Origin of the sequence: Ursidibacter maritimus (genome assembly GCF_009761395.1) — a bacterium.
In the GTDB taxonomy this organism is placed as follows: Bacteria; Pseudomonadota; Gammaproteobacteria; order Enterobacterales; family Pasteurellaceae; genus Ursidibacter; species Ursidibacter maritimus.
The window spans coordinates 1-111278 of sequence record NZ_LEKN01000023.1; the positions used below are offsets into that span (position 1 = coordinate 1).

Annotated in this window: 104 protein-coding genes, 3 tRNA genes, 1 other RNA gene and 6 pseudogenes; 56 read left to right on the top strand and 58 right to left on the bottom strand. The window is 38.2% G+C overall.

Annotation, left to right across the window (positions count from 1 at the left end):
• Positions 1-169: 169 nt before the first annotated feature.
• Positions 170-295, bottom strand: a pseudogene (locus tag A1D26_RS09760) (SEL1-like repeat protein); the annotation flags it as partial.
• 804 nt (positions 296-1099) lie between these two features.
• On the opposite strand from A1D26_RS09760, the gene mnmG reads away from it, so the two are divergent.
• Genes mnmG through A1D26_RS05355 form a run of 3 tightly spaced genes read left to right on the top strand, consistent with a single transcriptional unit; the run spans position 1100 to position 4448 of the window.
• Positions 1100-2989: a tRNA uridine-5-carboxymethylaminomethyl(34) synthesis enzyme MnmG gene (gene mnmG / locus A1D26_RS05345; RefSeq protein WP_157403047.1), complete on the top strand. Its 1890-nt coding sequence runs from the start codon at positions 1100-1102 to the stop codon at positions 2987-2989.
• 12 nt (positions 2990-3001) lie between these two features.
• On the top strand, positions 3002-3613 hold the full coding sequence (gene rsmG, locus A1D26_RS05350) for a 16S rRNA (guanine(527)-N(7))-methyltransferase RsmG (protein ID WP_157403048.1): 612 nt from the start codon (positions 3002-3004) through the stop codon (positions 3611-3613).
• Between the two features lie 22 nt (positions 3614-3635).
• Entirely contained in the window at positions 3636-4448 is an 813-nt protein-coding gene (locus A1D26_RS05355; RefSeq protein ID WP_157403049.1) for an alpha/beta hydrolase, read from the top strand.
• Between the two features lie 84 nt (positions 4449-4532).
• On the opposite strand, the gene A1D26_RS05360 is transcribed toward A1D26_RS05355, so the two are convergent.
• From A1D26_RS05360 to argS, 3 genes are all read right to left on the bottom strand, one after another.
• Entirely contained in the window at positions 4533-5120 is a 588-nt protein-coding gene (locus A1D26_RS05360) for an FMN-dependent NADH-azoreductase (RefSeq protein WP_157403050.1), read from the bottom strand.
• A 114-nt stretch (positions 5121-5234) separates the two neighbouring features.
• Complete coding sequence (selB, locus tag A1D26_RS05365; RefSeq protein ID WP_157403051.1) at positions 5235-7070, bottom strand: selenocysteine-specific translation elongation factor; 1836 nt, start codon at positions 7068-7070, stop codon at positions 5235-5237.
• Positions 7071-7155: 85 nt separating this feature from the next.
• Positions 7156-8883, bottom strand: coding sequence for an arginine--tRNA ligase (argS, locus tag A1D26_RS05370; protein WP_157403052.1), 1728 nt, complete (start codon positions 8881-8883; stop codon positions 7156-7158).
• Positions 8884-8922: 39 nt separating this feature from the next.
• Here argS and A1D26_RS05375 point away from each other — a divergent pair, with 39 nt between their 5' ends.
• Genes A1D26_RS05375 through A1D26_RS05385 form a run of 3 tightly spaced genes read left to right on the top strand, consistent with a single transcriptional unit; the run spans position 8923 to position 10332 of the window.
• On the top strand, positions 8923-9540 hold the full coding sequence (locus A1D26_RS05375; RefSeq protein WP_157403053.1) for a VOC family protein: 618 nt from the start codon (positions 8923-8925) through the stop codon (positions 9538-9540).
• A 17-nt stretch (positions 9541-9557) separates the two neighbouring features.
• Positions 9558-10022, top strand: a complete 465-nt coding sequence (locus tag A1D26_RS05380; RefSeq protein WP_157403054.1) for an outer membrane lipoprotein — start codon at positions 9558-9560, stop codon at positions 10020-10022.
• 34 nt (positions 10023-10056) lie between these two features.
• Positions 10057-10332, top strand: a complete 276-nt coding sequence (locus tag A1D26_RS05385; protein ID WP_157403055.1) for a deoxyribose-phosphate aldolase — start codon at positions 10057-10059, stop codon at positions 10330-10332.
• A 54-nt stretch (positions 10333-10386) separates the two neighbouring features.
• Here the strand turns inward: A1D26_RS05385 and selA are convergent, their stop codons facing one another.
• Positions 10387-11772: an L-seryl-tRNA(Sec) selenium transferase gene (selA, locus tag A1D26_RS05390; protein WP_157403056.1), complete on the bottom strand. Its 1386-nt coding sequence runs from the start codon at positions 11770-11772 to the stop codon at positions 10387-10389.
• Between the two features lie 65 nt (positions 11773-11837).
• Here selA and A1D26_RS05395 point away from each other — a divergent pair.
• A tRNA-Sec gene (locus tag A1D26_RS05395) sits at positions 11838-11932 on the top strand.
• Positions 11933-12246: 314 nt separating this feature from the next.
• Here the strand turns inward: A1D26_RS05395 and dapF are convergent.
• Positions 12247-13071, bottom strand: a complete 825-nt coding sequence (gene dapF, locus A1D26_RS05400; RefSeq protein WP_157403057.1) for a diaminopimelate epimerase — start codon at positions 13069-13071, stop codon at positions 12247-12249.
• A 163-nt stretch (positions 13072-13234) separates the two neighbouring features.
• On the opposite strand from dapF, the gene A1D26_RS05405 reads away from it, so the two are divergent.
• Positions 13235-14557 carry an anaerobic C4-dicarboxylate transporter gene (locus A1D26_RS05405; protein WP_157403058.1) on the top strand — a complete coding sequence of 441 codons (1323 nt, stop codon included), beginning with the start codon at positions 13235-13237 and terminating at the stop codon, positions 14555-14557.
• A gap of 185 nt (positions 14558-14742) precedes the next feature.
• A complete protein-coding gene (gene rpoH, locus A1D26_RS05410; RefSeq protein ID WP_157403059.1) occupies positions 14743-15687 on the top strand; it encodes an RNA polymerase sigma factor RpoH in 945 nt (314 codons plus the stop codon).
• Between the two features lie 132 nt (positions 15688-15819).
• Here rpoH and A1D26_RS05415 read toward each other — a convergent pair.
• The 7 genes and pseudogenes from A1D26_RS05415 to gloA2 form a co-directional block, all read right to left on the bottom strand.
• Positions 15820-16021, bottom strand: a pseudogene (locus A1D26_RS05415) (IS481 family transposase); the annotation flags it as partial.
• 248 nt (positions 16022-16269) lie between these two features.
• Positions 16270-16636: a transfer-messenger RNA gene (ssrA, locus tag A1D26_RS05420) on the bottom strand.
• Between the two features lie 82 nt (positions 16637-16718).
• On the bottom strand, positions 16719-18044 hold the full coding sequence (gene hslU, locus A1D26_RS05425) for an HslU--HslV peptidase ATPase subunit (RefSeq protein ID WP_198303098.1): 1326 nt from the start codon (positions 18042-18044) through the stop codon (positions 16719-16721).
• A gap of 39 nt (positions 18045-18083) precedes the next feature.
• Positions 18084-18605, bottom strand: a complete 522-nt coding sequence (hslV, locus tag A1D26_RS05430) for an ATP-dependent protease subunit HslV (RefSeq protein WP_157403061.1) — start codon at positions 18603-18605, stop codon at positions 18084-18086.
• Positions 18606-18765: 160 nt separating this feature from the next.
• The gene (locus A1D26_RS05435) at positions 18766-18954 is read right to left on the bottom strand and encodes a YqaE/Pmp3 family membrane protein (protein ID WP_157403062.1); all 189 of its coding nucleotides are present in this window, start codon (positions 18952-18954) and stop codon (positions 18766-18768) included.
• A 68-nt stretch (positions 18955-19022) separates the two neighbouring features.
• Positions 19023-19736 (bottom strand): DNA/RNA nuclease SfsA, encoded by a 714-nt coding sequence (sfsA, locus tag A1D26_RS05440; RefSeq protein ID WP_157403063.1) that lies wholly within the window; start codon positions 19734-19736, stop codon positions 19023-19025.
• A gap of 3 nt (positions 19737-19739) precedes the next feature.
• Positions 19740-20129 carry an SMU1112c/YaeR family gloxylase I-like metalloprotein gene (gene gloA2, locus A1D26_RS05445; protein WP_157403064.1) on the bottom strand — a complete coding sequence of 130 codons (390 nt, stop codon included), beginning with the start codon at positions 20127-20129 and terminating at the stop codon, positions 19740-19742.
• A gap of 121 nt (positions 20130-20250) precedes the next feature.
• Here gloA2 and mutY point away from each other — a divergent pair, with 121 nt between their 5' ends.
• From mutY to A1D26_RS05470, 5 genes are all read left to right on the top strand, one after another.
• Entirely contained in the window at positions 20251-21387 is a 1137-nt protein-coding gene (mutY, locus tag A1D26_RS05450) for an A/G-specific adenine glycosylase (protein ID WP_157403065.1), read from the top strand.
• Positions 21365-21637 (top strand): oxidative damage protection protein, encoded by a 273-nt coding sequence (locus A1D26_RS05455; protein WP_157403066.1) that lies wholly within the window; start codon positions 21365-21367, stop codon positions 21635-21637. Before mutY ends, A1D26_RS05455 begins: the two co-directional genes overlap by 23 nt.
• Before the next feature lie 13 nt (positions 21638-21650).
• The gene (gene mltC / locus A1D26_RS05460) at positions 21651-22745 is read left to right on the top strand and encodes a membrane-bound lytic murein transglycosylase MltC (protein ID WP_157403067.1); all 1095 of its coding nucleotides are present in this window, start codon (positions 21651-21653) and stop codon (positions 22743-22745) included.
• A 124-nt stretch (positions 22746-22869) separates the two neighbouring features.
• A tRNA-Phe gene (locus A1D26_RS05465) sits at positions 22870-22945 on the top strand.
• 19 nt (positions 22946-22964) lie between these two features.
• Positions 22965-23040, top strand: a tRNA-Asn gene (locus tag A1D26_RS05470).
• Positions 23041-24407: 1367 nt separating this feature from the next.
• Here the strand turns inward: A1D26_RS05470 and A1D26_RS05475 are convergent.
• From A1D26_RS05475 to A1D26_RS05485, 3 genes are read right to left on the bottom strand one after another with little or no spacing between them, the layout of a single operon-like run.
• The gene (locus A1D26_RS05475) at positions 24408-25394 is read right to left on the bottom strand and encodes an ArsA family ATPase (RefSeq protein ID WP_157403068.1); all 987 of its coding nucleotides are present in this window, start codon (positions 25392-25394) and stop codon (positions 24408-24410) included.
• A gap of 9 nt (positions 25395-25403) precedes the next feature.
• Complete coding sequence (locus tag A1D26_RS05480) at positions 25404-25670, bottom strand: cory-CC-star protein (RefSeq protein ID WP_157403069.1); 267 nt, start codon at positions 25668-25670, stop codon at positions 25404-25406.
• 59 nt (positions 25671-25729) lie between these two features.
• Positions 25730-27415, bottom strand: a complete 1686-nt coding sequence (locus tag A1D26_RS05485) for a carbon starvation CstA family protein (RefSeq protein ID WP_157403070.1) — start codon at positions 27413-27415, stop codon at positions 25730-25732.
• A gap of 189 nt (positions 27416-27604) precedes the next feature.
• On the opposite strand from A1D26_RS05485, the pseudogene A1D26_RS09640 reads away from it, so the two are divergent.
• Positions 27605-27850 (top strand): annotated as a pseudogene (locus A1D26_RS09640) (IS1595 family transposase); the annotation flags it as partial.
• A gap of 1217 nt (positions 27851-29067) precedes the next feature.
• On the opposite strand, the gene nusG reads toward A1D26_RS09640, so the two are convergent.
• Together nusG and secE are read right to left on the bottom strand one after the other, a co-directional pair.
• Entirely contained in the window at positions 29068-29640 is a 573-nt protein-coding gene (gene nusG / locus A1D26_RS05490; RefSeq protein WP_157403071.1) for a transcription termination/antitermination protein NusG, read from the bottom strand.
• Between the two features lies 1 nt (position 29641).
• On the bottom strand, positions 29642-30055 hold the full coding sequence (gene secE, locus A1D26_RS05495; protein WP_157403072.1) for a preprotein translocase subunit SecE: 414 nt from the start codon (positions 30053-30055) through the stop codon (positions 29642-29644).
• A gap of 239 nt (positions 30056-30294) precedes the next feature.
• Between secE and mutS the strand changes: the two genes are divergently transcribed.
• Complete coding sequence (mutS, locus tag A1D26_RS05500; RefSeq protein WP_157403073.1) at positions 30295-32880, top strand: DNA mismatch repair protein MutS; 2586 nt, start codon at positions 30295-30297, stop codon at positions 32878-32880.
• 357 nt (positions 32881-33237) lie between these two features.
• Here mutS and nagA read toward each other — a convergent pair whose 3' ends face one another.
• The 3 genes from nagA to rsmD all read right to left on the bottom strand — a co-directional run bounded on the left by nagA (position 33238) and on the right by rsmD (position 35949).
• Positions 33238-34380 (bottom strand): N-acetylglucosamine-6-phosphate deacetylase, encoded by a 1143-nt coding sequence (nagA, locus tag A1D26_RS05505; protein ID WP_157403074.1) that lies wholly within the window; start codon positions 34378-34380, stop codon positions 33238-33240.
• A gap of 8 nt (positions 34381-34388) precedes the next feature.
• Positions 34389-35183 (bottom strand): glucosamine-6-phosphate deaminase, encoded by a 795-nt coding sequence (nagB, locus tag A1D26_RS05510; protein WP_157403075.1) that lies wholly within the window; start codon positions 35181-35183, stop codon positions 34389-34391.
• A 175-nt stretch (positions 35184-35358) separates the two neighbouring features.
• A complete protein-coding gene (gene rsmD, locus A1D26_RS05515) occupies positions 35359-35949 on the bottom strand; it encodes a 16S rRNA (guanine(966)-N(2))-methyltransferase RsmD (protein ID WP_157403076.1) in 591 nt (196 codons plus the stop codon).
• Between the two features lie 98 nt (positions 35950-36047).
• Here rsmD and ftsY point away from each other — a divergent pair, with 98 nt between their 5' ends.
• From ftsY to A1D26_RS09785, 11 genes and pseudogenes are all read left to right on the top strand, one after another.
• Positions 36048-37634 carry a signal recognition particle-docking protein FtsY gene (gene ftsY, locus A1D26_RS05520; protein WP_157403077.1) on the top strand — a complete coding sequence of 529 codons (1587 nt, stop codon included), beginning with the start codon at positions 36048-36050 and terminating at the stop codon, positions 37632-37634.
• The gene (gene ftsE, locus A1D26_RS05525; protein WP_157403078.1) at positions 37634-38290 is read left to right on the top strand and encodes a cell division ATP-binding protein FtsE; all 657 of its coding nucleotides are present in this window, start codon (positions 37634-37636) and stop codon (positions 38288-38290) included. Before ftsY ends, ftsE begins: the two co-directional genes overlap by 1 nt.
• A gap of 26 nt (positions 38291-38316) precedes the next feature.
• Positions 38317-39246 (top strand): permease-like cell division protein FtsX, encoded by a 930-nt coding sequence (ftsX, locus tag A1D26_RS05530; protein WP_157403079.1) that lies wholly within the window; start codon positions 38317-38319, stop codon positions 39244-39246.
• Between the two features lie 258 nt (positions 39247-39504).
• Positions 39505-39924, top strand: a complete 420-nt coding sequence (gene rbsD / locus A1D26_RS05535; RefSeq protein WP_157403080.1) for a D-ribose pyranase — start codon at positions 39505-39507, stop codon at positions 39922-39924.
• Between the two features lie 8 nt (positions 39925-39932).
• Positions 39933-41420, top strand: a complete 1488-nt coding sequence (gene rbsA / locus A1D26_RS05540; protein WP_157403081.1) for a ribose ABC transporter ATP-binding protein RbsA — start codon at positions 39933-39935, stop codon at positions 41418-41420.
• Positions 41421-41450: 30 nt separating this feature from the next.
• Positions 41451-42410: a ribose ABC transporter permease gene (gene rbsC / locus A1D26_RS05545; protein ID WP_157403082.1), complete on the top strand. Its 960-nt coding sequence runs from the start codon at positions 41451-41453 to the stop codon at positions 42408-42410.
• Between the two features lie 163 nt (positions 42411-42573).
• A complete protein-coding gene (gene rbsB / locus A1D26_RS05550; RefSeq protein ID WP_157395680.1) occupies positions 42574-43446 on the top strand; it encodes a ribose ABC transporter substrate-binding protein RbsB in 873 nt (290 codons plus the stop codon).
• Between the two features lie 72 nt (positions 43447-43518).
• Positions 43519-44436, top strand: a complete 918-nt coding sequence (rbsK, locus tag A1D26_RS05555; protein ID WP_157403083.1) for a ribokinase — start codon at positions 43519-43521, stop codon at positions 44434-44436.
• Positions 44437-44516: 80 nt separating this feature from the next.
• Complete coding sequence (locus A1D26_RS05560) at positions 44517-46010, top strand: PTS transporter subunit EIIC (RefSeq protein WP_157403084.1); 1494 nt, start codon at positions 44517-44519, stop codon at positions 46008-46010.
• A 269-nt stretch (positions 46011-46279) separates the two neighbouring features.
• Positions 46280-46381 (top strand): annotated as a pseudogene (locus A1D26_RS09780) (MutS-related protein); the annotation flags it as partial.
• A gap of 18 nt (positions 46382-46399) precedes the next feature.
• Positions 46400-46687 (top strand): hypothetical protein, encoded by a 288-nt coding sequence (locus tag A1D26_RS09785; RefSeq protein WP_438873982.1) that lies wholly within the window; start codon positions 46400-46402, stop codon positions 46685-46687.
• Here A1D26_RS09785 and prmA read toward each other — a convergent pair.
• The 4 genes from prmA to mpl form a co-directional block, all read right to left on the bottom strand.
• Positions 46684-47565, bottom strand: a complete 882-nt coding sequence (gene prmA / locus A1D26_RS05570; protein ID WP_157403085.1) for a 50S ribosomal protein L11 methyltransferase — start codon at positions 47563-47565, stop codon at positions 46684-46686. The two genes, A1D26_RS09785 and prmA, sit on opposite strands and share 4 nt — an antisense overlap.
• 56 nt (positions 47566-47621) lie before the next feature.
• Positions 47622-49067, bottom strand: a complete 1446-nt coding sequence (gene tldD, locus A1D26_RS05575; protein ID WP_157403086.1) for a metalloprotease TldD — start codon at positions 49065-49067, stop codon at positions 47622-47624.
• Between the two features lie 111 nt (positions 49068-49178).
• Positions 49179-49757, bottom strand: coding sequence for an NADPH-dependent FMN reductase (locus A1D26_RS05580; RefSeq protein ID WP_157403087.1), 579 nt, complete (start codon positions 49755-49757; stop codon positions 49179-49181).
• 164 nt (positions 49758-49921) lie between these two features.
• A complete protein-coding gene (gene mpl, locus A1D26_RS05585) occupies positions 49922-51283 on the bottom strand; it encodes a UDP-N-acetylmuramate:L-alanyl-gamma-D-glutamyl-meso-diaminopimelate ligase (RefSeq protein WP_157403088.1) in 1362 nt (453 codons plus the stop codon).
• Positions 51284-51403: 120 nt separating this feature from the next.
• On the opposite strand from mpl, the gene fbp reads away from it, so the two are divergent.
• The gene (gene fbp / locus A1D26_RS05590; RefSeq protein WP_157403089.1) at positions 51404-52408 is read left to right on the top strand and encodes a class 1 fructose-bisphosphatase; all 1005 of its coding nucleotides are present in this window, start codon (positions 51404-51406) and stop codon (positions 52406-52408) included.
• Positions 52409-52500: 92 nt separating this feature from the next.
• Here the strand turns inward: fbp and A1D26_RS05595 are convergent, their stop codons facing one another.
• From A1D26_RS05595 to oxyR, 3 genes are read right to left on the bottom strand one after another with little or no spacing between them, the layout of a single operon-like run.
• Positions 52501-53019: a protein disulfide oxidoreductase gene (locus A1D26_RS05595; RefSeq protein ID WP_157403090.1), complete on the bottom strand. Its 519-nt coding sequence runs from the start codon at positions 53017-53019 to the stop codon at positions 52501-52503.
• Between the two features lie 11 nt (positions 53020-53030).
• Entirely contained in the window at positions 53031-53657 is a 627-nt protein-coding gene (gene fabR / locus A1D26_RS05600) for an HTH-type transcriptional repressor FabR (protein WP_157403091.1), read from the bottom strand.
• The gene (gene oxyR, locus A1D26_RS05605; protein WP_157403092.1) at positions 53654-54544 is read right to left on the bottom strand and encodes a DNA-binding transcriptional regulator OxyR; all 891 of its coding nucleotides are present in this window, start codon (positions 54542-54544) and stop codon (positions 53654-53656) included. The genes fabR and oxyR overlap by 4 nt, the downstream gene beginning before the upstream one ends.
• A gap of 146 nt (positions 54545-54690) precedes the next feature.
• Between oxyR and murB the strand changes: the two genes are divergently transcribed.
• Positions 54691-55719 carry a UDP-N-acetylmuramate dehydrogenase gene (gene murB / locus A1D26_RS05610; RefSeq protein ID WP_157403093.1) on the top strand — a complete coding sequence of 343 codons (1029 nt, stop codon included), beginning with the start codon at positions 54691-54693 and terminating at the stop codon, positions 55717-55719.
• Positions 55716-56477, top strand: a complete 762-nt coding sequence (locus A1D26_RS05615; RefSeq protein WP_157403094.1) for a biotin--[acetyl-CoA-carboxylase] ligase — start codon at positions 55716-55718, stop codon at positions 56475-56477. The genes murB and A1D26_RS05615 overlap by 4 nt, the downstream gene beginning before the upstream one ends.
• A gap of 133 nt (positions 56478-56610) precedes the next feature.
• On the opposite strand, the pseudogene A1D26_RS05620 reads toward A1D26_RS05615, so the two are convergent.
• Positions 56611-56912 (bottom strand): annotated as a pseudogene (locus A1D26_RS05620) (IS5/IS1182 family transposase); the annotation flags it as partial.
• Between the two features lie 110 nt (positions 56913-57022).
• Here A1D26_RS05620 and A1D26_RS05625 point away from each other — a divergent pair.
• Complete coding sequence (locus tag A1D26_RS05625; protein WP_157403095.1) at positions 57023-61696, top strand: Ig-like domain-containing protein; 4674 nt, start codon at positions 57023-57025, stop codon at positions 61694-61696.
• Between the two features lie 164 nt (positions 61697-61860).
• Here the strand turns inward: A1D26_RS05625 and A1D26_RS05630 are convergent, their stop codons facing one another.
• Complete coding sequence (locus A1D26_RS05630; RefSeq protein WP_157403096.1) at positions 61861-62490, bottom strand: FKBP-type peptidyl-prolyl cis-trans isomerase; 630 nt, start codon at positions 62488-62490, stop codon at positions 61861-61863.
• 108 nt (positions 62491-62598) lie between these two features.
• Positions 62599-63252 carry a tetratricopeptide repeat protein gene (locus A1D26_RS05635; RefSeq protein WP_157403097.1) on the bottom strand — a complete coding sequence of 218 codons (654 nt, stop codon included), beginning with the start codon at positions 63250-63252 and terminating at the stop codon, positions 62599-62601.
• 154 nt (positions 63253-63406) lie between these two features.
• On the opposite strand from A1D26_RS05635, the gene menB reads away from it, so the two are divergent.
• The 3 genes from menB to A1D26_RS05650 all read left to right on the top strand — a co-directional run bounded on the left by menB (position 63407) and on the right by A1D26_RS05650 (position 65582).
• On the top strand, positions 63407-64264 hold the full coding sequence (menB, locus tag A1D26_RS05640; RefSeq protein ID WP_157403098.1) for a 1,4-dihydroxy-2-naphthoyl-CoA synthase: 858 nt from the start codon (positions 63407-63409) through the stop codon (positions 64262-64264).
• Positions 64265-64393: 129 nt separating this feature from the next.
• Entirely contained in the window at positions 64394-65287 is an 894-nt protein-coding gene (gene xerD, locus A1D26_RS05645; RefSeq protein ID WP_157403099.1) for a site-specific tyrosine recombinase XerD, read from the top strand.
• A gap of 1 nt (position 65288) precedes the next feature.
• Positions 65289-65582: a DUF5389 family protein gene (locus A1D26_RS05650; RefSeq protein ID WP_157403100.1), complete on the top strand. Its 294-nt coding sequence runs from the start codon at positions 65289-65291 to the stop codon at positions 65580-65582.
• Here the strand turns inward: A1D26_RS05650 and tilS are convergent.
• The 6 genes from tilS to A1D26_RS05680 all read right to left on the bottom strand — a co-directional run bounded on the left by tilS (position 65579) and on the right by A1D26_RS05680 (position 71285).
• Positions 65579-66907, bottom strand: a complete 1329-nt coding sequence (gene tilS, locus A1D26_RS05655) for a tRNA lysidine(34) synthetase TilS (RefSeq protein ID WP_157403141.1) — start codon at positions 66905-66907, stop codon at positions 65579-65581. The genes A1D26_RS05650 and tilS overlap by 4 nt on opposite strands.
• A gap of 45 nt (positions 66908-66952) precedes the next feature.
• Positions 66953-67387, bottom strand: coding sequence for a D-aminoacyl-tRNA deacylase (gene dtd / locus A1D26_RS05660; protein WP_157403101.1), 435 nt, complete (start codon positions 67385-67387; stop codon positions 66953-66955).
• Positions 67384-68235, bottom strand: a complete 852-nt coding sequence (locus tag A1D26_RS05665; RefSeq protein WP_157403102.1) for a virulence factor BrkB family protein — start codon at positions 68233-68235, stop codon at positions 67384-67386. The genes dtd and A1D26_RS05665 overlap by 4 nt, the downstream gene beginning before the upstream one ends.
• 1 nt (position 68236) lies before the next feature.
• Positions 68237-69487, bottom strand: a complete 1251-nt coding sequence (proA, locus tag A1D26_RS05670) for a glutamate-5-semialdehyde dehydrogenase (protein WP_157403103.1) — start codon at positions 69485-69487, stop codon at positions 68237-68239.
• 167 nt (positions 69488-69654) lie between these two features.
• On the bottom strand, positions 69655-70224 hold the full coding sequence (locus tag A1D26_RS05675; protein WP_157403104.1) for an acetate uptake transporter: 570 nt from the start codon (positions 70222-70224) through the stop codon (positions 69655-69657).
• An 8-nt stretch (positions 70225-70232) separates the two neighbouring features.
• Positions 70233-71285, bottom strand: coding sequence for an extracellular solute-binding protein (locus A1D26_RS05680; protein WP_157403105.1), 1053 nt, complete (start codon positions 71283-71285; stop codon positions 70233-70235).
• Positions 71286-71563: 278 nt separating this feature from the next.
• Here A1D26_RS05680 and A1D26_RS05685 point away from each other — a divergent pair, with 278 nt between their 5' ends.
• On the top strand, positions 71564-72055 hold the full coding sequence (locus A1D26_RS05685; RefSeq protein WP_157403106.1) for a GNAT family N-acetyltransferase: 492 nt from the start codon (positions 71564-71566) through the stop codon (positions 72053-72055).
• A gap of 47 nt (positions 72056-72102) precedes the next feature.
• On the opposite strand, the gene phoR is transcribed toward A1D26_RS05685, so the two are convergent.
• From phoR to glpA, 9 genes are all read right to left on the bottom strand, one after another.
• A complete protein-coding gene (gene phoR, locus A1D26_RS05690) occupies positions 72103-73395 on the bottom strand; it encodes a phosphate regulon sensor histidine kinase PhoR (RefSeq protein WP_157403107.1) in 1293 nt (430 codons plus the stop codon).
• Entirely contained in the window at positions 73395-74087 is a 693-nt protein-coding gene (phoB, locus tag A1D26_RS05695; RefSeq protein ID WP_157403108.1) for a phosphate regulon transcriptional regulator PhoB, read from the bottom strand. Before phoB ends, phoR begins: the two co-directional genes overlap by 1 nt.
• A gap of 117 nt (positions 74088-74204) precedes the next feature.
• Positions 74205-74981, bottom strand: coding sequence for a phosphate ABC transporter ATP-binding protein PstB (gene pstB / locus A1D26_RS05700; RefSeq protein WP_157403109.1), 777 nt, complete (start codon positions 74979-74981; stop codon positions 74205-74207).
• 12 nt (positions 74982-74993) lie between these two features.
• Positions 74994-75842 carry a phosphate ABC transporter permease PstA gene (gene pstA / locus A1D26_RS05705; RefSeq protein WP_157403110.1) on the bottom strand — a complete coding sequence of 283 codons (849 nt, stop codon included), beginning with the start codon at positions 75840-75842 and terminating at the stop codon, positions 74994-74996.
• A complete protein-coding gene (gene pstC, locus A1D26_RS05710; RefSeq protein ID WP_157403111.1) occupies positions 75842-76792 on the bottom strand; it encodes a phosphate ABC transporter permease subunit PstC in 951 nt (316 codons plus the stop codon). Before pstC ends, pstA begins: the two co-directional genes overlap by 1 nt.
• Positions 76793-76877: 85 nt before the next feature.
• A complete protein-coding gene (gene pstS / locus A1D26_RS05715; RefSeq protein WP_157403112.1) occupies positions 76878-77918 on the bottom strand; it encodes a phosphate ABC transporter substrate-binding protein PstS in 1041 nt (346 codons plus the stop codon).
• Positions 77919-78131: 213 nt separating this feature from the next.
• A complete protein-coding gene (gene glpC, locus A1D26_RS05720; protein ID WP_157403113.1) occupies positions 78132-79409 on the bottom strand; it encodes an anaerobic glycerol-3-phosphate dehydrogenase subunit GlpC in 1278 nt (425 codons plus the stop codon).
• A gap of 67 nt (positions 79410-79476) precedes the next feature.
• Positions 79477-80760 (bottom strand): glycerol-3-phosphate dehydrogenase subunit GlpB, encoded by a 1284-nt coding sequence (gene glpB, locus A1D26_RS05725; protein WP_157403114.1) that lies wholly within the window; start codon positions 80758-80760, stop codon positions 79477-79479.
• Positions 80750-82441: an anaerobic glycerol-3-phosphate dehydrogenase subunit A gene (gene glpA, locus A1D26_RS05730; protein WP_157403115.1), complete on the bottom strand. Its 1692-nt coding sequence runs from the start codon at positions 82439-82441 to the stop codon at positions 80750-80752. The genes glpB and glpA overlap by 11 nt, the downstream gene beginning before the upstream one ends.
• Before the next feature lie 299 nt (positions 82442-82740).
• On the opposite strand from glpA, the gene glpT reads away from it, so the two are divergent.
• From glpT to plsX, 12 genes and pseudogenes are all read left to right on the top strand, one after another.
• Entirely contained in the window at positions 82741-84186 is a 1446-nt protein-coding gene (glpT, locus tag A1D26_RS05735) for a glycerol-3-phosphate transporter (RefSeq protein WP_157403116.1), read from the top strand.
• Positions 84187-84439: 253 nt separating this feature from the next.
• On the top strand, positions 84440-85219 hold the full coding sequence (locus A1D26_RS05740; protein ID WP_157403117.1) for an MIP/aquaporin family protein: 780 nt from the start codon (positions 84440-84442) through the stop codon (positions 85217-85219).
• Between the two features lie 33 nt (positions 85220-85252).
• On the top strand, positions 85253-86767 hold the full coding sequence (glpK, locus tag A1D26_RS05745) for a glycerol kinase GlpK (RefSeq protein ID WP_157403118.1): 1515 nt from the start codon (positions 85253-85255) through the stop codon (positions 86765-86767).
• Between the two features lie 619 nt (positions 86768-87386).
• Positions 87387-88724: an anaerobic C4-dicarboxylate transporter gene (locus tag A1D26_RS05750; RefSeq protein ID WP_157403119.1), complete on the top strand. Its 1338-nt coding sequence runs from the start codon at positions 87387-87389 to the stop codon at positions 88722-88724.
• Between the two features lie 364 nt (positions 88725-89088).
• Positions 89089-89517 carry a 50S ribosomal protein L11 gene (rplK, locus tag A1D26_RS05755; RefSeq protein WP_123957011.1) on the top strand — a complete coding sequence of 143 codons (429 nt, stop codon included), beginning with the start codon at positions 89089-89091 and terminating at the stop codon, positions 89515-89517.
• Positions 89518-89521: 4 nt separating this feature from the next.
• Complete coding sequence (rplA, locus tag A1D26_RS05760) at positions 89522-90211, top strand: 50S ribosomal protein L1 (protein ID WP_157395672.1); 690 nt, start codon at positions 89522-89524, stop codon at positions 90209-90211.
• Between the two features lie 302 nt (positions 90212-90513).
• Positions 90514-91005: a 50S ribosomal protein L10 gene (gene rplJ / locus A1D26_RS05765; protein WP_157403120.1), complete on the top strand. Its 492-nt coding sequence runs from the start codon at positions 90514-90516 to the stop codon at positions 91003-91005.
• A 57-nt stretch (positions 91006-91062) separates the two neighbouring features.
• Positions 91063-91431 carry a 50S ribosomal protein L7/L12 gene (rplL, locus tag A1D26_RS05770; protein ID WP_157395670.1) on the top strand — a complete coding sequence of 123 codons (369 nt, stop codon included), beginning with the start codon at positions 91063-91065 and terminating at the stop codon, positions 91429-91431.
• A gap of 86 nt (positions 91432-91517) precedes the next feature.
• Positions 91518-92565, top strand: a pseudogene (gene aldA / locus A1D26_RS05775) (aldehyde dehydrogenase); the annotation flags it as partial.
• A 301-nt stretch (positions 92566-92866) separates the two neighbouring features.
• Entirely contained in the window at positions 92867-93391 is a 525-nt protein-coding gene (gene yceD, locus A1D26_RS05780; RefSeq protein WP_157403121.1) for a 23S rRNA accumulation protein YceD, read from the top strand.
• Positions 93392-93407: 16 nt separating this feature from the next.
• Positions 93408-93578, top strand: a complete 171-nt coding sequence (gene rpmF, locus A1D26_RS05785; protein ID WP_005598552.1) for a 50S ribosomal protein L32 — start codon at positions 93408-93410, stop codon at positions 93576-93578.
• A 25-nt stretch (positions 93579-93603) separates the two neighbouring features.
• Entirely contained in the window at positions 93604-94629 is a 1026-nt protein-coding gene (gene plsX / locus A1D26_RS05790; RefSeq protein ID WP_157403122.1) for a phosphate acyltransferase PlsX, read from the top strand.
• Positions 94630-94679: 50 nt separating this feature from the next.
• Here the strand turns inward: plsX and asnA are convergent, their stop codons facing one another.
• Entirely contained in the window at positions 94680-95672 is a 993-nt protein-coding gene (gene asnA, locus A1D26_RS05795) for an aspartate--ammonia ligase (RefSeq protein ID WP_157403123.1), read from the bottom strand.
• Positions 95673-95839: 167 nt separating this feature from the next.
• On the opposite strand from asnA, the gene asnC reads away from it, so the two are divergent.
• The 3 genes from asnC (at position 95840) to A1D26_RS05810 (ending at position 97968) form a co-directional block, all read left to right on the top strand.
• The gene (gene asnC, locus A1D26_RS05800; protein ID WP_157403124.1) at positions 95840-96313 is read left to right on the top strand and encodes a transcriptional regulator AsnC; all 474 of its coding nucleotides are present in this window, start codon (positions 95840-95842) and stop codon (positions 96311-96313) included.
• Positions 96314-96439: 126 nt separating this feature from the next.
• Complete coding sequence (gene udp / locus A1D26_RS05805) at positions 96440-97204, top strand: uridine phosphorylase (protein WP_157403125.1); 765 nt, start codon at positions 96440-96442, stop codon at positions 97202-97204.
• 65 nt (positions 97205-97269) lie between these two features.
• Positions 97270-97968 carry an NYN domain-containing protein gene (locus A1D26_RS05810; RefSeq protein ID WP_157403126.1) on the top strand — a complete coding sequence of 233 codons (699 nt, stop codon included), beginning with the start codon at positions 97270-97272 and terminating at the stop codon, positions 97966-97968.
• 5 nt (positions 97969-97973) lie between these two features.
• Here the strand turns inward: A1D26_RS05810 and A1D26_RS05815 are convergent, their stop codons facing one another.
• The 9 genes from A1D26_RS05815 to thiP all read right to left on the bottom strand — a co-directional run bounded on the left by A1D26_RS05815 (position 97974) and on the right by thiP (position 105494).
• Positions 97974-98264 carry a DUF5377 family protein gene (locus A1D26_RS05815; protein WP_157403127.1) on the bottom strand — a complete coding sequence of 97 codons (291 nt, stop codon included), beginning with the start codon at positions 98262-98264 and terminating at the stop codon, positions 97974-97976.
• An 84-nt stretch (positions 98265-98348) separates the two neighbouring features.
• On the bottom strand, positions 98349-100415 hold the full coding sequence (gene glyS / locus A1D26_RS05820; protein ID WP_157403128.1) for a glycine--tRNA ligase subunit beta: 2067 nt from the start codon (positions 100413-100415) through the stop codon (positions 98349-98351).
• Positions 100416-100425: 10 nt separating this feature from the next.
• Complete coding sequence (locus tag A1D26_RS05825) at positions 100426-100818, bottom strand: hypothetical protein (protein ID WP_198303096.1); 393 nt, start codon at positions 100816-100818, stop codon at positions 100426-100428.
• Positions 100819-101313: 495 nt separating this feature from the next.
• Complete coding sequence (locus A1D26_RS05830) at positions 101314-101685, bottom strand: endonuclease domain-containing protein (RefSeq protein ID WP_157403129.1); 372 nt, start codon at positions 101683-101685, stop codon at positions 101314-101316.
• A gap of 50 nt (positions 101686-101735) precedes the next feature.
• Positions 101736-101999, bottom strand: a complete 264-nt coding sequence (locus A1D26_RS05835) for a hypothetical protein (RefSeq protein WP_157403130.1) — start codon at positions 101997-101999, stop codon at positions 101736-101738.
• 27 nt (positions 102000-102026) lie between these two features.
• The gene (locus A1D26_RS05840; RefSeq protein WP_157403131.1) at positions 102027-102347 is read right to left on the bottom strand and encodes a DUF2322 family protein; all 321 of its coding nucleotides are present in this window, start codon (positions 102345-102347) and stop codon (positions 102027-102029) included.
• 15 nt (positions 102348-102362) lie between these two features.
• Positions 102363-103199: a cell division protein FtsN gene (gene ftsN, locus A1D26_RS05845; protein WP_157403132.1), complete on the bottom strand. Its 837-nt coding sequence runs from the start codon at positions 103197-103199 to the stop codon at positions 102363-102365.
• Between the two features lie 85 nt (positions 103200-103284).
• Entirely contained in the window at positions 103285-103911 is a 627-nt protein-coding gene (thiQ, locus tag A1D26_RS05850; RefSeq protein WP_157403133.1) for a thiamine ABC transporter ATP-binding protein, read from the bottom strand.
• Positions 103908-105494 (bottom strand): thiamine/thiamine pyrophosphate ABC transporter permease ThiP, encoded by a 1587-nt coding sequence (gene thiP, locus A1D26_RS05855; RefSeq protein ID WP_157403134.1) that lies wholly within the window; start codon positions 105492-105494, stop codon positions 103908-103910. Before thiP ends, thiQ begins: the two co-directional genes overlap by 4 nt.
• Before the next feature lie 162 nt (positions 105495-105656).
• On the opposite strand from thiP, the gene A1D26_RS05860 reads away from it, so the two are divergent.
• Positions 105657-105950: a YfcZ/YiiS family protein gene (locus A1D26_RS05860; protein WP_157403135.1), complete on the top strand. Its 294-nt coding sequence runs from the start codon at positions 105657-105659 to the stop codon at positions 105948-105950.
• A gap of 87 nt (positions 105951-106037) precedes the next feature.
• Positions 106038-106325, top strand: a complete 288-nt coding sequence (locus A1D26_RS05865) for an Imm53 family immunity protein (RefSeq protein ID WP_157403136.1) — start codon at positions 106038-106040, stop codon at positions 106323-106325.
• A gap of 151 nt (positions 106326-106476) precedes the next feature.
• Here the strand turns inward: A1D26_RS05865 and A1D26_RS05870 are convergent, their stop codons facing one another.
• Positions 106477-107334: an AraC family transcriptional regulator gene (locus A1D26_RS05870; RefSeq protein WP_157403137.1), complete on the bottom strand. Its 858-nt coding sequence runs from the start codon at positions 107332-107334 to the stop codon at positions 106477-106479.
• 113 nt (positions 107335-107447) lie between these two features.
• Between A1D26_RS05870 and A1D26_RS05875 the strand changes: the two genes are divergently transcribed.
• From A1D26_RS05875 to A1D26_RS09795, 4 genes are all read left to right on the top strand, one after another.
• Positions 107448-108575, top strand: coding sequence for an NADH-dependent flavin oxidoreductase (locus tag A1D26_RS05875; protein ID WP_157403138.1), 1128 nt, complete (start codon positions 107448-107450; stop codon positions 108573-108575).
• Between the two features lie 25 nt (positions 108576-108600).
• Positions 108601-109032 (top strand): organic hydroperoxide resistance protein, encoded by a 432-nt coding sequence (locus A1D26_RS05880; RefSeq protein ID WP_157403139.1) that lies wholly within the window; start codon positions 108601-108603, stop codon positions 109030-109032.
• Positions 109033-109193: 161 nt separating this feature from the next.
• The gene (locus A1D26_RS09790) at positions 109194-109373 is read left to right on the top strand and encodes a hypothetical protein (RefSeq protein ID WP_438696204.1); all 180 of its coding nucleotides are present in this window, start codon (positions 109194-109196) and stop codon (positions 109371-109373) included.
• A 306-nt stretch (positions 109374-109679) separates the two neighbouring features.
• Positions 109680-109973 (top strand): hypothetical protein, encoded by a 294-nt coding sequence (locus A1D26_RS09795; RefSeq protein WP_262508789.1) that lies wholly within the window; start codon positions 109680-109682, stop codon positions 109971-109973.
• A gap of 217 nt (positions 109974-110190) precedes the next feature.
• On the opposite strand, the gene tal is transcribed toward A1D26_RS09795, so the two are convergent.
• The gene (tal, locus tag A1D26_RS05890; protein ID WP_157403140.1) at positions 110191-111141 is read right to left on the bottom strand and encodes a transaldolase; all 951 of its coding nucleotides are present in this window, start codon (positions 111139-111141) and stop codon (positions 110191-110193) included.
• Positions 111142-111278 lie beyond the last annotated feature (137 nt).

Genomic DNA, 111278 nt, shown 5'->3' on the forward strand with positions numbered 1-111278 from the left:
CAGTGCGTCGTTGTGTGGTGTGCATTATAGAGAAATCTGAACACAACGCAAGGACTTTTTTCAGAAAAATGGCAAAAAATAGGAAAAAAATGACCACTTGATGAAAAACAAAACAAAACCAAGAAAAAACATTCAAATAGTGGTTAATTCTTAGTAAAAATTTACCAATTTATTTTCCAATAGTCTCACACTCCTTCTTTTCACCGTTTTTACAAGCTAATTGGTAATAGGCTAATCCCATTTCTTTATTTGGACTTACCACTTTACCCACCTCATAAAAATAAGCGAGGCGATATTGCGAATACGCTTTGCCTTGTTCTGCTGCTTAGCGATAAAAATCAAATGCTCGATGAACATCTTCGTTTTGTGCTTAAGCCAAATTCATGTATCATGCATAATTGCTCTTGGATACTCGCATCTTTGGGTTGCTGTTGATTGGTTTTAATGAAATTTTCAAAGGATTTTTCGTTATTTTGTTCTATTCCAATCCCACGAAAATAAAGCATATCCAATAATATCGTAATACATTAACTTTCTTAAACCAATAGAATGCTTGTTTATAATATTTAGCCATAAACTCCCTTTTTTGTAAGCAAATACTAATCTAGTTTTCACATATAACTCACCTAGTTCTGTACTTTTTAAATAACGTCTAAAGTCTTCTTTTCAATCTTTTTCAACACCACATCCAAGCGGTAAGATTACTCTTAGCTTTTGCAACTTTTCGCTGATATACCCCACAATTCACCTGTGGATAACTTATAATAAAACTGTCATTAAGTTGAGATCTATCCAAGGATAAGTGATCGTAAAAAATGATCTGTGGATAAGTAATGATCTTATTCACAATAAAGATCCTCGTTTTTTGATCGTTTTATACAGTTTTAGATCTATTTTAACTTATTGTTTTTACTCTTTATTTTAGATTTATCCTAAAAATTGAGGTTCTCTAATAAAAAAAATAATAAAGATATCTATATAAAGATCTTATTTATATAGATCGCATCTATCCTGAATGATCTTCAAAATAGCTTTTCTAGGATCTTCTTTTTTCAGGTACAATAGATCGTTTTGATTTTTGAATGTATTAAAGGTTTATATGATTTATCGTGAAATATATGATGTGATTGTGGTTGGTGGTGGGCACGCTGGTACGGAAGCGGCACTTGCTCCTGCTCGAATGGGGCTAAAAACATTATTATTAACCCATAATGTCGATACGCTAGGGCAAATGTCTTGTAATCCTGCTATTGGAGGAATTGGTAAAGGGCATTTAGTCAAAGAGATTGATGCAATGGGTGGTTTAATGGCAACAGCAACGGATCACGCAGGTATTCAATTTAGAACGTTAAATAGTAGTAAAGGCCCTGCAGTTCGTGCAACGCGTGCTCAAGCAGACCGTGTGCTATATCGTCAAGCGGTACGCACTGCATTAGAAAACCAAGCTAATTTAGATATTTTCCAACAGGAAGTCGTGGATATTTTAGTGGAAAGTAATCGAGCTGTTGGTGCTGTGACTAAAATGGGTTTAACCTTTAAAGCGAAAGCCGTTATTTTAACAGCAGGTACTTTCTTAGCCGGTAAGATCCATATTGGTTTAGATAACTATGCAGGCGGTCGAGCAGGCGATCCTGCAGCGACTATGTTAGCCGATCGTTTGCGTGATCTGAATTTGCGTGTGGATCGCTTAAAAACAGGGACACCGCCACGTTTAGATGCCAGAACTATTGATTTTTCAGTGTTAGCACAACAACACGGTGATGATGTATTACCTGTATTTTCTTTTATGGGATCGGTTGAACAACACCCACGCCAAATACCTTGTTATATCACTCACACAAACGAGCAAACTCACGATTTGATCCGCAATAGTTTAGATCGTAGTCCGATGTACACTGGGATTATTGAGGGAATTGGCCCACGTTATTGCCCTTCTATTGAAGATAAAGTGATGCGTTTTAGTGATCGTAATAGCCACCAGATTTATTTAGAACCTGAAGGCTTAACCACCATTGAAGTTTATCCTAATGGTATTTCAACAAGTTTGCCTTTTGATGTGCAAATGGGCATTGTTAATTCGATGAAAGGCTTAGAAAAAACGCGTATTTTAAAACCGGGCTATGCAATTGAGTATGATTACTTTGACCCGAGAGATTTAAAACCAACCTTAGAAACCAAAGCCATTGATGGTTTATTTTTTGCAGGACAAATAAACGGCACAACAGGTTATGAAGAAGCAGGGGCTCAAGGCATATTAGCAGGGATTAACGCAGGATTACAAGTGCAAGGAAAAGAGCCTTGGTTCCCTACTCGTGATCAAGCTTATACAGGCGTTTTAGTTGATGATCTCTGTACTTTAGGGACAAAAGAGCCTTATCGAGTATTTACTTCTCGTGCGGAATACCGCTTATTATTGCGTGAAGATAATGCAGATATTCGTCTAACGCCGATTGCTTACCAAATGGGGCTAATTGATGAAGCTCGTTGGGTTCGTTTTAATCAGAAAATGGATAATATTGAGAAAGAGCGTGAGCGTTTAAAACAAATTTGGGTGCATTTACAGAGTGTGAACCTTGATGAAGTTAATCGTTTACTCAGTAGTCCATTAGCACGAGAAGCCAGTGGTGAAGATCTATTACGCCGTCCAGAAGTAACCTATGAAAAATTAACGCAAATTGAGCCTTTTGCTCCAGCTATTGAAGATAAACAAGCCGCAGAGCAAGTGGAAATTGCAATTAAATATCAAGGTTATATTGAGCATCAATATCAGGAAATTGAACGTCATAAACGTCACGAAAATACGCTTATTCCTGCGGAATTTGATTATGATAAAGTGGAAAGTTTATCAAATGAAGTGCGTGCAAAATTAACTCAACATCGCCCAGTTTCAATCGGACAAGCTAGCCGTATTTCAGGTATTACTCCTGCCGCTATTTCAATTTTATTAGTCGCCTTAAAAAAACAAGGTATGCTGAAACGTGGTGAGTAAGGAATTTGTAAAATGTTAGCAAAATTAGACCGCTTGTTAGCTCAAGCGGATATTAAACTAAGCCTTGAACAAAAACAGCAACTTATTGATTTTGTTAAATTATTAGATAAATGGAATAAAGCCTATAATTTAACATCGGTGCGTGATCCGAACGAAATGTTGATTAAACATATTTTGGATAGTCTTGTGGTAAGTAAGCATCTACAAGGATCGCATTTTATTGATGTTGGAACAGGGCCGGGGTTGCCGGGTATTCCCCTTGCGATAGCCAATCCAGATAAACAATTTGTGCTGTTAGATAGTTTAGGAAAACGTATTACTTTTATTAAAAATGCCATTCGAGAGTTGAAATTAACCAATGTTGAGCCTGTGCTTAGTCGTGCTGAAGAGTTTCAAGAAACGCAATTTGATGGCGTGCTGAGTCGAGCTTTTGCTTCATTAAATGATATGGTTGACTGGTGTTATCACCTACCTAATCAAAATGGGCGTTTTTATGCGTTAAAAGGGATTTATCAAAGCGAAGAAATTGAGCAAATTACATGCCCGATTGAATTGTTAGAGGTTATTCCATTACAAGTGCCAGATCTTGTTGGAGAACGCCATTTAATTGTGTTAAAGAAATAAATTACAACGGTTAAGTAGTTTTATGCAACATCATTATCTTGAAATGCAAGAGCATTTTCTTTATGTGCCTTATTATCAGCATAATAGACGTATTCGAGTGCTGTTACCTAAAGATTATCATCATGAACAGTCGCAATACTATCCAGTGTTATATATGCACGATGGGCAAAATGTGTTTTATAGCAAAGAGTCTTATTCGGGGCATTCTTGGAAAATTATTCCAACAATTAAAAATACGCATGAATTACCGAAGTTAATTATTGTTGGTATTGACAATGCAGGCGTTGATCGTCTTGATGAATATGGGCCTTGGAAAACGAATGTAGGAAAAGGTTCTGTGGCTAATGCTGGTGGAAAAGGAATGAATTATGCTAAATGGGTTGTCGAAACGGTAAAGCCATTTATTGATCATCACTACCGAACCAAGCCTGAACGTGAACAAACCTTACTTGCGGGTAGCTCAATGGGTGGTATTATTACCGCTTATATGGGAGCAGCATATCCACATATTTTCGGACATCTTGGGGTATTTTCTTTAGCTTCGTGGTTTAGTGAAGCTGCTTTTCTGCAATTTATTCATCATCATTCCCTAGCTAAAGAGAGTAAAGTTTTTATTCAAGTTGGGACGAATGAAGGCGATGAAGTGGATTCGCATTTTATTTCGAATATGAATCAAGCTTACATTGATTGTACTTTGCACTATTATCAAGCACTATTGCGTACAGGACATCCACTTGATCATATTCGCTTACGCATAATGGCAAATGAAATCCACCACGAAATGCACTGGGCAGATCATTTTGTGGATTTTCTGCGGTTTTCATTGGTGGAATAGTGGTTTAGTTGATATAAGTAAGAAAAAAGGACGTAGATCAAAGTGATACGTCCTTTTTTATAGGGATTAAAAACTAGGTAAAATCTATAATTCTTTTGCCAAGCGATCTAATTCCGCTTTGGCAGATTGTTGTGCTTTTTCAACCGCTTCTGGACCAAAACCAAGAGCTTCAGCATAAACAAATTCAACATCAGTAATGCCGATAAAACCTAGGAAGGTTTGAACATAGACTTTAACTAAGTCAGTTGATTTGTCTTTATGTAAACCACCTGTGGTTAAAATCACAATGGCTTTTTTACCTTTTACTAAACCTTCAGGGCCTTCAGCAGTATATTGGAAAGTAACACCTGAACGAGCGATGTAATCAAAGTAGCTTTTTAATTGTGCGGGTACGCTGAAGTTATACATTGGGGCATTGATCACAATAACATCGCTATTTTTAATTTCAGCGACTAACTCATTCGATAGTGCTAGTAATTTTTTCTGTTCTTCGGTTGCAGGTTCACCACGAGTTGCCGCTGCAGCATCGCTTGTAAAATAAGGTAATGGTTGCTTAACTAAATCACGAGTAGTAATTTCTGCGTTTAATTGTTGAATGAAGTAATCACTTAATAAATTTGATTGCGAATGTTCTGCAAGAATGCTTGATTTTAAAACTAATACTTTTTTCATATAAACCTTTTCAAATAGCGAACCGTAAAATAGAAAGATAGTTTATTATGTATTTTTTATTCAATAAATAGGGTAAATGTGAAAAGAGTATTTACCCTAGATAAATAATAAGACTTAATAAGTTTCTCTATCTCGAAGTAAATGGACGTTTCCTTTGCGTCTTAAAAAGCCTGAACGGTCAAAGTATTCAATCAGTTGAACTGTTAATTTGCGTCCATATTGAATTTCATCTCGGAGCTGATTAACGGAAATCTCGCCATTTTGTTGAATAAACTGCTTGATAAGCTGAGCAAATTGGCTAATTTGTTCGTGCAGTAAAAAGCGATCTTTGACTATTGGAACTAAATAACCTAATTTTCCCGCTTTGTAGAGCAAGTTACGCATTTCATTTTCATCTATTGAAAGCTCATTTGCGATATTTCGTACCCATAATGCTTGATTAGTTCGTTCAAAAAGCGGTCTGATTTCTGCCCAAATTTGCAATTCGGTATGATTAAATTCAATACGATGATCTGGTGTGTGGATCCAACCGCGTGTTTGCGATAATTTTTGTTCTGCAAGTAATTCATCAATAAAATGATAAATAAGATCTTCAGGTTGATCTAAAGCAGCGATACGATGTAAACGTGCTTTTGTTACCCCCAGTTGATCATTATGTTGTTGATGGTATTCACTTAATTTATCAATAATGTTTTGTTGAACCTGTTGTTTAAATGCGTTATTAAATAACCATTTGCTATGTTGTTGGTAGCTTAATATGGCGATATCTTCAAGGAAAATTTGTTCTTGCCAGAGTAACTGCGATAAATTAACGGTTTGATGTTGTGTATAAAGAGCAAGGCGTGTATCTAATTGATCTGCTTGTGATAATAGCTTTAAATAAGCCAAACGAGCATCGCTACGTTTATGACGTTTAGGCGAATGAATTTCGAGTACCACACCGCCAGCAATTGTTTGGCTATCATCGCCATTTCGGATAATCAATTTATCTCCAATAGCAAAATGCAGTGCATCATCACAGATAATTTCTGCAAAATAATTACCGTTTCTCACCGCTTGTGTGGCATTGAGTAGATTAAGTTTGGCTGTAATATGGCTGGCGTAGTGGTAGAGATGGATAATACTGTTTTCTTTAATGCTTTGAGCGGCTGTTAATTGAATGGTAATACGCTCACTAGCTTGCGTTGGGGCTAATTGTGTTAGCCAGTCACCACGTTGAATTTGTTCTTTTTCCACATTGGCTATATTGAGTGCCAAACGTTGTCCTGCAATCCCTTCAGATGACTCATTGTTTTGGGCGTGAATTTTTCTTACTCTAACTTTTAGCTCATTTGAGAGATAGATTTCATCACCTATTTTGACTTTACCTGCAATGGCGGTACCTGTTACCACAAGCCCTGTTCCTTTAACGTGAAAAACACGATCGATAGCATAGCGGAAAGGCTGATTTACCTTAGAATGAGTATGGTTAAGGCTTATTAAATATGTTTTCAGTTCGGCGATACCCTGCCCTGTTTGAGCAGAAGTGACAAAGAATTTTGAAGATGATAAATCAAATTGTTGTTTTAACTGGGTTATTAAGGATTGAATTTGCTCATCATTACTGCGGTCAGCTTTAGTAATCACGACCATAATATGAGAAAAATTAAGTAATTTTAAAATGCCTAGATGTTCAATTGTTTGTGGTTTTATCCCCTCTTCTACCGATACGACTAATAATGCGTGTTGAATACCGCCAAGCCCCGCCAACATATTTGAGAGAAATTTTTGATGCCCAGGTACATCAATAAAACCCAAAATATCATTTTCAATCGCTAGATAAGCATAACCTAAATCAATGGTTAGTCCCCGTTTTTTCTCTTCAGGCAAGTGAGAGGTATGTGTGCCTGTCAGTGCGTGTAATAATGATGTTTTACCATGATCAACGTGGCCTGCGGTAACAATGATCATTCTTTTTCTCCTATAACTTGGGCGGATAATTCCGCCCAAAGATAAATCATTTAATTATATTGATGAGGTAATCAAACAAGCCTAATTACATTTTTTCAACGGTTTTGATCCCCAATAAATCTAAACCTTGTTTTAGAGTATCAGCCGTTAGACTAGCTAATTTTAAACGACTTTGCTTAATACTTTCTTCTGCATTAAGAATAGGGCAAGCTTCGTAGAAACTTGAGAAAATACCTGCTAATTCATAAAGATATTGACAAAGAACGTGCGGGGTACCTTCTTTTGCAACAGTAGTTACCGATTCTTCAAATTGTAATAATTTGAGTGCTAATGTTCGTTCTTTCTCTTCATTTAAGAGAATGTTGCCCGATAATTGGGTTGGATTTATCCCAGCTTTGCTGAAAATAGAACGGATACGGGTGTAGGCATATTGCATATAAGGTGCGGTATTACCCTCAAAGCTCAACATATTATCCCAATCAAACACATAATCGGTGGTACGGTTTTTAGATAAATCAGAGTATTTTACTGCTCCAATTGCGACTGCTTCTACCACAGCTTGCTTTTCACAAGCGGTAAGATTTGGATTTTTTTCTGCAATTAGTTTTTCTGCACGCTCTACGGCTTCATCAAGTAAATCGGCTAATTTTACCGTTCCGCCTGTACGGGTTTTGAATGGCTTTCCATCTTTGCCTAGCATCATTCCAAAATTGTGATGTTCAAGACTAAAGCTATCAGGCACATAACCTGCTTTACGAGTAATTAACCACGCTTGTTGCATATGTTGGCTTTGACGAGTATCGGAGAAAACCAATGCTCTGTCTGCTTTTAAGGTTTCATAACGATATTTGGCAGCTGCAATATCCGTTGTGGTATATAAAAATCCACCATCTTTTTTCTGTACGATAACACCCATTGGATCGCCATCTTTATTTTTAAATTCATCAAGATAAACCACTAATGCACCTTCGTCTTCTACCGCTAAGCCTTGTGCTTGTAAATCAGCGACAATGGCTGGCAGCATTGGGTTATAAAGGCTCTCTCCCATTACATCATTTTCGGTAAGTGTCACATTTAAACGTTGATAATTGTGCTGATTTTGTACCATTGTAATTTTGACTAGTTTTTGCCACATTGTATGGCAGTACTCATCACCACTTTGTAGTTTTACAACATAGTTACGGGCTTTCTCCGCAAATTCGGCATCACTATCATAATGTTCTTTTGCTGCGCGATAAAATGCTTCTAGATCGCTTAATTCCATCTCGCTTGCGTGCTCGTTTTCCATTTTTTCAAGGTAGGCAATTAGCATTCCGAACTGTGTACCCCAATCGCCAACGTGGTTTGCTCGGATAACATTATTCCCTAAAAATTCTAATGCTCGCACTACACCATCACCAATGATTGTTGAACGCAAATGTCCAACGTGCATCTCTTTAGCGACATTTGGCGAAGAGTAATCGACCACAACAGTCTGGGTTTGTGATAGCTGAATACCTAATTTCTCACTATTTAAAGCTTGCTCTGCGTTATTTGCTAACCATTCGCCACTTAAGAAAATATTGATAAAACCCGGTCCTGCTATTTCCAATTTTTCGACAATACCTTCTAGGTTGAGATTATCTAGCACTTTTTGAGCAAACTCTCTTGGGTTACAACCCAATTTTTTTGCAGCACCCATAATGCCGTTTGCTTGATAATCTCCAAATTGTGGTTTGCCTGATTGTCGGACTAACGCTTCTACATTTTGCTCTGCTCCAGCCGCAATCATTGCTTGCTTAATTTTTTCCGATAGAATGTGTTGAATATTCACGATAATTCCTATTGATGAGATACTGTAAAAATGTGTGCAATGATACTAAAAAACCCTGTTAAAAACTTTGATTTTGCAAATTTTTTATCAAAAATGACCGCTTATTTCGGTGATATAGGTCAATTTGAGCAAAAAATTCAACAACTTGCTCAAGTTATCGGGTTGGATTTAAGTAAATACCCTATCGATCATCTTGCAGTAAGAATGAATAATGTAGAAACAGCACAACAGTGGCGAGATTTTCTATTGGTGGATAATTCGTTATTAAAAGAGAGTGAAGTAAATGGTCGCCCTATTAGCTTAATTAAATTAGTTGAGCCACTTATTTTTTGTGGGCAGAAGGTTTCAATTATTGAATTACCGTTTCCTAAAGATAAGGTTTATCTAGAAGAAGGTTGGGAGCATATAGAAATTGTTATTCCTTTTATGGAAAATGAATCTGTTGAGCAGTGGGGGAAGCGTATAGAATTGCAATTTGGATTACCACAAAATACTCAAATTTGTTATAAAATTAGCCAACCTAAAGTTTTAGGGGAAAGATTACCTAATCCGAGTATTGCGATCACATTGAAAGACGCAACTAATCGTAATAATTGTTGTCTTAAAGTTCATCCTTATGATATAACTACAATAGTCTGTTCAGAAAATAATTTCTGACCTTTTTCGGAGTTTATATGAAAAAATCTAAATTTGTTTTGGCACTATTTGCTTCAGTTTCTCTAGTTGGTTGTGCTAATACGGATATTTATAGTGGCGATGTTTATCGTGGCGATCAAGCGAAAGAAGCTCGTTCTATTAGTTATGGTACGATTGTTTCCGTTCGAGATGTAAAAATTCAAGCTGACAACCAAGGTGTTTTAGGTTCTGTTGGTGGTGGTGTTATCGGTAGTATAGCTGGGTCAACCATCGGTGGCGGCACAGGACAAGCAATTGCCACTGCAATTGGTGCTATTGCAGGTGCAGCTCTTGGTAGTAAAGTTGAAGAAAAAGCGAGTCAAGTTTCTTCATTAGAGATGGTTATTCGTAAAGATGATGGTAAAGAAATCGTTGTTGTTCAGAAAAAAGAAAATGGTTTCAATCCAGGTAAACGTGTAAGAATCGTGGGTTCTAACTCAGATCTAAACGTTTCTCTACTTTAATAAAAATAAATTTGTTTATATCTAAGGAAAAACAATGAAAAAATTCTCTCTTATTATGTTAATGAGTGTGGTGTTAGCGGCTTGTACAGCTGATGTTTATTCAGACAAAGGTAATGCAACTGTTCTTAGTAGCAAAGATTTAGATGCAAATACAGTAGAACTTACTGTTGCTAAAGATGATGGCGAAGTTGTGAAAATGGTTCGTAAATACGACTCTCATGCAACAGTAGGTGCTCGTATTGTTGTTGGTGATGCGCAAGCAAATCAAGATGAAGATTTAAAAACAATTCGTCGTTACGAATTCAAATAATCTAATTGAATTAGCGAATTATCTTAAAGGTAATTCGCTAATTATTTCTATTCATTAATTCTCATTTAACATTTCTAATAATTCATCGAACTGCCCTACTGATCGTAAATCTAACCACATTTTTTGCTGTGATATACGAGTGATCATTGGATTTGGATAATTTTTAAATTGTTGTTCTAATTCTAATAAATCACGCTGATTTGCACTTGAAATGGTTACTGCAATAGATGGGATTTGTTCCGTTGGTAAAGCTCCACTGCCTATTTGAGCGAGAGAAGGCTCAATTTGCAAAATATAACGAGAATCTAACTGCTTATATAAACTGGCTTTTAATTGCTCAGCCTTTTGGTTAAGCTCATCTAATTTTTGTGTAAGTAACTGCAAAGTGGGCAATGAATGAGTGAGCTGCTCGGGGAATAGATATTGGCGTAAAGTTGCTTCTAACCCAGATAAAATAACTTTATCACAGCGTAAAACTCGTTTTAATGGGTGTTGTTGCAGTTGAGAAATGAGAGATTTTTTTCCAACGATAATGCCAGCTTGTGGCCCACCAAGTAGTTTATCTCCTGAGAAAGAGATAAGATCGACACCAGACAACACCTTATCTTGCACCATTGGTTCTGCTGGTAAATTTAGTGCTTGCATATTAACAAGAGATCCACTACCTAAATCACTCATAACAGGTAAATTAAACTCTTTTCCTAATGCTACTAACTCTTCTTCGCTGACATTTGCCGTAAACCCTTGAATTTGATAATTGCTAGTATGCACTTTCATTAGAAAAGCTGTATTCTCAGTAATAGCATTACGATAATCTTTTAGATGCGTTCTATTAGTTGTGCCAACTTCGACTAATTTACAACCTGCTTGCTGCATAATATCTGGAATACGAAATGAACCTCCAATTTCAATCAATTCACCGCGAGAGATAATCACCTCTTTACCTTGGGCAAAAGTAGCTAATATCAGTAATACGGCTGCCGCATTATTATTAACAATGCAAGCGGCTTCTGCACCTGTAATTTCGGAAAGTAATTGAGAAATATAATGATCTCTGTGACTTCTTTTTCCAGCTTCAATATCAAATTCTAACGCAACATTATGTTTCATCGCTTGAGTGGCTGCTTGTATTGCATTTTCAGACCACAACCCACGCCCTAAATTGGTATGTAAAACAGTTCCTGTTAAATTAAAAACTTGTTTTATAGCAACATTTTTTTTCTTAGATAACAGTTCTTCCACTCGGTTTAATAAAAATTCATTAGATTGGCAAATATCAGGTAAGGCGTGAGTTTGATGAATTTCTTGACGAATTTGAGCAAGCAAACTACGAATCTGTTCAACTACTGCTTGATGCCCAAATTGTAAAATAAGCTGTTGACCTTGAACTGTTTTTAATAATTTATCTAGTGCAGGAATAGAGCGGAATAAATGTTGCATAAAGAAAACCTATTGAGATATTTTGCACAATTTTAATAAATTCAGTAAAATGGCGCTACTTTTTCGGAAGTGAGTCGTCTCCGGTGAGGCGGTAGGACTTCAAATCCTATTGAGGATGCCAGCGTTCTCGGGTGGGTTCAACTCCCATTCACTTCCGCCAATCCATATAATCCGCCATAATTTAACGTAAATCAACCCATAAAAATCCCTTATAAATCAAGCCTTTCATTCTGTTTATTGTATTCTAAAGTAAGCCGTTGTAAACTCACATCAACTATAAAATAGTAACAAAAATAGTAACAAACTTATCCTTTGTTACTATTTTTTATAAGCCTTATATAGCAATGTTTAAAGGCTTATATGCTTTTTCAAAATCTTGTTACTTTTTGCCTTTTTCTTTGTTACTAATTGCTATGAGTAAGTTAAAAGATATTCAAATCAGCCACTAATTATTCATTCCTTTCTAGATTATTTCTACAGCTTTATAAATCCATCATAGATGTGCACTGCATCGCCAGTCATATAAAGCGGTGTACCTTCACCATTCCATTCAATATTAAGTGAACCACCTGGTAAATCGACTTGTACTTGATTATCTAATAATCCTTGCATAATACCAACAGCAACAGCCCCACAAGCACCGCTACCACAAGCTTGAGTTTCACCTGCTCCACGTTCAAAAACACGCAGTTTAATGTGATTGCGGTTAATGACTTGCATAAAACCAATGTTGGCACGTTCTGGAAAACGTTCGTGACTTTCAAGTAGCGGACCTAATTCATTTACGTTAGCCTTTTCAATATTTTCAACTTGTAGTACGCAGTGTGGATTACCCATTGAAACCACACCACACAATACCGTTTGAATAGCGGTTCGAAGAATGTAATTTTTTTCAAATTTGTTGGCTGTAAACGGAATTTGAGCAGGCTCCCAGATTGGTTCACCCATATTGACTGTAATTTTTCCATCTTCTTTTAAGCTTAATACCATTTTTCCTTTGGCGGTACTTACGCCAATATCGGATTTATTAGTTAGCCCTTTTAATGTAACAAAACGAGCAAAACATCTCGCACCATTACCACATTGAGAGACTTCACTTCCATCAGCATTGAAAATACGATAGTGAAAATCCAAATCAGGATCATAAGGTGGTTCAACCAGTAAGAGTTGATCAAAGCCCACACCACGATGGCGATCAGCTAATTTACGGATAATTTCTTCCGTTAAATAAACGTTCTGAGTAACACCATCAATAACCATAAAGTCATTACCTAAACCGTGCATTTTAGAAAATTGCATACATTTTCCTATGATTAGAAATTTTTATTGATCTTAGTTATAGCGATTATATTTATTTATTGATATATTGCTCGCCTTTCTGTTTAGGTTAGGAAAGGACGAATTATCGCTAGCATTTTTCGTCAGTATGAAGTTTTTTTTTGAAAATTACAATGGAGCAATTATGTCCGCAATGTTTCTTCTTCAATTTGCCGTTGTATTACTTTGTATTTTGATTGGTGCACGAATCGGCGGCATCGGTCTAGGAGTAATGGGCGGTGTTGGCTTAGCTATTTTATCTTTCGGATTTGGGTTAAAACCAGCAGGTTTACCTATTGATGTGATGTTGATGATTATGGCGGTAGTTTCTGCTGCAGCTGCAATGCAAGCAGCTGGTGGTTTAGATTATATGATCAAAATCGCAACCAATATTTTACGTCGTAATCCTAAATATATTACATTTATCGCCCCAGCAGTAACTTGGACATTTACGGTTCTTGCTGGCACAGGGCATGTTGCTTATTCTGTATTACCTGTTATTGCAGAAGTAAGCCGCCATAATGGTATTCGCCCAGAACGTCCGCTTTCAATGGCGGTAATCGCTTCTCAATTTGCAATTGTGGCAAGTCCGATTGCTGCAGCTGTCGTTGCTGTGGTTGCATATTTGGAGCCACAAGGCATTACATTAGGTAGCGTATTAGGAGTAACAATTCCTGCTACTATTTTAGGTTTATTCTGTGCTTGTTTAATCGTTAATAAATTGGGTAAAGAGTTAAAAGATGATCCACATTATCAACGTTTATTACAAGATCCTGAGTATGTAAAATTAAACCATGCAGTTACTAACCCAGAAACTATCGAGATCAAATCAACAGCAAAAACATCAGTAGGTTTATTCTTATTCGGTGCATTACTTGTTGTTGTAATGGGTGCTATGCCATCACTTCGTCCAGTATTTGATGGTAAACCGATGGGAATGGCACATACGATTGAAATCGTCATGTTATCAGTTTCAGCATTAATTATTTTAACTTGCAAACCAAACGGAAATGAAATTACTCAAGGTTCTGTATTTCACGCAGGTATGCGTGCTGTGATTGCCATCTTTGGTATTGCTTGGTTAGGTGATACTTTAATGCAAGGTCATATGACAGAAGTGAAAGGAATGGTTCAAGGTTTAGTTGAAGCTGCTCCTTGGGCGTTTGCCTTTGCACTCTTTGTTCTTTCTGTATTGGTAAATAGCCAGGGTGCAACAGTGGCGACATTATTCCCAATCGCTGTGGCATTAGGTATTCCAGCTCCTATTTTAATTGGGGTATTTGTTGCCGTAAATGGTTACTTCTTTATTCCAAACTATGGACCAATCATCGCATCTATTGACTTTGATAGCACAGGTACAACGAAAATTGGGAAATATATTTTCAACCACAGCTTTATGCTACCAGGCTTATTAAGTATGGTATTCTGCTTAGGTTTCGGTTTATTATTCTCAAGTATCTTACTGTAACGAAAACATAGTTATATTAGCTAAATAAATCTAAGCGGTTAGATTATTGCAAATTTTTGCAAAGATCTAACCGCTTGCTTATTTATGCCAAGTTCTCATTTGGCAATTATCTGATAAAAAGGTAATATCTATAAACTTTTTAGCAGTTTGATAATCAAACTGTTTTTTAATAGATTGAGAAAGTAATGAACCAACAACCAGATCAAGAACTACCCGATGACGATATTGAAGTGATTGAGCCAGAAGAAGTGGAATTGATTGATGACGGTGATGAAACAGATCACAAAGCTCTATCAAATACAATGCTTGTTCCACAAGGGAATTTAGATAGCTATATTCGTATGGCAAATCAATATCCGATGCTTACAGCCGATCAAGAAAAAGAGCTCGCAGAACGTTTCTACTATGATGAAGATTTAGAAGCGGCAAAACAGTTAATCCTTTCTCATTTAAGGTTTGTTGTACATATTGCTCGTGGCTATATGGGATATGGTTTGCCTTTAGCCGATTTAATTCAAGAAGGGAATATCGGTTTAATGAAAGCAGTAAAACGTTTTAATCCTGAAGTTGGGGTACGTTTAGTTTCCTTTGCGGTGCATTGGGTAAAAGCCGAAATTCACGAATATGTGCTACGTAATTGGCGTATTGTAAAAGTCGCAACGACCAAAGCTCAGCGTAAGTTATTTTTTAATTTGCGAAAAAATAAGCAACGTTTAGCATGGTTTAATGAAGAAGAAATTCAAAAAGTAGCGGAAGAACTCGGCGTATCTCCTGATGATGTTAAAGAAATGGAGTCACGAATGACAGGGCAAGATATGGCATTTGATTTGCCTGTTGGTGAAGATAGTGATGAAGCCTATGTTCCGTCAATGTATATCGAAGATGATAATTCTAATTTTGCAGATGACTTGGAAGATGAGCAACACAATGGGCAAGCAACAGCTCAATTAGCTTATGCTCTCGCACAATTAGATGAACGTAGCCAAGACATTATTAAAACTCGCTGGCTGGATGAAGAAAAAGCAACATTACACGAACTTGCTGCAAAATATAATATTTCCGCAGAACGAGTTCGCCAGCTTGAGAACCAAGCATTGAAGAAGATTAAAGATTCGATTACGTTGGAATAGATACTAATATGAAAGCGGTTCTATTACTTGCAAAATGGTGTGATTGCTAAATAATTGCTAAAAAGTGCGTTAAAGTGTAGAACATCAAACCTAATCTGACAGTCCCCGTTTAAAATTATAGTGTCTGTCAGATTAATTTGAGCTTAAATTCTTTTCTGCCCAAATCCCTTTTCCATCAAGTAATGTTGCCATCGGTGTTCTGCCACAGCACATTTTTCCTTGATGTGTTCGATGGTGATTATAATACATTAACCACTCATCTAAATCAGCTTGTAATGTTTGCTAAATCTGTATATATTTTCTTCCCAAATCTTGCCGTTTGATAGCGTGTATTCCCTTTCTTTTGGCTTGGCTTTCTCAATTTGAGTGTTATTAAGTGCCGTTGTTCCCCTTGCCATAAGGCTTTACCCTCGTTTTAGTTATACGACTTTTAGTTATATGGTAAGCAGTATAACTAAACGTATAACTAAAATCATCAGTTTGTTTCGGTCTATTTCAGTTAAAATTAGGCAATAAAAAAGCCTTGAAGTGTTGATTTTCAAGGCTTTATCGGTCTGTTTTAGTCAGTATTGTTTATCAATTTGGTGGAGCTGGGGGGATTTGAACCCCCGTCCGAAATTACTCTACCTTCAGTACTACACGTTTAGTCTAGTCTTTAATTTCATTTATTCTCTGCGGACAGACACGCTAAGAATAAACTAGCTTGATTCAATTTAGTGTTTCGATCTCCAAGCCGAAGCGTCCACACGGTCTCGTTTGGGTTTGACTCCGCTTTATCCCCGTCTTACGAGCGAAAGCTAGGGAGCGAAGGCTAAATGCAGGTTATTAAGCTGCTAAAGCGTATTGTTCGTCGTTTGCGACTATTATTTTGCGGTTTGTTTACGAGGCCTACCGCACCTCGACGTGCACCTTGGGCTTCGCTAATCCCGTCGAATCCAGAATCAGCCCCAAAAAGTCGTCAAATTCTAAAGGAAAGCGGGTTGATTTGCAAAGTTTTTTGCATAACCAACCGCTTTCTCTAGAAAGATGGATTAAAGAATAAAGCGACTTAAATCTTCGTTTTCTACAACATCATTTAAGGCATTTTTCACATAACTTTCGTCAATAGTGATTTTCTCACCTGAGCGATCGCTTGCGTTAAATGAAATATCGTCCATTAAACGTTCTAATACAGTATGTAAGCGTCTTGCACCAATGTTTTCAGTCTTTTCATTTACTCTAAATGCCGATTCAGCAATACAGCTAATGCCATCTTGGGTAAACTCAATATCCACACCCTCCGTTTTCATTAACTCACGATACTGTAAAGTTAATGACGCATTTGGCTCAGTAAGAATACGCTCAAAATCTGCTTTATTAAGTGATTTGAGTTCAACACGAATAGGTAAACGACCTTGTAATTCAGGTAATAAATCTGATGGACGTGCCACTTGGAATGCACCAGAACAGATGAAAAGAATATGGTCAGTTTTTACCATTCCGTGTTTAGTATTGACAGTCGAGCCTTCAATAATTGGCAGTAAATCACGTTGAACACCTTCACGTGAAACGTCACCGCCACTATGTTCACTCTTTTTACAAATTTTGTCGATTTCATCAATAAAGACAATACCGTGCTGTTCAACCGCTTCAATCGCTTGCTGTTTTAGTTCATCTTGATTGACTAATTTTGCAGCTTCTTCATCAATTAAAATTTTAAACGCATCTTTAATTTTCATTTTGCGTTTTTTGGTTTTACTTGGCGACATTCCTTCAAATAGAGATTGCAGTTGTGAAGTCATTTCTTCCATTCCTGGTGGTGTCATAATTTCAACACTAACAGGAGAAGAAATGTCAATTTCAATCTCTTTATCGTCAAGTTGTCCTTCACGCAATTTTTTGCGGAAAATTTGGCGTGTAGAGCTGTTATCCGCTTCTTGAACATTGCCCCATTGATCTTTCGCTGGAGGTAATAAAATATCTAAAACTCTATCTTCCGCAGCTTCTTCTGCACGAAAGCGGTTCTTTTCTACCGCTTGCTGACGAACCAATTTCACCGCAACATCGGTGAGATCGCGAATAATGGAATCGACTTCCTTACCAACATAACCCACTTCAGTAAATTTGGTTGCTTCAACTTTGATAAATGGCGCATTCGCTAATTTAGCTAAACGGCGTGCAATTTCAGTTTTACCGACACCTGTTGGTCCAATCATCAAAATATTTTTAGGTGTCACTTCTTGGCGAAGATCTTCTGGTAATTGCATTCTTCTCCAGCGATTACGTAATGCAATGGCAACGGCACGCTTTGCTTCGTGTTGCCCGATAATATGTGCATCGAGTTCAGATACGATTTCACGAGGGGTCATTGACATAATTATGTATTCCTTTTTCTCTTGATTCAAAGAGCACTTATTTTAAACTTCTTCGATAATGTGATTATGATTGCTGTAAATATCAATATCGCCAGCCACTTTTAGAGCTTCAGCTACAATTTCTTTGGCTGAAAGAGTATTTTCTGTGCGTAGTAAGGCTAATGCGGCAGATTTTGCATAATTGCCGCCAGAGCCGATAGCTAGAACATCATATTCTGGCTCAATCACATCACCACTACCCGAAACAAGCAAAAACTCACTCTCATTTGCGACAATCATCATCGCTTCTAAACGGCGTAAAGCTCGGTCAGAACGCCACTCTTTTGCTAATTCCACTGCAGATTTCACTAAATGACCTTGGTGTAATTCAAGTTTTTTCTCAAATAAATCACGCAAAATAAAAGCATCAGCTGTTGAACCTGCAAAGCCTGTTACGACTTTATCTTTATACATTCGGCGCACTTTTCGCACTGTACCTTTTTCAATGCAATTACCTAATGTAGCTTGTCCGTCACCGCCAATAGCCACTTTACCATTACGGCGAACGCATACGATTGTTGTCATTTGAATTCCTTGATTTTATGAAAAACTGGGGTTGTATTTGAGGGTAAAAAGTGAAAATTCAAGGGAAGAAGGATATTTTCTAATAGATGCTTTCAGTAAGCGGTGAGATTTTCGCTATTTTTTGCAAATGACTGCCATAAACTCACCGCTTAATAAGGGATTATTTACCTAATTTTTCATTGATTTGTTTAGCGGTATTATATTGAGAAAGTGCGTAAACAGCCCAAATAGTCGCAGGTAACCAACCAATCAGTGTAATTTGTAGAATTAAGCATAAGATCCCAGAAAATGGGCGACCAATAGTGAAAAAAGTCAACCAAGGTAGTAAAAATGCAATCAATAAACGCATAATATATCCTCCTAAAAAGTAAGCGTGCAGTGATTATACAGCTTGTTTTCTGTGTAATAAATAACCTTTTATGATAACAAAGCTTTTCTCAGCTCCAATGCAATGGGTCTTTGCTGCTCAATAATAATTTGAGCTTTATAACACAGCATTTTTACATTGTTATCTCCCGCTTGTTCAAATAATTGAGCATATTTAGGGTCGATTTGTCGTGCAACTTCAAAGGTATTTATGCCTGTATGCAAAATAGCGAAGAAAATCACCGCTTGTTGCCCTTGTTGAGCTATTTGAGTTAGCTCACGCAGATGTTTTTGTCCACGTTCAGTTTTCGCATCGGGGAACATACCGATTCCATTATCAGTTAATAGCGTGGTTGATTTTACCTCGATATAACAATCAGGCATTCCGTCTTTTTTAAGTAAAAAATCAATTCGACTATTTTCTTCGCCATATTTTTGCTCAGGGAAAATGTGTTGGTAATTAGCCAACTCATTTATCCACTTATTCTCAAGTGCTTCTGCAACAAGTTGATTGGCTCGTTGAGTATTCACACAGATAAAATCACCTGTATGAGTTTCCGTTAGCTCCCAAGTATGCGCATATTTCCGTTTTGGATTATCCGATGTCGAAAACCATACTCGATCCCCTGGATTCGCACAGCCCGTCATTGCACCGGTATTCGGACAATGTAAGGTAATTTGCTCACCATTTGGGAGTTGTACATCAGCTAAAAATCGTTTGTAACGTCGGAGTAAAATACCACAAGAAAGTGGGGGAAATTTCATTGGTTAAATCTCGTAAAATTCTAAAGGTAAGTCATCAGGATCTCGGAAAAAAGTAAAACGCTTACCCGTTACTTCATCTATTCTTATTCCTTCGTGAATAATTGCATTTTTTTCTAAAAATCTAATCGCTTGCTCTAAATTTTCTACTTGGAAAGCAAGATGGCGTAATCCGCAATTTTCTGGTTGAGTGGCTCGTGGTGGGGCACTTGGAAAACTAAATAACTCAATTTGAGAACCATCGCAAAATGCGATATCCAATTTGTAGCTATCACGTTCTGCTCGGTGTGTTTCATTGATAATAGTTGCCCCTAAAATTTCGGTATAAAAGCGTTTAGAGCGTGTGTAATCGGAGGTAATAATAGCAATATGATGAAAACCAATAATCGGGGACATTTTTTATCCTTATCTTTCGCAAAGTTTTGCAAAATATCTGTTAAATCTGACCGCTTGCGGTAGTATGTAGAACCAATATCTAATCTAATAATACGATCAAATGGATTGTAAAGAGAATTTAGTGAAAAGCAAATCGCAATTTCCGTTAGCTCAAGCAAGTACAAATGATGAGTTTGCTCAAGCCGTTTTAACTTGGTTTGAGCAATATGGTCGTAAACATTTGCCTTGGCAACAGCAGAAAACGTTATATGGCGTTTGGTTATCTGAAGTGATGTTGCAACAAACTCAAGTTGCGACTGTTATCCCTTACTTTGAACGATTTATTCAACGATTTCCAACGGTACAAGCTCTCGCCGATGCATCCATTGATGAAGTGCTTCATTTATGGACGGGGCTTGGTTATTACGCACGAGCCAGAAACCTGCACAAAGCGGCACAAACTATTCGCGATCAATATCAAGGGGAATTTCCAACAGACTTTGAGAATGTTTTTGCCCTTTCTGGCGTTGGGCGAAGTACTGCTGGGGCAATTTTATCTTCGGTACTTGATTCTCCCTATCCTATTTTAGATGGCAATGTGAAAAGGGTTCTTTCTCGCTATTTTGCGGTAGAAGGCTGGGCAGGCGAAAAAGCCGTAGAAAATCAGCTATGGCAACTCAGTGCATCAGTAACACCAAACAAGCGAGTTGCGGATTTTAATCAAGCAATGATGGATTTAGGTGCGATGATTTGTGTCCGTTCCAAACCGAAATGTACACTTTGCCCATTGCAAAAAAACTGCGAAACTGACCGCTTGCAAGCGTGGGCGAATTTTCCCGCAAAAAAACAGAAAAAAACATTACCTGAACGAACAAGCTATTTTTTAGTCTTAAAAAAAGGGTCAAAAGTATTATTAGAAAAACGTGAATCAAAAGGGATTTGGGGCGGATTATTCGCATTTCCACAATTTGATTCTTTAGATGAATTAAAGCGGTCAGTTTCTGCTAAAAATTTGCAAATTTCACAACATTTAATTGCTTTTCGCCACACATTCAGTCATTTTCACTTAGATATTTATCCTATTTTAGTGGATATAGAACAAAGCATTTTGCAAGAAGATCAAGGAAACTATTATCTGTCAGTATCTTCAAATGAAGAATGTTGGTATGATTTACACCAACCTAGTGAAATAGGCTTAGCAACACCTGTTAAGCGTATTTTAGATGAATTAAGTATAACGAATAAAGGAAATAATAATGGCTCGTACAGTCTTTTGTGAATATTTGAAACAAGATGCCGAAGGGTTAGATTTTCAGCTTTACCCTGGTGACGTGGGAAAGCGTATTTTTGATTCTATTAGTAAACAAGCTTGGGCTGAGTGGATCAAAAAGCAGACAATGTTAGTTAATGAAAGAAAACTCAATATGATGAATCCTGAACATCGTAAACAGTTAGAAAGTGAAATGATCAGCTTTTTATTTGAAGGAAAAGAAGTTCATATCGAAGGTTATGTAGCTGTCGAGAAATAATACGAGTTTGATTATGAAAAAATTAAAAAAATATTTGCCTTTGCTTGCAATCATTCCTTTTCTTGCATCTTGCGGCAGTAGCCCAAAGAAATCGAAGAAAGGAAGTAAATCTAGACCAGACTACACCAAAGATACAAATGGATTGGATATCCTTGCAGGACAATTTTCACGTAATATCGACCATATTTGGGGGGTAAATGAACTCTTAGTCGCAAGCCGTAAAGATTATGTGAAATATACCGATAAATACTACACTCGTAGCCATATTAGTTTTGAAGACGGACAAATTACGATTGAAACTTTAGGCGATCAAAACCGTTTGCGAAATTCTATTATTCATACCTTGTTAATGGGTTCAGATGCCACAGGAATCGATCTTTTCGCTTCTGGTGATGTGCCAATTAGTCATAATCCATTTTTAGCGGGGCAAGTAGTCGATAATTTCGGACGAGCAGTGACTAACGTGGCAATTGCCAATGATTTTGCAAGCTATTTAATTCAAAATAAACTGAAAACGCGTCGTTTAAATAACGGGCATACTGTTACTTATGTCAATATACCAATGATTGCTAACCACGTAGAAGTACGTGCAAGACGCTATTTACCGATGGTTAGACAAGCGGCTAGACAATATGGGATTGATATTAGTTTGATTCTTGGAATTATGGAAGTGGAGTCTGCATTTAACCCTTATGCAGTAAGTTATGCTAATGCTATTGGTTTAATGCAAGTTGTGCCTCGTACTGCTGGGCGTGATATTTTTGCTCGCAAAGGTTATGGCGGTCAGCCTGATCGTGATTATTTATATGATCCAAGCAAAAATATTGATGCCGGTACAATGTACTTAACAATTTTACGAGATGAGTATCTTGAAGGACTAACCAACCCTACATCAAAACGCTATGCAATGATTTCAGCATATAACAGTGGTGCTGGAGCAGTGTTAAGGGTCTTTGATAATGATAAATGGACAGCAATGGATCGCATCAATAATTTACAACCTGATGCGGTATTTCGTATTTTAACCACTGCACATCCTTCTTCACAGGCAAGAAACTACTTATTAAAAGTGAATAAAGCTCAACAAAAATACAGAAATGTAAGATAAGTTTTTGTTTTTTAAACAAATTGAATAAAAAGCAAGCCATCAAACGTTTTTTTTATGTTTTTTTAAAAAAACGTTTGACGAAGGGGACGGAAATCAGCATAATGCACCCCGCAAACGACGAGATGCCTCGATAGCTCAGTCGGTAGAGCAGGGGATTGAAAATCCCCGTGTCGGTGGTTCGATTCCGCCTCGAGGCACCATTAAGATTGCGAAATCTATTCCTCCTTAGTTCAGTCGGTAGAACGGTGGACTGTTAATCCATATGTCGCAGGTTCGAGTCCCGCAGGAGGAGCCATATTCAGAAGCCCTGATGAGAAATCATCAGGGTTTTGTCTTTTCAGTGTTCATTTAAATTATCTATTCTTAAAAAAGTTCATTTTTATTCATATTTATTTGAATTTTGTGATCTTACTCCAAAAAATGAAAAATTTTTGAATTTATACTTCTCTTTCTATTTTTTTATCGTTATATTGACTTCCAGACTTACTAAAACATAAATCCTCTTATATCGTCATTGCGACATTATTGGTAAATAATAATGTCGTTTTTTTTGTAATGTAATGGACAAAGGAGCAGGAAAAGTGCCTTAGAACCTTATATACTATTAGTTTCTAACCCCCTTTTTTGAAAAATTAACAAAAAACTGCCAAAACTGTCAATATTCCAGCGTTCAACATAAAATAAGGCCTACCGATATTTCGATTATTCGCAGGGGAAACAGAGCTACAAAGAACTCGCAATTAAATATTTTTCATAATATCTAAGGCTAGATAAAGCACTTCTTAGCCCTTTATGTTTATAAGGGAAATAACCCTTCTCATTGCATTTATCTAGCCGTTCATTTAGAGTTAAATACCATAGCTGTAAATGGCGGTAAAAATTATTTTTTGAGCTTTCTTTGAGGGTTTTAACAAGTATTTTGAGTGCTTTTCCTACCGCTGACTTATGCTTTTTTCTAGTTTTCTCATCAGCATTTCAACGAGATAAAAATGACACATCTGTGTCGGAGTATCGAATAAGTCCCTAAGTAATCCACGACACCCATCGCAGGTAATGGATTGAATGATGTAGCCTTTTTCTCTTAATCTATTTAATGCAACGTGATAATACTCATCTCATTCGGTCTTAACCAGTTGGTGATAAACGACCTTTTCGCTCACGCTATCCATTATGACCAAAATACCAAATTCCCGACCAAAGAATGTGGTATCAATAATAATATTTAGATAGCTGGAAATAGGTGGTTTTAAGGCTCTTTTAGGGGCTTTATCAATATATCGCTGAATAGTTTTAACTGAGCATTTATATTTAATAGCGAGTTCTTTGTAGCTCTGTTTTCCTTGCGAATAATCAAACCAAATATCGGTAGGGTTTATTTTATGTTGAAAGGTGAATGTTTTATTATAGCAATGACATTTATAACATTGAGTGTAATTTCTAACACCATTCTTCTTTATATTTTGATTTTTACAAAAAGGACAAGTTTTTTATTCATTTTCAAACAAGTAGGTTAAAGCCTTATACTATAAGGTCTTAATGCAATTTTTAGCAACCGTTTTGTCCATTACACCTTTTTATTGTCTAATCTGGACTGAAATAAAAACTAGAGGGCTAATCTACTCTAGCCCCCAAATTTATTCTACTTAAGCAAATAATGATAGTTTAGTTATTTATATTCTCAAGTATCCCTTTACCAAATAATTCTAGACTTTCCTGTGATATTATATCTTGCTTAAAGAGAGGCATTTTTACATATCGATAATGATTAAAGGCTTTGTCACTTTGAGCCACATACTCCGCTTCCTGTGTAATTCTAGACGTCAAAAAATCATCGGTAGAATTATCAGGAAGTACCTTATTTAAAACTATGGCATAAGGTTTTAAGCCTTTTTTGTCTAAACTCTGTATAGCACGTTGGGTTTCTGCAATAGCAAGTTTTGAAGCATTCAATACTAATATAATTCCACATTTTCTTGGGTCTTTAACTAAATTTGAAAATGCACTATACCTCGTATATCTCTCATCAAGCTTTTCTATAAGTTGTCCTCTAATAAAACCATCAGGATCGCTAAACCTATTTTTATCTCCACCATCTAAATGTCCTAGAACTTTTTCACTTATGCCACCTCTCTCTTGCATACTTAATAGCGTTTTGCTCCAGTCTTTGAGTTCCTTTGGCATAAAAAATAACCTTAAAGTGTGGCCTGTAGGTGCGGTATCAATAATAATGTGATCATACTCATTAGCTTCTTTTGTTAATATTGTTGTTAATCTTTCGAAAAGTGCAGCTTCTAAAGTAGAAGAGCTATCAGCAACCTTTGCAAAATAATCATCTATACGAGCATAACTAGCAGCACCCACAAAACCTCTCATATTTTGTGCTACATGATCAACATAAGCTTTAGCTTCTAGTGAGGAATCAATCTCAACTACACTTAAATTTTCATTTATTTTTGAGACTGAATTAGTCAAATCTACATCAAATATATCACCTAAATTATGAGCGGGGTCTGTGGATACAAGTAATACTTTTTTTGCATTTTGACCACTCGACAATGCTACAGCAATCGCACTTGAAGTTGTACTTTTACCAACGCCCCCTTTACCTCCTACAAATAAAATTTTAGGAAGATATTGTGAAATGTTCATATAACTCCTTTAGCAACAACAACTACATGGAAAATTTTCAAAAAATGAATGTTTCAAGCCAACCTTTTGATGCCAACGATGAAATTTGGGCATAAGAGCAGGGAGCATTTCGAGCGTATAAAGAGAATATGGATTTTCAATACCATAAATTTCGCTAAACGTAATGATCATAAAAAAATCATCAATTTCAGCATTCTCTTTCATAATAGCACTTTTATGCATACTTACATAAAAGCGCTCAAGTTCATTTGAAAATCGAATAATTCTTTTTATCATCTTTCTTCCTTAAAATTATCTTGCCAAGCTAAAAACAAGAGCAAGGCAAGATAACATTTTTAAGCAGATGCTTTTTTATCGGATAGAATCTTACTAATCACTTTAAGTGCAGATAAAACTACAAGTAAAGTTACAACAATAACAATAGCATTTAATGTTGTGAGTAGATAATTTTCAGCTTGGAAATAATCACCAAGTTTAATAAGGGCGCCCCAGAAACTCATGACAAGAATAAAAGTCATAGGTACAAGCACTACAAGACTACCACCAAATTTTTTGGATTTTAGCAATATAACCGCAGTGACCATAAGTGTAAGGCTTGCTAGAAGTTGGTTTGTTGCACCAAATAAAGGCCAAATTGCAACTTGCCCATCACTTACCCCATTGATTGAAATAGCAAAAGAAGTTGCTACTGCAACAATAGTTGCAACACCTTTACCTCTTAAGAAGCGAATATTATAGATATCGCCCCACTCTTGGATAATATATCTTTGAAGACGGATACCTGCATCCATTGTTGTAGCGGCGAAAAGGATAACCATAAGAGATAATAAAGTTGCACTAGCTTCTTGTGGAATACCCAAACCTTCATAGATTAGTGCTCCACCACCAGATACAAAACTTGCGACACCACCCTTATATAGATCTCCCCAAGTCTCAATATTTAAATCTGCATTTACTAAACTTACACCTGCAACACAAGCAATAATTGTTGCTAATGCTAAAGATCCTTCTCCCATAGAGCCTAAATAGCCAACAAAACGAACATCTTTCATTTTATCAACTTGTTTTGAGGTTGTTCCTGAACTTACGATACCGTGGAAACCACTGATAGCGCCACAAGCAACGGTAATGAAAAGAACAGGAATTATCATGTGCCATCCACCTGGATTATCAGTAATAGCAGGGATAATTCCTGGTGCTGATACATTTGGATGAACGATAACAATACTTGCATAAAGTAATATTAAGCCAACAAAAAGCTGTATACCGTTCACATAATCTCTAGGTTGTAGTAGTGCCCAAACTGGAAGTACAGATGCGATACCCGCATAAATATAAAGTAGCACAACCCATTGAGCGTTTTGACCAAGGCCAAATACAGATTCTGGCAAGCTTACAGGGAAAGCCACACCAAGAGGAACAAGAGCATAAAGTGCAATAACAGCCACAACAGTCACAGGAACAAGTTTCATTTTAAACCTATAAATGGCTTGTCCCATCACAAGTGCGACAGCAACTGCTCCCCAAGCCGGAATAATAGTAGTTGTGTGTTCTACACTTTCTTTAGCAATAATTACACCAAACGCGCCATTTACCATTAATAAAACTAAAAATATAACGACCATAAAAAGCTGGCCAACTTTATTACCTACAAAGCGAGTACATATCGTTCCTATACTTTTACCTTCATTTTTCACACTAGCCCAAAGTGCTGACATATCATGAATACCAGCAAAGGCAATAGTCCCAATAACAACCCATAAAAATGCAGGAAGCCATCCCCATTGAACCGCAATCGCTGGACCAACGATAGGCGCTGCACCTGCAACGGCAGTGAAATGATGTCCCCAAAGAACAAATTTATTTGCTGGAACAAAGTCCACATCATCCCTATATTCATGTGCAGGAGTAACAAAATTATCATCTAATTCTAGTACTTTTGATGAATATAAACGGGAATAAATAAACCATCCGAACGCAAAGGCAACAAAGCCCATCAGCATAAGCCATACAGCATTCATAGAATCTCCTTTTTTAAATTTTATTAACCTAGTACATGATATTTTTTATATTAATATAAAAAATATCGATATGATCTGATCCTAAAAGTAAAACTTCTTACTTAAAAGATAAGTCATTTTATTATATCAGAGTGTATTTGTTTTAATAAAGGGTTTGAAGTAGATTCTCAGTTATGTTGGTTTATAAAAATGGATATAACCCATTGTAAATTTAAGAAATTTATATGGAAAATCCTACTTGAATTTTTTCTATAAGTGACCGCTTATTCAGCTGATGATATTCTCGGTTTTCAGCCTAATTCAGCGATATTGTTTTACCATAAAATTTGTCAAATTATAGACTACCATTTATCTTTTGAATAAGATGAGGTTTTTGAGGGCAAAATTGAGTTGGACCAAAGCTATTTTGGTGGGTATAGCATGGGGAAAAAGGGCGTGCGTTGCTCTGAGAATGAGAAAAGTAGCTGTTTTCGGGATCCTAAACCTGTCACTTAAAACATCCCGAAAAGTGTGCGGAATTTAGGGTTAATCTAATTTAGTCCCTATAATTTTCGGATATATAGCTAGATTTTAGAGGAGAAAGAAGAATTGGATGATATTGTATTATAACCAACTTACGACATTTTACGTTGGGTATAACCGCCAAAAATAATAAACAGAATAAATTTAGTAAAAATAAATAAATGAAAAATATGATCCAAATTAGGAATTCTGCTAAACAACACCATTGTACTTTCCCATTTCTGATAATTTAAGGCTTATTGATGGAATACATTAAAATATCTTTATGTTAAGTATTTTGCTAGAAAATAATGCATAAATGAATGCTATTATGGAAATAATAATCCACTTTTCTATTCCTTTTATATGGAAATATATATCTAATAAAATAGAGGTGGTTGGAATTAAAATTATCCAAATAAACCAAATCAATAGGTTAATTATATTTTTTTACATTCATAGCATATACTACTTATAAAGGTTGATTAGATTACTTAATGGAAGCACCATAATGGATGCCTTACACTCTCAGCATTATCATATATCTTGCCAGTGATAAATCTACCAAAATCAGCACCTATATTGTTCATTACAACCGCACAGTTAGGAGTATAATCATCTTCTGAATTTACCACCTTAAAGATGGCGTAAACAATTCATAAGTTTTGGATAAAGTTGATAGTATGTATTACTAACTAATACGATAAATACTACCACTAAAAATACATTAAATGATATTAATTATCAATTTGTTTTTAATGAGTATAGATTAGCCGTTGTATTAGTTTATACAAATGAAGATAACCCATTGTAAATTTAATAAATCTATACAGAAAAGCCTGTTTGAATTTTTTTCTAGAAGTGACTGCTTATTTAGCTGATTATATTTTCGGTATTCAATCTAATTCAGCGATATTATTATTATCATGAAGTGGTTAAATTATAGACTATCATTTATCCTTTGAATCAGATGAGATTTTTGAAGGCAAAATTGATTTAGGTGAAAGGTATTTTCTGTTGTTGAAATAGACTAAGTTAAGAGAAATAAATCCCAGTATTTTAGCTTTGTAAGATAATTTCCATTAAAAAAGCTGCTAGCCTAGTTCTAATAGGTTAGCAACTTTTAATCCATTTATAGAGAAATGTTAAAATTAACCGTTTTGTTTTTCTACTTGGTTAAATTCAAGTTCAACAGGGGTTGCACGTCCGAAGATTGAAACAGATACTTTTAAGCGGCCTTTTTCATAATCCACTTCTTCCACAGTACCATTAAAGTCTGCAAATGGACCTTCCGTTACTCGTACTTCTTCACCTGGTTGGAATTCTTTTCTATGGCGTGGTTTATCCGCTGTTTCTTGTACTCGGTTAAGAATACGTTCAGCTTCTTTTTGGCTGATTGGTGCAGGTTTATCTGCAGTACCACCAATAAAGCCCATTACACGCGGAACACTTTTTACTAAGTGCCAAGTGTCATCGTTCATTTCCATTTGAACTAATACATAACCTGGAAAGAATTTACGTTCTGTTTTACGGCGACGGCCAGCCACATTTTCAACCACTTCTTCGGTTGGAACAAGCACTTCGCCGAACTGATCTTGCATATTATGGAGTTTAATATACTCACGCAAAGTCATCGCTACTCTTGCTTCAAAACCTGAAAAGGCTTGCAATACATACCAACGCATTCTCTTTGCTTCTTTGGTTTCTAGTTCGATTTCGCTCATTTTAGAACCTCAAGTTTGTTAAGAATGTAATGATTGAAACAATCAAAGAATCAATGCCCCATAAAGCTAATGCAACAACTAAACAGATAGCACCGACGATCAATGTTGTTTGTGTTGTTTCTGGGCGAGTTGGCCACACGATTTTACGTAATTCTTGGCGAGAATCTTTCATAAAACCAATTGCTCTTTGACCTTGATTAGTCACTGCGGCTAATCCAACACCTACAACCAATAAAGCAACTAATAACAATACGCGTACAATCAATGAAAAATGGCTTGCGAAATAGACATTGCCGATCGCTGCTACGGCAATACACGCAATAGATAAAACCCATAAAGCACTGTTTACGCCTTTACTTTTCACACCCTTGTTTTCAATCTGTTTAGGGCTATTTTGTTGATTTTCTTTAGACATAGACAACCTAGATTTGTTAATAAAATAGAACGTTCAATTTTTAAAGCGTGCAATTCTAGCATTTTCTTGCTTGCTTGCCACGATCTTTTATAAAAATTGTTGTATTTACTCCGTTAAATGTGACTATTGTTTGGAAAAAGAGTACTTGCTCTCAATAGAGTTAAAGTATAATGGCCTATAAATAATATCTTTATTGCTTGATAAAATACGCTTTATATAAATATAACTCAATGAAAAATATGGAAAATTATCAAAAGCACACGCCAATGATGGTGCAATATCTCCAACTCAAAGCACAAAATCCAGATATTTTGTTGTTTTATCGTATGGGAGATTTTTACGAACTTTTTTATGATGATGCAAAAAAAGCAGCAGCATTGTTGGATATTTCCTTAACCAAAAGAGGGCAATCCGCAGGCGAGCCAATACCTATGGCGGGTGTGCCTTATCACGCTGTAGAAGGCTATTTGGCTAAATTAGTTGCTTTAGGGGAATCGGTTGCAATTTGTGAACAAGTGGGCGATCCGAATACCAGTAAAGGCCCTGTGGAACGTAAAGTTGTTCGCATTGTTACGCCAGGAACGGTAAGTGATGAAGCATTACTTCCAGAGCGTCAAGACAACTTAGTGGCTTGTGTTTATCAAGAAAAAACAACCTTTGCTCTCGCAACCCTAGATATGACATCAGGGCGTTTTTTAATTAGCGAGTTAGCCAATAAAGAAGCATTATCTGCCGAATTACAACGAACACAACCAGCAGAAATTCTTTATCCTGAAGATTTTGCTGAAATGTCGATTATTGAGCATTACAAAGGCTTACGTCGCCGTCCTGTATGGGAATTTGAACTCGTTACGGCTATTCAATTGCTCAATCGTCAATTTGGCACACAAAACCTAACAGGATTTGGGGTTGAAAAAGCGGTAGTTGCTTTATGTGCTGCAGGCTGTTTGCTCCATTATGCACAAGAAACACAACGTACAGCACTTCCGCATATCAATGCGATTTATCTTGCTCAAAATAGCGATACTGTTTTGCTTGATGCAGCAACTCGGCGTAATTTGGAACTAACGACTAACCTTGCAGGTGGTATAGAAAATACCCTTGCTTCAGTCCTTGATAAATGTGTGACACCAATGGGTAGTCGCTTACTCAAACGTTGGATTCATCAACCTATTCGAGATATGGTTAAGCTAACTACCCGTCAGCAAATCATTCTTGCCTTGCAAAAAAATGAGCGAATCGAACCGCTTCAACCGTTGTTACAACAAGTGGGTGATATGGAGCGGATTTTAGCTCGTGTGGCGTTGCGTACTGCTCGCCCACGAGATTTAACTCGTTTAAAAACTGCATTGGCTCAAATTCCTGAAATTGCAAAAATTTCACAGAATCTGACCGCTTGTTTAGATCAAAATGTACAGCAAATTGGTGATTTTACATCGCTCCAACAATGTCTTGAAAAAGCCTTAGTTGAAAATCCACCACAGCTGATTCGAGATGGAGGTGTGATTGCCACAGGTTATAACGCAGAGCTGGATGAATGGCGTTCGCTTGCAGAGGGTGCAACCCAATATCTTGAAGATTTGGAAACTCGTGAGAGAGAAAAAACAGGTATTGATACGCTAAAAATCGGGTTTAATGCGGTGCACGGTTACTATATCCAAATTAGCCAAGGGCAAGCACATCGAGCACCAATGCACTATGTTCGCCGCCAAACACTCAAAAATGCGGAACGCTATATTATCCCTGAGTTAAAAACCTATGAAGATAAAGTGCTAAAAGCGAAAGGGGCATCACTGGCACTTGAAAAACAACTTTACGATGAACTGTTTGATCTGCTCTTGCCACATCTTGCTCAATTACAGCTTGCGAGTTTAGTACTAGCTGAACTTGATGTACTGACCAACCTTGCGGAGCGAGCAGAAAATCTCAACTATGTAATGCCGACCTTTACCTCACAGAGAACAATCAATATTAAAGGTGGTCGCCACCCAGTTGTTGAGCAAGTGTTGAAAACACCGTTTATCGCTAACCCTGTTTATCTTAATGCTCAACGCCATTTATTGATTGTGACAGGGCCGAATATGGGCGGGAAAAGCACTTATATGCGTCAAATAGCGTTAATTACTTTAATGGCGTATATCGGCAGTTTTGTCCCCGCAAAGAGTGCAGAAATTGGACCGATTGATCGCATCTTTACTCGAATTGGGGCATCAGATGATCTTGCTTCTGGGCGTTCGACTTTTATGGTTGAAATGACAGAAATGGCAAACATTCTGCATCAATCAACGGAAAATAGTCTTGTCTTAGTTGATGAAATTGGACGTGGCACATCAACCTACGATGGCTTATCACTTGCTTGGTCTTGTGCGGAATGGCTGGCGAAAAAAACACAATCGCTCACGCTTTTCGCTACACACTATTTTGAATTAACCAGTTTGCCTAATCAGCTGAAAGGTGTTGCAAACGTCCACTTAGATGCGTTAGAGCATAATGACACCATCGCTTTTATGCACAGTGTGCAAGAAGGTGCGGCAAGTAAGAGCTACGGTTTGGCTGTGGCCGCTTTAGCAGGTGTGCCAAAACAGGTGATTCAATTAGCCAAACAAAAATTAGCTCAACTTGAGCAATTATCACAACAAACAGCCCAACTCAACGATAGCCCCCAACAAGATTTATTGTTTGGTGCTAATTTGCAAAATTCAGCGGAAATATCACCGCTTGTAGAGCCTTCAAAAGTTGAACTTGCCTTGCAAGAGATTGACCCAAATGAGCTTACACCCAAACAAGCGTTGGAATGGTTATATAAGTTGAAGGAATTGGTTTAGGTTTAACAATATTATATGGTGTAATGGACAGTTTTTTGGTTCATATTTCAAAAAAAGTTGGTTAAAGCCTTGTACTATAAATTCTTTTAACCCATTTTTAGCAACTGTTTTGTCTACTATGCCACTTTTTCTTTCACAAAGAAATTAAAGTGAATCAATGTTTGGACTGATTACACAAAGGCTATAAGGGATATTGAAGCAGAAATTATCTGTTAACTGTGGATTAACGAAAAGGCATAAGGTTACGTTTATAAAGGATTTTTTAAAAAATAGCTGCTAACAACATAAGAAAAATATTATGAGCAACTATTTTTTCCATTAGACCTTTTATTTTCTTTTTGAAAAGATGAAAAAAGCTTAATGAGCCTTCCACTCACCATTTACAGCAGTACCTAACACATTGAATTGATTGTCAAATACAGTTAAGTTTGCAATTTTCCCAACTTCAATTGATCCTAATTTATCATCAACATGGATCGCCTTAGCTGGATATAGCGTACACATACGGATCGCTTCTTCAAGTGAAATATCAGTATGTTGGATAACATTACGAATTGACTCAATCATTGTAACTGCGGCACCACCTAAGCTACCAAACTCATCAATACATTTGCCGTCTTTATAAAGGACTTTCTTACCGACAAAAATAAAATGATCGATATTCGCACCTGCTGGTGCAACTGCATCGGTAACAATCACTAATTTATCGCCTTTCGCTTTTTTGGCGATGCGTACATTGCTCCAATCAACGTGTAAGCCATCAACAATAATACCAGTATAAATATCGCTATCTAAAACCGCCCCGACAACACCACCTTCACGACCAGAACTGATAGGCGACATTGCATTATGTAAATGCGTTGCAAATGAAATACCTTGTTCGATACGCTGTTTAGCTTGCTCATAAGTGGCATTTGAATGCCCAATAGATACGATAATCCCAGCATCAACAAATTTTTGAATATGATCTGCAGTACCATTTTCTGCGGCTATGGTTAATTTAGTAATCACATCACCGTTATTGCAAAGAAAATCGATCATCTCACCGCTTGCTTCACGAATATATTCAGGGCGATGTACCCCTTTTTTCGCTACGCTTAAATAAGGCCCTTCTAAATGTAAACCCAATGCCTGATTTTTATATTTTGCCAAATAATCACGCATTACTTGTACAGCTTGTTTCATACCTTCATCAGGTGATGTAATAAAGGTTGGTAAGTAGCTTGTTGTGCCTGATTTTAGGTTCGTTTCTTGCATAATCTCAAGTGTACGAACACTAATATCTTCATTAAACATTACACCGCCACAACCATTTAATTGTAAATCAATAAAACCTGCGGATAAATTTGCCCCTTTAAGATCAATTTTATCAAGATCTTTAGGTAACTCTTGCTGATGAACAATAGCATCAATCTTATCATCTTTAACAATCACCGCGTGTTGATAAAGAACATCATTGCCAGTGTAAACTACACAATTTGTCAGTGCATAATGACTCATTTTCTCTCCTAGCGAGCAACGTTTTGCTCTAGCTGTTTGAAATATTTAACTGTTTTAACTTTAAGCTCTTGCGTTGCAGGTTCATCACACACCACGATCGCTCTGCGGTGTAATTGTAACGCACTGATTGTCCATAAATGATTTACAGGGCCTTCGACACAAGCCTGCAAAGCGAGAGCTTTATTGTATCCTGTGACTAGAATTAACACTTCTTCCGCATCTAATAATGTGCCAACTCCCACAGTTAGAGCAAATTTGGGTACTTGGTTTACATCATTGTTAAAAAAACGAGAATTCGCAATTAAGGTGTCTTCCGTTAAAGTTTTAATACGAGTACGAGAACTTAGAGATGAGGCAGGCTCATTAAATGCGATGTGTCCATCAACACCTACACCACCCATAAACAAATGAATTTTGCCATAAGAACGAATCTTCTCTTCATAACGTGAACATTCTGCATCAACATCTTCAGCCATACCATCTAGTAGGTTGATATTTTGTGGCGGAATATCGATGTGATTGAATAAATTCTCGTGCATAAAAGTATGATAACTTTCAGGGTGATCTTTTGGTAAACCAACATATTCATCCATATTGAAAGTAACCACATTCTTAAAGCTTACTTCCCCTGCTTGATAGAGCTTAATTAACTCTTGGTAGGTTTTTTGTGGTGTTCCCCCTGTTGGCAAACCAAGCACAAATGGCTTTTCTGCCGTTGGTTGAAACGCATTGATCTTATCAACGATATAACGAGCAGTCCATTGACTTACTTGGTCTGCACATTCCAAAGGTACTAAACGCATAATAATCTCCTAAACAAACCATTTCATTTTGAAATAAAACTTCATTTTTTATATTATAATAGAAAATATACTTCATTTGTAATAATTTTCACCTAAAATTTGAATGAGATCACATTTTCCATACTGTTATTTTCATTCTGTAAAAGAAAAGGGCATTACAGCCCGTCTATTTTATTTATCTTACTTTTACCAACCGACAAACCACTTGCCCTGCAGTTTTCTCTTTGATGACTTGCCAGTTTTCAGGCAGATTAAGCGGCGGATGTGTTTTTTCGGTTTCAACATAAATTAAGCTATTGCTCGCTAACCAACCATTATTGGCTAAGTGAGCTAACACTTGTGGCACAAATCCTTGATGAAAGGGCGGATCAACAAACACAATATCAAAAGGTTCAGCAGTATTTTGTTGAGATAAGTAGTTCAAACTATCGGTATGAATAACGGTTCCTTTATCACATTTTAAGCTGATAAGGTTTTTCTTTAGCTGATGTGTGGCATTTGCAAATTTTTCTAAGAAAACCACCGCTTGTGCTTGGCGTGAAAGGGCTTCAATACCAAGTGAGCCACTGCCAGCAAAACAGTCTAAACAACGAGCATTAGTAATATCCATCATTAGCCAGTTAAACAGCGTTTCTTTCATTCTATCGGTGGTTGGACGTAAGCCTTCCGCATTCAAAACAGGGAGTTTACGACCACGCCATAACCCTGCAATCACTCGCACTTCTCCCAGTGGGACATTTTGCTCAGAATTTCGAACTTTTTTCATACACAATCACAAAAATAGTTATTAAAAATGATAAACTACCGCAAGTTTATTCCATTTTAAGACAAAATGGATTTTTTAATTTTACGAGAGAGCAAAAAATGGCAGATGAAAAGAAGAAAAAAGGGTTTTGGTCGTGGTTAGGCTTTGGGAAAAAAGAAGAAACAGAAACAACGCCAGTCACAGAAACTGAACAATCTCAAGAGCCACAGCAAGCAGAGCCTGAAGAAAATGTAGAGTTAGCCAGTTCACAAGCGGTGACTTCGTCTTCTGAATTTGCAAAAGAGAGCGAAGAACCGACCGCTTCTGATCACCTTGAGACTTCTGTACTCACTCAAGGTGTAGAGCATTTAACTGAAAAAGGTGAGCAATTAGCTGAAATAGCCGAAGGTATCGAAGATGTTGTGGATAGAGCCAAAGAACAAGTTGCAGATAAGATTGAGCAAGTTAGCGACACAATCGAGAAATTTGAAGAACAGTTAGCAGAACAAGCCGAAACAGTACTAGAGGTTGCACAAGAAAAGATTGAAGACTTTCAACAACAAGCGAAAACCTGTATTGATGAAGTTAAAGAAACCAATGAAGATAAGGTAACGGAACAACAAACAGAAATTGAGCTTAATGCGGAACAACATACTGAAACTGAAAATATTCCAAGCGAAATAGATCAAACTTCTTCGGATGAAACCAAAATCTCTGAAATTGTAAATGTTTCAGAAGAACAGGCCGCTTCTGATGAGTATCAAGAGAAACCAAGTAGCGAAGGTGGCTTTTTCAGCCGTTTAATTAAAGGATTGATTAAAACAAAAGAGAGCATTGGCTCAGGTTTTCGCAATTTCTTTCGTGGTAAAAAAATTGATGATGAACTCTTTGATGAATTAGAAGAGCAATTGTTAATTGCCGATTTAGGAATGCCGACCACCACAAAAATCATCAACAACCTAACGCAACACGCAAGCAAACAGCAGTTAAGAGATGCGGAATTACTCTATCAACAATTAAAATTAGAACTTGCTGACGTATTAAAACCCGTTGCAAAGCCATTAGAAATTAGTGAGAAAAAGCCTTATGTTATTTTAATGGTTGGGGTAAATGGCGTTGGTAAAACCACAACCATCGGGAAATTAGCACGCAAATTCCAAGCGGAAGGCAAATCGGTCATGTTAGCTGCTGGCGATACTTTCCGAGCGGCTGCGGTGGAACAGCTACAAGTGTGGGGCGAACGTAATCATATTCCAGTTGTCGCACAAGCTACTGGAGCAGACTCAGCATCAGTGATTTTTGATGCAATGCAATCTGCGGCAGCGAAAGGCATTGATGTGTTAATTGCCGATACCGCAGGGCGTTTGCAAAATAAAAATAATTTAATGGACGAGCTGAAAAAAATCGTGCGTGTAATGAAGAAATATGATGAAACTGCACCGCACGAAATTATGCTAACGCTAGATGCAGGCACAGGGCAAAATGCGATTAGCCAAGCTAAGCTGTTTAATGAAGCCGTTGGTTTAACAGGGATTACCATTACTAAACTGGATGGGACAGCAAAAGGTGGGGTGATCTTTGCCATTGCGGATCAGTTTAATATTCCTATTCGTTTTATCGGGGTGGGCGAAAAAATTGATGATTTACGCCCGTTTAATGCCGATGAATTTATTGAAGCCTTATTCTCACACGAGGAAGAAAAATAATGATCAGATTTCATAATGTAAGCAAAGCCTACAAAGGCGGTGGCAGACCTGCTCTACAAGGTATCAGCTTCCATCTGCAACAAGGCGAAATGGCGTATATCACAGGGCATTCAGGTGCAGGAAAAACCACATTGCTTAAACTCATTATGGGAATTGAACGTGCTAATGGCGGACAAGTTATTTTTAACGGACACGATATTACTCGTCTTGCTGAGCACGAATTGCCATTTTTACGCCGTCAAATTGGAATGGTACATCAAAATTATAGTTTACTCACTGATCGTTCCATTCTTGATAATGTAGCATTACCACTGATTATTATGGGCGTTGAACAGTCGATTGTTGAGCGTGAAGCGAGAATGGCACTTGAGCGTGTCGGGTTGCAAAATAAAGCGAATTTCCTACCGCTTCATCTTTCAGGTGGTGAACAACAACGAGTTGATATTGCTCGAGCGATTGTTCATCGTCCGCAGCTACTTCTTGCGGATGAACCAACAGGAAACCTTGATGATAAACTGTCTTTTGAAATTTTCCGTTTATTTGAAGAATTTAATAAAGCGGGTACGACGGTTTTGATTGCGACTCACGATACCAACATTATCGCCCAACGTCCAAAGCCTTGCTTAGTGTTGGAAGAAGGGCATCTAAAAAGCTGATCAAGATAGAATAAAGGAAAAGAACAATGCGACATATTTTTAATCACACCCAAACTCGTTATATCTTACGTTCTATCTGGCACGATCTAATCAAACGTAAATTTGGTATTTTAATGACCGTACTGGTTATTGCAGTATCGCTGACCATTCCAACTGTCAGCTATTTGCTCTGGAAAAACACTAGTCAAGCCGCCAGCCAATTTTACCCAGAACCCGAATTAACCGTTTATTTGCATAAAAACTTAGCTGAGCACGATGTGAATACAGTGGTCGAAAGTATCCGTCAATTTGATATGGAGAAAATTGAGAGTTTAAATTACATCTCTCGTCAGCAAAGTTTAGAAGAATTTCGGACTTGGTCAGGCTTTGGTAGTGCGTTAGATATTCTGGATGATAACCCATTGCCTGCAGTGGTTGTGCTGAAGCCGAAGAAAACATTCACCTCACCTGAAGAAATGCTCACTTTTCGTGATGGATTACAAAAAATCAAAGGCGTGCAAGAAGTCCGCTTAGATAATGGTTGGTTAGAAAAACTGACTGCTTTAACGCAGATGATTGCTCGTGTTGCGGTAACCTGTACCTTACTCATGTTTATCGCAGTATTTTTAGTTATCAGTAATAGCGTGCGTTCAGATGTATCAAATAGCCGCTCGTCAATTACCGTAATGCAATTATTAGGCGCAACAGAACACTTTATTTCTCGTCCATTTATTTATATGGGAATGCTCTATGGTTTATTCGGCAGCTTGTTAGCCATCGTATTTAGTATGCTAACCATCAGCTATTTTACTGGAGTGGTGCGTTATGTTGCGGATATGTTCACCGTTAAATTTGAGCTACATTCTTTTAGCTTTGGTGAAATACTACTTGTCATTGTCAGCACTGTTTTTCTTGGCTGGCTTTCCGCTCAACTTGCCACTAACCGCCACATTCAAAAACTTGGGGCGAAGTATTAGTGTTAATGAATTTAGGGTGGGCTATAGCCTACCCTGATATATCTAATAGCTATTCATCACCTCACCAAATAACCATTTCCTTTATAATTTTTTGAACCTCTTCACACTTTTCATAAAATCTATTTGTTTTTCTAGGTTAAATTGCCTACCCTTTAGTTTATTGTTATCGAAACGTTTCGATGAGTGTTTTCAGCGTGATTTGATCAGGAATAAAATCGATGCTAAAACTATTTTTATCGAAGGTTAAAGGCGGTTTATATGAAAAAAACAACAATCTTAAATGCTCAACTTTCACAAGTGATAGCCACAATGGGACATACCGATGGCTTAACGATTTGTGATGCAGGTTTACCTATTCCCAGTGAGCAACAGTGTGTCGATTTAGCCTTAACGAAAGGTGTACCTGATTTCTTATCCACATTAGAAGTGGTTTTATCTGAATTATTTGTGGAAAAAGTGCTGTTGGCAGAAGAAATTAAGCATCATAATCCACAAATCGAACAACAAGTTCTTTCTATTTTGGGAAAAATAGAAGAAAGCCAGCAGAAAAAGATTAGTGTGGAATATGTTCCCCATTCAGAATTTAAGTATCAAAGTAATCAAGCAAAAGCGGTGGTAAGAACTGGAGAATGCTCACCTTATGCTAATATTATTCTCTATTCTGGCGTACCTTTTTAGGAGAGCTTATGGAAACCTTACTTCACATTAGTGGTGTTGATAAAGCCTTCCCAGGCGTACAAGCCTTAAAAAACGCTTGCTTAAATGTGTATGCAGGTAAAGCAATGGCGTTAATGGGGGAAAATGGGGCAGGCAAATCAACGCTAATGAAAATTCTGACAGGGATTTACCATCGTGATGCCGGTACTATTGAATACCTTGGTCAAAAAGTAACGTTTGCCAACCCCAAAGCATCGCAAGAGGCAGGAATTAGTATTATCCACCAAGAGCTAAATATTTTGGGTAATTTATCCATTGCAGAAAATATTTTCCTTGGGAGAGAATTTGTGAACGCTTGGGGCGGAATTGATTGGCGTAAAATGTATCAAGAATCTGACCGCTTGTTAGCGCGTTTAGGTGTTAGTCATTCCAGTCGTTTACCTGCCAGTGAGTTATCAATAGGCGAACGCCAAATGGTTGAAATTGCGAAAGCGCTAAGTTTTGAATCCAAAGTGATTGTAATGGACGAGCCAACCGATGCACTGACTGATACCGAAACTGAAGCATTATTTGTGGTTATTCGTGAACTCAAAGCAGAAGGGCGTGGCATCGTCTATATTTCACACCGTTTACAAGAAATTTTCCAAATTTGTGATGACGTTACCGTTTTGCGAGATGGGCAGTTTATTGGAGAGCGTTCAGTCGCCGATCTTAGCGAAGATCTGCTGATTGAAATGATGGTTGGGCGAAAATTAGAAGATCAGTATCCACATATTGATGTACCGCAAGGTACGCTTCGTCTGTCGGTTGAGAATTTGACAGGAAGTGGGGTCGATAATGTGAGCTTTAACCTGAAAAGCGGTGAGATTTTGGGTATTTCTGGCTTGATGGGGGCAGGACGTACAGAGTTGATGAAAGTTCTCTACGGGGCATTACCTCGCACTGCGGGTAATATCTATTTAGATGGAAAACCGATTATTAACCGAACCGCACAAGATGGGTTAAAGAATGGCATTGTCTATATTTCAGAAGATCGTAAAGGTGATGGCTTAGTTCTCGGTATGTCGGTGAAAGAAAATATGTCGCTGACGGCATTAGATTATCTTTCCCACTTAGGCAGAATTGATAAAGCCAAAGAGTTAATGACTGTCGTTGATTTTATTGATCTCTTTAATATCAAAACACCAAGCCCCGATAAGATCATTGGTGAATTATCAGGGGGAAATCAGCAGAAAGTGGCGATTGCCAAAGGGTTGATGACACGCCCAAATGTGTTAATTTTAGATGAGCCAACTCGAGGTGTTGATGTTGGTGCCAAAAAAGAGATCTACCAACTCATCAATAAATTTAAAGCAGAAGGACTTAGCATTATCTTGGTTTCTTCGGATATGCCAGAAGTATTAGGAATGTCTGACCGCATTCTTGTAATGAAATCAGGCAAAATCACTGGCGAATTTAGCCGAGAAGACGCTACTCAAGAAAAACTACTCGCCGCTGCCATTGGTAAATCACACTAACAAGCGGTTATTTTTAGCGAGAAATTTACAATGAACAAACCATTTAATTTAAGCAAATTTTTAATTGAACAGCGTTCAATTATCGCCTTATTGGCATTGATTGCTGTCGTTTCTTTCTTAAATCCAAACTTCTTCAGTGCGGATAACTTACTAAATATTCTTCGTCAAACATCTGTTAATGCCATCATTGCGATTGGAATGACCTTTGTGATCTTAATCGCAGGGATTGATTTATCAGTCGGATCTGTGCTGGCATTGACTGGTGCGGTAGCAGCAACACTCATTGGAATGGATTTATCCATTTATCTGGTTATTCCTGCGGTATTGATTTTTGGTGGCTTGATCGGGCTACTTAATGGTTCACTGGTGGCTTTCGGTAAAGTGCAAGCCTTTATGGCAACATTAATCACAATGTTGTTATTGCGTGGGATCACTATGATTTATATGGGGGGGCGTCCAATTAGTACAGGGTTTTCTGATATTGCAGACGCTTTCGCTGAAATTGGTACCGGCGTGATTTTAGGCATTCCTGTGCCTGTGTGGTTAATGTTTATTCTGTTTGCAATCGGTTGGTTTGTGCTAACGCAAACTCGTATCGGACGTTATATTTATGCACTTGGTGGGAATGAATCCGCTACGGCACTCTCTGGCATCAACGTGAATAAAGTAAAACTCTTTGTATTTGCGGTAAGTGGCGTGTTAGCTGCATTGGCGGGCTTAATTGTAACGTCTCGCTTAGGCTCGGCACAACCTACCGCTGGTACAGGTTATGAGTTAGATGCCATTGCTGCGGTTGTCGTAGGTGGTACATCTTTAATGGGCGGTAAAGGTCGCATTATGGGAACACTTATCGGGGCATTGATTATCGGATTTTTAAGTAACGCTTTAAATTTATTAGATATCGACTCTTACTATCAGCTAGTCGCTAAAGCCTTAGTGATTTTAGCTGCGGTTATACTCGATAATTTCATTGGGCGTAAAAAAGTATAGCGATTTAATTCCTACATTAGATCGGCTGCAACTAAGTACAGCTATAAGCGGTCAGATTTAAACAATTTTTTGCAAATGCAAAAGAAGTAACAGGCAGTTAGTGCAGTTTAACTAACGTTGTAATGCCTAACTCACTCTACTTACTCTACATTAGGAGAACATTATGAAAAAATTAACTTCGTTAGCCCTTGCCGTTGGACTTGCTTTCAGTGCATCTGCTATGGCAAAAGACACTATCGCACTTGCTATCTCAACCCTAGATAACCCATTCTTTGTTACCTTAAAAGAAGGTGCGGAGAAAAAAGCCAAAGAACTGGGCTATGAGTTAGTGGTATTAGATTCACAAAACGACCCAGCCAAAGAACTGGCAAATGTAGAAGATGTTACTGTTCGTGGTGCAAAAGTGCTACTGATCAACCCGACAGACTCTGAAGCCGTAGGCAATGCAGTATCTGTGGCAAATAAGAAAAATATTCCTGTAATTACCTTAGATCGTGGTGCAAACAAAGGCACAGTAGTGAGCCATATTGCGTCAGATAACATTGCAGGCGGAAAAATGGCGGGCGATTTTATTGCTGAAAAAGTGGGCAAAAATGCCAAAGTGATCCAACTTGAGGGTATTGCAGGAACATCCGCTGCTCGTGAACGTGGTGAGGGCTTTAAACAAGCTGTTGAAGCTAACCAGTTTGCATTATTAGCAAGCCAACCAGCTGATTTTGATCGTACAAAAGGCTTAAATGTAATGGAAAATTTATTAGCAAGCCACGGTTCTGCAAAAGCTGTTTTTGCTCAAAATGATGAAATGGCATTAGGTGCATTGCGTGCAATTAAAGCGGCAGGTAAAGATATTCTTGTTGTTGGTTTTGATGGTACAGATGATGCCGTAAAAGCCGTTGAAGGTGGCAAATTAGCTGCAACTATCGCTCAACAGCCTGAAAAAATTGGTGAATTAGGCGTGGAAACGGCGGCAAAAGTCCTCAAAGGCGAAAAAGTAGAAGCACAAATTCCAGTACCATTAAAAGTTATCAGTAAATAATCTATACAAGCGGTTGGTTTTCGTAAAATTTTTGCAAAATCATACCGCTTGTTTTTTATCAAGGCGGCAAAAATGAAAAACAAACTTTGTGTACTAGGCAGTATCAATGTCGATCACGTTATTCGAGTACCTTACTTCCCTAAAGCAGGCGAAACTTTAACAGGCTATGATTATCAAATTGCCTTTGGTGGAAAAGGGGCTAATCAAGCTGTTGCTGCTGCTCGTCTCGGTGCTAATGTGCAATTTATTGGGGCAATAGGGCAAGATCAAATCGGTCATACAATGTGTAGTGCCTTTGCCCAAGATGGTATTGATATTACAGCCATTGAGGAAATTCCAAATCAAAGCACGGGTTTGGCAATGATTCAAGTAGCAGATTCGGGCGAAAATAGCATTGTTATTTCTGCGGGAGCGAATGGCGACTTATCTCCTGAATTGGTTGAAAAGCACCAAGCGATTATTGCACAAGCCGATATGTTGTTAATGCAGTTAGAAAGCCCGATCGAAGCGGTGACATTAGCGGCAAAATTAGCAAAACAGGCAAAGACAAAAGTTGTTTTAAACCCTGCCCCCGCACAACCTTTATCACAAAGTTTACTCTCTCTAGTGGATATGATTACCCCAAATGAAACCGAAGCTGAAATTTTGACTGGCGTGAAAGTTGTTGATGAGCAAACTGCCGCACTTGCTGCGGATAAATTTCATCAAGTTGGTATTGAAACTGTACTCATCACGCTCGGTGCAAAAGGGGTTTATGTCAGCGAAAAAGGAAACGGACAAATTATCGCAGGTTTTCGTGTTCAAGCCGTTGATACCACCGCAGCAGGCGATACCTTTAATGGCGGACTTGTTACCGCTTTATTGGAAGGTAAAACTTTAAGTGAATCTATCCGCTTTGCTCACGCTGCTGCCGCAATTTCTGTTACCCGAATGGGGGCTCAAACTGCAATTCCGATGAGAAAAGAAGTGGAAGATTTTTTGGCTTTGTAAAAGTGAGAGATATATCACTGTTTTAAAATAAAAATATAGGTATTCTTCGCAAAATCTAGTGATTTCAAAGGAGATAATCTATGTTTAAACAACTTCAACAAGTCGGAAAGGCTTTTATGCTACCGATTGCAATTTTACCTGCTGCAGGTTTATTGCTTGGGATTGGTGGTGCGTTATCCAACAAGGCAACCGTACAAGCCTATCCTGTATTGGATAACCCAGCATTGCAAGGTATTTTCCAAATTATGTCGGCAGCAGGCAGTGTGGTTTTTGCTAACTTAGCTTTACTGCTCTGTATTGGCTTAGGTATTGGGCTTGCGAAGCGAGATAAAGGCGTTGCTGCTTTAGCCGCAGTTGTTGGTTATTTAATTATGACAGGTACTATCGCAGCGTTAATTCCTATTTTTTCCCCTGAAACCAAAGGAATTGATACAGGCGTTATCGGCTCTTTAGTAATGGGGCTAATTACAGTTAAGCTACATAATAAATACCACAATATTCAGTTACCACAGATTTTAGGGTTCTTTGGTGGATCTCGCTTTGTACCGATTGTTACTGCCTTTGCGGCGATTTTTGTGGGGGTGGTATTCTTTTTAATTTGGCCAACCTTCCAAAACTGGCTAGTTTCCGCAGGTAAAGGCATTGCATCAATGGGCGAAATAGGCACATTCTTCTATGGTTTCCTAATGCGTTTAAGTGGTGCAGTTGGCTTACACCATATGATTTACCCACTATTTTGGTACACTGAATTAGGTGGAACAGAAGTCGTAAACGGTGAAACCATTATTGGTGCACAAAAGATCTTCTTTGCTCAATTAGCCGATCCTAATCATCAAGGGCTATTTACTGAAGGAACTCGTTTCTTTGCAGGTCGTTTTGATACGATGATGTTTGGCTTACCCGCTGCTTGTTTAGCGATGTATCACGCCGTACCTAAAGCTCGCCGTAAATTGATTGGTGGATTATTCTTAGGAGCCGCACTCACGTCATTTATTACAGGAATTACAGAACCTATTGAGTTTATGTTCTTATTCGTGGCTCCTTGGTTATATGTATTCCACGCATTTTTAGACGGAGTATCTTTCTATATTGCAGATTTCCTAAATGTATCTATCGGAAATACCTTCTCTGGTGGTTTTATTGACTTCCTATTGTTTGGCATTTTACAAGGTAACGAAAATACTCACTGGATTCGTGTCGTCTTAGTTGGCTTACCTTGGGCTGCCTTGTATTACTTCTCTTTCCTATTCTTAATTCGTAAGTTCAATGTAATGACCCCAGGAAGAGCAGAAGACCAAGAAGAAGTTGTAGAACAACAAACCACTTCCTTAACTGAAAATGCACATCATATTATTGAAGCATTAGGTACAGCGAGCAATATTGAAAATGTCGATGCTTGCATTACTCGTTTACGTGTTGCTGTTAAAGATGTAAAAGCGGTAAATAAGACTCGCTTAAAAGCTTTAGGTGCGATAGATGTACTTGAAGTAGGCGGTGGTGTACAGGCTGTCTTTGGTGCAAAAGCCGTTTTATATAAAAGTGAAGTTAATCAGATTTTAGGAAAAGAAGATTAAAATCACATGAAACAACTACCTAGGGCGAATATTTAATTCGCCCTAAGTTCAGTGACCACCCCTCCAGAGCTCGCGGAAAATCTTAACTATGTAATGCCAACCTTTACATCACAGAGAACGACAATATTAAAGGTGGGGGGACACCCCGTAGTCGAACAAGTGTTGAAAACACCGTTCATTTCTAACCCTGTTTATTTTAATGCTCAACGCCACTTATTGATTGTGACAGCGCTGAGTGTGGGCGGGAAAATACGATGGTTTATCACTTTAATGACACCATCGCTTTTATGCACAGTGTGCAAGAAGGTGCAGCAAGTAAGAGTTACGGCTTGGCTGTGGCTGCCTTAGCAAGTGTGCCAAAACAGGTGATTTAATTAGCGAAGCAAAAATTGGCTCAACTGGAACAGTTTTCACAACAAACAGCCGAACTTAACGACAGCCCACAACAAGATTGGTTATTTGGTGCTAATTTGCAAAATTCAGCGGAAATCTTACCGCTTGTAGAGCTTTCAAAAGTTGAACTTGCTTTACAAGAGATTGACCCAAATGAGCTTACACCCAAACAAGCGTTGGAATGGTTATATAAGTTGAAGGGATTGGTTAGGTTTAACAATATTATGTGGTGTAATGGACACGCTATGTGTCCAAATACAATAATCGCATTATCAATAAACTAGGATTTTACGCCAGTAATTCTGCACCACTCTTCTTTTTCTTCAACAGGGTCAAGATTAAAGGCTTGTTGATAGGCTTCACAAACAGATTCTGCTTGTGTCGCTAAAATACCTGATAAGCCTAAGTCGCCTTGCGGTTTCACTAAGGTAATAATTTGTGGCGCGAGTTCTTTGAGTGGGCCTGCGAGAATGTTTGCCACAACCACATCAGCAAGCAAATCTTTTGGCTGATCTTTTGCAAGAAAGAGTTGTAATCTATCCACTACACCATTCGCCTCTGCATTGTTACGGCTAGCTAAAATAGCTTGTGGGTCAATATCAATACCAATTGCTTGTTTTGCACCTAATTTAAGTGCGGCAATCGCTAAAATGCCAGAACCACAACCAAAATCAATGACTGTTTTCCCTTGTAAATCAAGGCTATCTAACCAAGCTAAACAGAGAGCTGTGGTCGGGTGAGTCCCTGTACCAAACGCAAGCCCTGGATCGAGCATCACATTAACTGCGGTTGGATCGGGAATTTCACGCCAACTTGGACAGATCCATAAGCGTTTGCCAAATTGCATCGGGTGGAAGTTATCCATCCACTCTCTTTCCCAATCCTTATCTTCAATTTGTTCAATTTTATGTGCAAAATCTGCCGAGACCAGTTGGCTAGTGATCAACGCATCTACGATAAGTTGCATATCCGTTTCAGCATCAAACAACGCCACCACATCTGTGTTGCCCCACAAGCGAGTTTCGCCAGGAAGTGGCTCAAAAATAGGGGTATCTTGGCTATCCATAAAGGTAACCGATACTGCCCCGATTTCTTCTAAAAAGTCGCTGATCTGTTCAGCTTGTTTATCTGTACTATTTAAACGAATTTGTACCCACGCCATTTTAGTTCCTTTTTATATTCATAATAAGCGGTCAGTTTTGTCAGAAAATTGACGTCTTAGCCTCGTCCACCAACGGTGATTTTATCTAATTTTACCGTAGGTTGTCCGACTCCGACAGGCACGCTTTGCCCTTCTTTACCACAAGTGCCGATACCTAGGTCAAGCTCCATTTTTTTACCCACCATTGAGACTTGTTGCATTGCTTCAATACCACTCCCAATCAATGTTGCACCTGTAACAGGCTTGGTAATTTTCCCTTTCTCAATTAGATAAGCTTCTGCGGTAGAAAACACAAATTTACCCGATGTAATATCAACTTGCCCACCGCTAAAGTGTGGCGCATAAAGTCCAAATTCCACCGATTCAATCATCTCATCAAATTCGTGTTCGCCTTCGGTCATATAGGTGTTTGTCATTCTTGGCATTGGTAAGTGTGCATAAGACTCTCGGCGACCATTTCCCGTTGGTGCAACGCCCATTAAACGTGCATTAAGTTTATCTTGCATATAGCCTTTTAAAATACCGTTTTCAATTAACACATTACGTTGTGAAGGCACACCTTCATCATCAACGGTAATTGAACCTCGCATATTGGCAACTGTGCCATCATCAACAATCGTACAGAACGGAGAAGTGACTAACTCGCCAATTTTGCCAGTGAATAAGGAAGATTCTTTGCGGTTAAAATCGCCTTCTAAACCATGCCCAACCGCCTCGTGTAATAAAATCCCCGGCCAACCAGCCCCAAGTACAATCGGCATAGTTCCTGCTGGAGCAGCTATTGCCCCTAAATTGATAATGCCTTGTCTAACGGCCTCTTTTGCGAAATAAACCGCTCTACTATCGCCTGTGTGATGTGGCTCAAAGAACCAGTCTAAACCAAAACGCCCACCAGCACCTGCTCCACCACGTTCCCGTTTTCCATTTTGTTCGACTAAAACAGAAATAGATAAGCGAACAAGTGGGCGGATATCTGCTGCTAAAGTGCCATCTGTTGCAGCAACAAGCATTTCTTCGTAAACGGCAGATAAACTCGCATTCACTTGAATCACTCGAGGATCTTCTGCACGAGCGACTTTATCCACCAAATGTAATAGCTCGACTTTCTGTTCTCGGCTGAGTGTATCTAGCGGGTTGATTGATGCATAACGCTTAATGGCTTGTGTTTCTTTGAAAGGAGAAATCAATAACGAACCGCTTTCCTGAGTGATACTACGAGCCGCCATTGCACATTGCTCAAGCTGTGGACGTGAAATCTGATCCGCATAGGCGAAACCCGTTTTCTCACCCGAAACTGCTCGCACACCAACGCCTCGGTCGATATAAAATCCGCCTTCTTTGATAATGCTATCTTCCAAAGACCAGCTTTCGTCTTGGCTAAATTGAAAATAGAGATCGGCATAATCAATATGACGAGTGGAAAAATGATCTAACACCTGAGTGAGATCAGATAATTGTAGCCCACTAGGCAGTAGCAGACTTTGTGAAACTTGGTTTAACATTAAAATTCCTGAAAATAAAAAGGCTCAAAATGAGCCATTAACAAGCGGTGGGATTGTAGCGGATTTTTGCAAAAAAAACTAACAAACCAACCGCTTGAACCTATTTTCAAATTATAGGGATTTTAGTTTTTCTTGCTGTTCGATTAAATCAACGAATTTATTGATATAGCCTTGTAAAAACTCGATCGTAGAAGGAACGTTGATTTGACCTTGTTCATCAAATAAACTTGGTGAATTACCTAAAAATACTTCTGGCTGACCAACGATTGGCATATCGAAATAAGAAAGTGCTAAACGTAAGTTTTTAGTTGCACTGTATCCGCCCATTTTTCCAACAGAATGGCTGATAATAGCGGCTGGTTTGTTTTTCCAAGCGACATCTGCATTCGGTTTTGAGCCGATATCAACCGCATTTTTTAAGCACGCAGGGATAGTGCGGTTGTTTTCTGAAGTTACGAATAAAATACCATCAGATTGTTTTAGCGTTTCACGAAATTGTGTGTAGCTTTCCGGTAAAGTTACACTTGTTTCATTTGGGTCATCGTAGTCAAAATTGTACAGCGGTAAGTGTCCGATTTCGACAATCTCAGCTTGATAGCCAGCTGGAAACATTGTCAGTACATTTGATGCAACTTTTCTTGCATAAGAACCTTTACGTAGGCTACCAACTAAGATACTAATTTTTTTCATTATTTATTCTCCAAAAAATGTCATGTTCTTACTGAACAGTACGAGATTGATACTAGGCACTTAATTAAAAAATCATTATTAATTAAATGTAGGCTTATACTAATCTAAAAAGCGTTTTATTTAAACAATAAGCAAGGAAAAATATCAATTTTTCCTTGCTAGGATCATTTGGCTAATTTATCAAGCAATTTTTGGTGAATACCACCAAAAGCACCGTTGCTCATCACTAAAATATGGTCTGTTGGTTTAGCGTATTTTACAATTTCATCGACTAAATGATCCAAATCAGGCGAATGGTAAGCTGGCTGAGTTAATGCCTCAGTGATGATACTCACTTGCCAAGGAATCGTGTCTGGCTGATAAACAAAGACACTATCTGCATTCTGTAATGATGGAGCGATGTCATCTTTATGTACCCCCATTTTCATTGTGTTTGAACGAGGTTCTAGAACGGCCAGAATACGTTCAGTTCCCACTTTACTACGCAAAGCGTTGATGGTTGCATTGATAGCGGTTGGGTGGTGAGCAAAATCATCATAAACAGTTATGTCATTCACTTTGCCTTTGACTTCTAAACGGCGATTGGCATTGATAAAGGAACTCAATGCTTGGCAAGCTGTTTCAATGGCGACACCTGCGTGATGTGCAGCTGCGATTGCCATTAAACCATTGTGCATATTATGTTCGCCTAAAATTGCCCATTGTACTTCACCTGCTTTTTGCCCTTGATGGTACACACTAAAGTGAGAGCAATCTTTGCTAATCGCTTCAGCGTACCACTCATTCTCTTTACCAATAAATTGCAAGGCGCTGTAATGTCCCATTGCTAAGGTTTGTTGTACGTTATCATCGGCTTTCGCGGATAAAATGCAACCATTTTGTGGTATTGCTCGCACAAGGTGGTGGAATTGACGTTGAATGGCTTTTAAGTCATCAAAAATGTCGGCGTGATCGAAGTCAATATTATTGATAATTAAGGTTTTTGGATTGTAATGTACAAACTTAGAACGTTTATCAAAGAAGGCAGAATCGTATTCATCGGCTTCAATTACAAAATAACGGCTGCTACCTGCACGAGCAGAAATACCAAAATTGCCTGCTACGCCCCCAATTAAAAAACCTGTATCAATACCTGCTTGGTCTAAAATCCATGCTAACATTCCTGTGGTTGTGGTTTTACCATGAGTGCCTGATACGGCTAATACCCAACGATCTTTAAGTAGATGATCGTGTAGCCATTGTGGGCCAGAGGTGAAATTTAATTGATTGTTTAAGACATATTCGACACAGGGATTACCACGGCTCATTGCATTGCCAATAATCACCATATCAGGAGCAGGATCTAACTGAGCAATGTCATAATTCGGGATAATTTCAATACCACTTTTTTCTAAAAAAGTACTCATCGGTGGATATACATTCGTATCCGACCCCGTTACTTTGTAGCCTAATTCACGGGCGATAATCGCAACGCCCCCCATAAATGTGCCACAAATCCCTAAAATATGTATGTGTTCTTGTTTCATTGGATTCCTTAATACGAAAAAGTGTGATTGAGCTCACAAAACAAGACTTTGTTTCCAAAGCAAAGTTTAATGAACGCTATAATAAAACAAAGCGTTGTGAATAGCTAATAGGAGATGAAAATGAAAACGTTAGGGGAATTTATTGTAGAAAGACAAGCAGAATACCCAGGAGCAACGGGGGAGCTAAGCGGTATTCTTTCATCTATTCGTTTGTCTGCCAAAATTATTCATCGGGATATTAACCGAGCAGGGCTAACCCAAGATATTTTAGGTGTATCAGGCGATGAAAATATTCAAGGTGAAGCACAGATGAAATTAGATGTGTTCGCCAACGAAACAATGAAAAAAGCCTTAATTGCTCGTGGCGATGTGGCGGGTTTTGCTTCAGAAGAAGATGATACTTTTGTCGCTTTTGATACAGAGCGTGGACGTAATGCAAAATATATTTTAATGACCGATCCGCTAGATGGATCATCAAATATTGATGTCAATGTTTCTGTTGGCACCATCTTCTCTATTTATAAACGTGTTTCGCCTATTGGCACACCCGTAACCATGGAAGATTTTCTGCAGCCAGGTCGTAAACAAGTTGCCGCAGGTTATGTTACCTATGGTTCATCGACGATGCTCGTTTATACCACTGGGAATGGTGTTAATGGCTTTACTTATGATCCCTCTTTAGGGCTGTTTATTCTTTCTCACCCAAATATGAAAATGCCTTATGAAGGTAAGTATTACTCCATTAATGAAGGTCAATATCTTAAATTCCCAGATGGCGTGAAGAAATTTATTAAATACTGCCAAGAGGAAGATAAGCCAACGGGTCGTCCGTATTCTTCTCGTTATATCGGTTCTTTGGTGTCTGATTTTCACCGTAATTTACTCAAAGGCGGTATCTATATTTATCCAACGACGAAAAGCCACCCAAATGGCAAATTACGCCTACTTTATGAAGGAAATCCAATGGCATTTTTGGCAGAACAAGCGGGGGGAATGGCAACGGATGGTACGAACGCAATTCTAGACATAAAACCAACCGAATTGCATCAACGAGTACCATTCTTTGTGGGTTCAACGGCAATGGTGAAAAAAGCTGGGGAGCTAATTGAGGCATTTGGCGGATAAATTTTATCAGCCTTTTTGTTCATTACACTTAAGCGGTAGGTTTCATCGTATATTTTGCAAATTTCTAGTTTAAACCGACCGCTTATTGCCACTTACTGAGTGAATTCAGCCAGCCACAGACGTACTTTTAGCCCCCAATAGCTTGTTAGTCCTGTGGTATGGTTAATAATTTTGCCATCTTTAATGATCAAGATCGTTGGCGTTGCTTGAATATCCCAACTTTTTGAAAATTTACCAGATGGATCATTTAAAGTCGCAAAGCGATAATTCTCTTTGGCAAGGTATTGTTTTACTTCACTGTCTGATCCTGATTTTAGTGCAACACCAAGCACATCTGTACCTTGTTCAGCAAGCTGCTGAATGGCGGGTGAGGTGTAATCGCAGAATTGGCACCAACTTCCCCAAAAATAGAGTAACATCGGTTTGTTGTGACTTAACTGTGCAATCACTTTAGGTTGCTGTTCAATATCATATAGAACTTGTTCCGCAAATTGAGCTGGAGCGGTTGGCTTACGGTACCAATCCATTACAATGCTAAGGATAATGAATAGACTGCCAAAGAGCAGAATATTTTTTAGTAAACGGCTGATCAGAGTGGATTTTTTTGGCATTTTCTCTCCTTTTATTTATCGTCTTTTGTGCGTTGAGCATAGAATGCGGCACCAGAAGCTAACATTTTTAACTGCATAATTAAACGTTTTTTTAGTTTGGTTCGTTCCTCTGTATTCATATCTAAAGCGTGAGAGCCGGCGGTAAAAACGAGCGTAACAAACCCTTCTGATTCCACATAAGCTAAATCTCGATCAATGTTCGGATTGCGTGTTTGAATATATTCCGCCAATTCAGCCACAAAATGCTGGATTTCACGAGAGGCGGCGGTTCGGAATGCTTGTGATGTGCCTGAGCTCTCACGCAATAATAGACGGAACATATTTGGGCGTTCTTCTATAAACTCAAAGAATGTTTCAACGGAGGTCGCGACAACGCCACCTCCATTTTCTAAACGTTTTCTTGCTCTTCGCATTAGCTGACGTAGGATAAGTCCCGATTCATCCACCATAGTTAATCCTAATTCGTCCATATCTTTAAAATGGCGGTAAAAGGAAGTTGGGGCGATGCCTGCTTCTCGGGAAACTTCTCGTAAACTTAAGTTTGAGAAACTTTTTTCTGCGGTTAATTGATTAAATGCCGCATCAACTAAGGCTCTGCGAGTTTTTTCTTTCTGAACTGCTCGAACACCAATACTCATTCACAACCTGCTATGATTTTCTCAATCTCTTTGGCTAAACGCTCATAACGTAGGCGTAATGGCGAGCCAGGACGGTAAACTAAGCCGATACTTCTAAAAGGTTCTGGATCTGCAAAAGGGATATACTTTAATGACGGAATGGCTAAATTACGAGTTGCCAATTCAGGCATCAATGCAATACCAATATTGGCTGCAACCATATTACGTAAAGTTTCTAAACTATTCGCTTTGAAATGGCGATTTTCTTTTGCACCGATAGATAAACAATAATCCATCGTTTGTGTTCTTAAACAATGCCCGTTATCTAGCATCAACATTTCTTTATCTCGTAAGCGAGCTAAATCGAGTTGTTCTTCTTTTGCCCAGCTATGCTGAGTGGATACTGCAAGTAGCATTTTTTCGTTAAAAATAGGGACTTCAATAAAAGGTTCGGTTTCTTTTGATAAAGATAAAATACCGCAGTCTAGCTGACCTGATTCAAGATGTTCTAGTAACTCATTGGTTTGCAATTCATAAATATAGATTTCTAATTCAGGAAACAGCGATTGCAGATTAGGTAAAATAATCGGTGATATATAAGGCCCAAGAGTGGGGATAACACCAATTAAAATTGGGCCAGACATATCTTTACCTTGATTACTTGCCATTTCTTTGAGAATTTTCACTTCACGAAGTACTGATTTAGCTTGTTCAACAAGGGTTAATCCTGCTTGAGTGAATAGCACTTTACGGCTTGTACGTTCAAGTAACACCGCACCTAATTCGTCTTCTAGTTTGCGGATCTGACCGCTTAGTGTAGGTTGGCTCACATTACAAGCATCTGCCGCTTTGCGGAAATGTTTAAATTCAGACAATGCAATGAGATATTCTAAGTCTCTTATATTCATCAATTCCTCCTATCAATGCGAGAACAAATTATGGCATATTTAATCAATAAAGTTGCAAAATAGTTTGAAAATAATTGTACTTTTACACAACTAGAGAGAGAAAATGGTAAACTAAAGCGGTTTTAGTTTTATCACGAGATATTTTTATGAGCCACAGCTTAACCTCATTCCATACCTTTCATCTACCTGCTCAAGCGACAGCTATTGTTCCTGTTACGAATAAATCAGAGCTGATTGCTGAATGGCAAAACGCTAACCAAGCTAATCAACCAGTGCTTTTACTCGGGCAAGGAAGTAATGTGCTATTTTTAGATGATTTTGCAGGGACAGTGTTGATTAATCAATTAAAAGGTATTGAGCATCGAGAAGATGCGGATTTTCACTATTTGCATATTCAAGGTGGGGAAAATTGGCACGAGTTAGTCAAGTGGACATTAACGAAACAGATTGGTGGGTTAGAAAATTTAGCACTTATTCCGGGCTGTGTTGGCTCTGCACCTATCCAAAATATCGGGGCTTATGGTGTGGAATTTGAAAAAATCTGTGATTTTGTAGAAGTTGTTGAATTGAGTACCGGCAAAACCTTTACCTTAACAGCTCAACAATGTGAATTTGGTTATCGTGAAAGTGTGTTTAAGCATCAATATAAAGATGACTATGCGATTGTGTCAGTTGGCTTAAAGCTGGCAAAAAATTGGCAACCTGTATTAAGTTATGGCTCTTTAACCTCGTTTGAACCCAATTCGGTTACGCCACAACAAATTTTTGATGAAGTTTGTGCGGTGCGTTCAGCAAAATTACCGAATCCTGATGAATTTGGTAATGCGGGTAGTTTCTTTAAAAACCCAATTATATCCTTTGTAAAATTTTCACAACTTCAGACCGCTTACCCACAAATGCCAAACTATCCACAAGCGGACGGTTCAGTAAAAATTCCTGCAGGTTGGCTAATTGACCAATGCCAATTAAAAGGTTTTCAAATTGGCGGAGCTTCGGTACATACCCAGCAGGCTTTAGTGCTTATCAATAAACAAAATGCTACTGGTGCAGACGTTGTCTTGTTGGCAAAAACAGTACGCCAAAAAGTGCGTGAAAAATTTGGGGTGGAAATTCACCCAGAAGTTCGTTTTATTGGGCGTACAGGAGAAGTGGATAGTGAGGAAATCACACGATGATCCGTTTAAATCAAGCTGAAATTCAACAAGGTTTACTTTGTGGGGAAGTTCTTGTATTTGATGAAATTGACTCAACGAATGAATTTCTCTTGAAACAGATTCATACTCTGCCTTCTGGATCGATTTGTCTTGCTGAAAGCCAAACCGCAGGGCGTGGACGACGTGGGCGGCAGTGGTATTCTCCCTTAGGGCAAAATTTGTACTTCTCAATGTTATGGCATTATCCGCAACAGAATGACAATCTCTCATCTTTAAGCCTTGTGGTTGCTTTGGTGATTGCTGAAACATTTCAGAAAATTGGTATTGAGCATATACAGATCAAATGGCCTAACGATATCTATTATCAAGGGAAAAAAATGGGTGGTATTTTAATTGAAAGTAAAATAGATCGCTCTGGTGTTCATCTAGTGATAGGTATTGGGCTAAATCTTGCGATGAATTCTATTGATCCGAGTATTGTTACTCAAGCGTGGGCTGATCTCTCCGCTTACCACTTAGATCGCAATAAACTTGCTACACAACTCGCCTATTCACTACAACAAACCTTAAGAGAATATCCACAACATTCCTTTAGTGATTATTTAGCCCGTTGGCATCAGTTTGATTGTTTCTACCAAAAGAATGTCAAACTTATCACCCCAACCCAAGAAATCATTGGTGTTTCTCAAGGAGTAAACGAAAAAGGGGAATTATTACTTCAACAAGACGACAAAATTGAGCCTTTTGCTATTGGTGAGGTTTCGCTGAGGTTGGAGTAATGTGAGACGAAATAGCGGTCAGTTTGGTAAAATAATTTGGGGCTATCCTAGATAGCTAGAATAAATGTTTTCTAACTAATTTTTTGAAACGGAAATTTGATTTTCAACTAAATGGCGGTAACAATGCCGCCTATTCAGGTGCTACTTTGCAGTCCTGAACTTCAAACACCAGTCAGAATGAAATCAATAGGATTGCTACAACTAACCACAGCTAAATGCATTTTTGTGATATTACATGCCACACTTTTGCCTATTTTTTGACATGCTTGTACCTGTTGCGTGCTGGTGGGCTTTGACGATATTTCCATCAATAAAAATCCATTGAACCGTATTACGATGTTCAGGTTTATTGTAAACAGACTCTTTACAGTCGAGTAAATAAGCTAGGCGTTTCTAAAGGTTATCTGTTAAAATGAGGTGGAATTTAGGGCTAATCTAATAACCCTCTATTTTAAGCATTAGTTAATAGGGTGTAAATTATTGAATAAATCTAACCGCTTATTAGCTTAACGACTCAAACAGAATTCATTTTATTATAGAAAATTATGTCCGTTTATCATTTAAAAGTTACCACTAAAACATCAGAAAGAAACGTTGTATTATCCCAAAATCAAACAGTCAGAATTTTGGCTGAAGATAATACTAAATATCAAATATTTAATGAACAAGGTGAGCTCATTAACGAGTTTAAAAAAGCTGAAGTAAATCAAGAGAATATTGTTATTTACTTAGATTCGGTAAATAAGCCTAATCTGATTTTAGAAAATTATTATGCACATTATCCCATTGAGAACCCACAATATTTGTCTGATATTTCGGCAAGCTTGGCAACAGCAAGTAAAGATTCTCCATTTGTCTTAGCTAGCGAAGTTGGTGTTAGTGGTTTATCAAAAGCTGTTTTGTATGGTCTAGGTGCGGTTGCAACATTAGGCTCAGTTTTTACGTTTTTTAAATCAGGTAGTAGCAACCCTAGGAAAGGTGCACCTGAGAGTACTGAACCTGAAGAAAAACTTGTTACTCCTGCTATTCCTGATACTAAAGAAAAACCTGCTATTCCTGATAACAAGGAAAAACCTGTTACGCCTATTACCAGAGAACCTCGACAATTACCGCAAACTGAACCAAGTGAAACTATTGAGCCAATCAATGTAAATATTCAATTAAATTCGGTAACAGCTGATAATGTAATTAATATTGTGGAACAAGCTACAAATATTACTATTTCAGGAGCTTTCACTGCAGACCAACCCCTTACGAGTGCAAAAGTAGTACTTGAAATTGGTGGACAAAAAATAGATGCCATTGTGGAAGGTAATCAATTTAAAGCGGAAGTTTCGGGTAATTTATTAGCAGAAAATAACCAAATCAATGCGACTGTTGAAGTCACAAACGATAAGTCTAAAGGAATGGCAAGTAGCTCTTTAGGTTATCTAGTTGATATTATCTTAACCCACCCGACAATTAGTTTAAATGAGATAACGGAAGATAACGTTATCAATCTCACTGAAAGCCAAAATACTCAAATTATTAGTGGTAAGGTAACTAATACAGAAGGTTCAAATGCTAAGGCAGGGGATAATGTTGTTATTCAGTTAGGTGATCATATATTTAATGTAAAACTTGATGAAAACCTTCAATTCTCAGTTGAAATAAACGGTCAGATTCTGTCAGAAAATAACAAACTAGATGTGGCTTTAGTTACCGCTGATTCTGCAGGTAATAAAATTACAACAAAAACTGAAAAAAGTTATCGTGTCGATACAGTAATTGATAAACCTTTAATTACGATTGATACGATTGCAACAGACGATGTAATCAATGCAGTGGAAGCCAGAACCGAAACAATCATAGTGACTGGTAGTGTAGCTAATGTAGAAAATTCAGAAGCGAAAGCAGGTGATATTGTTCATTTACAAGTGGGGGAACTCATTGTTGAAGCCCCTTTAACGGAGCAACTGACATTTAGTGTACCTGTTAGTACTGTCGCTTTAGTGAATCACAAAAATATCACAGCCAGCTTGCTGACAAAAGATAGTGTAAATAATAGTGTAACCGCAGAAAAAACTAGAGCTGTGACAGTTGATACCGAACTTAACCTAAGTGTAATCATTGATAAGATTACCGATGATAATGCATTAAACCAAGCGGAATCTGCCAAAGCTATTACGTTATCAGGTCGCTACACAGCTGATGCAGATTTAAAAGATGGCACAGTTTTGATTAAGGTACTAGTAAACGGAGAAACGCAAGTTGCTGAAGTTAATGAAGCGGATAAGAGCTGGAGTTTAACCCTTGCAGGGCAATCTTTGGTGAATCAACAAGGTGAAAATAAACTAACGGTACAGATTTCAGCAGAAGATAAAGTGAGCAATCAAGCAGAAAGCCAAAAGGAACACAGCTATCAGGTAGATACAGTGATTGGGAAACCTGTGGTAACAATTACGAGCATTGCTGATGATAATGTGATTGATGCCGAAGAAGCTCAAGGCGCAGTGACGATTAAAGGTCTTGTAGAGAATAGTGAAGGTGATCGTCCTGTTATTCTAAAATGTCCTTGTAGTTCTTGTGCAAGTGGTTGGAAAGAAGTTGAAGCACCAGTGGTTGATGGTAAATTTGAGCTTACCGTTACAGTAAGCGATACCAGTTTGGCTGATGCGAGATTGAAATCTCTTGAACGCAAAATCAAAGCGAATTATACCGCAGAAGATCAAGTAGGTAATACAGCAGATGCAGATGAAGCAAGTTTAAATTATGAACTTGATCTTTACTCTGAAATCAATCTTACCAAGATTGGCGAGAATTTTACTTTTAATCCCAACCAAATGACTCGTATTTCTGGCTCTATTACTGAATTTGAAAGCTGGACATCAAATAACCAAGTACGTAATTGGTATAACGAAGGGCAGAATGCTCAGAATATTCGTACAGTGAATATGATGATTGGCGATAAAACCTATAAAGTAGGTTTTAATGGTAAAACTAAAACTTTCCAAGTGGATATTCCTAATGACGAGTTAAGAACCTTAGCAGGTAAGGAAATTTCGATTAGTTTTGCAGATGATATTATTTATAAATATGCTCGTATTTATGGTGCAACCTATAATGATGCAAAAAAATCTTGGAGTATTGCGAATGAAGTGAACCGCACCCCAACAGCTAAAAGTTTTACACTTGAAAGTGATGCGTTGGTAAAAACAGCAGATAATCGCTATCAAGTTAAAGAACAGCCAGTAACGACGGAAATTAGCGGAGTGGTAAAAGGCAGCCTAGCAAAAGTAGGTGCGGATGTGGAGATTAAAATTGGCAATCAAACCTTTACCACGCAAGTCAAAGAAGATAAGACCTTTAGCTACGATGTGCCGAGTGAGTTCTTAAGCACCAATTCCGAAAAAACAGTGACAGCAACCTTAAAAAATACAGGAAGCCAAATTGTGATGGATACGGAAGGTTATATTGTTGAAAATGGAGCGGATAGTAAATTTGTTTCTCAACACAAAGAGGTTTTGCCTAATGCAAGAAAAACTGATCATACAAAAGATGATTATAATTTCTTCTATCCAATTCATATTGCTGATGATACAAGTGGAGCAATGTATGGGTTCCATCGTTCTTATCCAGTAGGAGGAACAGAAACACCGCTAACGATAAAGTATTACTTTGCTAGACAGTCTGAGTTATCTACGATATTAGAGAGCAATTTCAACGGTAAACACCTTAGTTCTGCCTTTATCGGTTTAGATGGATATGATGATATAAAAGAGTACACTAAATTAGCTTATGATGTAATTTCTCGTTATACCAATTTAAGGTTTGAAGAAGTCAATAGTTATCAAGATGTTAAAGGGCGTACTGGTCAATTAATCATTGGAGTTGAAAAATTTAAGCCCGCTTGGGAGTGGGCTGGTGGTTTTGGTCATTCTGGTGATAATGTGATGTGGAACGTTTCTAATTACAAAAATGGAGGATATAATGATTTCTTCCGTCTCGTGTTGCACGAAACTGCTCACGCTTTGAATATGGTACACGTTGATGATCCACTAAAAAATCTTGGGTATGGTTCTGAGGCAAGTGTTGAATTTATTCATATGTCCTATAATAGAAATCCAATGTTTTCTGAAATGCGAGATTTACGCTTATATGATTTAGCCTATTTACACTATCGTTTTGGTGTAAATCGTGAACATCGTGCAGGTAATGATGTTTATACCTTTAAAAAGTATAATGCTCGTTCAGCTGATGGTGATGTATATATTTGGGATGGTAATGGTGTTGATACCTTTGATGCCTCTAATGAAAAAGAAGGGGTAACAGTTAATTTAACCCCAGGTTCGTGGAACTATGTTGGTACAGAAAAGAAAAAGCAATTCCTAGGTATAGACCCAACAACCTATTCTAAGAGTGAATACTTTGACTTAGCGAGCGATGCTAATTTTGGCTCATCGTCTTTTAATGGGAAACAACAAGTTACATTCAGCAACTACCAAGAAGGTCAATCATTTATTGGCTACGGTACTCAAATTGAGAACTTAATTGGCTCAGCATTCAATGACACTCTAACAGGTAATAACGCCAATAACCAAATTTTTGGAGGGAAAGGCGTTGATATTATCAAAGGTGGTTTAGGTAATGACTTTATCAACGGTGGAGAAGGTGCCGATCTGATGTTTGGCGAACAAGGTAATGATATTTATGTAGTTGATAATGTTGCCGACGTAGTAACAGAAAAAGCGGATGAAGGTACCGATCATATTTATAGCTTAGTAAACTATACCCTTGATGAAAATGTAGAAAATCTCACCTTAATTGGCACAAGTGCCAAAGAAGGTAAAGGAAATGCTTTAAGTAATGTTATTCGAGGCAACGACACTGGCAATACCTTAAACGGTTTAGAGGGCGATGATACGTTAATCGGTGGATTAGGTATTGATACGCTAACAGGTGGAGCAGGAAAAGATACTTTCGTATTTGAGAGTGCTTTAAATGGTAAAGCCGATATTATTACTGATTTTGTTTCGGGTGAAGATAAAATCGGGCTATCTAAAACAATTTTTGCATCACTAAACGATGATTTAGGTAATCTAAATAGCCATTTATTCTATGATCAAGTGAGTGGTGAATTACGTTATAACGGTGAAAATACGGGAGTAGATAATGCGATCCACTTTGCAACCATTGCTGGCTTACAGCAGTTGGAAGCAACGCAATTTACCCTAGTTTGACAATTCAAGGCATAAAATAACCACCTTGTCTTACGATTAGGTGGTTTTTTATCAGTTTAACTTAGGGGTGTCCCAGATAATGGACTAAACTCTATTTAGGATAAAATATCTGAATGAGAAAAAGTCGTTATCTAGGACAGCCCTAACTTCTTTATTATTGGGAATTAAACAATATCAAGTAATTCCACTTCAAAAACTAAGGTACTAAACGGCGGGATTGATGCACCAGCACCACGATCGCCATAAGCAAGGTTGTGTGGAATAGTTAAACGCCATTTTGAACCAACAGGCATCATTGTTAATGCTTCTGTCCAACCTGCAATTACGCCACTTACAGGGAATTCTGCTGGTGTGCCACGTTTAACTGAGCTATCAAATACTGTACCGTCAATTAATGAGCCTGTGTAGTGTACACGCACTTTATCTGCTTTGGTCGGTACTTTTCCTGTGCCTTCAACAAGTACTTCGTATTGTAAACCGCTTGCAGTTTCTTTCACTGATGCGTGTTTTTTGTTATCTTCTAAGAAAGCTTTTCCTTCTGCTTCTAACGCTTTGAATGCTTCCGCTTGTGCTGCTTCTGCACGTTGTGAAAGCTCTTGGAGTGCTTGGCTCACTTCATTTAGTTCTAATGCAGGTGGATTTTGATTTAATACATCAAAAATTCCTTTTACAACCGCTTCAGGTTTAACATCTAAGCCACTGCCTAAAAGTTGTTGACCGATTTGCAAACCGATACCATAACCACCTTTTGCTTCCACACTCTCTAATGCGACTGAATCTAAATTTAAAGACATAATGTTTCCTTATTGTTTGAATGAGTGCCTAATATGGCGATCAATAATTGAAATACAAGAGTAAGCGGTAGGATTTCTCTTATTTTTTAAAAATCACCACACTTTAAATCAATAACCTTGCTCATTAAGTTTACGATATTCATCACAACCATTCTGCTCTCCGCTATCACAAACGACACCAAACAGTTCCTTTGATTTTTTGATGTCTTGTTCTACCCCTTTCCCGTTAAGATAAAGTTGTGCAAGCCTATATTGTGAGCCTATATCACCTTGATCTGCAGCTTTTTGATACCACTTAACCGCTAGAGGAAGATCTTGTTTAACACCTTCTCCTTTTTCATATTTAGCCGCCAAGTTAAATTGTGCATTGACCAGCCCTTGTTCTGCCGCAGATGTATACAGATTTAAGGCCTGATTGTGATCTTGTCTTATACCCAATCCTTTGGTGTACATTACAGCTAAATTAAATTGAGCATAAGAGTAATTCTGTTTGGCGGCAAGCTGATAGAGTTTAACGGCTTGATGATAATTTTGTTCCACACCCACGCCTTTTTCGAACATTACCCCTAAATTGTATTGTGCTTTATTGTAGCCTTGCTCTGCAAGAGGCAACCAACGTTCAACGGTTGTGCGATAATCACCTTTGCTATATGCATCAATTCCTTCTTGAAAAAGTTTATCTTGTTCATTAGTGGCATAAGCAAAATTGGTAGATAAAAGTGATAAGGTAACAATTTGAAAAAATGATTTTTTAAGTTTCATAATATTCCTAGTGAATAAGTCGATAAGCTATTGTATAGCATTTGCTCAATAATGTTGAGCTTTCTTGTTTTTATAAGCAGTGAGATTTTCCAAAAAATTTGCAAATTTAAGGTATAATCGCACCGCTTATTTTTACTCGAAAAGGAATGAACGAATGCAAAATCCAAAAGATGATGTGCTTTATGCCCCTGTTGAATGGCAAGATTGCAGTGCAGGTTATACCGATATTCTTTACCATAAATCCACAGATGGAATTGCTAAAATTACTATTAACCGCCCTGAAGTACGTAATGCTTTCCGTCCACAAACTGTTAAAGAGATGATTCAAGCGTTTTCGGATGCACGTTTTGACGAGAAAATTGGTGTTATTGTACTAACGGGCGAAGGCGAGAAGGCATTCTGTTCAGGTGGTGACCAAAAAGTGCGTGGGGATTACGGTGGTTATAAAGATGAAAGTGGTGTACATCACCTAAATGTATTAGATTTCCAACGTGATATTCGTAGCTGTCCGAAACCTGTGGTCGCAATGGTGGCAGGTTATGCGATTGGCGGTGGACATGTTTTACATATGTTGTGCGATTTAACCATTGCTGCGGAAAATGCAATCTTTGGTCAAACCGGCCCGAAAGTTGGTTCATTTGATGGTGGCTGGGGTGCGAGTTATATGGCTCGTATCGTTGGGCAGAAAAAAGCACGTGAAATTTGGTTCTTATGCCGCCAATATGATGCAAAAGAAGCCTTAGAGATGGGATTAGTCAATACCGTTGTGCCTTATGCTGAGCTTGAAAAAGAAACAGTACGCTGGTGTCGTGAAATGTTGCGTAATAGCCCAATTGCTTTACGTTGTTTAAAAGCAGCTTTAAATGCAGATTGTGATGGTCAGGCTGGCTTACAAGAATTAGCAGGTAATGCGACAATGTTATTCTATATGACAGAAGAAGGACAAGAAGGTCGTAACGCATTTAACGAAAAACGTGCACCTGATTTTAGCAAGTTTAAACGTAATCCATAGTCTGAAACTACAAAGACCATTTACGTATGGGTAGGGTTATCCTTACCCGAATATCTTTCCCATTTATGGGCTGAGATAAATCTCACCCCTACGAAAAAATTAAATGTTTGTATAACTCCTACCACTTGTATGATCAAACTCGATACCATTATTGAACAATTTCTAGATAATTTATGGTTGGAACATAATTTATCAGAAAATACTATTGCATCTTATCGGTTAGACTTAGAAGCCTTTGTGCAATGGTTGCCTGAAGCTAGGGCTTTTTTAACGGTAGATTATGTCGATGTGCAAACCTTTCTTGGCGAACGGTTGGAGCAAGGCTATAAATCATCAAGTTCGGCAAGAATGTTAAGCTGTTTACGCAAATTTTTCCGCTTTCTCTATATGGAAAATTACCGCAGTGATGACCCAACTGAAACGCTAAAATCACCACGCAAGGCCGTTCATTTACCAAAATCATTAAGTGAAGAACAGGTATTGGATTTACTCAATATGCCGAACACTGCCGATCCGATTGAGCTACGAGATAAAGCAATGTTAGAGCTACTTTATGCCACAGGCTTACGCGTAACGGAGTTGGTTTCACTAACCATTGAAAATATCAGTTTGTCCCAAGGGTTAGTTAGAGTGATTGGTAAAGGCGATAAAGAGCGAATTGTACCAATGGGGGAAGAGGCAAATTACTGGTTGCGTGAGTTTTTTCAGTACGGACGTACCATTTTGCTAGGCGATACGCAATCGGATATTGTTTTTCCAAGCCGTTTAGCCAAACAGATGACTCGCCAAACGTTTTGGCATCGAATTAAACATTATGCCTTACTAACAGGGATTGATAGTGATAAACTCTCGCCTCACGTTCTACGCCACGCTTTTGCGACGCATTTAGTCAATAATGGGGCGGATTTGCGTGTGGTGCAAATGTTATTAGGGCACAGTGATTTATCCACCACTCAAATTTATACTCACGTTGCCAAAGCACGTTTAAAATCACTTCATCAACAATTTCATCCAAGGGGATAATATGCAACAAGGTTTTTCTAAATTTAGTTGGGCATTGGCACTGTTCTGTTTACCCATTGCATTATGGCCATTAGCACTCTTTGTCTCGCCTAAGTTTTCGGATAGTCCGAATTTAAGTGAATTTCAAATCAATAGTTTTTCTGTTGTATTTTGGGTTTATCCTTTTGTGTTGTTTGCACTCTCAGGCATATTACATAAGGTTTATCAAACCAATAAACCGCTCGCAAAAAGGTTACTTACTTTCGGTTTTATACTCTTCTACGGGGTGTTTATTTATATTGTGAAAAGCGTTTAAGGCGTTGTCAGTACTGCAACGAGCTGTTGATTAAAGAAAACTAATGGCGTGCGAGTTCTTTCCCAGACTGGCACGTTATTTTTTTGCCAAATTTTTTTCATCTCTTCTCGTTTTGAATGTGGATAAAGAGGCACTTTACCACGATAGTTTAATTTAATGGTTAATGGTTCTTGCTGTAATGCTGTCGGCAATAACAAGCGGTGTGTTTGCCCCGATTTTTTGCGAAAAATGAGGGCATCACTGGTGCGAACTAAGGTACCAATATTTTCAGGCAAGGTAAATTCGTCCGCCTGTTTTGCTAATAACATCTGTTCAAACGGTGGTGTGTCGGCAAATATCTCCGTAATAAAAAGATGTTTCTGGTAACGTCTAAGCATTTTATCCGCTAACCTAAACTCAGGATTTTTATCTTGCTCGGCAAAAATCACATTGGTAATAATTTGCTCAAGTTGTATCTGGCTCGGCATCGGCATTTGACACTTTTCAAGCCAAAGACGGATCAATTGTTGCTGTTTTAAATGAGAAAGCTGGTTGAACTCCTCAATGTTGAAACGCCGTTCAGCAAGATTTAAACGTGCGTGAAGTTCATCATTTAATAACTCTTCCACTAATTGCTGTTGCTCCGCACAATGTTGTGCGGCTCTTGCTACCATTTGGTCAAACTGCTGCCAACGTTGATTGAGCAAGGGTAAAATGTCATTGCGTAAAAAATTACGTTCGTAGCGACTATCCGCATTACTCTCATCGTTAATCCACTCTAGGCAATGAGTCACTGCGTAGGCTTGAATGGCTGATTTGGGCGATGTAAGAAGCGGGCGGAAAATAGTAAATTCTTGCAGTGTATTATTTCTCGCATTTTCTTCCCACATTTCTTTTCCCCAACTGCTTACTGTCTTCATTGCACTTAACCCAGTAATGCCACTTCCCCGCTTTAATGCAAGGAAAAAGGTTTCGACTTGATCGTCTAAATGATGTGCGGTAACTAACATCTCATTAGGCTGAATATGCTGTGCAATCGCTTGATAACGAGCTTGGCGAGCATTCGCTTCTATGCCTTGTTTTCCTGATACATTCACTTTACAGACGGTTAAGGGAACTTGCCATTCTCCGCATAAATGTTGGCAAAATTCTGCCCAACTGTCTGCATTTGAGCTTAATCCGTGATGAATATGGATAGCTCGTAAATTGAGCGGGTTTTCTTGACGAAGTTGGCACAGTAGGTGAAGTAGCACCACAGAATCCACACCACCGCTTAGCCCGATTAAAAAATCGGTTTGCTGTGGGGTATGGATCGCTAACTGTTGGCGGAGTGTTGAAATTAACATAGTAAGCGGTGAGTTTTTCAAAAAAATTTACCGATTTATCGGCGGTTAAACTTGTAGCCAAAACGTCACAGGGCCGTCATTCTGCAGGCTGACTTGCATATCCGCAGCAAATTTCCCCGTTTGAGTTGTAATTCGCTGTTGTGCTTGATCTGCAAAATAATCATATAAAGCCTCCGCTTGTGTCGGCGATGCTCCACGAGAAAAGCTCGGACGTAAGCCTTTTTGCGTATCTGCCGCAAGAGTAAATTGTGAAACGACTAATAAACTCCCTTGAGCTTGCTGTACGTTTAAATTCATTTTGCCATTTTCATCGGCAAATACACGATAGTTCAGTACTTTTTCAAGTAATTTGTCTGCACTGGCTTGGTCGTCTTGTTGCTCAACACCAAGTAACACTAATAAACCTGTGGCAATTTCCCCGATAACTTGTTGCTCAACTTCTACTTTTGCCCATTTTACACGTTGAATCAGTGCGATCATTTTGTCTCCTTAGCAAGTGGGTCTTCTAATGTGCCTTGTTTAATCATCTCCATATCTTTAAGCACAGATGCAATTTGCCCGCCTGATAGCACGACTTTCCAGCTTAAATGAATCCATACAATCATAATCGGAATAGTCGCTAACACACCATAAATCGCTTGATAGGAAGGGAATGTTGCGATGTACCAAACAAAGAGTTGTTTACCTAAAGTAAAGAATAATGCCGCCATCAATGCACCAATAGCTGCGTGTTTAAATTTAACGCTGGTATTCGGTACAATCAGATAGACAAAGCTAAATAGCAACCAAATCAGGAAAAAAGGCATTAACTTTAGAAGATGGTGGCTAAATGAGAAGATGCCATCTGTTTCAAACATCTCTAAGGAGAAAATATAAGAGCTGATGGCAATACTTGCACCGGCAAACATCGGGCCCAAAATTAGCACCGCAAGGTAGATCACAAAAGAGAGCACCACGGAGCGTTTTTTCGTATTATGCCAAATTTCGTTAAGGGCATTGTCGATGCTAGAGATCAACATTACCGCAACGACTACTAAACCGAGAGTACTGATAATCCCCATTTTTTTGGAATTTTCGACAAACAGATCAAGATATTCTTGCACCATATGGCTCGCATTCGGAGCGAAATTATCATAAGCGAGCTCTTTTAATTGTGCAGTAGCTTGGTCGAAAATGGGGAGCAAGGTAAAAATTGAAAACGCCACCATAATCAACGGTACTAGTGATAGCAATGTACTATACGTTAAGTAACCAGAGTAGATCGCAATGCGGTTCTGCTCTGAGCGAAGCAAAAACAGTTTGATGAAAAAAAGAATTCGTGATGTCATATTAAACTCTTGTTAAGTAATCCCCTTCGCACACCCATTTGTAAGTAGTGAGTGCTTCTAACCCCATAGGCCCACGAGCGTGCAGTTTTTGTGTGCTGACCGCCACTTCAGCCCCTAAGCCAAATTGTGCCCCATCGGTAAAACGAGTACTTGCGTTGATATAAACCGCCGCCGCATCAACTTGTTGCACAAATTGTTGAGCCAGTGCGTAATTTGCCGTTAAGATGCTTTCAGAATGCTGACTGCCGTAAGTACGAATATGCTCAATCGCTTGTTCAATCCCATCTACAACGACCACATTGAGATCTAAAGAGAGCCACTCTTGCGACAGTTTCTCTGGATCAAGCGGTTGGATATTGGCATTTTTTTGCAATTCACTTGGGAAATCATCACTATGCAAGGTAACATTTAAGGTGGTTAGTTGTTCTGCCAACATCGGTAAAAATCGTTCGGCAATCGCTCTATCTACTAATAAAGTTTCAAGGGTATTACAGGTGCTTGGACGCTGTGTTTTAGCATTCGCAATCACTTGAATCGCACGAGATAAATCTGCGGTCTGTTCGACATAAAGATGACAAACCCCAATGCCACCAACAATCACAGGGATTGTTGAATTCTCTTTACAGAATTGATGTAGGCCAGCTCCACCGCGTGGAATAAGCATATCAATATAGCGGTCTAATTTAAGCAATGCTAAAAGCAAGTTTCGATCAGGATCAGTAACGGCTTGTACTGCGAGCTTTGGTAATCCTGCTTGCTCCAATGCGTTTTGTACCACATCAACCAAAATACCGTTAGTAAACTTGGTCTCCTTTCCACCACGCAAAATAACGGCATTACCTGTTTTTAAACAGAGTGATGCCACATCAATGGTGACATTTGGACGAGATTCATAAATGGTAAGAATAACGCCAAGTGGAACTCGTTGTCGTTGGATTTTTAATCCGCTATCTAATACACCACCGTCAATAATCTGCCCGACAGGGTCTGCCAGTTTTGCCACATTACGCACATCATTTGCTATTTCTTGAATACGTTCAGGTGTGAGTAACAAGCGGTCAATAATCGCGGGAGAGATACCTTGTGTTTGAGCATAGGCAATATCTTGTTGATTGGCAGCCAAAATTTCCGCACAGCGTTCTTCTAACGCATCGGCAATTGCGAATAAAGCTTGATTTTTCTGAGTATTTCCAAACTGAGCAAGGGCAATACTTGCTTGTTTAGCTTGTTTGGCAAGCGTAATTGTCGTCATAGTATTCTCTCATTTAAAAATAATGGGAGAGTTTATCATATTTGATACTCAATGCGGGATTATGCGGTGTTGGTGATTGATTTTAATGAAACGAAGGGGGGAATATAAAAAGTGGCTAGGCACTTAAAAAGCGACTAGCCACAGGTTTAACGTACTATTGTTGTAGATTAAGCTTTTGGTGCACCAATTGGTAATACCGTACGGCCAAAACTTTCGTTAATAATTTCTGCCGCAGCCAAGTAGAATGCAAAGAATGCAGTCAATAAACCAAAGTTACCGCCAATATGAGTAATTGCGTGGTTACCTGTGAAATCACCTGCTGCTAATAAGTAGAAAGTGATGGTTAAGGCTAAGAAAATAGCTTGTAATGCACGAGGTTTCGTTAATGTACCAATGAACATCATTAACGTGAATGTACCCCAAACCACCAAGTACCAACCGATAAACTCAGGTGATACGGTTGATGCAAAAAATACTTTAAATAATGCAAATGACCACCAAAATGCACCGTAGCTTGTAAAGGCGGTAAAACCAAAAGTATTACCTTTTGAGAACTCAAACATTCCTGCGATCATTTGAGCTGTACCACCAAAAGCAAAACCCATTGCAAGGACTAATCCAACGTTATCGCCAGAGAATGTACCATTATTGATTAAGCTAAGTAACCAAGTTGTTAATGCGAATCCACATAAACCTAATGGACCCGGATTTGCTGTTGCTGTATTGTGAGCAGACATTAAAACCTCTATTTGTTATTTGTTCTAAGTAAATTCCAGTATTTTTCGTAGATTTCGACCGCTTCGCCGACATCACTTTGTAAAATACCTTTCTCAATTTCTTCAAGAGGTGGGAAAATCAACGGATCATTCACAAGGCTCTCACTTAATAACGCTTTGACGTTTTCATTTGGCATTGAGAATCCCATTGTTTCAATCACCTCTTTTGCACTTTCAGGACGCAGCAAGAAATCAATAAATTTATGTGCCGCTGCCTTATTTTTGGCATTTTTAGGAATTGCGTAATTATCCATCCAAACAACCGCTCCTTCTTTCGGGAATACAAATTGAATGTTTGAATTTTCGCTTTTCGCACGATGTGCCGAACCTGTCCATTGCATACCGATATCCACTTCACCTTGTAAGTAAGGCATTTCAGGGGAATCTGAGTTAAATATCAGTACATTTGGCACAAGTTTTGTTAAACGCTCATAAGCGGCTTTAATCTCGCTCTCATCTTTGGTATTCGGTGATTTACCATCTAACAATAATGCGATATGAAACACCTCACGAGCATCATTCATTAGCAATAATTTGCCTTTGAATTCTGGTTTCCAAAAGTCGCCCCAGCTAGTAACAGTTTTTGGATCGATCGCTGAAGCATTTACCCCTATGCCCGTTAAACCATACACATAAGGGAGGGAAAATTTATTTTCAGGGTCAAACGGTTTGCCCATCAACGTCTTACTGACATTAGCGAAATTGCTTAATTTACTATGATCGATTTCTGCTAACATTCCTTCTTTTGCCATTTTACCGACATAATAACTTGAAGGAAAAACAATATCGTAGCCTTTGCTATCGGCTAATTTAAGTTTAGAGTACATCTCTTCATTACTTTCAAAGGTTGAGTAGATGACTTCAATCCCCGTTTCTTTCGTAAATTGTTCCAAAAGAGATGACGGCACATATTCCGTCCAGTTATACACATACAACTTTTCTGCTGCTTGAGCAGTGATGGCAAATAGTGCAACAGATGTTGCGATAAGTTTGGTTAAAAACCCACGACCTAATTTGATCAACTTTTTGTCCTCTGTATAAAATAAAAAACTGCCATAATTTGCAAAAATTATAGCAGAACTAACCGCTTGCGATTATACCTTAAAATTAACGAATTTTAAATTAAAGAAATATATATTTAATTTACACTACAAGTGTAACACTTACAAATATATTAATTTATTTGATTGTGAAAAATTAAGGTTGAACCGACAAAAGTGTCGAATTTAATTATTGTAAGCTTGGGTTATTTCTATTTTCTATAATCCCAATAGGGATAAGATAACTACGGATGAATATTATGAAATTACGACAAGCAACAGTAAAAGATGCAGAAGCATTAAGTAAACTATTAACACAAGTTTGGAAAAATACCTATCAAGGTATTTTTCCATCATCATTTTTAGATAATCTTACCGACACCCAGTGGCAACAAGGGTTTGAATATACCTTATCTCAAGGAACTACACCAATTATTGTTGCGGAAACTGAAAATGATCTTCTCGCAATGATTAGTTTCGGACAGGCAAGAGATCCTAAATTACAGATAGCTAATGAAATTTATGCCTTAAATGTTTTACCCAATTACCAACGCCAACAAATTGGGAAAAGCTTACTGCATTACGCGCTGAAACAGCTTACTTCAAGTGTTTATCTAAAGGTGGCGGATAAAAATACCAATGCACGTCAATTTTATGAAAGACAAGGTTTTTATAATACTCAAATTGCGATGTATCGTACAATTGAAGATTTTCAGTTTCAAGAGTGGGTTTATCGGTACGATAAGCGGTAAGATCTGCCAGTAATTTTGCAAATTACTCTGTTGATCTTACCGCTTGTTTATTTCAGCGACTCTGTAATAAATTCATCTTTAATAACAAAAGCGAATTGGCTGCCTTTGCCGACTTCACTTTGAATTTCAAGGTAACTGTGATGTTGCTCTAGGGCGTGTTTCACAATAGCTAATCCTAAACCACTCCCACCTGTTTTATGGCTACGGGATTCATCGACACGATAAAAACGTTCGGTTAAATGAGCGAGGTGTTGAGCTTCGATCCCTATTCCATTATCTTCCACACAAAACCTAATGCCCTGTGCGGTTTTTTCTAAGCTAATTTTAATCGTTGCGTCATTTCCTGCGTGATGGACAGCGTTGTAAATTAAGTTTGACACTGCACTTTGTAACTGTCCTTCATCCCCGATCACAAAAATATCTGGCTCGATATTAAATTCAATCTGTTGCGGGCTATCGTGCAGAATATCGGTATTTTTACGAATGGTTAAAATCAGTTGAGAAAGGTCGATTGCTTGATGCTCCGTATTATTAGAGCCTTCAATTTTCGCCAAAATACTCAGCTGTTGTAGCAAATTATTCATTCGCTGGCTCTGCTCTTTCATCGCTTCTATGGCTTTTTTCTGTAACGCAGGGTTATCCAATTCGCCTTCTAACATTTCTAAATAACCTTGAAGAACGGTTAAAGGTGTGCGTAATTCGTGGTTCATATTCGCCAAAAAGGTTTGACGAGTATGAAGTAAGCGGATAAATGATGTGACATCTCTAGCAATAATTAAATAAGATTCACTATCGTAGCTGTTTAAATTAAGTTCAATATAACGTTGGTTGTGAGTCAGTAATACAAGCGGTCGGTTACGATTCGGCTGACGAAAATAATGTTTAAATTCAGGGTAAAAAATGACGTTAAAAATGCTTTTAGGGGATTTTTTATCCCAAAAGAAATCAAACATATCTTGGGCAACATTATTACACCAAGAAATATCGCCATTATGTTCACAAATAATAATGGCATCTGGTAAATATTGAATATTGCGGTTTAATTTAGACAGTAAACGTAATGTTTTGATTTTTTCTCGACGTGAGCGTGCTTGATAGTAAGCTGCCGTTTGGGAAATATGCTCAATACCGCTTACCTTTTTCACTTTCTCAAGCGGTCGGTTTGGGTTAATAATTTGCAATAAGCTAAATTCATTATAGTGATGCCAAACAAGCAATAAAATTAAAATACTTGAAAACCAAAAGGTAAATTCTTTAGCAAAGAGAGAAAAAAGGAAAGCGATCCCCGCCGATAATAACAATTCAAGGATAAAATGTTTGAGTGAAATGTTGAGCTTCATTAGTTATCCTGAAAGTGCGTTGAAAAGCGATACCCCGAACCACGAACGGTTTGGATGTAACGATCAAAACCATAGGGTTCAAGGTTTTTGCGTAATCGGCGGATATAGGAATCGACCGTTCGGTCTTCCACATAAATATCATTACCCCAAATAAAATCAAGCAGTTGCTCTCGGTTATACACTTTTTCAGGGTGAGTCATAAAGAAATGCAGTAACTTATATTCCGTTCCGCTTAGATCAATAGATTTTCCTTCAAAGCTAACACGTTGGGCTTGCTGATCGATAACTAAATTATCAATATTGAGTAATGCACCAGGTGGATCGTAACTGCGTCGCCAAACCGCTTCAATACGTGCAAGTAAGATTTTCGGCGAAAAAGGTTTGGTGATGTAATCGTCCGCACCTGCAGTAAGTCCCGTAATACAGTCTTCTTCTGCACTGCGAGCCGTTAGCATAATCACAGGAATTTTTGCGGTTTCTTCGTTTTTCTTAAGATATTCCAAAAATTGAATGCCAGAACGTCCTGGTAGCATCCAATCCAGCAGAATAAGTTTTGGCTTTGACGCCATTTTATTGACCGCACTTTGATAGTCTTCCGCTTCAATCACATCATATTTTTGTTTGAGTAAATAGAGTGCGATCATCTCTCGGATTGCTCGTTCATCTTCCACGATAAGAATGTTATTTGACATTATATGAATTCCTATTAAGTGTAAATGATTGAAGAATTACCTTATTCATCTGACTAATAAGGATACCCAATATGGTACCCCTATTAATCAATTTTGGCTTTTTAAGCGTAAGCTTAATTACCCCATTCTACCTTTAATATAATCTTCTGTCCGTTGATTTTTTGGTTTATCAAAAAGTTGCTTAGTGTCGCCAAATTCGACTAACTCGCCTAAATACATATAAGCGGTATAATCTGAGCAGCGAGCTGCTTGTTGCATATTGTGGGTAACAATCGCCACAGTGTAGTCGTGTTTCAATTCAGTGATCAGTTGTTCAATTTTCATTGTTGAGATTGGGTCAAGTGCCGAACAAGGTTCATCAAGCAATAATACGTCTGGTTTTACCGCAATTCCACGAGCGATACATAAACGCTGTTGTTGTCCGCCTGAAAGGCTATCGCCGCTCTGGTGGAGTTTATGTTTTACTTCATTCCAAAGTGCTGCTTTGGTTAAAGCCCACTCAACACGATCATTTAGTTCTGATTTGGGTAGTTTTTCAAATAGGCGAATACCAAAAGCGACATTATCATAAATCGACATAGGGAAAGGTGTCGGTTTTTGGAAAACCATTCCCACTTTTGCACGAATAATGGAAATATCAGTATGTGAAGTCAGTAAATTCTCGCCATCTAAGTTAATTTCACCCGTTGCACGTTGGTTTGGATAAAGCTCAAACATACGGTTAAAGGTACGAAGTAAGGTTGATTTTCCACAGCCTGAAGGTCCGATAAAAGCGGTCACTTTATTACGAGCAATTGGCATATTAATATTCTTTAAGGCGTGGAAATCGCCGTAGTAAAAGTTTAAGTTATTTACCGTTATTTTTGCGTCAATTTGGTTAAGTAAATTATTCATTCTTTTTATTCCTTATTTGTGTTTGTTAAAGTAAACACGCGTTAATACGTTAAGCGAGAGGACAAATAGGGTAATCAGTGTTGCCCCTGCCCACGCTAAATTATTCCAGTCTTCAAATGGGCTTGCTGCATATTGGTAGATCACTACGGGTAAGTTTGCCATTGGTCCATTCATATCCCACGAAGTGAATTGGTTGGAAAGTGCAGTAAAGAGTAAGGGTGCAGTTTCGCCTGAAATACGAGCAACAGATAATAATACCCCAGTGATGATCCCTGAGCGAGCCGCTCGGTAGCAGATCATTGTAATCACTCGCCACTGTGGGCAACCTAAAGCAGCCGCAGCTTCTCGCAAGTTATTCGGAACAAGGTTAAGCATACTGTCGGTAGTTCTCACAACAACGGGAATAACCAGCATTGCAAGAGCCAATGAACCAGCCCAACCTGAGTAATGTTGCACCTGTGCCACATAAATCGCATAGATAAATAAACCGATAATAATTGACGGTGCAGAAAGTAATATATCGTTTAAAAAACGGGTTACTTTCGCTAAATAAGAGTATCTTCCATATTCACTTAAATAAGTCCCTGCCAAAATGCCGATAGGCGTTGCAATAAAGGTTGCAACCGAAACCATTAAAATCGAACCTAAAATGGCATTCATTAAGCCACCCTTTTCATTCGGTGCAGGTGTTGCTTGGGTAAAGAGATCGAAAGACAACGCTGGAATTCCTTTCATCACGAGGGTATAGAGAATCCAAACCAACCAAAATAAACCGAAGATGACTGCAAGATAAGCCAGTCCAAGCATTATTTGATTTTTAATTTTACGACAGTAAAAACGTTGATTTTGAAAAGACTTCATTAGCGTTTTCCTTCTAGTTTTGTCATACGCATAATTAGTAAGCGTGAAGCCCCAAGTACTAAAGTGGTAATTAAGAATAGAATCAAACCAAGTTCCATTAAGGCTGATTTTTGTAAACCACCCGCTTCGTTAAATTCATTTGCAATCGCTGACGCAATAGATGTTGAAGGCGAGAAAATGGATTCAGGCAACTGGAAAGCATTACCGATAACAAAAGTTACCGCCATTGTTTCACCTAATGCTCGCCCAAGTCCAAGCATAATACTGCCAATAACCCCTGTTTTTGTATAAGGTAGTACAACTTTCCAAATCACTTCCCAAGTTGTTGAGCCAAGCCCATAGGCAGACTCTTTTAATAATGGTGGTACAACACTAAAAACATCACGCATCACTGATGCAATAAAAGGAATAATCATAATGGCAAGCACTAAGCCTGCAGTGAATAATCCGATGCCGAAAGGTGCGCCAGAAAACAAAATACCGATAACAGGTAGATCACCAAATGCTTCAATTAAATGCGGTTGGACATATTCTTGGAATAATGGCACAAACACAAATAAGCCCCACATACCATAAATTATTGATGGAATGGCCGCCAGCATTTCCACTGCGGTACCGATAGGGCGTTTTAACCATTCTGGTGAAAGTTCTGTTAAGAAAGTGGCGATACCAAAGGAAATTGGTACAGCAATCAATAAGGCAACCCCAGCTGAAATAAGCGTACCAATAATCGGCACTAAAGCACCATAGTTATCTTGTACTGGGTCCCAATCATTCGTCCATAAAAAAGCTAGATTAAAGCGTGTAATCGAATCCCAACTGCCGAAAATAAGCGAGAGTAAAATTGCAGAGAGTGCTGCAAAAACAAATATCGCAAAAAAGCGAGTCGTATTTTTAAATAAGCCCTCGATCCAAGGGTGATTTAGGCATTTATTATCAATTTTATGCATAATATTTACTTCTTAAGAGCTTGTTGCAGTGTTCTACTGCAACAAGCGGTCTGTTTCATCGAATTTTTTGCAATTCGATTTTTGACTAATATATGGCTTTGCCTTGTTTATCTTTTACTTCATTTTTCCATTGTGCTTTGATTTGCTCAACCACGTTATCTGGCAATGGAACATAATCTAATTCTGAAGCAGATTTTTTCCCATGTTCGAATGCCCATTCAAAGAATTTGAACACACTTTTTGTCTGCTCAGGTTTTTCACTATTTTTGTGAATTAAGATAAAGCTCGCAGCGGTGATCGGCCAAGATTGCTCACCTACTTCGTTAGTTAAAATAACGCCCATTCCTGCTGCACTATCCCATTTCGCATTAGCCGCCGCTGCAGCAAAAGTTTCACGAGATGGTTGAACAAATTTTCCGTCTGCATTTTGTAATGAAACCCAAGATAATTCGTTCTGTTTGGCGTAAGCATATTCCACATAACCGATAGAGTATTTAAGCTGTTTCACATAGGCGGCAACACCTTCATTGCCTTTACCACCTTGTCCGACAGGCCATTTAACAGATTTTCCTTCACCTACTTTTTCTTTCCATTCTGGCGAAATTTTAGAAAGATAGTTCGTCCAACCAAATGTTGTTCCCGAACCATCTGAACGGCGAACCACTAAAATATTTTTCTCAGGCAATGCAATCCCTTGATTTAACTTGGAAATTGCTGGGTCGTTCCATTTTTGGATCTTCCCTAAGAAAATATCCGCTAACACCGCACCAGAAAGTTTTAACTCGCCTGATTTCACTTCAGGAATATTTACCACTGGCACAGTACCGCCGATAATCGCTGGGAACTGTAATAACTGGTTATCTGCTAATGCCTGTGCTTTCATTGGGTCATCAGAAGCACCAAAATCAATGGTTTTAGCAATAATTTGTTGCTGACCACCACCTGAACCAATTGATTGATAATTCACTTTATTCGCTGTTTCTTTTTCATATAAACCAGCCCATTTTGCATAAATCGGATACGGGAAAGATGCCCCAGCACCTGTGATCGTTTCTGCATTTGCAGATTGAATCATTGCAAAAGAAAGACCTAATACTGCTAAAGGTTTGAATACTTTGGATAACATTGTTTTCTCCTTAATGAGTTAAGTAATTTCACAATGCAAAGTCTAAGAAATAAATGTGACAAAATGATGACAGAAGTGTAAAGAGAAGAAATTTATGATTTTGGAGTGGTTTTAATTGTTGCAGTTAGGCTGTAACTTCAAGGGTTATTTGCCAATAATAAAGGGAGCAGATACTTTATCTTGCTCCCTTTAACTCTCTATTCGAGTTGAAGCTTACTTCTCAATCGCCATTGAAAGCAAAGTGATTGGATGTAAACAAGTTAGATTGGTGGACATATCAATTTGCCATTTACAAGTTTCACATTCGGAAACAACGAAATCAAAACCACCATTATTAATATGCTCGAATAATGGATTGCCAATCGCTTGCGATGTATTGTAGTTTTCTGCCTTAAAGCCATAAGTACCTGAAATACCACAACATTGTGATGGCAACATCACGATTTCAATACCAGGAATATGTTTTAACACATCTAAGGTATAAGGTGCCCAACCAGCTTTATCAACGTGGCAAGCGGTATGATAAGCAATACGTAATGGCATTGATTTAAACTTAGGCTTCCTACCTTCATTGAACAGTTTATATAGATAACGAGTAACAATATTCACGTGTGGGCGAATTTTCGCATTATCCATTCCTAAAACGTGGTGATATTCGTCACGCAAATTCATCGTACAACTTGAAGATGTTCCTACAACATCAAGCTCTCGTTGTTCAACAACTTTTTCTAGCTCTTTTAAGTTGAATTTCGCTAATTTTTTGGCTTTTTCAGGAAAACCATTTACAGAAAGCGGTAAACCACAGCATTTCTCTTTTTCAAGTAGTACAACACCAATATCCATTGCGTTAAAAACATCAATCAGCTCTTTACCGAGTTGAGGGTTGTTGTAGTTCACATAGCAACCATGATAGTAAGCAATTTTTTCTCTATACAGATTTTGGCGTTCCGCTTCTTTTTTCAAATACCAGTTACGGAAAGATCCGAAAGAATATTTTGGTAAAGTTCTGTGTTGGCTCACATTTAACGTTTTTTCTAACAAGAAACGGGTTGCTTTTAAACCTGTTATAGTATTCACAATTGGAGCTAATGGTGTATTTATTTTGCCCATTAAGTCAGTGTTACTTAATACTGCATCACGCAATTTATGCATAAATGGCTTATTTTGGCGATCAAGATGTTTATTTCTTGCTCGAACAATAATATCCCCAATTTTCACATCGGATGGGCAAGCGATTTCGCAACGTTTACAGTTAGTACAATATTTTAATGCTTCATCATATAATTCTGCACTTTTTAAACGTAAACGCTCGCCATCAGGCCCTGCTTGCTTAGGACCTGGATAATTTGGATTTTGACGAGAAACAGGGCAAACTGCGGTACAAGCCGTACATTTAATACAACTTTCAAAGGACTCATCAAATCCGTGATGAACAACAGCACTAGCTACATTTTGCTGTGCTTGTTCGATTAAACGTTGAATATTATTCATATAGGTTCCTTATCACTCACTTATTTTGATTTACGCCAATGATAAAAAGCGTATTTCCCACAAAATGTTATTGACGTAAAATTTCGTCTGCGACTGTTAATGCGGTCACGACCGCAACTCCTGATCCACAACCAAGTTCTAGGCTATTAAAACCACCAATCACATTACCTACTGCGTAAAGATTATTGATAAATTGTCCATTTTTTTGAATTTGACAATGAGCATTAATGGCAACGCCTGCAGATTGATAAGGCTGTGGTGATGAAAAACGTTCCGCCGTCCACGATAAGCGGTTAGATTGTTCGAATTTTTGGCAACCAATAATATCGCTGTGAAAAACAGGTTCCAAAATACGCTCAAATTCTGCAACTAAACCATTACTAAAGAAACTACCTGTTGCTAACACAAAATGTTCGGCAGTGATAAAGTTTTCTTGATGAATTTGGGTATAAATTTTGCTTACTTTACCATCTACAAATTCCGCTTTGAGTGCTTTATCACCATTAAGCATTAAGCCACCTAATTGCTCAAAACGATGACGTAGTTGTTTATGTTGTCGGATACCTAAAAGAGATGGTGGTAGGGTTGGTAACTCAAAAATAGCTAATCCAACCGCTTCTTTGAGTGCATTAAAGAAGCTCTGATCGTCTAAACCAAAACAAGCAGGTAAAAAAATTGCATCAGCACCTTGACTTGCGGTTTTCATCTCTTTGACTAAATCCGAAAAGGCTAGTTTATGTTCAAGTAATTGTGCAATATTGACACTGCGAAATTCTCGAGCATTATTTCTAAGCTGATCTAATTCAGGAATATTCAAATAGGCGGTCGAAAGTTCACAATGCGCAAATTGTGCATTCTGTTTTAGGTTATCAGCTAACAGTTGCGGTTGAAAATCGTGATAGCCTTCAATTCCTAAAATCGCAATTGAGTGATAAGGAAAAACATCATTACCTTGCACTGTTGGTACGCTATTTGGTGACAGCCAACTACCACGCAATCCACCCAATGGTGTAACTCGTAGATGGTTTTCAGCAATACTGCCAAGTAAACCTAAATTAAGTGATTTAGCTAAATCTTCAAACTGTTGTGCTTTCTCAATCGTCTTTTCTTTACCAATCAAACAATAAGGGTGTTGCGGTAATTGCTGATAGAGTGCAGCATAGTTTTGCTCAAAGTGGCTAATTTTACGACCATTTGGTAATTGACTAAGTAAATCCATTGAACCCGATGCGAAATCAATCGCAGCTTGTCCGTTATTGATAATGACACAACTCTTACCTTGTGCCTGTAACGTGATGCCGCAAGTTAAACCAGCAAGCCCGCCACCAATAATTACAACATCAAAATTCATTGCTATCCGTCCCTTGCTGTGCTTGTTGTTCAAGCGGTTGAACATTGTTAAGACCTAATAAACTGTAGTAAATCCAGCTTGTGAAATCAGCCTCTCTAATGGCATCGCCCCACGCAATCGGCTCGATACCACGCCAACGCTCTTCCATAAATGAAGCTAATTGTGTGGTAGATTGACGAGGTGTTGCGACATCAAAGCGAGTCATTAAACCAGCCGCTCGACACGCACAAAGTTCAGCTTGGCAAGTTCCCATTCCTACTCGTGTACGACGGCGTAAATCAACTAAATTATTCACACTTAATTCGTCAACAGCATAACGAACTTCACCAGCAGTTACCGCTTCACATTCACAAACTAATGAACGATCAAGACGTTCTTTATCCAACAAACGAGTGGCTCGTGAACCATGACGATACACCGCAGAATAACGAATTGTGCTTGGCAATGAGATAACTTTATTATTTGTTTCCGCTCGGCTTTCGCTTGAGCCTGGTAAAGCTCTTTCTGCCGTTACACAGCGGTCGGTTTTGTTTAATTTTTTGCAAACCAGATCTGTTGCCCATTCCGCCATTAAACGATAAGTCATCAACTTACCACCCGTAATAGTTACAAAGCCACTTAAACCATCGCGTTCTTCGTGGTCAAGTAATACAATCCCACGACTCACGTTACGTCCTGAAGGATCATCGTCAGTAGCAACCAAAGGTCGAACGCCAGCATAAGCCCTCAACACACGAGTATGGCGTAAACTCGGTGCCAATTTTTCTCCTTCACGAAATAGAATATCCACTTCTTCAGGCGTGACGATCATATTATCTATTTCATCATAAGGAATTCGGCTAGATGTCGTCCCAATAACTGAAATGGTATCACCAGGCACTAAAATATCTGCATCAGCTGGTTTACGGCAACGGTTGATCACCATTTTGTTGATACGATGTCCCATTACCAATAATGAGCCTTTTGCAGGGAACATTCTAATTTTAAGATCGGCATATTCGGCAATCCCTTGTCCCCAAATACCCGCAGCATTAACCACAACTGGTGCAAAAAATTGACGATCTACTCGATTTTTATGATCATATACATTTACGCCAATAACCGTTGCCCCTTCCCGAATCAAACCTTTTACTTCACAGTAAGTGAATACTTTGGCACCATTTTCGGTCGCATCTAGCATATTTGAAGCAGTTAAGCGGAAAGGGTCAATAGAGCCATCAGGCACAACAACAGCACCCACTAGTTCAGGATTAACGGAAGGTTCCATATGGAGTGCAAGTTTTGGATCAATAGCTACCGCTTCAATGCCAGACTCGGTACAAGCATCAATAAAGGTCTTTTGGAAATCAAGATCATCTTCAGGTAATGTAATGAATAACCCTTCGGTTTCATCAATACAATGGCGAGCAATCTTGCGTAAAATTTTATTTTCGACAATACACTCTTCAGCAGACTCTCGGTCTTTAACAGCATAACGAGCACCGCTGTGTAATAAACCATGATTACGTCCTGTCGCTCCCGTTGCAATATCTCTGCGTTCTAGCAAAATGCAATCAATTCCACGCAATGCACAGTCACGAGCAATGCCCGCACCAGTTGCGCCGCCACCGATAATAATGACATCTGTACTTAACGGAGAAAAATCCGCTACGTTTCGATACATTTGAGGTGATATAGCCATAGCCGCCCCACAATAAGCAATAAATAATCATAAAGAAACAAAATTATAACATTATTGTATTTTAATGAGCGAAATAGAACAACAAAATGAGCGAAAAAGTGTGAATTAGATCACTATTTAAATAAAAACAAAGAATATAACGTAGGTAATGTTAAAAATTATTAAAATAATTGTGAATTACTTCACAAAATTCGATAAAAAATTTAGGTGCTATTTTTATTTTTGATATGATATCGTTGGCGATGTTCGTAAATGAATATCTTATCTATCAATAACAACAATTTGTTGGAGTTTTCACTATGTATGGTCCATTTAAACCAGCTCCGCATATCGCGGAGCTACCAGCAGAAAAAATTGATTCCACATACAAACGCTTACGTTGGCAAGTGTTTGCAGGGATCTTCTTTGGTTATGCTGCCTATTATTTTGTTCGTGCAAATTTCGATTTGGCACAGAAAGGGTTAATTGAAGCAGGAATGTACACAAAAGCCGAGTTAGGTGTAATTGGTACAGCTGCAGGTCTTGCTTACGGTTTGTCAAAATTCTTTATGGCAACCATTTCTGACCGCTCTAATCCGAGAGTTTTCTTACCATTTGGTTTATTACTCTCTGGCTTATGTATGACAATGATGGGGTTATTCCCTTGGGCGACATCAGGCATCGCAGTAATGTGGGCATTGATATTCTTAAATGGTTGGTTCCAAGGTATGGGTTGGCCTCCTTGTGGTAGAACAATGGTTCACTGGTGGTCTAAATCAGAACGTGGAACAATCGTATCTATTTGGAATACAGCTCACAACGTAGGGGGAACTGTACCAGGTATTATGGTTCTTTTAGCAGGTGCTATTTATTTCAGTGAATATGGCGTAGAAGCAACAGCGAAAGATATTTGGCAACAAGCACTTTACTATCCTGGTATTGCTGCAATGATTGCTGCTATTCCTATTTATTTAGTAATGCGTGATACACCACAATCTTGTGGTTTACCACCTATTGAAAAATGGCGTAATGATTATCCTGATGACTATAACGAAAAAACTTACGAAAATAACTTATCTGTAAAAGAAATTTTATTCACTTATGTGTTTAAAAATAAACTGTTGTGGTATATCGCAATTGCTAACGTATTCGTTTACTTAATTCGCTATGGTGTGTTGAAATGGTCTCCAGTTTACCTTGGTGAAGTTAAACATTTCAATATCAAAGGAACAGCTTGGGCATATACTATCTATGAACTCGCAGCTATACCAGGAACACTATTATGTGGTTGGGTATCAGATAAAGTATTTAAAGGAAAACGTGGTTTAACTGGTTTCATCTTTATGATTTTAACCACAGCAGCAGTAGTTGCATTATGGCTTAACCCAGCAACACCAGAAAATGAACTTGCACAATATGCTGGTCACGCTTGGTATGAAAACCCATATCAGTTAATGGACTTCATTTTAATGACCACTATTGGTTTCTTAATCTATGGCCCTGTAATGTTGATTGGTTTACACGCTCTTGAACTTGCACCGAAAAAAGCTGCAGGAACAGCAGCAGGCTTTACAGGCTTATTCGGCTATCTTGGCGGTACGGTTGCAGCATCTGCGGTCGTAGGTTGGGCAGCAGAATACTACGGCTGGGACGGCGGTTTTTATGTAATGATCGCTGGTGGTGTATTAGCTGTATTGTTAATGTTCATCACAATGCTAGAAGAAAGTAAGCATAAAGCAAAACTAGGTGAGCATTACGGTAAATAATAATTAAACAATCTTTTCATAAGCTATATTGGAATATTCCAATATGGCTTTTTTGTTTTCTAAATGTGACAAACTTCAAATTTTTTACATTAAAATAACAATTTTTTGTCGGGTGTGTCACAAAAACAACATTTTTTATTTGCCAAAAATACTCATTACACTATATTTCGCTTTGTTTTTTTTTCGTTTTCAAACAAAATTTAAACGGTTTGATTATTTCTTTGTTCTTATATTCCAATTTTTGGGGGAAGTTATGGATAAATCATTAAAAGCAGCCTGTATTGGTGAATTTATTGGTACTGGATTGATTATCTTCTTTGGTGCAGGTTGCGTTGCCGCTGCTCAGGTAGCAGGTGCGACATTTGGGCTATGGGAGATCTCGATTGTTTGGGGCTTGGCTGTGGCAATGGCTGTTTACGCATCTGCAGGGTTATCAGGAGCCCATTTAAACCCTGCTGTGACTATCGCATTATGGAAATTTGCCTGTTTTGATGGCAAAAAAATCTTACCTTATATCATATCACAAATGCTCGGTGCTTTTTCTGCGGCAGCATTGGTCTATTTCTTATATAGAGATCTCTTTATTGCTGCAGAAGCAGCACAAAATATCGTGCGTGGCGAAGGTATTGGATTTGCTGGTGTATTCTCCACTTATCCGAATGAGCATATTAGCGTATTCCAAGCCTTTATAGTTGAGATCGTCATTACTGCGGTGTTAATGGCATTGATTTTTGCCCTCACTGATGATGGCAATGGTATTCCAAGAGGCCCAATAGCTCCATTATTAATCGGACTATTGATTGCTGTAATTGGTGGAGCGATGGGTCCTCTAACAGGATTTGCAATGAACCCTGCTCGTGACTTTGCTCCTAAGGTATTTACATTCTTAGCTGGCTGGGGTGACGTTGCTTTCACTGGAGGTCGTGATATTCCTTACTTCCTTGTACCTATCTTTGGTCCTATCGTTGGGGCTTTATTAGGTGGTTTTCTTTATACTCGTTTGATTGGTAAAAATTTACCTTGCAAATTATAACGTAACAATTTCTTTTTAATTAAGGTGATTCCTATGACAACAAAACAATACATTATTGCTTTAGACCAAGGCACAACAAGTTCTCGTGCAGTATTACTGGATAAAAATGCGAATATTGTTGAAGTCGCACAACGTGAATTTACACAAATTTATCCACAAACAGGTTGGGTTGAACATAATCCAATGGAGATTTGGGCAAGTCAAAGCTCAACATTAAACGAAGTTGTAGCGAAAGCAGGCGTAACTTCTGATGAAATTGCTGCTATCGGTATTACCAACCAACGTGAAACTACTATCGTATGGGAAAAAGAAACAGGTAAACCTATATATAATGCGATTGTGTGGCAATGTCGCCGTACTGCTGATTTTTGTTCGAAATTGAAAGCGGACGGACACGAAGAATATATTCGTAAAACTACAGGATTAGTCGTTGATCCTTACTTCTCTGGTACAAAAGTAAAATGGATTTTAGATAATGTAGAAGGTGCTCGTGAGCGTGCTAAAAAAGGTGAGTTACTCTTTGGTACGGTTGATACTTGGTTAGTTTGGAAATTAACTCAAGGTCGAGTTCACGTTACCGATTATACTAACGCCTCTCGTACAATGATGTTTAATATCCATACAAAACAGTGGGATGACAAAATGTTGGAATTATTAGATGTTCCAAGAGAAATGTTACCTGAAGTTAAAAACTCATCTGAAATTTATGGACAAACTAACATTGGCGGTATGGGTGGTGTACGTATTCCTGTAGCAGGTATTGCTGGGGACCAACAAGCAGCGTTATATGGTCATTTATGTGTCGATGCTGGAATGGCAAAAAATACCTATGGTACCGGTTGCTTTATGCTAATGAATACGGGTGACAAAGCAGTTGAATCTAAAAATGGGTTATTAACTACAATTGCGTGTAATGCTAAAGGCGAACCTTGTTATGCCCTTGAAGGCTCTATTTTTATGGGTGGAGCTTCTATTCAATGGTTACGTGATGAATTAAAAATCATCCACGATAGCCGAGATTCAGAATACTTTGCGGTTAAAGTTAAAAGTTCAAATGGTGTTTATGTTGTCCCTGCATTTACTGGTTTAGGCGCACCATATTGGGATCCTTATGCTCGTGGTGCTATTGTTGGACTTTCTCGTGGTTCTAATCGTAACCACATTGTACGTGCAACATTAGAATCTATTGCTTATCAAACTCGCGAAGTTTTAGATGCAATGCAATCAGATAGTGGCGAAACACTAGAAACATTAAGAGTTGATGGTGGTGCCGTTGTGAATAATTTCTTAATGCAATTCCAAGCAGATATTTTAAATGCAAAAGTTGAACGCCCAGTTGTGCGTGAAGTAACTGCATTAGGTGCTGCTTATTTGGCAGGATTAGCAACGGGATTCTGGAGCAGTTTAGATGAATTGCGCGGTAAAGCCGAAGTAGATACAACGTTTGTTCCTGATAGCGATGAAGAAAAACGCACTAGACGTTATAAAGGCTGGAAACGAGCAGTAAAACGCGCATTGGAATGGGAAAGAGAAGACGCGGAAGAATAAGCTCTTTAAAAAAAGCGGTTCGATATTTGCAAAATTTTGCAAGTATCGCACCGCTTTTATGTGCAGAGGATCAGACTTGAACTGACAATTTACTATAAAAAGTGAGAGCTTCCTCTTTAGAATATGAATGTCTAAATTCAATCTAAACAAAAAGGAAACTCTCATATTTTATTCTAATCCCTCCTTATTAAACATAAGACTAGTTTAGTAAATGTAGGTGCAGAATTAGGTAATATATCCCAATCTGTAAGCTAATAGGCATGAGGATGTCAGCAAGCTTCAGTGAGTTGTGGGTATTTATCAAAAAACCTTTATTGATATCGCTTGCAACCTTTTTGGAAATAGAATGTTTATTTCAACCAACATTGTTCTCTCGCCAGAAATTTTGATTTTTAAGGTAACTATAATGGTTTGGAGAATGTTTTTCTTTTGTCTTTTTTGTGAGTAATTTCATTGCAAACTTCTAATAATTACGCAGGAAGTGACCATTGTAATCAGCCTACTTCTCCTTCTCAATGAATAATCTTCAATTTTTTTGATTTAGTTAAAACTATTTATTCGGAAATAAAAATAATTGAATGTAAAATAGCGTCAGTTTTTTAATTTTAACGAGGTCAATATGCTCTATTTTGAGTTTTTACTATTACTTGCGTTTTTGTATGCGGGTAGCCGCTACGGTGGTATTGGTTTAGGTGTGGTATCTGGAATTGGGTTGGCTGTGGAAGTTTTTATTCTTAGAATGCCTGTCGGAAAAGCACCTATTGATGTAATGCTAATTATTTTAGCCGTTGTAACCTGTGCATCTATTTTAGAGGCCGCTGGGGGCTTAAAATTTATGTTACAAGTCGCAGAAAAAATTCTGCGTAAAAATCCTAAGCGGGTAACATTACTTGGGCCATTAGTCACTTATGTAATGACGTTTATGCTTGGAACGGGCCATTCAGTCTATTCTGTAATGCCGATTATTGCAGATGTGGCACTTAAAAATAACATTCGCCCAGAACGCCCAATGGCAGCGGCTTCTGTGGCATCTCAATTAGCGATCACATCTAGCCCACTTTCTGCTGCTGTTGTATTTTATTTGGCAAAAATCTCTGCTTTACCCGGCTTTGAACACGTTACCCTATTAAGCATTATTGCGGTTACTGTGCCAGCGACTTTTGCTGGTACTGTGGCACTTTCACTTTATAGTTTACGTCGTGGTAAAGAGTTAGAGAACGATCCTGAATATCAACGCCGTTTACAAGATCCTATTTGGCGTGAACGCATTCTAAGTACAACGAGTACAACCTTAAATGAAACATTGCCACCTAATGCCAAAAGAGCTGTTTATCTATTCTTACTCTCACTGATTGCAATCGTCGTTATTGCTATGTTGCCTGAAATTCGTACTATCGGTGAAGGAGATAAAATCAAGCCAATTTCAATGTCATTGATTATTCAAATGATGATGCTCTGCTTTGGTGGGATCATTTTACTTGCGACTAAAACTAACCCACAAACAGTACCAAACGGCGTGGTATTTAAATCAGGAATGGTTGCAGCGATTGCCATTTTCGGGATTGCGTGGATGAGCGATACTTACTTCCAATATGCAATGCCACAATTCAAAGCTGGCATTACAGGTATGGTTGAAGCCTATCCTTGGACATTCGCCCTTGCTCTATTTGCCGTATCTGTGGTAATCAATAGCCAAGCAGCGACAGCAGTAATGATGTTACCTGTGGGTATTGGGCTAGGTTTACCAGCACCATTATTGATTGGTTTAATGCCGGCGACTTACGCTTACTTCTTTATTCCAAACTATCCATCAGATATCGCAACCGTAAACTTTGACGTAACAGGTACAACCAAAATCGGTAAATATTACTTCAACCACAGCTTTATGATGCCAGGTTTAATTGGTGTCGTTGTTGCTTGCTTAGTGGGTATTGCCGTTGCAGAGATTGTGATTTAGTACGATAAGCCAAGACAATAAAGCGGTGAGATTTTCCTAAAATTTTGCAATTGCAGACATTAAGGAAAATCTTACCGCTTTTTAGTTACAGCCTCTCTCCCACTTCCGAAAACTTCAAAAGCATATCACGATACGCGAGTATTATTGTCACAACATATAAATTGATAGAAAATGCGATATTGCCCTGGATGTTACACTGATTTCTATTGTAAACAACTTGAAAAACGATCACGAATTCTGTACAATTCGCTCCCTAATTTACGAGCTAGTATCGCTAGCTCGTATTTTTTGTGTAGCACTTAGTGCATTTAATTCATAGGGGAGCTAGCAATAGCGTTATTACCCATTTCAGAGGAAGCTAAAAATGGCAAAAAAAGTACAAGCCTACGTTAAGTTGCAAGTTGCAGCGGGTATGGCTAACCCATCACCACCAGTTGGTCCAGCATTAGGTCAACAAGGTGTAAACATTATGGAATTCTGTAAAGCATTCAACGCTCGTACTGAGAGCTTAGAAAAAGGTTTACCAATTCCAGTTGTTATCACTGTATATGCAGACCGTTCTTTCACTTTCGTTACTAAGACTCCACCAGCAGCAGTATTATTGAAAAAAGCTGCAGGTCTTAAATCTGGTTCTGCAAAACCAAATAAAGACAAAGTAGGTAAAGTAACTAAAGAACAAATCCGTCAAATCGCTGAAACAAAAGCAGCTGATATGACTGGTGCAACAATTGAAACTAAGATGAAATCTATTGAAGGTACTGCACGTTCAATGGGCTTAGTGGTGGAGGAATAATACGATGGCTAAATTGACTAAAAAAATGAAAGCAATCAAAGCTGGCGTAGATTCTACTAAAGCATACGAAATCAACGAAGCAATCGCAGTATTAAAACAATTCGCGACAGCTAAATTCGTTGAAAGTGTTGATGTTGCTGTTAACTTAGGTATCGATCCTCGTAAATCAGACCAAAACGTACGTGGTGCAACTGTATTACCACACGGTACAGGTCGTACAGCTCGTGTTGCTGTATTTACACAAGGTGCTAATGCTGAAGCAGCTAAAGCTGCAGGTGCAGACTTAGTCGGTATGGAAGATCTTGCTGAACAGATCAAAAAAGGCGAAATGAACTTTGACGTTGTTATCGCTTCTCCAGATGCAATGCGTGTTGTTGGTCAATTAGGTCAAGTATTAGGCCCACGTGGTTTAATGCCAAACCCGAAAGTGGGTACTGTAACACCAAACGTTGCGGAAGCAGTTAAAAATGCTAAATCTGGTCAGATCCGTTACCGCAATGATAAAAATGGTATTATCCACACAACTATCGGTAAAGCAGATTTCTCTCCAGAGCAATTAAAAGATAACTTAAACGCATTGTTAGCGGCTTTAGCAAAAGCCAAACCAACAACTGCGAAAGGTGTATTTATCAAGAAAGTAAGCATCTCAACAACTATGGGTGCTGGTGTTGCTGTTGATCAGTCTTCACTATAATTGTTGATAAAACAATCTTTACAAGGTCGTAGATTATCTCTATAATCTACGGCTCTTTTTGACCTTTTAGGTCATCTGATGGTGCTTGCCTTTCAAGCCCCATCCAAGACCGTAGGTGAACTTAGGTTCTTAATAACCCTACGTAGATGGTGAACAGACAGAATAATCTGCTTCTGGACACCTTAGCCTCAAAAACGTTGCTTATTGTAACTTAGATAAAATCCAGTTATGACAAGCGGTCACTTTTTTGAGATTTTTTGTAAATTCCACGTTTTTTGTGGAGTGTATCAGGAGCTAAACCAATGGCATTAAATCTTCAAGACAAAAAAGCAATTGTTGCCGAAGTAAACGAAGCTGCCAGAGGTGCCCTTTCTGCTGTTGTTGCGGATTCTCGCGGTGTAACAGTAGAGAAAATGACTGAGTTACGTAAAACTGCTCGTGAAGCAGGTGTTTCAATGCGTGTTGTTCGTAATACATTATTACGCCGTGCAGTTGAAGGCACTGAATTCGAATGTTTAGCAGATACGTTTACTGGTCCAACTCTTATTGCATTCTCTAACGAACACCCAGGTGCAGCAGCACGTTTGTTCAAAGACTTTGCAAAAGCAAACAAAGAGTTTGAAATTAAAGGTGCAGCCTTTGAAGGTAAAGTGCAAGATGTTGAATTCTTAGCAACATTACCAACTTACGAAGAAGCAATTGCACGTTTAATGGGCACAATGAAAGAAGCTGCGGCAGGCAAACTTGTTCGCACTCTTGCGGCATTACGCGACAAATTACAAGAAGCGGCATAATTTTTATCCGCCGTATTCTTAACTCGTTTAACTTATTTACTTTAGGAATTGATTGTTATGTCATTAACTAACGAACAACTTATTGAAGCGATTGCTTCTAAATCAGTATCAGAAATCGTTGAATTAATCGCAGCGATGGAAGAAAAATTTGGCGTATCAGCAGCAGCGGCTGCAGTTGCAGTAGCAGCTGGTCCAGCAGAAGCAGCTGAAGAGAAAACTGAATTCGATGTTATCCTTGCAGAAGCAGGTGCTAACAAAGTAGCAGTAATCAAAGCAGTACGTGGTGCAACAGGCTTAGGCTTAAAAGAAGCTAAAGACTTAGTTGAATCTGCTCCAGCAGCATTAAAAGAGGGTATCTCTAAAGCTGAAGCTGAAGCACTTAAGAAAGAATTAGAAGAAGCTGGTGCAAAAGTAGATATCAAATAATTTTTGAATACTTTTACCTCCTTTAAGATTCAGAAAGACCCGATAGCAAATCTATCGGGTTTTTTATTTTCTAACGAATTCATAAAATTTTCCTATATACAAAAGAGATTGGCGTAACAGCAGAAATATTGCATTGGAATTTTCCGTTCTTTATGGATTGCTCGTAAAACTGCACCTGCCTGAGTTACAGGTAATACCATAGTAATAAAACCAAGTGAAGATGCACCGAATAATACAATTTTATTTGCTGAAATTGTTCACGAAATTGGCTTACCGAAAGGGGTATTTAATGTGGTAACAGGTTTCGGTAATGAAGTAGGGCCAGAGTTATCATCTAATGAGAAAGTAGTAATGGTATCTTTCACAAGTAGCCAACTTGCAGGACGTAAAGTAATGGAAGCCGCAAGTAAAAATATCGTAAAAGTGGATTTAGAATTAGGTGGTAAAGCTCCTGCGATTATTCTTGATGATGCTGATTTAGATCTCGCTGCAACTGCTGTTGTTAATTCCCGTATTATTAATTCAGGACAAGTTTGTAATTGTGCGGAACGAATTTATGTTCACAGCAGTGTTAAAGAAGCATTTTTTAGGAAATTAGTAGAACGAATGAAAGCAGCTCGTTACGGAAATTCACTAGAAAATCAAGATATTGATATGGGGCCTTTAGTAAATGAAAAAGGTTTAGTTAAAGTGAAAGAGTTAGTTGAACGATCCTTACAACAAGGTGGGAAACTAATTCTTGGTGGAAATATTGCAGAAGGAACGGGCTACTATTTTGAACCTACAATTATTGATAATGTAGATAATTCAATGGAGATTATGCGTTATGAAATCTTCGGCCCAGTTATTCCTGTTGCTACATTTAAGACGCTTGATGAAGCGATTGCTCTGGCAAATGATTGTGAGTATGGCTTAACATCTTCGGTTGATACACAAAATATCAATAAAGCGATGAAAATTATTTCTCGCTTAAAATTTGGTGAAACCTACGTCAATCGTGAGAATTTTGAAGCAATGCAAGGATATCACGCAGGTTGGCGTAAATCGGGAATTGGTGGTGCTGATGGCAAACATGGTTTAGAAGAATATCTACAAACTCAAGTCGTCTATTTACAGTTTGATGATCAAGTCTAATCTCTACTCCTAGATTAATAATTTCTGCACTTTAGCTCGATAAAAATCAGCTAAGGTACAGATTTTCGTAAAGGTTCATAATTGTTAAGTAAATTAAAAGGACAACAGCATATATTTCCTTGAGATGTTAGAAGGCGATAAAAATTCTCAAAAATGGAAAATGCTCATTTTAAATGACTATATTGATATTAGCTATTAGATCATAAAGTTAGGGGAAAATGCGATCTGATTCCGCAAATTTTTTGCAAAAAGCCATTTTCTCTTTGACTATTTTGCTTTCAATCTGTAATATTCGCACCCTATGCAAAAAGCAAAACTACCCCTAACCATTGACCCATATAAAGACGCTCAGCGTCGAATGGATTACGAAGGCTTCATTCCTGTAAGTCTTTTTAGCCGTTTGAGTGAATCGGTTAGTAACGTGCTAAGCGATGCACAAGTTACTTTATCGTTATATGTTGATCCACAACGTCTTACTGTGATTAAAGGCAGAGCAATGATTGATGTGGAGTTAGACTGCCAACGTTGCAGTAACACTTTTAAGCAGACGCTGGAGTGCGAATTAAGTTTCAGTCCAGTGTCAAATATGGATCAGGCGGACAGCTTGCCCGAAATTTATGAACCAATCGAAGTTAATGAGTTTGGTGAAGTAAGTTTGCTAGATATGATAGAAGACGAATTCATTCTTTCATTACCACTAGTCCCGATGCATAACTCTGAACACTGTGAAGTGTCCGTGGCAGAACAGGTTTTTGGTGAATTACCAGAAGAACTGGCAAGTAAACCTAACCCATTCGCCGTATTAGCTAATTTAAAGAAAAACTAGATCTAGGAGAAGGCCCGTGGCTGTTCAACAAAATAAAAAATCTCGTTCACGTCGTGATATGCGTCGTTCACACGATGCATTAACAACTGCTGCAGTATCAGTAGATAAAACAACTGGCGAAACTCACTTACGTCACCACGTTACTGCTGACGGTTACTATCGTGGTCGTAAAGTAATCAACAAATAATCAAGTTTATCTTTCGAGGTATAATTTGACTCGTCTAACCCTTGCGTTAGATGTGATGGGCGGGGACTTTGGTCCCCGTATTACTATCCCAGCCTTATCACTAGCGTTGGAGAAAAATCCGATGCTGTCTGTTATCGCCTTTGGTAACGAGGTAGAATCCTTACCTTATATCCATAAACTTCCTTTAGAACAACAACAACGTATTCAATTCAAACACACTGCAAAATCTATTGATGCCCATTTACCGTTTATGCAAGCATTACGCCAAAGTAAAGGTAGTTCTATTCGCTTAACCATTGAATCGGTTGCAGAAGGAAAAGCACAAGGTTGTGTAAGCGGCGGCAATACCGGGCTATTGATGGGGCTTGCCAAACAACTTATCGAATTACTGCCTAACATTGATCGCCCTGCCTTAACTTCGTTAATTCCAACCCTAAATGGTAAATCAACCGTAATGCTTGACTTAGGGGCTAATGTGGAAGCGGACAGTAAATTACTAATGCAATTTGCCGAAATGGGAAATATTTTCGCACAAATTATGTTGGAACAAGTTTATCCCCGCATTGCATTGCTGAATATTGGTACGGAAGAAAATAAAGGCACAATCCATCTAAGAGAATCACACCAGCAATTAAAATTATTACAACATCTTAATTATCAAGGATTTATTGAAGGGGATAAACTGCTTAACCACTTAACGGATGTGATTGTTTGTGATGGTTTTAGTGGCAATATTGCTTTAAAAACGTTGGAAGGAGCCGCCAAAAATCTTCTCTCATTTTTTAAAAAAACAAGTGAAGAATCACATCTCTGCCGTCAAGCTAAACGCTATTTGCTTCAGCTTATTTTTTATCGTTACTACCGTAAATTACAGCAAATAAATCCCGACAGACATAACGGAGCAACGCTCTTAGGGCTATCTTCAGTTGTGGTGAAAAGCCACGGTGGAGCAAACATAAATGCATTCTATTACGCCATTCAATACGCTATTTCACAGATAGAAAATGAAATCCCTGCTAAAATTTCGCAGGGATTAAATGGTAAATATTAAAAGAGCAAATTATGATAAATTTGCTCTTTGTATTGATATATTTTCAGTTGTTACAAAATATTCTCAAACTTCGCTAACATCTCTTTTGGCCATACGCTTGATTGTACTTCGCCGATATGTTTTTTACGGAGTAAGAACATAGCAAGACGAGATTGACCGATACCACCACCGATTGAAAGCGGTAAACGACCTGCTAATAAATCTTTATGCCAATCCATTTCTAAACGAGCTTCATCACCTGTTAGTGCAACTTGTAAGCGTAATGCCTTCTCATCTACACGAATACCCATTGAGGATAATTCAAATGCGGTACCAAGTTCTTCATTCCAAACTAAAATATCGCCATTTAAACCTTTATAGCCCTTTTCTGATTCTGTTGTCCAATCATCGTAGTCTGGAGCACGTCCATCGTGAGCTTTTCCATCAGATAATTTGCCACCAATCCCAATTAAAAAGACCGCACCGTATTCTTTACAAATAGCATTTTCACGTTCTTTCCCTGTCATATTTGGATAACGTTGTACTAAATCTTCACTATGCACAAAGGTAATCTGTTTTGGCAGAATTGAAGGAATATCAAAACGAGCTTCCACCGCTAACTCAGTTAAACGAATTGCTTTATAGATTGAGCGAACAGTCTCTTTGAGATATTCAAAGTTGCGGCGACCTTCAGGAATCACCTTTTCCCAGTCCCATTGATCGACAAATACGGAGTGGGTTGGATCCAGTGAATCTTCATCTGGGCGTAACGCTTTCATATGCACAAATAATCCTTCGCCTTCTTGGAAGCCAAAGCGAGCAAGTGTGTGGCGTTTCCACTTAGCAAGAGAGTGAACAACTTCATAAACTGCATTTGGAATACATTTCACATTTACCTGCACCGCTTTTTCGATACCTGATAAGTTATCCTGCATACCATTCCCCACTTCACTTAGAATCGGGCCTTGCACCTCAATAATATCTAGTTGCTCAATCAAGTTTTGAGTAAATGTGTTTTTGACAAAGCTAATTTCTTGTTGCTGTAAGATAAATGACTTTTTCATATAGTTTCCTTTATTTAATAATTTCTCAAAGTTGATGAATGTAATTTAACTCAAATATCAAATTATTCAATAATAATTTAATAAAATAGCAATTGGTTTAGATAATATTTAAAAATGTGTGTTATATTTTATCTAATTTCTAACTGGAGTTAAAAAAGGAACAAATTTTGCATACAAATCATCATTCCACCATTCAAATCGATCAGCTAGATCAACAAATTTTGCGAGTTTTAACTCAAGATGCTCGCACACCCTATGCTGAAATGGCAAAAAATTTTGGGGTAAGCCCAGGAACAATTCACGTTCGTGTCGAGAAAATGCGTCAATCTGGGGTGATTGAAGGTACCAAAATTCGGATCAATGAACGTAAACTTGGCTACGATGTATGTTGTTTTATCGGCATTATTCTCAAAAGTGCTAAAGACTATGAAGCTGTTATTGCTAAATTAAAACAATTTGATGAAGTCGTTGAAGCTTATTACACCACGGGTAATTACTCTATTTTTCTTAAAGTAATGACTCATACTATTGAAGAATTACATCGAGTTTTGGCAACCAAAATCCAGCTTATTGATGAAATTCAATCAACAGAAACATTGATTTCAATGCAGAACCCAATTTTGCGAGATATCAAACCTTAGGCAAACGTTTTCCTTCGATCTACTTCACATTTCTGAAGATTGATTTGCAAAAAAAGTCGCTGATCTCACCGCTTGATTGATAGAATAAAAACATCAAATAGAAACATAAAAATAAAGGAGAGCATTATGTCAGAAGTTTTTCACTTAGGGTTAACGAAAGCAATGTTAAAAGGAGCAAAAGTTGCGATTGTTCCGGGGGATCCTGCTCGTAGTGAACGCATTGCTGCAAAAATGGAAAATCCAGAATTTTTAGCCTCTACGCGTGAATATACCTCTTGGCTTGGTTATGTAAATGGACAACCTATTGTGGTTTGCTCAACAGGTATCGGTGGGCCATCAGTGTCAATTTGTGTGGAAGAATTAGCTCAATTGGGTGTTCGTACATTCCTACGCATCGGTACAACAGGGGCAATTCAACCTCATATCAATGTGGGTGATGTGCTTGTTACAACAGGTGCAGTACGTTTAGATGGTGCGAGTCGTCATTTTGCACCACTAGAATATCCTGCAGTTGCAGATTTCAGTTGTACTAATGAGCTTTATGCAGCTGCGAAAAATCAAGGTGTTGAACCTTATGTGGGTATTACTGCATCATCGGATACATTCTACCCAGGGCAAGAGCGTTATGATACGTTCAGCGGTAAAATTTACCGCCATTTTCGCGGTTCATTGCAACAATGGCAAGAATTGAATGTGATGAATTTTGAAATGGAATCTGGGACACTATTTACAATGTGCTCGGCTTTAGGCTTACGCTCAGGAATGGTATCTGGCGTCATTGTAAATCGTACTCAACAAGAAATTCCGAATGAATCAACCATCAAAGGCACTGAGAGTAAAGCCATTGATGTTGTGGTTGAAGCGGCAGGGAAATTAGCGCTTGATTACTAATTCTACATAGACGAAATGCACCTATAGTCAGTGCTAAACGGTGCATTTATTTTATGGAGTATGAAATGAAAAATGTTGCAATTTTAATTGACGCTGAAAATATCTGTATTGATATCATAGACGGTGCATTAAGTGATCTCAAACAATTTGGCTCTGTCCGAATCAAACGCATCTATGGTGATTTTTCTAAGACACAGTTGCAAAAATGGAAAGATATTGCTTTTAAATACAATTTTGAAACTATCCATCATTTCAGTTGTACTAAAAATAGCAGTGATATTTTGTTGTCAATTGATGCAGTTGATATATTGTATAGCCATCAGGATATTGACACTTTCTGCCTTTTCTCGAGTGATAGTGATTTCAGCAGTCTTGTTCAACGATTAAGAAAATCACAAAAACAAGTCATTGGCATCGGCCATATTCCCCCTAATGAAAGTTATAGGCATCTGTTTGAGAAATTCCTACTGATTCCACACTCCACCAAAATTCCACAAAATACAGTCTCTAAAGTTAAAGAGAAAGAGTCTAAAACCAAAAATGCAGAATTAGAAGATGTTCTAACCGCTTATAAGAAGTCGAAAAAAGATAATGAAGGCTATGCTAAGCAATCTAATTTTGCTAGCTTTTTGGCTGAGAAAACACGTAAAAAATATGGCAAATTTTCTAATTTTTTGAAAAATTGCCAATATATCGATCTAATTCCTGATAGTAAAAAGGGGGAGCATAAAATCAAACCTAAAAAGGCATTTTTTGCTCATTAGCCCTATTATGCTAAACCCAATTTACCAATTTTCATCCCAATATTACCTAGAGCTACTGGGCCGAGATATTCGGCAAGAAAGCGGAATAACTCATCAACATCGTGAAAAATACAATGAGTGTGTAGTTCTTTTTCTACGGTACGAGTAAATTCGTAAGACACTTTTGCATTTTCAATATGAGCTTCTAACTTTAAATAAACTGTTTCAAAATAATGGCTCATCGCGCCTTCTAAACCGGGGTCACTAATACGCACGTCCCATTGATTACTAAATAAAAGTTCTGTTTTTTTCGACATAATTTCTTCCTGATTATATAAAATGAGTAAAATTTCTTAAAAAAAGACCGCTTACGTTGCCATAAGCGGTCAGATTAAAGGGAATTATTGCAATAATGAAATATCCGCAACTTGTAAGAACAAGTTTTGTAGCGTATTTAAAATCGCTAAACGGTTTTGACGCAGTTTTTGATCTTCTGCATTCACCATTACATTATCAAAGAAATTATCTACTGGCTGACGTAAACTTGCTAATTTATCTAGCACGGCAGTGTAATCGCCTTTAGCAATCAGCGGTTGAACTTCTTTTTCTAATGTCAGCACAGCTTCCGCCAAGGATTTCTCTGCAGGCTCTACACAAGCGGTGAGATCAATCGCACCAATTGCAATATCCGCTTTCGCAAGAATGTTACTCACACGTTTATTCGCTGCCGCTAACGCTTCTGCTGCATCTAATGTGCGGAAATGCGATACCGCACGCACTCGTGCATCAAAATCAGATGGTTTAGTCGGACGGCGAGCCAGTACCGCTTGGATCACATCTACCGCAATACCTTCATCTTGATACCAGGCACGGAAACGACCAAGCATAAAGTCCACTACATCTTCAACCACATTGGTATTCGTCAGTTTATCGCCGAAAAGTGCGGTGGATTTTTTCACAATTTCTGCCAGATCAAGCGGTAAGTTTTTCTCAACAATAATGCGTAACGCACCTAATGCTGCACGACGTAATGCAAATGGGTCGGCACTGCCTTTTGGTGCTTGACCGATACCGAAAATTCCTGTGAGCGTATCGAATTTATCGGCTAAAGCTACACTACTTGCCACCAGTGATTTTGGCAACGCATCGCCCGCAAAGCGTGGCATATATTGCTCATTTAACGCCACCGCCACTTCTTCATCTTCACCATCGTGGCGAGCATAGTGCATTCCCATCACGCCTTGCGTATCGGTAAATTCAAACACCATATTTGTCATTAAATCGCATTTTGACAGTAAACCTGCACGTTTTGCTTTAGTTTCATCTGCCCCAATCTGTTTTGCAATCTCGCCTGCAAGCTGTTCAATACGAGCGGTTTTATCACGTAATGTACCAAGCTGTTGTTGGAATAAAACGGTTTCTAAACGTGGTAATTGATCTTCCAAACGCTGTTTTAAGTCGGTTTTAAAGAAGAATTCCGCATCTGTTAAACGTGGGCGAACCACTTTTTCGTTCCCTTCAATGATTTTACTTGGATCATCAGGGTTGATATTCGATACAAAGATAAAGTGTGGAAGAAGTTTTCCGTCTTTGTCATAAATCGGGAAGTATTTTTGGTCGCCTTTCATTGTGTAAACCAAAGCTTCCGCAGGAACAGCTAAGAAACGCTCTTCAAATTTTGCCGCAAGCACATTCGGATATTCAACAAGGGAGGTGACTTCATCAAGTAAATCATCTTCAATATCTGCTACACCACCTAAAGCGGTTGCTTTCGCTTGAGCTTTTGCAAAAATTTCAGAACGGCGTTCGTTGAAATCCGCAATCACAGAACCTTTTTCTCTCAGTAATTGTGGGTATTGATCGGCGTGATCGATTTGGAATTGACGTTCGCCTAAGAAACGGTGTCCACGAATGGTACGACCGCTAGCTACACCTAAAATCTCGCCTTCAATTAACTCATCGCCTAACAATAAAGTGACCGTATGCACTGGGCGAACAAATTGTTCGGTTTTATCGCCCCAACGCATTGTTTTTGGAATAGGTAACTTCGCAAGAGAATTGCTGATGATGCCAACAAGCAAGTTTCGGGTCGGCTGACCTTCAATCACTGCACGATGAACTAGCCATTCGCCTTTGTCAGTAGCGATACGCTCCGCTTGCTCAACGGTAATGCCACAGCCTTTCGCCCAGCCTTCAGCCGCTTTGGTCGGCTTGCCTTCTGTATCAAACGCTGCTGACACAGCAGGCCCACGTTTCTCGATTTCTTTACTCGGTTGAGCGGTTGCTAAACCTAGCACTTTCACCGCTAAACGGCGAGGGGCTGCAAACCATTCTACTTTATCAAAAGTTAAACCTGCTTGGTTTAATTCTTGTTCTACATTTTCTGCAAACGCAGTCGCTAATTTTTTGAGTGCCTTCGGTGGCAGCTCTTCAGTGCCGATCTCGGCGAGGAAGTTTTGTGTTGTCATTTTGTTTTCTCTATTTTGAATTATTTATTTTTCTATTAAATTCACCTTCTAATTCGCCATTTTGAGGGTTTATTTTAAACTTAACATCATAATCTTTATAAATTGCCATAATTAAACCAATACCAACAAAGACTACAGCAATAATTACCGCAATTTCCAAGCCAGTCAATGTTGCAACAGCTCCTGCAGTAGCAACCCCTAATCCGCCAGTAATACCTCCTGTTGCAGGAGCTACAACAATTCCAGCGATAGCCGCAGATAAAATACCTAAAGACCACTTACTAAGTGTATTAATTTTTCGTCCCTTTTGAATTTTTTCTGCCAGTTCACCTTTTACAATAAAATGTATTTCTTTATTTTTAATTGCATTTTCTAATTCTGCTTTTGTTGTGATTATTTTCATAAGAATCTCTTAATTTCTGTCGGTAGTATTTTTAGCTATTTCAACCCCCGATAGCACTCGTGTTCACACGAGTACTTACTCTTTATTTAAAATTACAGCACTCGTCAAAGAATAGCTCTATCTTATCTATACAAGCGGTACATTTTTCAGAAAATTTGCAAAAATAGTTAGAAATCCTACCGCTTGTTTATTCTCTCACTTCGTTTTAACATCTGCCAAATCTCCCCTAGCCCCTCTTTGCTAAAGAGGGGGACTGGAATTGTGCAAAAATTAAGTTCTGTGAGCTACTTTGCATTTTAAATTTTATTGTCAATGAAGAACTTAATTCTCTAAATTCTTGGAGATCCGATCCCCCTCTTTAAGGGGCTAGGGGAGATTTGTCCTAGCCTTCTCAAAATAAACTTCATCATTGCATTTTAAATGTTCTTATTACTGATGAAGAACGCAATTCTCTAAATTCTTGGAGATCTGGTCCCTCTATTTAGTAAAGAGGAGCTAGGGGAGATTTGTCCTAACCTTCTCCAAAAACAAATAAATCTGCTCTATCACCGCTTCAATCTCAAAATATATTTCATCATTGCTAAACCGCATTACGGTAAATCCTAGAGAGTTTAGTTCCGCATCACGCAAGCGGTCTTTTTCCTGATAATCAGGTTCGTAATGTTGGCTACCGTCTAATTCAATAATCAACTTTGCTTTCGGGCAGTAAAAATCCACAATGTAATTCAACAGTGGCTTTTGGCGGTTAAAACGAAAACCTAAAAGCTGATCTCGGTTTATCCGTTGCCATAATTTTCTTTCCACATCTGTTTGTTCAGTGCGAAGTTTCTGTGAGAGTGGTTTGAGTGATTTTGAGTAAGGTTGCATATTAAGTCTCCCTTAAATTTTACAAAATTCTCACAAAAAGCACCGCACTTTTATTTAAATACTGAACTTAAGTCATCTTTATCCAAAACGACCCTCTCATTAGCCAATAACAAAGCTGGAATTCCGATATGGCTGTTTTGTTTAGCGTGGTCGAAAGCAGAATGACGATCTCGCAAGAATAGAAAACGTTTGTAGTTTGCCATTGATTCCAAAATATTTACGCTTTCATAATCCACGTTTAAACGGGCTAACTCTGCCACGAAAGGCTCAGTATCGGGGCAGAGATGGGCAAAAAAGAGTGCGGGTTTTGTCATTTCTTATATCTTATTCAGTAAGAAAAATTAGCTTTTTCGAATCGGTTTTAATACTAAGGTTTTATCTGATGCAATCACATCAAGAAGTAAATCAATATTAGGGTGCTTGCCAATATTTAGTTTGGCATCTTCGACGTGTTCTGCAAACCACTCAACACCTTGTTGAGCCGATTGTTTATTAAGTTGTTTATCAAAGGTTTCTGCTAATGCATTATAGAGCTTTAATGAACCTAATTTACCTTCAATGGCGGGAATATGGTGAATAACATTACCGTCTGAATCAGCGACATCTAAACCTGATAGATGGTCAATATCAGGGAAGGTTGATAAATAATCTTTGAACTGCATAGACTTTCCTTAAATTTACATACCAATAATTAGACATTCAGCAACGCTACGAGCATTAGACTGTGCGGCTGAAGCTGCTGATCTATCGCCAATTGGACCGACAAAAACACGATTCCAGTCAGCACTGCTGCTAATACGAGCGTTATAACCTGCCATTGCTAAACGCGCTTGCATATTTTCAGCTTGAGCTTTATTTTTAAATGCACCACATTGCAAGCCAAACTTACCGCTTGATTTAGGTGCTTCTGAAGCGGATTTAGTGGTTGCAACAATTTTTTGCTGAGCTGTATCTTTCTGTGTTGTTTTCTCTTGCTCTTGTTTTTGTTGTTCTGCTTTCTTAGCTTGTTCTTGCTGTTTTCTTAGTTCGGCAGCTTGCTTACGCTTTTCTTCAGCAATTCTTTGCTCTTCAGCTTTCTTCGCTAACGCCGCTTGAGTATCTTCAGGCGTCGCAACTTCGGCTACATCTTCTGTTTCTTGAGTGCCTGACTGATTAGCAACAGCTTGGGTTTGTTGCTCTAATTTGCGTTTTTCCGCCTCTTTTTGTTGTTGGATTTTTTGTTCTTGTTCTTTCGTTAATTGAGCCAATTTTGAGTTTTTATCGACTGGCACTTCACGTGTTTCAAGATCTTTAATATAGCTATACACTTCTTCTGGGCGACTTGGTAAGCTACTTTTCGGTTGTTGAGATTGAGCTTGTGGGGCAACCACAGTCGGTTGCTTATTGTTATTATCAGATAACAACAGCAGTGCTAAACCACTTAAAATAAGTAGCAAAATAATAATGATAAGAATAAGAAATTTATTTCCACTCTTTTTGTTTTTTGAACGAGCAGCATAATCACGATTTGGCACAATGACCCCTAAATAAATGTAATTTATAATCGAACAATAGTACTAAAAATTTCCGTTTTTGGCTAGGGAATCGACTGTGAAATCATTACACAATATTCCCATTTTCAACCTGAATAACGGACGTAAAAAGCTGTTTTACTTCATCAAATTGGTGGGTAACCATCAGTAATGTCAGATTTTTTTGGATACACAGGGTATAAACTAACTCTTGTAATTCTTCTCGTCTGATTGGATCTAAAGCTGAAAAGGGTTCATCTAAGAGAAAGATCGGTTTATCTCGTAATAGCGTTCTTGCCAATGCTACACGCTGTTTTTGCCCACCCGATAATTTATCTGCTCGGCGTGATAGGAAATCCGCTATCCCCATTTGATAAGCGATCTCTTCTACTTTGTTATTTTGGGATTGGCTTAATCGCAAACTCGGGGTTAAACCTAGTCCTATATTCTGTGAAACAGTTAAATGTGGAAAAAGATTATTGTCTTGGAATAGCATTGAAACAGGTCTGTCTGCTGGTTGCGTATGCGTATGATTTTGCCCTGCAAGGTAAACTTCACCTTGGTTTGCTAGCTCAAATCCAGCAATTAAATTGAGTAACGTGCTTTTTCCTGAACCACTTTCACCGATAACTGCAACTCTCTCACCTTTTGCAATATTTAACTTAAATTTCATCGGCAGTTCAGGATAGTCAAATTCGACATTCATTTGGATCATCTGTTTTGTTCTCGCTGTTCAATAATCAAAAATGGTAAAAAAGCAAGGAGCATTAACATCAATGCTGTCACTGCAGCATCGTCCATTCGGTAGCTCCCTAATTGTTGATAAAGCAGATAAGGTAATGTACTAAAATCAGGGCTACCGAAAAAGGCAATGACGGTAAAACTGCCTAAACTAGCCGACATTGCAAGGGCAAAAGCATTACGAAGCGGTCGGATCAGGTAATTTTTTTCCACAATCCACCAACGGCGAAAGCCTGTAATACCTAATTCTCTTGCTAATTTATCGTGAGTAATAAAGGCTTCCCAAACCGCCGTAAATAACAAGCGATAAATGTAGGGCAGTAGCATCAATCCGTTACATATTCCAACTAAGCATAAAAGTTGCCAAGTAGAAAGCGGTGTATCTATCAATAATAAAAACAGACCGACAGCTAACATAAATACAGGCATAATTAACGGATAAGTCGCTACTCCGGCGAGAAAACTATGGGTAATTTTATGTTTTTGATAAGCTAAATTCTTTGCTTCAAGGGCAATCAAATAGGCGATAACAATCACTGTTACCGCCGCAATCGCACTGATTAAGAGCGAGAATCGTGTTGCTTCCCAAAGTAACGGGTTGGTTAAGCGTGTAAAGAAGTGAGAAACACTAATGCCTGTCCAGATAACATTTGCGATAGGTATTAAGATCATCATTCCCATTAGCATCATAATGCCTTGTAATAACCATTTATTAACACCCTTAGCTTGTGGTTTCCAAATATGATCGACTGGAATAGCGGTATTTTTCCCCTGAGAAAATGCAAATTTCGTCAAAATATCCATCGTAATTTGTAAGATAACCCCGACTAGAATTTGGGTCATAATCAACATTACCGCTTTTGCAAAATCAAATTCGAAAGTCACCGCTTGATAAATGGCAACTTCAAGAGTGCTATATTTCGGTCCACCACCTAGCATTAACACAATCGGGAAACTGGTAAAACAGATCAGAAAAATATTCATAAAGGTATAAGGTAATACCTTTTTCAACATTGGCAATTCGACAATTTGCACATATCGCCAACCCTGTAAATTTAATTGAGCGGCAAGTTGATGCTGGCTACTTGGGATTAAATGTAACGCGTCCAAACAATATTTAGTCGCCAACGGAATGTTGAAGAATAAATGAGCAAGCAAAATACCTTGCAAACCATATAGATTAAAGGTGGCGGGAATGTCTAAAAATGTTAAGAGCTGCATTACCCAACCTGAATTGCCCCATACTCCGATAATGGCAAAAATAACCACTAAAGATGGCAATGCCCACGCAAATGAGATGAGCTTATAGAGCAAGCCTTTACCTTTAAAATTGAGATAAAAAAAACTGCGAGCGAGAAAAACGCCTAAAATTGTAGAAAAAAATGCAGAAAGTAGTGCTTGCCATAAGCTCTGTTTGAGAATTTGTAAGGCTTCCCCAACAGACCAAAAAGTTTCATCGGCACGATGTTCAAATAACGCCCATAAACTAAACACATAAAGTGCCACAATAATGGTGTAAATCGACCAAGCAGAAAAAGCAGTAAATCGGCGTAGCATCACATATCATAATAAAAAGAATAGATAAGCTAATTTACCCTATTTCATTGATGTAGTCGATGATGTTTAAAACGGGATAAAGTCATCGTAGGTTTGTTCTTTCTCAAAGAAATTTATCATTGTCTCTGCTACGCTCTGCTTTTTATCGATTAAGGAGATATTATGAGCAAGACTTTTAGCGATGAAGCAGAAAACTGCAAAGTAAATTGCAAACCGACTAGTACCGCAATGTTTGATAATGCCGATTCTCAAATTGATTTTGAGCAACATTACCCAGACCAAGAAACTGCTCAGCAAACACTTGATTTCTTGGTCAATAAAGCCAAACAAATTGAAAATGAGCCTTGCCAAATAACGCATCAATTCATTTCACAAGAAAATGGCGTTACACTTAATGCAACATTTAATTTCAGCTGCCAAGCAGAAGCAGTCTTATTTCAGCTTGCGTTGCGTTAACCAAAAACTTCTTGATATCTCAGACAAACCTCTAGGCACCTCACTAGAGGTTTGCTCTAATAAGCATATAGAAAAAGGACCAATCAAATGAAAGATTTTTTAACCATCATAAACACTTGGTATCAATCAAAATGTGATGGTGTTTGGGAGCATTCTTATGGATTTTCTTTAGATAATATAGATAACCCTGGTTGGTGTATAAGAATTACAGGGGAAAATAGCAAGGAAATTTGGGACATTACAAATTCGATAGATACAGAAGATAATTGGTTAATAATTAAATCTGACAATCATTCTTTCACTGGTTACTCTGGCGTTTTGTCTTTTAATAAATTACTTGAGTATGCAGTAAATTGGCTCGAAGTAGATTCATAACATCCAATGGAAGCTATTTCATTGTCAAAATACAAAAAAGATCGAAAATCATTTTTATAGTATTTACACCAACCGTATTTAACCTATCAAGATTATTTGAGGGATTGTATTAGATTAGCAAGTATGCCAGTTTACTTCAGCCCCAAACACTTTATGACTGAATATCGTATTTAGGGCTTACTCCAAAATGTCTTTTATATTCTCGGCTAAACTGGCTGGGGCTTTCATAACCGACTTGGAACGCAATATTGGCAATATTGCTTTGCTTGGTTTGGATTAGCTTTTGTGCAGCCAGTAAACGGTGCGATTTTTGATATTGTAACGGCGACATATTGGTCATTTTTTTAAAATGTAAATGAAAACTGGATACCGACATTCCCGCCTGTTTCGCCAAATCATCTACACGCAATGATTCAGACAAATGTTGCTCAATCCATAGTGCAGTTTGAGCAATTTGATTTGTGTGGCTACCTAGCTGTACCAATTCTCGTAATTTTTGTCCTTGATCGCTTTTTAGCAGAACATAGTAAATGTGTTGCTGAATAAGCGGTGCAAGAAAATCAATATCTTCTGGTGTTTTGAGCAAATCAACCAGGCGCTCAAATTGCTCCAGTAGATTTTCCTCCATTTGCCATTGTAAAAAAGCGGTCGATTTTGGCTGATTTTTTGCAACGGTCTTTGGAATATGAGGTACGATGCTTGCCACCATTTTTAAGTCAATTTTCATCGTCATCATCAGATAAGGCTTTTCAGGGCTTGCTTTCACTACCTCTGCAGACAACGGCACGTTTATTGGGCAGAACATAAAATGTTGATTACTGAATAACGTACATTGATCACCAATACAAATTTTTCGTTCACCTTGCAACACAATGCAAATGCGAGGCTCGAGAATGGTACTTGCCACTGGTGTAGGGCGATCTGTGTGTTGAATTACAAGTCCATCAATGGGAGTCTGCCAAAATTGGTTTTTCGGCACAAGCGGTAATAATTTATCAATAATGTGCATTTTTACTTTTAGAGAATTAGGCAAGTTTCTTGTAGAAATGATATACCTACAAACTTAAAATTGCCACTAAAATAACCGCACTTCTAACGGATAAGGATTAACAGGAGAATATAATGAATTCACTTTTTCAAACTTATACTCTTAATAATGGTGTAGAAATTAAAAACCGCTTGGTTGTTGCTCCGATGACACATTTCAGTTCAAACGAAGACGGAACACTAAGCGAGCAAGAGCGTACCTTTATCAGCAATCGAGCAGTGGATATGGGGATGTTCATCACAGCGGCAACGTTAGTGGCGAAAAATGGTAAAACCTTTGTGGGACAACCTGAAGCCCTTGATGATAGCCACTTAGATAGTTTGCGTGAAATTGCACAAGTACTTCAAGCACAAGGTGCAAAAGCGATTTTACAAATTCATCACGGTGGCGTGAATGCACAAACAAATTTAACAGGTGGACTAGCGTTGATTAGTGCATCAGATCACGCTGAAAGCGGCGCAAAAGCAGCAACGGCTGACGAAGTGGTAGCGTTAATAGAAGCCTATGCGAATGCGGCAGAATTAGGGATACGAGCAGGCTTTGATGGCGTAGAAATTCATGGTGCAAATGGCTATTTAATTCAACAATTCTTCTCTGGTCAATTTAACCGTCGTACAGATGAATGGGGAGGTAGCCTTGAAAAACGTTTACGCTTCCCGCTGGCGATTGTTGATGCAGTTGTAGCATTAAAAGAGAAATATGCAAAACCTGAATTTATTGTAGGCTACCGTTTCTCTCCAGAAGAACCAGGAGAAAACGGTTTAACGATGACAGATACTTTTGCTTTAATCGATGCCTTAGTGGAAAAACCATTGCAATACTTGCACGTTTCACTTCACGAATTTGACAAAAAAGCACGTCGTGGAGCGGATACTCATCTTACTCGAATGCAGCTTATTCACGAACGAATTAACGGTAAGTTACCATTAATCGGCTTGGGGGCTTTACTTTCAGGCAAACAAATTCGTGCAGCATTCCAAACAGGGTGGGCGGAATTTATCGGTTTAGGTAAAGCAGTAATGGTAACGCCAAATATTGCTACCTTACTGAAAGAGAACCGTGATAGTGAAATCACAACCGAGCTTGATCCAACACGAGCAGACCAATACGGAATACCAGACTTTCTATGGAGTTTATGCCAACAAGGCGGAGCGTGGTTACCACCAGTGAAAGGGCACGACTGGAAACCAGTAGATATTTAATTTTGATATGAAGAAGGAATAAACAATGAAAATTTTTTACCAAACATCAGCAACCGCAACAGGCGGTCGTGACGGTCGTACTCAAATAGATGACGGTTCAATCGGCTTTGACTTAGTTGGCTTCCACAACCAAAGTGGTAAAGTGGGTACAAATCCAGAACAGCTTTTTGCAATGGGCTATGCAGCTTGCTTTGATAGTGCAATGAACCACGTTGCACCAACTTTAGGTTTAAAACCTACCAAATCAAGCACAACAGTAGGTGTGGGTATCGGTCAAAAAGCAGATGGTGCATTTGCATTAGATTTAGATATCACTATTACAGTAGAAGGCTTAACGGAAGAAGAAGCAATAACCTTAATTACTCGTGCACACGAAGTTTGCCCATATTCAAATGCAACTCGTGGTAATGTGGATGTGCGTTTGCATGTGAATGTAGTTCAGGCTTTTGATTTATAAGGAAGTTAATGTGTAGAAGATCAATTCTGATCTTCTACAGTTTATTGTTCCAAAATGGAAAAATGGTTGCTAAAAATTGCGTTAAGAGCTTATAGTAAAAGGCTTTAACCCATTTTTTTGAAAATAAATAAAAAACGTGTCATTTTTGTAAAAATCAAAATATAAAGAAGAATGGTGTTAGAAATAACACTGAACGTTATAAATGTCATTGCTGTAATAAAACATTCACCTTTCAACATAAAATAAACCCTACCGATATTTGGTTTGATTATTCGCAAGGAAAACAGAGCTACAAAGAACTCGCTATTAAATATAAATGCTCAGTTAAAACTATTCAGTGATATATTGATAAAGCCCCTAAAACCGCATTAAAAACGCCTATTTCAACGCATTTAAATATTATGGATACCACTTTCTTTGGTCGGGAATTTGGTATTTTGGTCATAATGGATAGCTTGAGCGAAAAGGTCGTTTATCACCAACTGGTTAAGACCGAATGAGATGAGTATTATCACGTTGCATTAAATAGATTAAGAGAAAAAGGCTACATCATTCAATCCATTACCTGCGATGGGTGTCGTGGATTACTTAGGGACTTATTCGATACTCCGACACAGATGTATCATTTTCATCTCGTTGCAATGGTGATGAGAAAACTCAGAAAAAAACATAAATTAGCGGCAGGAAAAGCGCTCAAAATACTTGTTAAAACCCTCAAGGAATGCACAAAAAATAAATTTTATCGCCATTTACACCTATGGTATTTAACTCATCAAGACTATTTAAATGAACGACCAGATAAATGCAATGAGAAAGGTTATTTTCCTTATAAACATAAAGGATTAAGAAGTGCTTTATCTAGCCTTAGATATTATGAAAAATATTTATTTACCTTCGAAAAGTACACTGGGTTAAATATAGAAAAACGACAAATAGGTTAGAAGGATTATTTAGTGAACTTAAGCGAAAATTAAATAATCACAATGGATTAATAAGAAAGCATGAGGTATTGTTTATACAGAATTTTTTAAATAAAAAGGGTTGCTAACAACATAAGAAAAATATTATTAGCAACTGTTTTGTCCATTATGCCGATTAACAGCTGGGGTGATTTAGGCAATTCTTTGCAAAAGAAAACTGAAATCTAGCCGCTTACTTTTAGAGTTTTGTAGCAAGCATTGCTTCCAATTTTTCTTGGTCGATAGCGAACTTACGAATACCTTCTGCTAATTTTTCAACAGCCATCGGATCTGCATTATGTTCCCAATAGAATTCAGCTTCAGTCATTTTTTCTGGTTTTGCTTTTACTTCGCCGTTAAATGCCAGTTTGCGAACTAATGGTTGATTGCTTTCTTGTAGCTCTTTTAATAATGCAGGAGCAATGGTTAAGCGGTCGCAACCTGCAAGTTCTGTAATTTCGCCAGCGTTACGGAAACTTGCTCCCATTACAACTGTGTTATAACCATATTCTTTATAATAGTTATAAATAGATGTGACAGAAATCACACCTGGGTCTTCAGCAGGTGCATACTCTTTCTTGTCTGAGTTAGCTTTATACCAATCTAAGATACGCCCTACAAATGGAGAAATTAAGTAAACACCAGCTTCTGCACAGGCTCGGGCTTGTGCTTGTGAGAATAATAAGGTTAAGTTACAGTTGATACCTTCTTTTTCTAACTGTTCTGCAGCTTTAATGCCTTGCCAAGTTGATGCAATCTTAATCAAAATACGATCGTTGCTGATACCTGCTGCATTATATAAAGCAATTAATTTGCGTGCTTTGGCGATGGTTTTCTCTGTATCGTAAGAGTAACGAGCATCTACTTCAGTAGAAATACGCCCTTTTACTACTTTTAAGATTTCTAAACCGATATTAACTGCTAATTTGTCTTCTGCATCAATAAGTTGTTGATCTTTATCATTGCTTTGAGCTTTTGCATAAGCAACAGCGTCATCAATTAGTGGAGCGTATTGTGGTAATGCAGAAGCACTTAAGATTAAAGATGGGTTAGTCGTTGCATCTTCAGGTTGATATAATTTGATTGCGTCAATATCGCCAGTATCGGCAACTACAACTGTCATTTCGCGTAAAGCATCTAATTGGTTCATAAAACTTCCTTAATATATGTAATGAAAATCTCGTCAATCATATCAGTAACTGAATAAAGAAAACAGAATGAATTTTGTTAGATAAGTCACATTTTGCAAAATAGAGATAAAATATGTCCGCTTGTTGCTGAAAACTT

Excerpts from the sequence above, each read along its gene's own strand:
- mnmG (WP_157403047.1), top strand. The coding sequence starts at position 1,100 with ATGATTTATCGTGAAATATATGATGTGATTGTGGTTGGTGGTGGGCAC.
- rsmG (WP_157403048.1), top strand. The coding sequence starts at position 3,002 with ATGTTAGCAAAATTAGACCGCTTGTTAGCTCAAGCGGATATTAAACTA.
- A1D26_RS05355 (WP_157403049.1), top strand. The coding sequence starts at position 3,636 with ATGCAACATCATTATCTTGAAATGCAAGAGCATTTTCTTTATGTGCCT.
- A1D26_RS05360 (WP_157403050.1), bottom strand. The coding sequence starts at position 5,120 with ATGAAAAAAGTATTAGTTTTAAAATCAAGCATTCTTGCAGAACATTCG.
- selB (WP_157403051.1), bottom strand. The coding sequence starts at position 7,070 with ATGATCATTGTTACCGCAGGCCACGTTGATCATGGTAAAACATCATTA.
- A1D26_RS05375 (WP_157403053.1), top strand. The coding sequence starts at position 8,923 with ATGATACTAAAAAACCCTGTTAAAAACTTTGATTTTGCAAATTTTTTA.
- A1D26_RS05380 (WP_157403054.1), top strand. The coding sequence starts at position 9,558 with ATGAAAAAATCTAAATTTGTTTTGGCACTATTTGCTTCAGTTTCTCTA.
- A1D26_RS05385 (WP_157403055.1), top strand. The coding sequence starts at position 10,057 with ATGAAAAAATTCTCTCTTATTATGTTAATGAGTGTGGTGTTAGCGGCT.
- selA (WP_157403056.1), bottom strand. The coding sequence starts at position 11,772 with ATGCAACATTTATTCCGCTCTATTCCTGCACTAGATAAATTATTAAAA.
- dapF (WP_157403057.1), bottom strand. The coding sequence starts at position 13,071 with ATGCAATTTTCTAAAATGCACGGTTTAGGTAATGACTTTATGGTTATT.
- A1D26_RS05405 (WP_157403058.1), top strand. The coding sequence starts at position 13,235 with ATGTCCGCAATGTTTCTTCTTCAATTTGCCGTTGTATTACTTTGTATT.
- rpoH (WP_157403059.1), top strand. The coding sequence starts at position 14,743 with ATGAACCAACAACCAGATCAAGAACTACCCGATGACGATATTGAAGTG.
- hslV (WP_157403061.1), bottom strand. The coding sequence starts at position 18,605 with ATGACAACAATCGTATGCGTTCGCCGTAATGGTAAAGTGGCTATTGGC.
- A1D26_RS05435 (WP_157403062.1), bottom strand. The coding sequence starts at position 18,954 with ATGCGTTTATTGATTGCATTTTTACTACCTTGGTTGACTTTTTTCACT.
- sfsA (WP_157403063.1), bottom strand. The coding sequence starts at position 19,736 with ATGAAATTTCCCCCACTTTCTTGTGGTATTTTACTCCGACGTTACAAA.
- gloA2 (WP_157403064.1), bottom strand. The coding sequence starts at position 20,129 with ATGTCCCCGATTATTGGTTTTCATCATATTGCTATTATTACCTCCGAT.
- A1D26_RS05455 (WP_157403066.1), top strand. The coding sequence starts at position 21,365 with ATGGCTCGTACAGTCTTTTGTGAATATTTGAAACAAGATGCCGAAGGG.
- mltC (WP_157403067.1), top strand. The coding sequence starts at position 21,651 with ATGAAAAAATTAAAAAAATATTTGCCTTTGCTTGCAATCATTCCTTTT.
- A1D26_RS05475 (WP_157403068.1), bottom strand. The coding sequence starts at position 25,394 with ATGAACATTTCACAATATCTTCCTAAAATTTTATTTGTAGGAGGTAAA.
- A1D26_RS05480 (WP_157403069.1), bottom strand. The coding sequence starts at position 25,670 with ATGATAAAAAGAATTATTCGATTTTCAAATGAACTTGAGCGCTTTTAT.
- A1D26_RS05485 (WP_157403070.1), bottom strand. The coding sequence starts at position 27,415 with ATGAATGCTGTATGGCTTATGCTGATGGGCTTTGTTGCCTTTGCGTTC.
- nusG (WP_157403071.1), bottom strand. The coding sequence starts at position 29,640 with ATGAGCGAAATCGAACTAGAAACCAAAGAAGCAAAGAGAATGCGTTGG.
- secE (WP_157403072.1), bottom strand. The coding sequence starts at position 30,055 with ATGTCTAAAGAAAATCAACAAAATAGCCCTAAACAGATTGAAAACAAG.
- mutS (WP_157403073.1), top strand. The coding sequence starts at position 30,295 with ATGGAAAATTATCAAAAGCACACGCCAATGATGGTGCAATATCTCCAA.
- nagA (WP_157403074.1), bottom strand. The coding sequence starts at position 34,380 with ATGAGTCATTATGCACTGACAAATTGTGTAGTTTACACTGGCAATGAT.
- nagB (WP_157403075.1), bottom strand. The coding sequence starts at position 35,183 with ATGCGTTTAGTACCTTTGGAATGTGCAGACCAAGTAAGTCAATGGACT.
- rsmD (WP_157403076.1), bottom strand. The coding sequence starts at position 35,949 with ATGAAAAAAGTTCGAAATTCTGAGCAAAATGTCCCACTGGGAGAAGTG.
- ftsY (WP_157403077.1), top strand. The coding sequence starts at position 36,048 with ATGGCAGATGAAAAGAAGAAAAAAGGGTTTTGGTCGTGGTTAGGCTTT.
- ftsE (WP_157403078.1), top strand. The coding sequence starts at position 37,634 with ATGATCAGATTTCATAATGTAAGCAAAGCCTACAAAGGCGGTGGCAGA.
- ftsX (WP_157403079.1), top strand. The coding sequence starts at position 38,317 with ATGCGACATATTTTTAATCACACCCAAACTCGTTATATCTTACGTTCT.
- rbsD (WP_157403080.1), top strand. The coding sequence starts at position 39,505 with ATGAAAAAAACAACAATCTTAAATGCTCAACTTTCACAAGTGATAGCC.
- rbsA (WP_157403081.1), top strand. The coding sequence starts at position 39,933 with ATGGAAACCTTACTTCACATTAGTGGTGTTGATAAAGCCTTCCCAGGC.
- rbsC (WP_157403082.1), top strand. The coding sequence starts at position 41,451 with ATGAACAAACCATTTAATTTAAGCAAATTTTTAATTGAACAGCGTTCA.
- rbsB (WP_157395680.1), top strand. The coding sequence starts at position 42,574 with ATGAAAAAATTAACTTCGTTAGCCCTTGCCGTTGGACTTGCTTTCAGT.
- rbsK (WP_157403083.1), top strand. The coding sequence starts at position 43,519 with ATGAAAAACAAACTTTGTGTACTAGGCAGTATCAATGTCGATCACGTT.
- A1D26_RS05560 (WP_157403084.1), top strand. The coding sequence starts at position 44,517 with ATGTTTAAACAACTTCAACAAGTCGGAAAGGCTTTTATGCTACCGATT.
- prmA (WP_157403085.1), bottom strand. The coding sequence starts at position 47,565 with ATGGCGTGGGTACAAATTCGTTTAAATAGTACAGATAAACAAGCTGAA.
- tldD (WP_157403086.1), bottom strand. The coding sequence starts at position 49,067 with ATGTTAAACCAAGTTTCACAAAGTCTGCTACTGCCTAGTGGGCTACAA.
- A1D26_RS05580 (WP_157403087.1), bottom strand. The coding sequence starts at position 49,757 with ATGAAAAAAATTAGTATCTTAGTTGGTAGCCTACGTAAAGGTTCTTAT.
- mpl (WP_157403088.1), bottom strand. The coding sequence starts at position 51,283 with ATGAAACAAGAACACATACATATTTTAGGGATTTGTGGCACATTTATG.
- fbp (WP_157403089.1), top strand. The coding sequence starts at position 51,404 with ATGAAAACGTTAGGGGAATTTATTGTAGAAAGACAAGCAGAATACCCA.
- A1D26_RS05595 (WP_157403090.1), bottom strand. The coding sequence starts at position 53,019 with ATGCCAAAAAAATCCACTCTGATCAGCCGTTTACTAAAAAATATTCTG.
- fabR (WP_157403091.1), bottom strand. The coding sequence starts at position 53,657 with ATGAGTATTGGTGTTCGAGCAGTTCAGAAAGAAAAAACTCGCAGAGCC.
- oxyR (WP_157403092.1), bottom strand. The coding sequence starts at position 54,544 with ATGAATATAAGAGACTTAGAATATCTCATTGCATTGTCTGAATTTAAA.
- murB (WP_157403093.1), top strand. The coding sequence starts at position 54,691 with ATGAGCCACAGCTTAACCTCATTCCATACCTTTCATCTACCTGCTCAA.
- A1D26_RS05615 (WP_157403094.1), top strand. The coding sequence starts at position 55,716 with ATGATCCGTTTAAATCAAGCTGAAATTCAACAAGGTTTACTTTGTGGG.
- A1D26_RS05625 (WP_157403095.1), top strand. The coding sequence starts at position 57,023 with ATGTCCGTTTATCATTTAAAAGTTACCACTAAAACATCAGAAAGAAAC.
- A1D26_RS05630 (WP_157403096.1), bottom strand. The coding sequence starts at position 62,490 with ATGTCTTTAAATTTAGATTCAGTCGCATTAGAGAGTGTGGAAGCAAAA.
- A1D26_RS05635 (WP_157403097.1), bottom strand. The coding sequence starts at position 63,252 with ATGAAACTTAAAAAATCATTTTTTCAAATTGTTACCTTATCACTTTTA.
- menB (WP_157403098.1), top strand. The coding sequence starts at position 63,407 with ATGCAAAATCCAAAAGATGATGTGCTTTATGCCCCTGTTGAATGGCAA.
- xerD (WP_157403099.1), top strand. The coding sequence starts at position 64,394 with ATGATCAAACTCGATACCATTATTGAACAATTTCTAGATAATTTATGG.
- A1D26_RS05650 (WP_157403100.1), top strand. The coding sequence starts at position 65,289 with ATGCAACAAGGTTTTTCTAAATTTAGTTGGGCATTGGCACTGTTCTGT.
- tilS (WP_157403141.1), bottom strand. The coding sequence starts at position 66,907 with ATGTTAATTTCAACACTCCGCCAACAGTTAGCGATCCATACCCCACAG.
- dtd (WP_157403101.1), bottom strand. The coding sequence starts at position 67,387 with ATGATCGCACTGATTCAACGTGTAAAATGGGCAAAAGTAGAAGTTGAG.
- A1D26_RS05665 (WP_157403102.1), bottom strand. The coding sequence starts at position 68,235 with ATGACATCACGAATTCTTTTTTTCATCAAACTGTTTTTGCTTCGCTCA.
- proA (WP_157403103.1), bottom strand. The coding sequence starts at position 69,487 with ATGACGACAATTACGCTTGCCAAACAAGCTAAACAAGCAAGTATTGCC.
- A1D26_RS05675 (WP_157403104.1), bottom strand. The coding sequence starts at position 70,224 with ATGTCTGCTCACAATACAGCAACAGCAAATCCGGGTCCATTAGGTTTA.
- A1D26_RS05685 (WP_157403106.1), top strand. The coding sequence starts at position 71,564 with ATGAAATTACGACAAGCAACAGTAAAAGATGCAGAAGCATTAAGTAAA.
- phoR (WP_157403107.1), bottom strand. The coding sequence starts at position 73,395 with ATGAAGCTCAACATTTCACTCAAACATTTTATCCTTGAATTGTTATTA.
- phoB (WP_157403108.1), bottom strand. The coding sequence starts at position 74,087 with ATGTCAAATAACATTCTTATCGTGGAAGATGAACGAGCAATCCGAGAG.
- pstB (WP_157403109.1), bottom strand. The coding sequence starts at position 74,981 with ATGAATAATTTACTTAACCAAATTGACGCAAAAATAACGGTAAATAAC.
- pstA (WP_157403110.1), bottom strand. The coding sequence starts at position 75,842 with ATGAAGTCTTTTCAAAATCAACGTTTTTACTGTCGTAAAATTAAAAAT.
- pstC (WP_157403111.1), bottom strand. The coding sequence starts at position 76,792 with ATGCATAAAATTGATAATAAATGCCTAAATCACCCTTGGATCGAGGGC.
- pstS (WP_157403112.1), bottom strand. The coding sequence starts at position 77,918 with ATGTTATCCAAAGTATTCAAACCTTTAGCAGTATTAGGTCTTTCTTTT.
- glpC (WP_157403113.1), bottom strand. The coding sequence starts at position 79,409 with ATGAATAATATTCAACGTTTAATCGAACAAGCACAGCAAAATGTAGCT.
- glpB (WP_157403114.1), bottom strand. The coding sequence starts at position 80,760 with ATGAATTTTGATGTTGTAATTATTGGTGGCGGGCTTGCTGGTTTAACT.
- glpA (WP_157403115.1), bottom strand. The coding sequence starts at position 82,441 with ATGGCTATATCACCTCAAATGTATCGAAACGTAGCGGATTTTTCTCCG.
- glpT (WP_157403116.1), top strand. The coding sequence starts at position 82,741 with ATGTATGGTCCATTTAAACCAGCTCCGCATATCGCGGAGCTACCAGCA.
- A1D26_RS05740 (WP_157403117.1), top strand. The coding sequence starts at position 84,440 with ATGGATAAATCATTAAAAGCAGCCTGTATTGGTGAATTTATTGGTACT.
- glpK (WP_157403118.1), top strand. The coding sequence starts at position 85,253 with ATGACAACAAAACAATACATTATTGCTTTAGACCAAGGCACAACAAGT.
- A1D26_RS05750 (WP_157403119.1), top strand. The coding sequence starts at position 87,387 with ATGCTCTATTTTGAGTTTTTACTATTACTTGCGTTTTTGTATGCGGGT.
- rplK (WP_123957011.1), top strand. The coding sequence starts at position 89,089 with ATGGCAAAAAAAGTACAAGCCTACGTTAAGTTGCAAGTTGCAGCGGGT.
- rplA (WP_157395672.1), top strand. The coding sequence starts at position 89,522 with ATGGCTAAATTGACTAAAAAAATGAAAGCAATCAAAGCTGGCGTAGAT.
- rplJ (WP_157403120.1), top strand. The coding sequence starts at position 90,514 with ATGGCATTAAATCTTCAAGACAAAAAAGCAATTGTTGCCGAAGTAAAC.
- rplL (WP_157395670.1), top strand. The coding sequence starts at position 91,063 with ATGTCATTAACTAACGAACAACTTATTGAAGCGATTGCTTCTAAATCA.
- yceD (WP_157403121.1), top strand. The coding sequence starts at position 92,867 with ATGCAAAAAGCAAAACTACCCCTAACCATTGACCCATATAAAGACGCT.
- asnA (WP_157403123.1), bottom strand. The coding sequence starts at position 95,672 with ATGAAAAAGTCATTTATCTTACAGCAACAAGAAATTAGCTTTGTCAAA.
- udp (WP_157403125.1), top strand. The coding sequence starts at position 96,440 with ATGTCAGAAGTTTTTCACTTAGGGTTAACGAAAGCAATGTTAAAAGGA.
- A1D26_RS05810 (WP_157403126.1), top strand. The coding sequence starts at position 97,270 with ATGAAAAATGTTGCAATTTTAATTGACGCTGAAAATATCTGTATTGAT.
- A1D26_RS05815 (WP_157403127.1), bottom strand. The coding sequence starts at position 98,264 with ATGTCGAAAAAAACAGAACTTTTATTTAGTAATCAATGGGACGTGCGT.
- glyS (WP_157403128.1), bottom strand. The coding sequence starts at position 100,415 with ATGACAACACAAAACTTCCTCGCCGAGATCGGCACTGAAGAGCTGCCA.
- A1D26_RS05825 (WP_198303096.1), bottom strand. The coding sequence starts at position 100,818 with ATGAAAATAATCACAACAAAAGCAGAATTAGAAAATGCAATTAAAAAT.
- A1D26_RS05830 (WP_157403129.1), bottom strand. The coding sequence starts at position 101,685 with ATGCAACCTTACTCAAAATCACTCAAACCACTCTCACAGAAACTTCGC.
- A1D26_RS05835 (WP_157403130.1), bottom strand. The coding sequence starts at position 101,999 with ATGACAAAACCCGCACTCTTTTTTGCCCATCTCTGCCCCGATACTGAG.
- A1D26_RS05840 (WP_157403131.1), bottom strand. The coding sequence starts at position 102,347 with ATGCAGTTCAAAGATTATTTATCAACCTTCCCTGATATTGACCATCTA.
- thiQ (WP_157403133.1), bottom strand. The coding sequence starts at position 103,911 with ATGATCCAAATGAATGTCGAATTTGACTATCCTGAACTGCCGATGAAA.
- thiP (WP_157403134.1), bottom strand. The coding sequence starts at position 105,494 with ATGCTACGCCGATTTACTGCTTTTTCTGCTTGGTCGATTTACACCATT.
- A1D26_RS05860 (WP_157403135.1), top strand. The coding sequence starts at position 105,657 with ATGAGCAAGACTTTTAGCGATGAAGCAGAAAACTGCAAAGTAAATTGC.
- A1D26_RS05865 (WP_157403136.1), top strand. The coding sequence starts at position 106,038 with ATGAAAGATTTTTTAACCATCATAAACACTTGGTATCAATCAAAATGT.
- A1D26_RS05870 (WP_157403137.1), bottom strand. The coding sequence starts at position 107,334 with ATGCACATTATTGATAAATTATTACCGCTTGTGCCGAAAAACCAATTT.
- A1D26_RS05875 (WP_157403138.1), top strand. The coding sequence starts at position 107,448 with ATGAATTCACTTTTTCAAACTTATACTCTTAATAATGGTGTAGAAATT.
- A1D26_RS05880 (WP_157403139.1), top strand. The coding sequence starts at position 108,601 with ATGAAAATTTTTTACCAAACATCAGCAACCGCAACAGGCGGTCGTGAC.
- A1D26_RS09795 (WP_262508789.1), top strand. The coding sequence starts at position 109,680 with ATGAGAAAACTCAGAAAAAAACATAAATTAGCGGCAGGAAAAGCGCTC.
- tal (WP_157403140.1), bottom strand. The coding sequence starts at position 111,141 with ATGAACCAATTAGATGCTTTACGCGAAATGACAGTTGTAGTTGCCGAT.